Source organism: Vibrio sp. 1562, from assembly GCF_033340155.1.
GTDB classification, from domain to species: Bacteria; Pseudomonadota; Gammaproteobacteria; order Enterobacterales; family Vibrionaceae; genus Vibrio; species Vibrio alginolyticus.
Genome location: NZ_JAWOVY010000004.1, coordinates 115195 through 230537, shown reverse-complemented (window position 1 = coordinate 230537; position 115343 = coordinate 115195). Strand labels below are relative to the sequence as shown.

The following is a 115343-nucleotide window of genomic DNA, read 5'->3' as shown; positions in this document are numbered from 1 at the left end:
AGAAGGCCTTTCTGAGCCAGAGTTTATCGCTAAGATTCACACTGAACTCGCGAAACCAAATACTACCAGTTTAGGCTACAACAGCATTCGCTTTGATGACGAAGTGACCCGTTATACTTGTTATCGCAACTTTATCGATCCATACGCATGGAGTTGGCAAAACGGTAACTCACGTTGGGATTTACTCGATGTACTACGCGCGTGCCATGCCCTTCGCCCAGAAGGCGTAGAATGGCCAGAAAACGAAGATGGCTTCACTAGCTTTAAATTAGAACACTTGTCTGTGGCTAACGGCATAGAACATAGTAACGCGCACGATGCCATGGCAGATGTGGTTGCGACTATCGAAATGGCAAAGAAAGTAAAAGCAGCGCAACCAAAATTGTTTGATTACTTTTTTTCTATGCGCCAAAAGCGCAAGCTCAATGATTTAGTCGACATCGTCAACATGACACCGTTGATGCACGTTTCAGGCATGCTAGGGCGCGAATGCCAGTACACTAGCTGGATTGTGCCTGTTGCTTGGCATCCAACCAATAATAACGCCGTTATCACCATCGATTTAGCGAAAGACCCTCAACCTATTCTTGAACTATCCGCAGAAGAGCTGCACGAAAGACTCTACACTAAGCGCGAAGATCTTGGTGAATTGCTACCAGTGCCAGTTAAACTAGTTCATTTGAACAAATGCCCTATTCTCGCCCCTGCAAAAACGTTAACGGCTGAAAATGCGGAGTCTATTGGCATTGATCGCCAGCAATGTCTCGCTAATCTCGCTTTGTTGCGCCAACATCCTGAAATTAGAGAAAAGCTGATTAGCCTCTTTTCAGTCGAGCGTAAATTCGATAAAAGTGATGACGTCGATACACAGCTTTACGACGGGTTCTTTTCTCCGGCTGATCGCGCAGCTATGGATATCATTCGAGAAACCGACCCGAATAATCTTGCTGCATTAGACATTGAATTTGATGACAAGCGCATTAAACCTCTATTGTTCCGCTATCGTGCGCGTAACTTCCCAGGCACATTAGACGAGCAAGAACAAAGACGCTGGGCACTACACTGTCGAGAAGTGTTTGAAAGCCAAATTGAAGAGTACATGCTGAATTTAGAAAACTTAGTTCACGAACATGAAAGTGACGAAAAGAAGATTGCGATATTAAAATCCGTGTACTGTTATGTAGAGAGCTTAGCTTCCTAACTCCTCCTAATACAAGCGCACCTTATGGTGTGCTTGTTGTTTATATACTGTCAAAATGATTAAAGAACGATTCTTACAACTGATCCAACTGCTCATTTCAATCTTCCTCATCATGGGAGCACTTGGCATCGGAATTACCATTCAAAAGTTCACTGGCGTTTCCGTTCCAGGAAGTGTCATCGGTATGCTCGTACTGTTTTTCTCCATGACTCTTGGGCTTGTAAAAGTCGACTGGGTCAAACCGGGCGCCACGCTATTTATCCGCTATATGATCTTATTGTTCGTTCCTATTAGCGTCGGATTAATGCAACATTTCGATATGCTACTCGCTAATGCCCTCCCTATCATTGCTAGCGCAGTTGGAGGCTCACTCATTGTACTAGTCAGCCTCGCTTGGCTGCTGGACTACTTGCTAAAGGAGAAGCACTGATATGTGGTTAGTTGTTACCATTGCGGTTTTTCTTGTCGCGCGCCAAATTGCAATCAAAGTGAATAATCCTCTAGCAAATCCTTTGCTGATCAGTATTGCAGTGCTCATTCCTTTGCTTACTTACTTAAATGTACCGTTTGAAACGTATTATGCGGATAACGAAGGGATCAGTTTTTTACTTCAACCAGCCGTAGTTGCTCTGGCTTACCCGTTATATGAACAACTACCACAAATTAAAGCAAACTGGCGAATCATCACTTTTGCTTGCACAGTAGGCAGTGTGATGTCGATGATGACAACCACCTTGATCGCAGTCGCTTTCAAAGCGGATATCAGTTTAATCGCAAGTCTAGTGGGTAAATCCGTCACTACGCCAATAGCAATGGAAATTTCGAGTCACCTCGGTGGTGAAGCTGCCGTTGCGGCGATCTTGGTTCTGATTGTTGGTTTATTGGGCGCGATTTTGGCATACCCAATTTACAACTTAATTGGAATTAAACACCCGATTGCACGTGGTCTGACAATGGGTACAGTCTCTCATGCCTTAGGCACCGCTACTTGTGCAGAGAAACAGCCCATAGATGCCGCGTTCTCATCACTCGCATTGGTTTTATGTGGGATCATAACTTCTATTTTGGCTCCAAGTTTTTTTGCTTTGGCGGTCTGGCTATATCAATAGTTAAGCGCTCTCGGTCTGCCCTCCTTCCGGCAGGCCGTAGCCTTTCCGTTTCTTACTTATCCCTTTTCAAAACCCTATCTTATCTATCAAACTCACCCAGTAATATCGTGAAGGGACTTGACTGAGATATACATTCATAGCATTAGCATTCTAGCTGCTACCACTCGCTCTAGATTACGTAAGTATAAAGTAGCATAGCGGTAAAAGTCGCGTTGGTAACATACTCCTGCTCCTTGGTCATATGAATATATACTGATATGGTTAATTGTGAGACGGAGATAACGCTTCACACCTGTGCAATCGAATACATGTGTGAGCTCACTCTAATTATGTAACAGAATTATCAATTGCATTATTTATCGTGATCTAACGCACGGAACATTTCTATCTTTCACATAGAATAACTGTCCATGCAATAACAAGGATTCAACATGAAAAGTCGCATTGAACAGGCGCTAGCAGGCGCTCCAGAAGCACTTTCCAAACAACTTGCTCCTATCATCCAAGCTGATGATTTTGATGCTACGCTTTCAGTTCAACAATTTGAGCAGTTGCTTTCAGCTACCGGTCTATCAGACAAAGAGCTTCGTGTTGCGCTACTTCCTTTTGCCGCAGCGTACTCCTATGCTCCCCTTTCTGACTTTTATGTCGGCGCTATCGTTCGTGGTCTTTCAGGTCGCCTTTACTTCGGTGCCAACATGGAATTCTTTGGTGTACAGTTGGGTCAAACGGTTCACGCAGAGCAGTCTGCGATTAGCCATGCTTGGATGAAAGGCGAACGTGGTGTTAAGGATATCACTATCAACTTCAGCCCATGTGGTCACTGCCGCCAGTTCATGAATGAGTTATCTACCGCAAACGAGCTTAAAATCCAGCTCCCAGAACGCGAAGAAAAGTCACTTCATGAATACCTGCCTGAAGCCTTTGGACCAAACGATCTCGGTATCGAGTCCGGCTTAATGGCAGAAGTTAAACACCAATTCTCATGTGATGATGAAGACGCACTCATCCAAAGTGCAGTTGAAGCGATGAACATGAGCCACTCTCCATACACCAACAACTTGAGTGGTTTAGCATTAGAGATGACTAGCGGCCGTGTATTCCAAGGCGCTTATGCAGAAAATGCAGCGTTTAATCCTAGCTTGCCACCGCTACAAGTTGCGCTAATCCAAGTTTTACTTGCGGGTGAAACCTTTGACAGCATCAAAGCCGCTGCATTGGTAGAAAACTCTGAAGGTAAGATCAGTCACTTAGCCGATACGCAATCAACGTTGGAAGCGTTGAATCCAGATATTCCGCTTAGTTTTGTCAACGTATAAACGACAAATTCAACAAAAAGCTCTACAACATGTAGAGCTTTTTTATTACCTAAAAACCAAAAGCAAACGTTTGCTTTGTCATGAAACTTCAGTATGATCTCCTGCAATTTCTGTCTCATCACTCTATTTTGTAAGGGAACACTATGTTTGGCACTGCAACTAGCGCAAATGCTACCCGTGTATTACTTTTAGGTTCTGGCGAACTCGGTAAAGAAGTCGCCATTGAATGCCAGAGACTTGGTTTAGAAGTGATTGCTTGTGATCGCTATGCCAATGCTCCAGCGATGCAAGTCGCTCACCGTAGTTATGTTATCGACATGTTAGATGGGAACGCCTTAGAAGAAGTTATTACGAAGGAACAACCTACTTACGTCGTACCAGAAATTGAAGCCATCGCAACCGGCAAACTGGTAGAGCTTGAAGAAAAAGGACTGAATGTTGTTCCAACCGCTAAGGCAACCAGGCTAACAATGAATCGTGAAGGTATCCGACGTTTGGCAGCAGAAGAACTGGAATTGACGACTTCACCTTATCGTTTTGCAGATAACTTTGAAGACTTCAAAGCCGCGGTTGAGCATGTGGGTATTCCGTGCGTGGTGAAGCCTGTGATGAGCTCTTCAGGTAAAGGGCAAAGTGTTATCAAGACCGAAGACGACGTTACAAAAGCATGGGATTACGCTCAGGAAGGCGGGCGTACGGGTGCAGGTCGCGTTATCGTGGAGGGTTTTATCGACTTCGATTACGAAATCACTTTATTGACCATCAGAGCCGTTGACGGTGTGCATTTCTGTGCTCCAATTGGTCATCGTCAGGAAGATGGCGACTACCGCGAATCATGGCAACCGCAAACTATGTCAGAAAACGCAGTAAAAGCAGCTGAATACACGGCTGAGAAAGTGGTAAACGCGCTCGGTGGCTACGGCATCTTTGGTGTAGAGCTATTTGTTAAAGGCGATAAAGTCATTTTCAATGAGGTCTCTCCTCGCCCTCACGATACGGGTATGGTTACAATGATTTCACAGGAAATGTCTGAGTTTGCTCTCCACGTGCGCGCGTTTACCGGAATGCCAATTAATAATATTGTGCAATATGGCCCATCTGCGTCTGCTGTTATTCTTGGACAAGGAACTTCCACAAACATTCGCTTTGAAAACCTAAGCAAAGCTTTAGCTCAACCTCAAACACAAGTTCGTCTATTCGGTAAGCCAGAAATCGATGGTCGCCGCCGTTTAGGTGTTGTCCTTACGCGACGAAAAACCACCGAAGAAGCCGTTCAAGATGCTGTTGAAAGTGCTTCAAAAGTGAATATCATTTATTAAATACGAACCACTCATACAAAAATAGCGCAGCTCAAATTGCTGCGCTATTTCGTGTTCCAAACCGAAGAGAGCCTATTCACTCTCGATTAAGTACACTTCTTCAGAGAAGCGACTTAAGCCTTTTTTCGCAATTTTAGGATGATTCTCGTCAGCTTCATCTACGTTCAAACAAGTAACTTTGTAACCTGAAAATAACTGCTCAATCTCTTCGACCGGCACGCTAAATGGAGGCCCCGCCATCTCTTCTTGAGGATAGTTGAGTGTAACAAGCAAAATACGACCGCCTGGGTTCAAAAGTTGCTTGAGACGCTCTACATACTCCTCTCGCATATCTTGCGGTAAAGCAACCAACGCGGCGCGATCATAAATGATATCGGCTTGAGATACTGGTGCAGTGAAAAAGTCCCCAGTATAAATAGAGAGCTCATCAAATTGATAAAGCTCGTGCATGCCATTAAGAGGCGTTACCGTTGGCGTGTAAAAATGTTCAGCAAAAAAGGCACGCACAGCAATATGGCTTAGCTCAACACCTTCAACCGAATCATGCTTCATCGCTAGCCAAATCAAGTCTTCTGACTTTCCACATAAAGGAACTAACACTTTATCTTCACGCTTTGGATTAGTGTGTTTCCAATATACTGGTAATAGCGGGTTTACATCTTCCAAGTGAAATCCGATCTGATTGCTGGCCCATTTGTTATGCCAAAATTCTTGGTCTCTCATTTTACTTTCTACTTGTCGGCTGTTTTCATTTTGAGAGGTAAGACTAACGTTTTTTTTCAATTTGTCTATGCCGTTCATCTTTGGTTAATACTGCGGTGATAGGATGTAATCGGTCTCATAGGAGACGCGCCTTTATCTGATAATCAGAATAAAGAAAAGAGAAATGGTGATCTAACGCACGATTCTACTTCAAGATAAAACTGAAACCTTGGAATCTTTCGTAATGGCCCCATTTATAAGTTAGTACCTGATTTGCCGAACTTAGCGACCTTTATGTTCCCTATTTTCTAAGTACAAGCAAGTTAAGGAGAGTGAATGAGCTTATTTCTTCGTACTACAGCATTGATGCTTTTGGTACTTAGCCGTGCACCGGCATTTGCCGCACTTCCAATTACCCCTGCGCCTAGTGGCGAACAAAATCGTTCAACCAGCCAAAACGAAGTTTGTTCGAAACTTTTTAAACACAGCCTTAGCGGTTTATATGGCATTCAGTCAATCGACACCACACCAACTCAGCCATATTCTGACTTCGACATCCTTTACAGCAAAGCTCACCAAGCACAATTTGAACTTGAAACTATCTGTAAGAGTACCGCACTTCTTAATGACGCTCAGCCATACTTCGCAGGCGTGAAATCCAAACAACGAGCAGAAGAAAAGATAGCTTTAGAGTTAGATGGGAAAGTTGAACGTATTACTGACCTAGCACGTGCAACGATTGTAGCTGAAGACGTCGCGAGCTTAGTCTCCATTTATGAAACGTTAGAGCGTGAAACAACTATTGTGAAAGTAAAAAATCGATTCAAAAAACCTGGCCCTTCAGGATATAGAGACTTGAACTTGCTCGTTCGTTTACCAAAAACAAACCTAGTAGCCGAAGTTCAACTGCACTTGAAAGCAATCGCAGATGTAAAAAGCGGTCCCGAACACGACCTATACGAAAAAATCCAGAAACTAGAACGTCAAGCGATGTTGGAAAAACGTGAGCTAAGCGAAATAGAGCTTGCCTCTATTCGCAACATGCGTACACAGTCTAAGAACTTGTACCAACAAGCATGGCAACCATACTTAACAACGCATCTAGAAGCGGCGTAACCGATATCATTAAGCGTCTCTCATAAACAGAAAAACCACCGCATTGCGGTGGTTTTCATTTGTATGCACACGAATTTTACGCAAAAAAAGACCACGCCTTAGCGTGATCCATTTATTCGGCTTACTGTACTTTCTTCAGGTTTTCTACACGAGCTTTTAACTTCTGACCCGGGCGAAAAGTCACTACACGTCGAGCAGTAATTGGAATATCTTCACCAGTTTTCGGGTTACGACCAGGTCGTTCATTCTTGTCACGAAGATCAAAGTTACCAAAACCTGACAGTTTTACCTGTTCGCCACTTTCCAGTGCCTTACGAATCTCTTCAAAGAACACTTCCACCGTTTCCTTGGCGTCCCGCTTACTAAATCCTAATTTATCAAACAGGTTTTCTGCCAGTTCGGCTTTTGTGAGCGCCATAAAACTTTCCTCAAAGCTATGTTAAACAATGCTACGTTAGTGTAGCGCCAGAGCAGTTTTACCCTACCAATTCAACAACATATCGGGGTTACATCAGGAAGTGTATGACAAGCTTATGATTTTCGCCAACTTTTTTCTTGGCGAACAAAAGGAATAGCACTACGTAAATTATTGTTAAACGCCAGAAATTTGATATTTTTGTTTTTGTTTCATCTTTATCAGGAAAAACATCCAGATTATAAAACTAAAAGTAGTTTAAATATCAACATTAAACACTATTTAATAAAAATATCAGATATTGGTTATTTAACAGACACTTGACATAGAACTTGTCGTAAATTCAGTGATTTGTATGTAACTCGATACGTAACAATTAGATTAAAAGGTATGACCACCTGTACTTTGCAACTGTGCTTTGAAAGCTTGATTAAACCCACGCTTCTCGCTGTTTAACGATGACGCCATATATAAAGATTGATAATGTGGAAGTTCGTGTATTTCCTCATTAGCTTCTTACACTGCTTCTAGGCGACCATGATTAATCAAATCATAAATATTCTTTTCCCTGTTTTTGCTCTTGTCGGAGTTGGCTATTTGGTCGGTCGTTACATCAAGCCTGACTTTCGCCCAATAAACCGCATTAATATTGAGGTTTTTACGCCAGCACTGGTATTTTCGTCACTCGTTAGCATGCCGCTCGATTCAAATCAGGGGCCGCTTCTTTTGGCGGCAATTGTTGCGGTTTTAATTCCCGCACTACTCATGATCCCGGTATGTCGATGGACGTCACTCTCGTTTAAAACCTGGGCGCCACCACATATGTTTCGGAATAGCGGAAATCTAGCTATTCCTTTGTTTACCTATACGTTTGGAGAAATTGCGCTGTCGTCAGCAGTGCTTTTATTTGTCGTGTCAGCATGCTTGCATATCAGCTTAGGCGTAATGCTGCTTAGTCATGGCAACCCTTTTAAGCAAATAGTCAAGATGCCAATCTTTTTAGCAGCGTCGTTGGCTCTGCTTCTCAACGTGTCAAATGTGGGTGCATGGGCGCCTTTATACGAAGCCACTGCTCTACTTGGGCAAGCGGCCGTACCCGTGATGCTTTTATCTCTGGGGGCACAAATGTGTCATTTACGGTTGGACGGTTTAAAGATTGGTGTGTTGTGTACCGTGCAGTCACTGGCAACTGGTGCTGTCGCTTTTGCACTTATTTATTGGTTAATTCCCCTTCCAACGATGCAATTGCAAATGATGGTGCTCTTCACAATGCTGCCGCCAGCCGTCATGAATTACCTATTTGCGGAAAGACTGAATATAGAACCCATGAAGGTGGCGTCAATGGTACTATTTGGCAACTTTTTCAGCATTCTTACGCTGCCTCTTCTGCTTAGCTATACCCTCTCACTCGCTGCCTAACCGCCAATAAGCTATCGTTAGCGTGTATTAGCTGAAAAACAATACGTTCCTAATCTCGGGTAAGGGCCATCCCTAGTTTGGTCTAGTATTTTAAAATAATGAGGGGTGGTGCGAGCAGTAAGGAACTTGAACAACGATAAGGTAATCCTAAAAATAAAAAAACCCTGCCAAACTGGCAGGGTTTTCATTTCTTAAGAAGATACGTTACGCGAGATTAGTCACGTAGAGACGCACCAAACTTCTCAGAAACGTGAGCAACGATAGCGTCAACCGCACCAGCGATATCTGCATCTTCAAGCGTACGCTCAAGTGACTGTAGAGTCAGAGCGATTGCTAGGCTCTTCTTACCTTCTTCAACGCCTTTACCTACGTAAACGTCGAACAGTTTTGCATCTTTAAGGAACTCGCCACCTTGCTCTAGACAAGCGTTAACAATGTCACCAGATGCAACAGCTTCATCCACTACTACCGCGATATCACGACGGTTTGAAGGGAATTTAGAAAGTGCTACCGCTTCTGGGATCACTTTGCTGTTAATTGCAGACCATTCGATTTCGAATACGATAGTACGACCATTTAGACCGAACTTACGCTCAAGCTCAGGGTGAACGGTACCGATCACGCCCACTTCTTTGCCATCTACGATGATTGCCGCAGATTGACCTGGGTGAAGTGCTGGGTTAGCTTTTTTGCTTTCAGGTGACAGTGCAGCGAAAGAGTACGCTTTTTCGTTCGCAGATAGCTCTAGAATCGCTTCTAGATCGCCTTTAAGGTCGAAGAAATCAACCGTGTTAGTTTCGATATCCCAATGTTCTTCACCGCGAGTACCAGCGATAACACCCGCTAGCATAGGCTCTTGGCGCATGCCGTTTTCTGCAGATTCACATGGGATGAAACGTAGGCCGTATTCGAATAGACGAACGCGTGGCTGTTGACGCTTCTGGTTGTGAACAACCGTGTTCAGCAGACCTTGGATAAGACCAAGACGCATTGCTGACATGTCTGCAGAAATTGGGTTTGGAAGTACTAGAGGCTCAACACCAGGTACAACTAGCTTTTGCTGCTCAGGCTCAACGAAGCTGTATGTGATTGCTTCGTGGTAACCACGGTCAACAAGAAGATCACGAACGCGTTTCAGTGGAAGATCCGCTTCAACGTGGTTGTGCATCTTAAGTGCTGCTGCTGGGTTTTGGTTAGGAATGTTGTCGTAACCGTAGATACGGCCAACTTCTTCAATCAGATCTTGCTCGATAGCGATATCGAAACGCCATGTTGGCGCTACTGCCACCCAACCTTCTTCTGAAGCTTCAACAGTCAAACCTAGGCGCTCTAGGATTTCTACTACATCAGCATCAGCGATGTGGTGACCTAGTAGGTTGTCTAGTTTCGTGCGACGTAGTGCAACTTTGTTTGGCTTAGGTAGGTCTGCTTCAGATTCTACAGCTACAACAGGTGCTACTTCACCACCACAAATTTCAACAAGAAGCTGTGTTGCACGCTCCATTGCGCTCACTTGTAGTGCGTAATCCACACCACGCTCGAAACGCATTGAAGAATCAGTGTGAAGACCGTAGCTACGTGCGCGGCCACGGATGTGGTCAGGTGCAAAGAATGCACACTCTAGTAGAACGTCTTTAGTCTCAGTTGTTACACCAGACTCTTCACCACCAAAGATACCTGCGATTGCAAGTGCTTTGTTGTGGTCAGCAACTACTAGTGTATCTGCGTTTAGTTCTGCTTCGTTGCCGTCAAGAAGCGTTAGCTTCTCACCTTGCTCAGCCATACGAACTACGATGCCACCTTCGATCTTCGCTAGATCGAATGCGTGCATTGGTTGGCCTTGCTCTAGAAGAACGTAGTTAGTGATGTCTACTACAGGGTCGATAGAGCGAATACCACAACGACGCAGTTTCTCTTGCATCCATAGTGGTGTTTCAGCTTGAACGTTTACGTTCTTAATAACACGACCTAGGTAACGAGGACACGCAGCAGGAGCTTTCACTTCGATAGACACTTTATCGTCGATTGAAGGGGCAACTGCTTCTACTAATGGCTCTGTCACGTCAGCACGGTTTAGTACGCCAACTTCACGAGCTAGACCACGAATGCTGAAACAGTCAGCGCGGTTTGCCGTTAGGTCTACGTCTACTGTTACGTCGTCTAGACCTAGGAATTCACGGAAATCGGTACCGACTACTGCGTCTTCTGCTAGTTCCATGATACCGTCTGACTCAACGTCGATACCTAGTTCAGTGAATGAACAAAGCATGCCGTGAGATGGCTGGCCACGTAGTTTCGCTTTTTTGATTTTGAAATCACCTGGAAGAACAGCACCAACTGTTGCTACTGCTACTTTCAGACCTTGGCGACAGTTAGGTGCGCCACAAACAATGTCTAGAAGCTCTTCTTCACCCACGTCAACTTTAGTTACGCGCAGTTTGTCTGCATCTGGGTGTTGACCACATTCAACAACGTGACCGACTTTAACGCCAGTAAAAGAACCTGCAACAGGAAGAACGTCGTCTACCTCTAGACCGGCCATTGTAATTTGGTGAGTTAGCTCGTCAGTAGTAACCGCAGGGTTTACCCACTCACGAAGCCATGATTCGCTGAATTTCATGTTGATGAACCCTCTGGATTACTTGAACTGTTTTAGGAAACGAAGATCGTTCTCGAAGAACGCACGTAGGTCGTTCACGCCGTAACGAAGCATTGTTAGACGCTCAACACCCATACCGAATGCGAAACCAGAGTATTTTTCAGGATCGATACCTACGCTACGTAGCACGTTCGGGTGAACCATACCGCAGCCTAGTACTTCTAACCATTTACCGTTCTTGCCTTTCACGTCTACTTCAGCTGAAGGCTCAGTGAATGGGAAGTAAGATGGACGGAAACGTACTTCTACTTCTTCTTCGAAGAAGTTACATAGGAAATCGTGCAGGATGCCTTTCAGCTGAGCAAAGTTTACGTTCTCATCAACCAGCATGCCTTCCACTTGGTGGAACATTGGCGTGTGCGTTTGGTCGTAGTCGTTACGGTATACACGGCCTGGTGCGATGAAACGGAATGGTGGTTTACCATTTTCCATCGTACGGATCTGTACGCCTGACGTATGAGTACGAAGCATCAAGTCTGGGTTGAAGAAGAAAGTATCGTGGTCAGTACGCGCTGGGTGATCAGCTGCGATGTTTAGCGCATCGAAGTTGTGGAATGCATCTTCGATCTCTGGGCCTGCCTCGGTGTTAAAACCGAGTTCGCCAAAGAACTTCTCAATACGCTCTACAGTACGAGTTACTGGGTGTAAACCACCGTTTTCAATACGACGACCTGGTAGTGTTACGTCGATTGTTTCTGCTGCTAGTTTCGCTTCAAGCTCAGCACGTTGTAGTGCATCTTTACGAGCTGCGATAGCTTGCTGAACTACGCCTTTCGCTTTGTTGATCTCTTGACCAGCTTCACGGCGTTCTTCTGGTGGTAGTTTGCCTAGGCTTTGAAGTTGAGCAGTTAGCTCACCTTTTTTACCCAGATACTGAACACGCACTTCATCAAGTGCGACTAGCGATTCGGCAGCTTCAATTGCAGTGCTCGCGCTAGCAATGATCTCTTCTAGATGTTGCATCGTTTCCTCATCTACCTGTAGGTAGTGTCCATAAGGGAGTGATTGGTTTTTTGATAGCTGTACATAGTAGCCAAACCGGGCACCAATGCCAAATTGAATTACGAAAAGAAGAGGTTATTGAATAAAAAGAGCACAAAAACGTCAAAAATGTCATCTTTAGTTAATCTGCCGTTTAGTTGTGCCCTTTTGTTTTAGAAATAGTATTGAATAGATAGCTCGATAAAATCGTCATCTCTAGCAAAGTAGAGCAAATCATTTGGTGTTTCATTTTTAAACAACCAAGCATCAATTTGCCACTTAACGTGATTCGATATTCGGCTCGACGCCTCTAACTTAGCATTGTAAACATCAGCGTTATCTAAATCCTTCGTGATTCCCGTCAATACTTCCGTTCCGTCCTCATCATTGAGCGCCCAACGAATACCTGCAAACACATCATTTTGACCGATAGTTTGTGCGTTGTTCCCTCGACTGTCATAGAGGTACTCACCAATAACTCCCACATCCCAAACCGTGTCAAATGCACCGACGAAGGTATACTCAAAACCCGTCACAAGACCGACATGATTATCAGCGCTATCTCGATAAACACTTTCTAGTTTCCATAACCAATCGCCAACAATTCCTTGCACATCGAGACCGACATGACTCATCAGAGCGTAGTAAGGCTTTAATTCTCCGTACTCAAAACGAAAGTAGGGATCCCGGTTTGTTCCATATAAATAGCTTAGGCCTACGTCCCAATCGCCAAGCATTTTCGAATATCGAAAAGCCACATCTACGTGCTTCTCTTCTCTGCTTGATTCATAGATAGCATCATCAGAGACAACGGGTTCGGTTCGCAAGCGGCCATCTGTACCCGCAAACGTTCGTTCCCTAAAGTAAGGTAACAACATTGCGTGGACGGTACCCCAGTCTTTGAAAGAGGTAAAATGTAACATCGGCTGACCGAGCTTATCTTCACCATCAACGGCTTCAATAGAGTCTGTTTGGTTTACTACATCAACTAAATGGGCTGATTCAGTCACTCCCCAAAAGACCTTACTAATCCCAACTCGAAGCTCATAATCATCCCAATAAGTCAGATAAAGTGCCTCTCGTATGTCACCATGACTTCGCTCATCGTCTAGACCATCCAGACGATAGAAAGGTGTGAAAGTAAAGTTTGCATCACCATTTTGCATCTCCCAGTAAAATTCTGGCTGCAAAACCAATGACGTTTGCGCTTTGCTCTGACCCTGAGAGCCCGTTTTAAAAAACTGACGATGCTCAATATTGACTTGTCCTGCGAGCTCGACGGCAGTCAGAGGCATCGAGTAAAAAAAGGCTGCTGCACTAAGCAACAACCCAACATTTAATCGCTTCATTTTTCCTCCACTACCTCACTCGCTTCAACACATTCTTATGAAAGTCATTGTCTTGTAATCCAGTGTTAAAACGCATTTCGCTAGTCGTTAGCTCAGTACTTTTTCCTGTTTGATGGTTTGTCATCGCCATAGTGTGCGCTCGCCAATATTGGTTGAGATATTGCTTGTAATCGGAAAAAGAAAGCGTTTTTAACAAAGAGCCTTTGCGGTCGTAAAACTCAACTTTAAGTGGACGATAATGCGCTTTATCTAACCACACCGTTTGCTTGGTATAACCTGAGTTCTTATCGGTCGGAATTTGCTCTACGACGAAAACATCTTGCCCGTTTATGCTGTCATCTTTTAGGTAGTTGAAACGGTATTTTTCAATCTCAAAGGAACTGAGATCCTCATACGCGAATTCACTGCCCATAAAAGGACCTGATTTGTTACGCGAGGAAATACGTTTCACACGTTTCAGTGCAGGAAGGTAAAGCCATTGGTCATCGGCACCCACCGTATGAGAATGGTTGAGAAACGCCGTGCCTTTTACATCTCTCGGTTCATCAAATATCGTGAGCCCTTTGTCACCATCGCCATCAACTTCAAGTGATTGTAAGCGCATTAAACGTGTGCTGCTTTCTCCTTGCGCGTTTCGCAGAATCATTTGCATCGTAGCAACAGAATCCCCCCACCCTCCATCACGGGCTTTGCGCTCTTGGGCAATTTCTAGTCCTTTGGCTTCATCCGCCAACACCGCATGACTCATAATAAGCGAGACAGAAAGTACTGATACTTTTAAGGCATTTTTTACTAAATTCATGTTCAATCCTTTAATTCGTTATGACTGAGTAACAGTCTTGGTTTGAGAGTCAGTTGATTTAAGCTTATTTCGGCGCTCTACCTCGTCGTAAACGCCTTTGTCAAACAACATCAGTAGAGTCGGTAGAAAGATGAAATCCACAACAAGAGCAATGAAGATAACAATGGCACTCAACTGTCCCATATCGGCATTTAAGCGGAAGCTCGACATCGCCAGAACAGAGAAACCAGCAACAAGCACGACCGTCGTAATCCAAAGCGCGCGCCCCACGGTGCGAAAGGCGTAGCGAACCGCTTGCTCCGCACTGTGGCCATCTTTACGAGCGTGTTGATATTTAGAAAGAAAGTGAACGGCGTCATCGACAACAACACCAAGCGTTAATGTCACAACGACAGACAATCCCAAGTTAATCTCGCCAGAAACCAGCGCCCAAATACCAAAACCAATAAGCGCAGGAGCAATATTCGGGACAAGACTAATTAAGCCAAGCTTGAACGAACGCAAGGCAAAGATCAGTAATGCAGAGATTAAGACAAGAGTAATGGGCAAGGTTGACAGCATGCTGGCCATATTCGTTTCACCAATATGCGCAAACATCAATGAAGGACTAGACGCAACAACATCATATTGAGGCGCGTTTTCGTTAAACCATTGGTAAATGCGATTTTCCAAATCAACAAGCTCGACGCTGCCCAAGTTCTCCACGGTGAGAACCATCTTGATCGACGACTTATCTACATTGATTTGGTTGTTCAAATCTAAACCATACGGTAGTGACATTTCATAAAGCAGCAGATATTGAGCCGCTAATTCTCTGTCTTGAGGGAGCGAGTAATAAGCCTGATCATCTCCATGCATGTTCTTGTTTAGGCGCTTATAAACATCGCTCAAGGTCGCAACATGGTCCGTTTCTGGCTGCAACCTTAGCCAGTCAGTAAATTTACCCACGGAATTGAGAAAATTAGGATCGGCAATGCCCTGCGATTCGTTAGTTTTTATCGCGATACTGATGTTCGCCATGCCACTGATTCGCTCTTCCATAAAATCAGCCGCTCGGCGAAATTCATTGCTATGGCCAAAGTACTCGACGGATTCATCATTGACTTTGTTCAGCGGAATCAAGCTCGCACTCGCGACAATAACAAGCACCGACAACGGCAATAACGCATGTCGCTTTGACACCACGAAATCTCCTAAATGATCCATAAAGTGCTTTCTTTCATCAGAAGTATCCGACTTCACCGTAACCGGAAGGATATTAAGCAAGGCGGGAAGTAACGTGATGGAAAGGAAACAAGCAACCATGACGCCAAGGGCTGATAGGTTGCCGAAATCTCTCAGGATTGGAGAATCCGACATATTCATCATTAAAAAGCCGATCGCGGTGGTAATGGAGGTAATCAAGATAGGCATGAAATTGAGCGCAATACTTCGCTCAATAGAGTGGGCTTTACTAAAGCCGTTTTGCATAGACTGACGCATTGTCGCGATGATGTGTACACAGTCTGCGACGGCAAGCGTCATCACCAAGGTAGGCACATTAACGGTCGCCGTGCTTAAGAACATACCAGCCCATCCTGACAAGCCCATTGTCACCATAACCGAGCCGATAATAACGATGAGCGTCGCGATGACGCTAAGCAATGAGCGCAACATGATGGTCAGAAACACCAATATCACTAGTAACATAGTAGGCACTAATGTTGCGCTATCATCTTGGGCTGCGGTCATAAATGCGTAGTTCATTGCAATAATACCAGCCTTGTGGAATTCCGTGTCTGGGTACACTTGCTGATAACGTTCAATCATTCCGTTTATGTAAGCAACCACCTCTTGTACTTCAGCAGTTTTATCTATTTCAGGGAGTTGGACCGTAATGTTTACGACCGTGACATCTCCTTTTTCAGAAATCAGTGAACTTTTCAAAACCGGCTCACTCAACGCAATACTTTTGACTTTCTCTATTCGTTGAGGTGTCAATTCATATTCGCTATACAGTAAGTCTTCGACAAGAAGATCATCTTCAAACGCTTCGGTATGCTGGTAGTTGGCGAGGGAATCAACGCGGGTGGAGTATGGAACTTGCCACGCCTCGTCAGTGATCTGCTGAATAAGAGATAATGTACTAGGAGTAAAAACAGTGCCGCTCTTTGGCGCTATAACCAAAGCAAGACTGTCAGATTTTGCAAAGGTGGTTTGAATTTCATCAAACGCAAGTAACTGCTCATTTGTTCCATCAAAGAAGATGTCGTAATCTCCTCTAAAGTAAAGATTTTTTCCTCCAATAGTTGCTATGACAATCAATAAAACGGTAGCAAGCATCACCAATACACTGTAATTCGTTGGTAGCTTACCCCACCCTGAACGGGCGTATTGTTGAACGTTGTGATGTGGCATCACACTCTCCTTTTGTGACGTTTCGTCAAATTTAAAAACTAAAAAAACAGCAAATGCTGTAAATAACCAGACAAACTCGACATGCAAACTTTAGATCGAATGAATTTGGCTACATAAGTCAGTTTTTAGTAACTTCCTATGCTTCTCGTGATCATTGGCTGAACGCCAACCCTCGAGATTTAATGACGATTCGTCACAATAGTGCGATAAAAAAGCCAACCATAACGTCAGATTGGCCTTTCCAGTTTATTAGCGATTCACTGACTCTAAATAAGCAAGCTCTTCACTAAATAACTCCTGCTCCACTCGACGCCAGGTTTTACGGTAGTCCCATTCTGTAGATAAAGGCGACCAACCTAAACCATCAAGTAACATATTCGCGTTGTGCAGTACTGAGAATGGGTCTTGAATTCGCTGAATACATCGACTGTTCGATGCATTTTGCGCCAAAGCGTTTGAACCGAATGCAATAGACCAGTTGGCGAATACAATAGCATCAGAACCAATTGCGGGAGAAAACTTAAGATCACCACATTCTACCGCATTGTTCACCAGCGCATCAGCACCATCTATTACTTGTTCTTCCAAGTTATTCAGTTCATTCACACGTTTAGGCGAAGCCTTCTCTAGAACCCAAGGCGTCTTTGCAACAATCGCACAAGTTGATAGTACTGGCTCCATACGAGCGTAAATACGATAACCTACATGCATCGCAATGATTTTTTCTCTGGTATTGCCATTAAATTTGGCGGTACGTTCGAAAAATATTGCTTCGCTTTTCAGCGAATGAATACAAAGCGCAAGAATCACATCTTCTTTGCTGCAAAAATGATTGTAGATCGTCCCTTTAGAATAAGGGCTTGACGCTGTAAGCTTGTCCATCGTTAAGTTGGCAAAGCCTTGCTCTTGAACTAAAGACTTAGCCAATTGAATAAGCTCTATCTCACGATCAGCAATCGCCTGTTGCTTTTTTGTTAGCCCTGAAGACACACGACATCCGTCTTGCTTGCTATATTTTTTACAGCGAAAGTTAAACATAATCCTTTGATCCGTATACCAACACACTCCCAATAATTGTAACACGATTCTTTAATACGGGAACGCAACTAAAGTTGACGAACCGTCACAAATGACACTTCGTCATAATAGATCAAAAAACAAACATTTCAAGTATGAATTTATAATTAGAAGATAAATAGCTACCAATTATGCATACCCAAGTAGCTACAGGATGCTTGGTTCAACGAGAATGGTTTCTTTGTAGAGGAAGCGAGAGAGGCTTTGGGAGGAACAACGAAGGAAATCAGCATGTTAAAAATAACGAAAGTAGATGCTGAACAGGTATTATTCGAAATAAGCCCAACACACTTTAAGTCTGAATTAAGAGCAAACACCGCTGAATGCCCTACTTACAAAGTATTTGCTGTCTTAGGCTTTTTCTTTTGCAACGCCCTTTCAGAAACTCTCTTCAAAAAAGGCTCAAAATCTATATAGATAGGCTTGGCTTATCACCTGCAGCTGCGATGGCATAACGAATATCATCAATAAATCGCCCCTCTGTCTCAATAATGCCGTCAGAGAATGTGACTGGCTGATGTGGCCCAGCAAGTAGAACAATATTAGTAAAATCAGAGACATTAAAGTTCTCTGCTACAACATTTTTGGAATGAAAATCAATGACGGTCTTTGCAACTTGATCTTCCAGTAACAAAAGCTGTTCTTCAGTAATTTTCATACGCGCCAAAGCAACGCGAACACACTTATCGTGGGTAGTCGTCTGCTCTTTTATGATTTCGGTATATTTGTCGTTGAGCTTGGAGTTCTCTGCATAGCTATAATATAAAGGCCCGTGCAGCGTTATATTTTTATCTTCATCAACGTAAACGAGATCCAACAACTCTAATGCTTTTAAGTAATCAGACATGCTCTGCTCAGACAAGTCATACTTTTTCTTTAAAATAGAATAACCGTCTTTACCTCGAAGCATTCTCAATTCACGATAAAAGTCGTAAAGGTGAGGGAATTGAAAGAATACTTCATCCTGTGTGCGACTAAAGTAATCCTCGTCTTCACCTTGCAATTGATTTGCGAGCTTTTGTAGTTCATCTAACGTGCAATCAACCGCTCTACAATATTCCAGCAACTTATCTAAAGCGAGATTCGTGCTTGTAAGATGTCTCTTAAAGGTAGATAGTGGCATACCCATTTTCTCAGATAGCTCTCGATATGTTAGCCCTTTTGTTTTAATCGCTTGGCGTAATGCGGCTAGCAAGTATTCGGGAGTCAGATCTCTCATCTACAATTCCTTTTGGCAATGTTACAGCTGTATAGTATTTGTAACAATTTAGAACCGCTTGGCAAGGTATAAGTTCATATTTTTATAAGAAAAACATGAATTAATATACCGAAAAGAGAATTCACACAACAAATGAAAAATTCAATATGAATTCAATTTCATTATAGATATAAAATAATATGCAAAATAAAAGTAAAGCAATTACTCTAAATCATCGTGATTAATTTTAATAGTAACGTAAAGTTGAGAATATAAACCTATTCTCTCTACAAAAATCTAGAATAATTAACCTAAAAGGAACAGAACGGTAAATGCATAATAATTCACCGCTCTCTATTAGCATTTTTGCAATGCTATTCAAGTAGACTAGTCCGCTAGTTTCACTGCAGTACCAAATGCCAAAATTTCCGAAGAACCATCTACGATTGAGCTTGTGGTAAATCGAATCCCTACTATTGCATCGGCACCTTTAGATTCAGCGTCCGCCACCATGCGCTGTATAGCAATATCACGCGCGTCGGTCATCATTTCCGTGTAACCACGAATTTCGCCGCCAACAATGCTCTTGATACCCGCCATGAGGTCACGGCCAATATGCTTTGATTGAACAACATTACCAGTTACAACCCCTCTGATTTCAGAGATCTGCTTGCCAGGAATGCTTTCGGTCGTTGTGTAGATCATTTTTAATCCCTTATAAACGTAAAAATTTATACCCAAGCTACCTTATAACTAACATAAGATGCTAACCAATAAATTGAGAACACTGATAAACAATACTCTAAATAGCCAAGCTAAAAGTCATTTGGGTATAAATTTTAGCAATAAAAAAGGAGAGCTAATGCTCTCCTTCTCTTAATCCTAAACTGCTAATTAAAGAGCAGCTTTCGCTTTTTCAACTAGAACTGCAAATGCAGCTTTGTCGAATACAGCGATGTCCGCAAGGATCTTACGGTCGATCTCGATAGATGCTTTCTTCAGACCGTTGATGAAACGGCTGTAAGATAGACCATTTTGACGAGATGCCGCATTGATACGTGCAATCCATAGTTGACGGAATTGACGTTTCTTAGCGCGACGGTCACGGTAAGCGTATTGACCAGCTTTAGTAACTGCTTGGAAAGCTACGCGGTAAACACGTGAACGCGCACCGTAGTAACCTTTAGCTTGTTTTAGAACTTTCTTATGACGTGCACGAGCTTGTACACCACGTTTTACGCGAGGCATTATGCTTCTCCTAAACTAAACGATTGATAACTAAAAAGAATTAAGCGTATGGCAACATACGGATTACTGCAGCCACTTCACATTTTGGAAGGATTGCATTCGGACGTAGTTGACGCTTGTTCTTAGTAGTACGCTTAGTCAGGATGTGACGTTTTGTAGCGTGCTTGTACTTAATACCACCAGCAGTTTTCTTAAAACGCTTAGCAGCACCTTTGTTGGTTTTCATCTTAGGCATGATGAATAACTCCGCATTGAGTAGGTTTAATAAACAACGTAATTAGGGCGAACAAAACCCAGCCATATGCCTTTATATAAAGGAAAGCGGCTAGGTTTTAATTACTTGATGAGCCGTTAATTACTTCTTTTTAGGGGCTAGCACCATGATCATCTGGCGACCTTCAATCTTCTTAGGGAAAGATTCAACTACAGCAATTTCTGCAGTATCTTCCTTAAGACGATTTAGAACGTCAACACCGATGTCTTGGTGTGCCATCTCTCGGCCACGGAAGCGAATTGTTACTTTCACTTTGTTGCCTTCTTCAAGGAAACGCGTCAGGTTGCGTAGTTTTACCTGATAGTCTCCAATATCAGTTCCAGGACGGAATTTTACTTCCTTGATCTGGACCTGCTTTTGCTTCTTCTTCTGCTCTTTAGCAGTTTTGCTCTTCTCGAAGAGGAACTTACCATAGTCCATCACACGACAAACAGGTGGCTCGGCGTTAGGACTGATCTCAACGAGATCCATACCAGCTTCTTCAGCAGCTGCAATGGCTTCTTGAATCGATACAACACCAACTGATTCACCGTCAGCGCCTGTTAGTCGAACTTCACGAATACCACGAATTTCACCGTTGATACGGTGCGGGTTTTGTTTTACCGGCTGTTGGCCACGTCTTCCGCCTTTAATAGCTTATTCCTCCAGATTGAGCTTACGGCTAGAGATCTCGTCTTGGATGTATGCAATAAAATCATCCACTTTAAATTTACCAAGATCTTTACCTTTACGAGTACGCACTGCTATTTCGCCAGCTTCCATTTCTTGGTCACCAACAACAAGCATATACGGTACACGCTTCAAAGTATGTTCGCGGATTTTAAAGCCAATCTTCTCATTTCTCAAGTCCGCTTTAGCTCTAATTCCACTTTTTTGTAGTTTTTGTACTATTTCTTGAACATAACCTGACTGTTTATCAGTAATGTTCATAAGAACTGCTTGTTCTGGCGCCAACCAAGTTGGGAAGAAACCAGCATATTCTTCGATAAGGATACCGATGAAGCGCTCTAGTGAACCTAGAATCGCACGGTGAATCATTACCGGTACAAGACGTTCATTGTTTTCACCTACATAAGTTGCACCTAAGCGACCTGGTAGGTTGAAGTCTAGCTGGACAGTACCACACTGCCACGCACGGTCTAGACAATCGTATAGTGTGAATTCAATCTTAGGGCCGTAGAACGCACCCTCGCCTTCTTGAATTTCGTATGGGATATCCATCGATTCAAGAGACTGCTTCAATGCTTCTTCAGATTGATCCCAGATTTCATCTGAACCTACACGTTTCTCTGGACGAGTAGACAGTTTCACTACGATGTTGTCGAAACCAAATGTTTGGTACGTATCGTACACCATCTTGATACAGTTTGTTACTTCTTCTTGAATTTGGCTCTCAGTACAGAAAATGTGAGCGTCATCCTGAGTAAAGCCACGTACACGCATAATACCGTGTAGTGCACCAGATGGTTCGTTACGGTGACATGAGCCAAACTCAGCCATACGTAGCGGTAGGTCGCGGTACGATTTTAGACCTTGGTTGAAGATCTGTACGTGACCTGGACAGTTCATTGGCTTAATCGCGTATTCACGGTTCTCAGAAGAAGTTGTGAACATTGCATCAGCGTATTTGTCCCAGTGCCCAGAGCGTTCCCAAAGAACACGGTCCATCATAAGTGGACCTTTCACTTCTTGGTAACCGTACTCATCTAGCTTAGCGCGGATGAATACTTCTAGATCACGGAAGATAGACCAACCATTGTGATGCCAGAACACCATACCCGGTGCTTCTTGCTGCATGTGGAATAGGTCTAGTTGCTTACCAATCTTACGGTGATCACGCTTCGCCGCTTCTTCTAGGCGAGTTAGGTGCGCTTTCAGTGCTTTCTTGTCGTGGAAAGCCGTACCGTAGATACGTTGAAGCATTTTGTTGTCGCTGTTACCACGCCAGTAAGCACCTGCAACATTCAGCAAAGTGAAGTGTTGACAGAAGCTCATGTTAGGAACGTGAGGACCACGACACATGTCGATGTATTCTTCATGGTGGTAAAGGCCTGGACGATCATCACGAGATACGTTTTCGTCAAGGATTTCCACTTTGTATGGTTCGCCACGTGATTCAAACGTATCACGCGCTTCCTGCCAGCTTACTTTTTTCTTAACCACTTCGTACTTGGTTTTCGCTAGCTCTTTCATACGCTTTTCAATCTTTTCAAGATCTTCTTGCGTTAGAGATTCGTCTAGGTCGATATCGTAGTAGAAGCCATTGTCGATGGTTGGACCGATCGCCATTTTAGCTTGAGGGTAAAGCTGCTTAAGAGCGTGACCAAGAAGGTGAGCACAAGAGTGACGAACGATTTCTAGACCGTCTACTTCATCTTTAACTGTGATGATTTCAAGGCTTGCGTCTTCTTCAATTAGATCACACGCATCAACGCGGTTACCGTTTACACGACCAGCGATAGTTGCTTTGGCAAGACCAGGACCGATCGATTGCGCAACTTCCATAGTAGAAACTGGGTTGTCAAATTGACGCTGACTGCCGTCAGGAAGAGTAATAATAGGCATGCTATGTCCTTTACAGTGGTGTTGCACACCAAGCAACACATGTTATTCAAATTAGAAGCTATTTGTTGAAAATAGTTGAGAGTCAATAAAGGCCTCTCGGTAACACGAATACCGGACCGTTATCGAGAATGGGATTGTACCTAGCTCACATTTAGAATGCAAAGCGCGATTTTGTTTTGTCATAAGAACTTAACCGCAGACCCGTCACGACAATCTGATCATGCTTTTTTAAGAGACAGCATAACTTGTAAACGGAATTGCCCCTCAATGAACTTACACAACAAATTACAATATCGCCTATTACGTGTGAACCGATACAAAACCTAACACGCTGGGCGAGAGCTCAACGTGCGATTTAGGTATATAGTTGTTTTATAGAGTAGTTTGTATGTAGGTATTCATCATGGTCTATTTCAAATCGCGCTTTATGGTGCTTCTAAGCACCTCGATATGTTCTTTGCAAGCCTTCGCATCAAATGACTTATATGGCCCGCTGCGTTCTTACGCACAATCCCCAATGCAAGTGGTTAGTCACACCAACGTACTGCGTTCAGGACATAGTCTACCCTATGGTTTTGTCGAAGCTTATGGTTCGGGAACCGTGGCAAGTGTTTGGGCTCATACTGATGAATACGCACTGGATTATTACCACAATCAAATCGAATTAGGCAGCAAATGGCAAGTCAGCAACCGTTGGCAGTGGGAGCTCAACTATCGATGGGTCTTTGCCGCTGACAACCATTTAGATGGACTGACGAAAAGCTTCCATAAACTTTTCGGTATCGGACAAAATGGGCGGGATAAAGTAGACAGAGATCGTTTTTACATTTCAATGCCGCAATATGATGTGCTTGAAGATGATTTCGAAGGACAAACACTGGCCAATAACCTATCTACTTACTTGCAGTATCAAGTGTTCCAAAATGAACATCACGGCCTATCGATTGGCGGCAGTTTGTATTTTAACGATGTGGCTCACAGCACTTTTCAAGGTAGCAGTTTCGAGCAAGGCTTCCAATTAAACTACAGCTACTTAAGTGATGCTCATGCATTTTATTCGATGATTGGCATGACTTTTCGCTCGGATGACCGTGCCTTGCTCGATCTGCCCTATCGACATAATACGATTGCCATTGCGGGTGGGTACCGTTATGCCTTAGAAGATAACCATCACCTGATGTTGGAATATCATTGGTATCAAGGCTCAACAGAAGGGCCCACAGAGTTTGCTGATGCCTCTAATGAACTGGTATTAGGCTATCGATATCTAATGGAAAATTCAGCGCTTGAGTTTTTAGCCGTAGAGAACGCAAGAAACATGGATAACAGTACCGATATCGCTTTCACAATAGGATATCGGTACATATTTTCATCAAGTTGATGAGAGCTATAGATTTAGCGTTGGTGCAACTGCGGTTGCGACTTGAGCATCGGTTGCATTGATCGGCAACGTAAACGAGCGATATTGGTCACCAGCCAAACTGAGCGAACGGTCAATCTCTGCCAAACAATGCATGACCTGCCCTTCCAGAATAAAAGAGAGCTCAATTTCTTTTGATGAGATAAAGCCGTTGTTACGGAACTCTAGTTCTTGATAAATACCAGAGCGAGAGGCAAACGAGCCACCGCGCAAAAAGCCTTTTTCAACATCGGCTTTAACCATTGTGAAACCAGCTTGCTCGATCGCTTGAATAACCCGAGATGCTACTGGTAGTGGTTTCACTTCAATATAGTCACGGTCACGCGGATCAATTGCAAAATCAATATCTAACGTCGTCTCAACCCAAACATGACATTGATTCTTAAGTGCGCTAACCGCAGTAATTGGCGTTTCATCATGCAATTTTAGCTCAAACGGAACCTGCTTTTCTTCATTAGGTTGAATCACAAAAGGGTCAACTGCTTTCAATTGATCAATAGTGAACGTTTGGTAACTTACGCTATCATCCACTTCGACTTTCATTTCCGTGTTCAATTTAATCGTAATAGCATCAATTTGTTGTTCGACGTCTCCGCCTTTGATATGAACATGCCCTTTCAGCGTCGCTCCTTGAAACACGCTCATTTCGTCCAAAATGGTATCTACTTTTGCAGAGCCGATCCCCAGTGATGCTTTCAATTTTTTAAACATACTTTTCCTTTTTTAGCGATTTTTCTTCTAATAATCGTTTGTTTACACAATTGTTTTCTGCTGTGCAAGCAATAGACCACAAGAAAATGTTTGAATTCAATCATCAATCCAAATAATGCTCAGCAACAAGAGTCATTCAGCTCTGCAATAGGATTGCTCGGTCACTAAGCGGTACATTCGTCGAGAAATGTTTGCAATTTGTACCTAAATTAAGCAGTATTTGTATAGTCAAATAAAGGGAGATCATTATGTCTGCACCACTCTACATTCAAATTAAACAATTTATCCTGGATAAAATTGATGCTGGAGAGTGGGTAGTTGGTCATCGCATCGCCACCGAGATTGAGCTTACCGAGCAATTTGGTGTCAGTAGAATGACAGTGAACAAAGCAATTCGGGATTTAGTAAATGAGGGCCGATTACAACGTCGCCCACGTTTAGGCACGTTCGTGTGTGATCCTGGTGAAAAGTCAGAATCTCCTCTGCTAGACATTCGAAACATTGCCGAAGAAGTCAGCGATAGAGGGCGAAAGTATGGCAGTAAAGTGCTCAAACAAATTGCCATAAAAGCAGATGACAACATTGCGACAAAACTCGGCGTTATGCTAGGCACGACAGTGTTTTACAGTGAAATTATTCACTATGAAGACCAAACGCCGATTCAATTGGAGCTCCGCTGGGTGAATAGCCAATATGCCCCGAGTTATTTAAATCAAGACTTCACACAAATCACTCCAAATCAATACCTGTCAAATAATTGCCCACTCAGCGCGATAGAACATACTGTAGAGGCAATTGTGCCTGAAAGCCGTATTAAGCAAGACTTAAAAATGCAAGCCAATGAACCTTGCCTTCTCTTGAATCGCAGAACGTGGAGCCAAGATAAATTAGTCAGTACCGCCCTACTTTATCACCCTGGTAACAAATATAAGCTGAGCTCAAAAGTGCTCATTTAAGGACAAGATTTGTCCTCTAGATCTACGTTTTGATCACATTTTAGCAACATCAATCTTGTCAGTATTCTTATTTTGCTCTATTTATTTGTATATACATTTAATGATACAAATAAACACAGGGACACAAACATGGATTTGCTGATTGAAAACGCACGTCTAGTTACCATGCAATCGGGAGAATGCGGATACCTTCCAACGCCTCCAGCGCGCATTGGTATTAAATCTGGAAAAATCGTTGCGATCAGTACTTGTGCCATTGGTGAAGACGCACCGCAAACCGAGTCTCTGCTGTCTGCCCAACATTACGCTCAGAGTATCGACCTTCAAGGCAAGTTAGTTCTGCCAGGTTTGATCGACTGCCACACTCATCTTATTTACGCGGGCAATCGTGCCAACGAATTTGAAATGCGCTTAAACGGCGTGCCATATCAAGAACTTTCCAAACAAGGCGGCGGGATTCTCTCAACGGTACATGCGACACGCTCTGCAACCGAAGCACAACTAGTTGAGTTAGCGTTACCACGTTTAGATGGGTTACTCGCGAGTGGCGTCACTTCTGTCGAGGTGAAATCTGGCTATGGATTGACACTGAATGATGAAATAAAAATGCTCCGTGCAGCCAAAATGCTTGAACAAGAGCGCAAAGTTAAAATCACCACTACACTTCTCGCCGCTCACGCCATTCCGCCAGAGTTCCAAGGTCGTGCAGATGATTATATTGAGCACATTTGTCAGGACATAATCCCTGTTGTCGCAAAGGAAGAATTAGCTACGAGTGTCGATGTTTTTTGTGAATCGATTGGTTTCAATCTTGAACAAACAGAAAAAGTGTTTGTAGCTGCAAAACGCCACGGCTTAAAGGTTAAAGGGCATACTGAGCAACTTTCTAATCTCGGTGGTACAGCCCTCACTGCGCAATACAACGGTCTGTCAGCGGATCACATCGAGTTTTTAGATGAGCAAGGTGTTAAAGCACTTGCTCGATCAAACACCGTCGCCACTCTATTGCCTGGCGCTTTTTATTTTCTAAGAGAAACTCAGTTACCACCGATTGAGTTGTTGAGAGAGCATAACGTGCCGATGGCAATTGCTACGGACGTCAACCCAGGTACATCACCATTTTCTGATCTCACACTCATGCTGAATATGGCGTGCACACTATTTCGCCTTACACCGCAAGAAGCACTGCGTGGTGTAACGCAACATGCAGCCAAAGCTCTGGGTTATCAAAACTCACGTGGCGAAATCAAAGTAGGGTTTGATGCGGACTTCTCTATCTGGGATATCGAAAGCCCTGCGGATTTAAGCTATCAAGTCGGAGCAAAACGTCTGGTAGGTCGTATAGTAAATGGTGAATACATTTCACACGGAGGCCACTAATATGTCTCAATTCGACCTACACTCTCCCCTATTTCATTGGCAAGGCCGTCATGATGCCGAGGACGGCAAGCTTGGTCAGCGAATTCATCACGTTGTTCAACGCCAAAAAGCAGATGAGTTGAGTGCCGTTGCGCATGGCGTCTCATTACTCGGTTTTGCTACCGACGCTGGCGTTGCGAGAAACAAAGGACGCATTGGCGCGAAAAAAGCGCCAGACTTAATCCGACGAGCACTCGCTAATTTAGCATGGCACCAAGACGCCCCACTATATGACTTAGGTACTGTGGTGTGTGAAGACGACTTACTGGAGGAGAGCCAAGCTCTATGTGCAGCAACCATTTCAAGCGCACTGCCCCATACGCCAGTCATCGTGCTGGGTGGTGGGCATGAGATTGCGTGGGCCTCGTTTTCCGGCTTAGCGGAATATTTTAAAGCGCACCATCCAGAGAAGAAGCCTAAAATCGGCATTATCAATTTCGATGCGCATTTCGATTTGCGCGCATTCGAGAGTAACCTCGTCGACGTAAGACCGAGCTCTGGTACACCCTTCAACCAAATTCATCATTTTTGTCAACGTAACGATTGGGACTTTCATTACGCTTGTATTGGTGTAAGCCGCAGTAGCAACACTAAAGCGCTATTTGAAAAAGCAGATGCGTTAAATGTTTGGTATGTAGAGGACAATCAGCTCTGCTACTTAAACCACAGTTATCACTTAACTCAGCTTCAGCATTTTATTGACGACTGTGACTACCTCTATTTGACCATTGATCTGGATGTATTTCCTGCCGCAACCGCACCTGGAGTCAGCGCACCAGCAGCTCGGGGAGTGAGTTACGACACTATTGCACCCTTTTTAGATCGAATTCTTCATTACAAAAATAAGTTAATGCTGGCTGATATCGCCGAATACAACCCAAATTATGACGTCGATAGTCAAACAGCACGATTAGCTGCCCGTTTGTGTTGGGATATCGCCAACGCAATGGCGGAAAAACAGCACAAACCATAATGCATCCCAGATGCCACTGATTATTACGACCAAGCAAGTACTTGGTCATCACGAGAAACTAAAGGAGTCTGAAATGACACAGCGCCAGGGACAAGATCCACGACTTGATACAAGCAGAACAATTCGTGCACCTCACGGAGATAAACTGCGCGCAAAATCTTGGCTAACCGAAGCCCCTCTTCGTATGCTGATGAACAACCTTGATCCTGATGTTGCAGAACATCCACATTCACTGGTTGTATATGGCGGCATTGGCCGAGCAGCGCGAAACTGGGAATGTTACGACAAGATTGTTGAAGTACTTGAAAGACTCGAAGATGACCAAACGCTTTTAGTTCAATCAGGCAAGCCTGTTGGTGTTTTCCCTACTCATAAAAATGCTCCACGCGTGCTTATCGCAAACTCAAACCTTGTTCCGCATTGGGCAAACTGGGAACACTTCAACGAGCTCGATAAACAAGGCTTGATGATGTACGGCCAAATGACCGCTGGCAGCTGGATATACATTGGCTCGCAAGGTATCGTACAAGGCACATACGAAACGTTCGTATCTGTTGCAAAAAAACACTTTGACGGTGAAGCAAAGGGCCGTTGGATTCTAACAGGTGGTCTCGGTGGCATGGGTGGTGCTCAACCTCTCGCTGGTACAATGGCGGGCTTCTCCATGATTGCAGTAGAGTGTGATGAGTCACGTATCGATTACCGCCTACGTACAGGCTATGTCGATAAGAAAGCGACTTCTTTAGATGAAGCGCTAGCTATCATTAAAGAGTCAGACACACCAGTATCGGTTGGTCTACTAGGTAATGCAGCAGACGTTTTCTCTGAGCTGGTAGAACGTAATATCACGCCTGATGTCGTAACAGACCAAACGTCTGCACACGACCCGCTCAATGGCTATTTACCACAAGGCTGGAGCATGTCTCACGCAGCAGAAATGCGTTTGCAAGATGAAGCAATGGTCGTAAAAGCCGCGAAAAAATCCATGGCTGTGCAAGTTCAAGCGATGTTAGAGCTGCAAAATCGCGGCGCCGCAACACTCGACTATGGCAACAACATCCGCCAGATGGCCTTGGAAGAAGGCATAGAAAACGCATTTGATTTCCCTGGCTTCGTTCCAGCCTACATTCGTCCTCTATTCTGTGAAGGTATCGGTCCTTTCCGTTGGGCTGCTCTCTCTGGCGATCCTGAGGACATTTATAAAACCGACCAAAAAGTAAAAGAGCTAATTCCAGATAATCCGCACTTACATAACTGGCTAGATATGGCTCGCGAACGCATCCAGTTCCAAGGTTTACCTGCGCGTATTTGCTGGGTTGGTCTTAAAGATCGTGAGCGTCTTGGTCAAGCATTCAACGAAATGGTGAAAAATGGCGAACTTAAGGCGCCCGTTGTCATTGGTCGAGACCACTTAGACTCTGGCTCTGTAGCAAGCCCGAACCGTGAAACCGAAGGTATGATGGACGGTTCTGACGCCGTATCAGACTGGCCATTATTAAACGCGCTACTCAACACGGCGGGCGGCGCAACTTGGGTTTCACTACACCACGGTGGTGGCGTAGGTATGGGCTTCTCGCAACACTCAGGTATGGTTATCTGCTGTGACGGCAGTGAAGATGCCTCAGAACGTATTGCCCGCGTGCTGCATAACGACCCAGCAACAGGCGTGATGCGTCATGCTGATGCGGGATACGATATCGCTAAACAATGTGCAGCAGAGCAAGGGCTAGATTTGCCAATGCTCAACGAAGAACTGAAGAAGCTCAAGTAAGGATGAAAGAGATGTTAAATTTAACGCTAAAGCCAGGTCATATTAGCTTAAACGAACTACGCCAAGTGAGCCGTTCACCAGTCAACCTTACTTTGGATCCTGAAGCCATTCCGGCCATTGAAGAAAGCACACAGGTCGTAGACCGAGTCATCGCGGAAGATCGAACGGTTTACGGAATTAACACTGGTTTTGGGCTATTGGCTAACACACGAATAGCACCAGAAGATTTAGAAACACTGCAACGCAGTATCGTTCTCTCTCATGCGGCAGGTATCGGTGAGTTTATGTCAGATGAAACGGTTCGTCTGATGATGGTATTAAAAATCAATAGTCTGTCTCGTGGCTTTTCTGGGATTCGCCTAAAAGTCATTAATATGCTGACCGACCTAGTCAACGCACAAGTTTACCCTTGCGTACCTAAAAAGGGCTCTGTTGGCGCATCAGGTGACTTAGCTCCTCTAGCCCATATGAGCACAGTATTACTGGGAGAAGGACAAGCTCGCCACAACGGTAATATCATTTCCGGGCAAGAAGCTTTAAAAATCGCAGGTCTAGAGCCTATCACTCTGGCGCCAAAAGAAGGCTTAGCGCTACTAAATGGGACTCAGGCATCCACAGCGTTCGCATTGGAAGGCCTGTTTATCGCGGAAGACCTTTTCGCGTCAGCAACCGTTTGTGGTGCAATGTCTGTTGAAGCCGCTCTCGGCAGCCGACGTCCATTCGATCCGCGCATTCACCGTGTACGTGGTCATCGCAGCCAAATGGACGCAGCACTCGCATACCGTCATTTGTTAGACACATCGAGTGAAATAGGTGATTCGCACACTAACTGTGAAAAAGTACAAGACCCGTATTCTTTGCGCTGTCAGCCTCAAGTGATGGGGGCGTGTTTACAGCAAATCCGCAATGCGGCGGAAGTACTACAAGTAGAAGCGAATTCCGTATCAGATAACCCGTTGGTGTTTGCTGAAGATGGTGACATCATCTCTGGCGGTAACTTCCACGCGGAGCCTGTTGCAATGGCAGCCGACAACCTAGCACTTGCGATTGCCGAGATCGGCAGCTTGTCTGAACGTCGTATGGCATTACTTATCGATAGCGCGCTATCAAAACTGCCACCGTTCTTAGTCGACAATGGTGGTGTGAACTCTGGTTTCATGATTGCTCAGGTTACCTCCGCTGCGTTAGCAAGTGAAAACAAAACACTCGCTCACCCAGCGTCAGTAGACAGCTTGCCAACATCTGCAAACCAAGAAGATCACGTCTCAATGGCAACATTCGCGGCTCGCAGATTGAAAGAAATGGGCGAAAACACTCGCGGTATTCTGGCTGTCGAATACCTCTCAGCAGCACAAGGCCTAGACTTTAGAGCGCCAAACAAGTCCTCTGAGCGTATTGAGATTGCGAAACAAATGTTGCGTGAAAAAGTATCGTTCTACGATAAAGATCGCTACTTTGCTCCAGACATTGAACAGGCAAATACTCTGCTTAAGCTGGCTATCCACAACACGCTCATGCCAGAGAGCTTGTTACCAAGTGTTCAATAACCAAGCATAACTGGCATTTCATCGAATAAACAGATAATGACTTGAAGGCTCTACGTTCTGCGTGGAGCCTTTTTATATACGATTAAACATATTGATGGCACTATTTATGAACGCCTGTCTACTTTGATGGCTATACTTTAAAAGATAGGCGAGCGAAAAGGTCGTTGTTTATTGTTTTCACAAATAAAAGCGTTGCTAAAGTATGCGTTTTTAACGGTTTATCCGCCGAAATAGTGTCTTATTGTTAGGATACGGTGAAGTTTTCACTGGATGGACCATTGCTACGCAGATATTCGCATATAATCCCACACAGTTTTGGTTACTACGTAAAAATTATGTTTCTAACACCTTATTTTTCAAACACTAATCACCAGTTTCAGTTCACTCGCGAACAAGCAAGCCACTTTGCAAAACGTGTCGCAGGTGACTACAACCCAATTCATGATGAAGACAACAAACGCTTTTGTGTCCCTGGGGATTTACTTTTCGCTGTGCTTCTCAGTAAAGAAGGCGTTAGCCAAAAGATGCGTTTTAACTTCTCTGGCATGGTAAACGATGGTGTAGCACTTCATATTGAAAATAAGTGTGACAAAGAAAGCGCTGTTGTTGACGAGGCAGGTAAAGAATACTTACACATGTCCCGTGAAGGTGAAACTAACCACGATCCGGCATTTATTGAGCATGTAGTGACAAATTACGTGCAATTTTCTGGTATGAACTTCCCTCACATCATGGTTCCTCTTATGGAAGAGAAGCAAATGATGATCAACTGCCAGCGTCCATTAGTTATTTATGAAAGCATGGAAGTCGAATTTTCACGCTTAGACCTTACGCATCCAGAGGTGGATTTCACTGGCGCAACATTCGACGTAGAAGGAAAACGAGGTGTAGTCACCTTAAACTTTGCGTTTAAAGAAGACGGTGAAGTCGTTGGTAAAGGTATTAAGCGCATGGTTGCAAGTGGCTTGAAGCCATATGACCAAGAAGCGGTTGATGACCTTGTACGCCGCTTTAATGAACGTAAGGATGCATTCCTAGCAAAGTTCGTTAAGGCAGCCTAGTAGACTGCCCTATCAGAAGCGCACAAAAAACGTGTTTACTAAAAGAAAGCCCAACGTCGACCGTTGGGCTTTCTTTTTATGTCTCATCCAAACAAAACTAAACGCAATGCTTAGAGCCAACGACGAACATGGTTTTTATAATCCACATACTCTTCACCAAACAATCGCTCTAAAACGCGTTCCTCAGGCTTGATTTGAAACCGATTCATATAACTGACAAATATCACGCCACAAAGCACCACACTCAAGTGCTGCCACCACAAACCAGTTGCTATGATTAGAAGCAATAATGCCATGTACATAGGGTTGCGTGAAAAGGCAAACACACCAGTTCTTACAACAGAAGATGCTGCTTCAGGTTTTACTGGGTTCACTGTGGTTTTTACTTTGCGAAATTCATACACGCCAGCAATGCCCATGTAGCCAGACAACAAAGTTAATACACCTACTACAAATTCAACAAAGGGTACTCGAATGTTCATGCTCGGCGTCAAAACTTTAAGTCCGTACATCAAAAGTATGACTAGCAAAAACACCACAACAGGTGGGACTTTGAGTTCAAGTTTTCTCAAGATTCATATCCTTTGAAAGGGTCTAAATACGGTTTCTAAAAAGCCCAGTAAAACTGGGCTTGATCTAGTCCGATTACAACAAAGTTAACAATGCCTGAACGGGATGCTTGGGCTTCGTTCCTTCAAAGCGTTTAACTTGGCTGCGGCAAGAATAGCCTGTAATCAAACATCTCTCGTTATCCAACTTATCTAAGCTCGGCTTCCAGCTTAAATTGTAAATGTCTTTCGACATCGACAACTTATCAACCTCATGACCAAACGTACCCGCCATACCACAACAACCAACAGGTACCGTATTCAAAACTGCACCAAAGTGAGCAAAAATAGCGCCCCACTCTTTTTCCGCATTTGGCATTTTGGTTTTCTCAGTACAGTGCGCAAACAGATACCAAGGTTCCTGCGCCTTATGCTCTCCGCTTTCAAACGCTTCTAATCTTGGGTAAAGCCATTCGTGGGCCGTCAGTACATCGAAATCACCTCGCTTACTGCCAAGCACTTCAGCGTATTCATCTCGATAACACAGCACCAATGCAGGGTCGACACCAACTAATGGGATATCCAAATCCGCTACCATCGCCAAGAACTTCGCTGTGTCGGCTGCTGTGCCCTTAAACTGACGTAAAAACCCTTTAATGTGTTGTGCTTTACCATTCGGCTTAAACGGCAGAAGTACCGGATGCATACCCAGCTTTTTCAATAACTTAACGAAGTCTTCAACGACATCAGCGTCGTAGTAGCTAGTGAATGGGTCTTGAACAATTAAAACATGCTTGCTCTTTTCAGACGAAGACAAACCACTGAGCGCTTGCAGATCATAAGGCGTTGTCAGCGACTCTACTCGTTGTTTCAAGGTGGGTACTGATAACAACGGCGCATCGACATACCCGACCGTAGATGCCGTTAAACTTTTCACCCACGACTGCTTCAAAACACCATTTACGACACCTGGCGCTTTTGCCATCATCGGCAGCATAGTCTCAATGTTGGCAACCAGATAGTCTTTTGCAGGACGTTGATAACGAGAGTGATAGATGTTTAAAAAGCGTGAGCGAAAGCTCGGAACATCGACTTTAATCGGACACTGACTCGCACACGCTTTACACGCCAAACAACCATTCATCGCTTCATACACTTCGTGAGAGAAGTCATACTCGTGACGACGATTGATAGAATGACGTACGCGGTCAATCATGGTTTTGATTGATGTTTTGTTTTCTAGTGTTTGCTTTTCTAAGTCAAGGATATCAATGCCTTGCTCTGTGAGCTGACGCAACCACTCGCGAACCAAACCCGCACGACCTTTCGGTGAATGACGACGATCGGCTGTTACTTTCATCGATGGACACATTGGCGAGCTAGTATCGTAGTTAAAACACAAACCGTTACCGTTACATTCCATCGCTTGTTTAAAGCTGTCACGTACTTGAACGTCAATCTGACGGTCATAGTAACCACGTTTGGTATCGGTAACTTTGACAAGCTCTGCATCACTATCCAGCGGTGTACAGATTTTGCCCGGGTTCATTTTGTTGTGTGGATCGAATGCCGCTTTCACACGTCTCAGTTCAGTAAACAACTCGTCGCCGAAAAACTCAGGGCCATATTCTGAACGGAAACCTTTGCCGTGTTCACCCCACATCAAACCGCCGTATTTCGCCACCAGCTTGACCACTTCATCAGAAACTTCGTGCATCAATGCTTCTTGGTGCGGGTCACACAAATCCAACGCAGGACGTACGTGAAGCACCCCAGCATCGACGTGACCAAACATGCCATAATTCAGAGACTTGCTGTCTAACAGTTCTCGAAACTCTACAATGAAGTCCGCCAGGTTTTCTGGTGGCACACAGGTATCTTCAGCGAATGCGACCGGTTTAGCACGACCTTTTGCTGCGCCTAACAAACCCACCGCCTTTTTACGCATGTTGTAAATACGCCCAATGCTCGCTACATCGTTACAAACTTGGTAGCCGATAATGCCCGCTTCTTCTGTTTCCAACATGGTATCGAGCTTGGCGGTCAATGCTGCAACCTGAGCAGCAACTTCCTCTTCGTCCTGACCTGCGTATTCCACCATATTGATGCCAAGCATCTCTTTATTTGGAACATCGGTAAGTAAATCGCTCACGGTGTGCCAAACGATATCTTGCTTCGCTAGATTAAGCACTTTTGAGTCAACGGTTTCTACAGACAGCGCTTTCGCTTCTACCATAAACGGTGCATTACGCAGTGCAGAATCAAAGCTGTTGTATTTAACGTTAACCAACGTACGCGCTTTCGGAATTGGCGTCAGGTTAAGCTTTGCTTCGGTAATAAATGCCAATGAACCTTCCGCGCCGCAAAGTACTCGTGTGATATCGAAACGGTCACCGTCTTCATTCAAGGCATTTTTTAAATCATAGCCCGTTAAAAAGCGGTTAAGAGGAGGAAACTTATCTACGATCTGCTGGCGTTTTCCACGACATACGGATTCCGTTACACGTAGCGCCTTGGCAGCAAACTCGTCTTCTTTTGGGTAGCCGTTGGACAGGTCTGATTCTAAAACTGAGCCATCAGCAAACACCGCTTGTAGCGACAAAACATGATCGGATGTTTTTCCGTATTTCAGAGAACCTTGACCAGAAGCATCGGTGTTGACCATGCCGCCAATCGTTGCACGGTTACTGGTAGATAAGTCTGGAGAGAAGAAGTAGCCATAAGGGCGAACTGCGTCATTTAACTGGTCTTTCACTACACCAGTTTGTACACGAACCCAGCCTTCTTTCTCATTAATCTCAAGCACTTTGTTCATGTGGCGAGACATATCCACCACAATACCTTTGGTTAGCGACTGACCATTGGTCCCCGTGCCGCCACCACGAGGTGAAAAGGTAATTCGTTCGTACTTTTCTTTATTGCTCAGTTTCCCGAGGAGAGAAACATCTTCTGTCGTTTTGGGATGAACGACAGACTGAGGAAGTTGCTGGTAAACACTGTTGTCAGTGGCAACCGCTAGTCGGCTTGAATATTGGCTTTCGATATCACCAGTGAATCCGGCGTGCTCAAGCTCTTTCAGAAAACTAAGAACAAGAGGATCGACATCAGTTTGCGAGTGTAATCTTGGTAACATTTGCTTCCTGCCCCTACGACGCTGATCCGATCAGCTGCGGGTTGTGTAATTATTTGCTCACTTCTCATACAAATTGGCGCTAAGCGAAAAAAAACACCACAAAAGAGTTAGTGAAGTAATATTCTTTGAATTTCGTCACTTTACAACATTTAAAAAGACGAGCAAATCAGAATCTCGATACAATAATTAAACTTATGCTTTATTTTTTCACGCTTGATGCCTTACATTGGGGAACGAATCGCGTTTCTAGATGAGTTTTCAGAATGAAAAAAAATAAAATTGTGACCACTGAAGATATCCTTCTCAAACTTTGCCAGTCTGTTTCTGGCGTACTTACTTCGGCGACATCTTCTCAAGTAAATTATTCAGCAATGGTGCAAAAAATCCACAAGACTAGCCTCAAACCAGATTTTGGCTGTTTTGTTCTGTTTGATGGCGGATTTACCGGGCTAGTTGTGATTAATTTTACGGCAAAAGCCGCACTGGAGATCTACACCAACTACATGCGTAATATGGGCATGCCAGAAGAAGAACTGGCAATATCTCATACTTCTGACGAGGTAGGCGATGTTCTGGGTGAACTAATGAATCAACTGGTCGGAGACTTCACTAATAAAATTCGTAAAGACCTGCAAACGAACATCACACAAAACCAACCAAAAATGCTGGCGCTGAATAAGCAAGTTATCTTACAAGTTGATACCAACCTTGACCGCCCTCAAGCGCGCAGAGTGACGTTCTCCACCGAAAACAACAATATTTTCTATCTCGAACTAGCAATGGATAAAACTGAGTTCATCCAACTGGAAGAGTTTGAAGTTGCTGAAGACGAAAACCCAGACGACATTTTAGAGGCAACACGTAAACAGTTGGCTGAGAAAGAATCTAAATCGTCGGATTCAAACGATGATGCCGATGACTTGCTCAACCAGCTCGGGTTGTAATTCTAACGAATCTTAATGAAGAATGGCTTCTTAGACACAAGTACGACTTCATACTGATTACGACGAACTAAAACGCCAGCCTCGCTTAATGCGAGGCTTCTTTTTATGTGCAGAAATTATCTTCAGTCCCACCTTGTATTTCGTTTTTATGTCAAAAAAGGTAATATGTCTGACTTCATAAATTTTCTGCTTTCGTTACTGGTTGTCGATGGATAAACAAAAAGCTCTGAAAAAAATCGCCAAGTGCTTAGAACTGGGCAATTCCGCTAATGTTAATGAGGCTGCCAATGCTATCAAAATGGCACATCGCCTCATGCTTAAATATGGTCTCGATAAAGACGATATTGAGTTCATCAGAATGGGAAAAACACAATCTTCTCATTTGCTACCAGCGAACATCAGTTCTACCATATTGCGAGTGATTCGCGGCATTAACACAAAATTCGGTGTCGAAGCAGTATTGTTGAATCACAAAGGGCTCAAACGTGTCGAATTTATCGGTGAAGCAGATCGCGCTATTTTTGCTGCATTTGCTTTCGATATTGTTTATCGCGAGATGAACGAAAGTACCGGACAATTCCGAAACAGCTTTGCTGGCACCGGCACCTCTTCTCAGGAAGTGACTCGCCGTGTGAACTCATTTGTATCTGGCTGGGTGGAAGGCGCGATTGAAAAATTGCCAATTATTTCTCCAGATGAAGAGTCGGCCAATAAAATTAATGACTATATTGATAAAGAATTCCAAAACATTGACCGCGAAACGTTCAAGAAGCAATTGAAAGAAGCGATGAAAAACCTAACTGAAGACTACGAAGTGGGCTTAAAGAAAGGTAGAAAGGTTTCAGTTAACCGTGGAGTGGGCGGCGAACAAGCACGTAAAATGTTGGGCGATTCATCGAAATAGCCAGGATAGTAAAGGATTCACATAAGCAGCAATGACTTCGATGTCTATGGGGCTTACTTTGAGAGCTTTGGCAGTATTGATAGGAATTTTCTTACAGAAACTCTTATCAATCTTACTTTCTCATAACAAATATTAATGCTTGTTTATTCATAATTCGCATCCCATTATGAGGCATGGTTTCGCCTCAGTTTTATACGGAGATTTTCCCTTGAAAAAGATGCCTATTGCACTAGCTCTAGTGCTAGCTCTTACTGGCTGTCAAGCCACTCAACGCCAAAATGCAACAACGGGTGAATACGAAACTAACTCCACCACGCAAGGCGCGCTTATTGGCGCGATCGCTGGCGCAGCAATCGGCCTAGCAACGGGTGATGATGCTAAAGAACGTCGTCAGCATGCACTCATTGGTGCAGCCGCAGGCGGAGCGACTGGCGCTGGCGTTGGTTACTACTTTGACCAACAAGAAGCGGAATTACGTCGCGCTTTGCTAAACTCTGGCGTACAAGTTCAGCGTGTTGGTGAAAATCAGCTTTTACTGCGTATGGAAAACGGTATCGGCTTCTCTTCAAGCTCTTACCAGCTTGATGCTAGTATCCATAATACTCTACGCGGTGTTGCTCGCATCCTAGTTGAGTACCCAGATACTAGTCTCGTTATTGATGGTTACACGGATAGCACAGGTAGTGAGTCGTACAATCAAACGTTGTCAGAGCGCCGTGCAGAGTCCGTACGTCAATTCCTAGTATCTCAAAACGTTGCACCTGGTCGTGCAATTGCACGCGGCTACGGCGAACGTAACCCAATTTGCTCAAACCAAACTTCTGAAGGTCGTGCGTGCAACCGTCGTGTTGAAATCCAGATCTTGCCACTGAAGTAATTTGGTTGCACCATAACGGTAATAATAAAAAATTACCGGAGCAGGCCTAACCATTATCGTTAGGCCTGACATATTAATGTCTGTCAAAACGTCTGCCCTACTCTGCTTATTTAGCCTCAGCTTTTCTGGCTACTCACTTGCCTCTCAAGCTCCAAATGACCCCATCGAACAATACAAGTACGCACAACAATTATTGGCATCAAACGAAGCTGAAGCCTCACCAGAAACGCGCTACTGGCTAGAGCAATCCGCCAACCAAGGTTACCTCCCTGCACAAAAACAGCTCGCGAACGACTTTGCTAAAGGGATAAATGGCGAAAAAAATGAAACACAAGCGTTATATTGGCTAACCTCTATCGCACTCAATGACCCAACCGATCGTGGCTTTCTTCTCGCCGATTTTATTCAGCGCAATCCAGATAAGGTCACAACTTCTCAATTGACTGAAGCCTTGTATCAAATGGCTTCTCAGCATAATCCAGCAGCAGAACAAGCTTATAATCAACTGTTAGAGCTGCGCTTCAACCAACTACGAGCTAAACAAGTCTCGCAAATAAAGTCGCTCGATAAAAAGGCGGAGCAAACACTAGAAGAGAAAAGCACAGTTGCAAACCCCAAAGTAGAACACTCGCCGTTTCTATGGCTGATTTGGCTAGCGGCGATACTCATCATCTGCGGCTTAAGTTTCCTCGTGATCAAAAAACTCAAGCAGAATAGAAAAGCGCGTGAAGCCAAAGAGGAAAGCCAAAATCAACGAATGGCGGAAAGAATAAAAGAGCTAGAGTTTACGAACAAGCAACTGAAGCGTCAGTTAGAGAAAGTATTCAGAGAGTTTAAGAAATCCAAAACTCAGGCAGAAAACCATAAGCTAAGCGTCGCATGCGCCATGCTTGGCTACACACCACAAACCATCCCTGATTTACAGGCAATCAAGCTACGCTATAGACAGTTATCAAAGCTTTATCATCCTGACACAAGGGGCAGTGAAGAAGAAATGAAGCGACTCAATCATGCCTTTAAGCTCGTCTCACAAAATGTTACAAAACAGTAAAAATAGGTCAGGATACTTTGGCTGCCATGCTTTTATCCCCATATAATCAAGCACCGCAATCGATCTCCCTCTCAAAGAAATTAACAGACATTTAACTTAAGTCTCGCTTTTATGCCATAATGCTCGGCGCAAAATAACACCTAACGACTCAAATTAATCTAGGTGGGGAGAAAATCAATGTTCACTAAAGAAGGCACCTGTGATTGGTGTAAAAAACCTAGTCTTGTAACTCGTCACGATTATTTAGATGGCAAGCACCATTACTCATGTAAAGCTTGTTACGACATGGCAAAAATCGACGTGCACCTATTTAACCAAGGTGAATTGCAAATGCGCGAACGCTTGCAACGAGCGAGCTAAGCAAGACGGAATCAACGGAACTGATTTTCAAAAGCGCCTTTTTAGGCGCTTTTTTGATCGCCCAAGCCTATTTCCAATCTCTATCTCGTATTCCCTCCTATCCTACACAGCATGTCGCATCGGTTATCAGCCCTCTCCCACTGTATACAAACCATTGTCCGTGAAAAAACACCTGTATATACAGTAGTAACCCCCTGTATGTCTCTCGTCCAACTTTCTACTCACCTCACATTTTTAAATTGATGTTAGACATATCAAAAATGAAAAACAACCAAACAAATTCAACCACTTAGAATAAAATTATTTTATTTCCTTCTCAAAAAACCGCAAATAACTTTTGAGAAACTGGTTGATCAGGTCGCCAAAACAAACTACTGTATACACATACAGCATGTATAAAGGAACAGTAAGATGCAGTTACAAAGTCAATCTCATACATACTCTCGTTACAACGTATTGGCACAAGCAACTAAGCCCATGGCCGTTTCGGATCAGCTTCTATCTAAGCTGGCTGTTTTATCGCAGCAAAAACAATGGATTTTGTTTACAGCAGACTGCCCTCGTCCAGACTTTGAACAACTCACTGCTTCTAATATTTGCTGTAAAAACGTTATTCAAATGAAGCCCTCTCAACAGCTTTCAGAAGTCGAGATCGTGATAAAAGCCATCCGCTCAGGCAATGCCAGTGCTGTTGTCGCATCCAATAAAATTGCACTTATGAATCAATCTATGTTGCGCGACATGGCGCAGCGCTATCAGTGTGAAGTCTTTTTCGTCGAAGGCAGAGTTAATAAGTACCACTAATAAGTTCGACGTTATCCATCCTGCATCTCGCCTCCTTTTTAAGGGGGCTTTTTTTGTATTAAAGAAAACAGGCAAACGTTTGCTTTTTCTCTGGCGAGTTAAAATAGTTCTGGTATGATGCCCACATTCGATTTATTCAGCGCCCACATTTTGCTGAATATCTTCTCTTTCTGACGTTTGATTAAGATGATAGGAATGTCGCAATGAGCCTTGCTAATCAAGTACTTGCCGTCAATGACGACCTGCCAATTCGCACCCATAAACCCGTTCATAGTGGAAAAGTTCGTTCAGTTTACTGGTTAACTGAAGAAGACAGCGCCCGACTGATCAAAGAAAAAGGATACAATGTCGCGCCAGATGCGCCTTTGGCTATCATGGTGATTAGCGACCGAATCTCTGCATTCGATTGTATTTGGCATGCTGAAGGTGGTCTTAATGGTGTCCCAGGTAAAGGGGCTGCGCTTAATGCAATTTCTAATCACTGGTTCAAACTGTTCAAAGAAAATGGCTTAGCAGATAGCCATATTCTAGACATTCCTCACCCTTTTGTTTGGATTGTACAAAAAGCCAAACCGGTAAAAATCGAAGCCATCTGCCGCAAATACATCACGGGTTCGATGTGGCGCGCTTACGCAAATGGCGAGCGCGAGTTTTGTGGAATCCAACTTCCTGAAGGGTTAGAAAAAGACAAAGCACTGCCAGAGTTGCTAATGACCCCATCCACAAAAGGCATTCTAAAAGGCATTCCCGGTGTGCCAGAAGCGGATGACGTTAATATTACTCGTCAAAATATCGTAGACAACTACGAAGCATTTAACTTCTCAAGTGCGGACGATATCGCACTCTACGAAAAACTGCTGAAAGAAGGCTTTAACGTTATCAGCCAAGCATTAGAAGCAATTGACCAAATCTTTGTCGATACCAAATTCGAATTTGGTTATGTTCATGATGCTGCTGGCAATGAAAAGCTGATTTACATGGATGAAGTGGGTACACCAGACTCGTCTCGTATATGGGATGCTAAAGAGTACCAAGCAGGTCACATCGTAGAGAACTCAAAAGAAGGTTTCCGCCAGTTCCTACTTAACCACTTCCCTGACCCAGATATCTTGCTAAATAAAGAACGTATGCCAGAGCGTGAAGCACTCGCTCGTGATAATGCTTTACCCGTCGAATCTTTGATGGCGATTTCGAGCACCTACATTGGTATTGCCGAGAAGATTACAGGCAAGCCGATTCATTTGAGTGAGAATCCGAAAGCGGAAATCATCGAAGTTCTGAGCAAAGAATACGGATTGATTGACTAGCACTGTCGCTAGATTGCTAAATGCTTTCCAATAAAAAGTCCGCACTAGCTTGCGGACTTTTTTCGTATTAGGCTCAGTTTAGCCGATATTTAACGTAGTGCCATCTGTTGTAGAGGCTGACTTGGTCGTCACCTGATATGTTTTGTCTTTAATCGTTGATACGAAATACCAGGTCGACTCTGCCTTGTCGGGCGTAAAAGTAACGCGCATAAAGCCACGCTGTTTGATGTCTGCCCACTGTAATTCTGACACTAAGTGCGGCAGCGTGTATTCCATTTGAGCGATCGCAACAGGGTCTAACGCGAGGTAGGCCTCTAACCCAGGGGAACTCACAGAGCTAGTCGCAAACTCTACCCCGATAGGATGCTTAGATACGTCTTTAAGCTCACTTGCCCATGCGTTGTGCGTATCTCCTGCCAAACAGACAAAGTTACCACTGCTGGCTTTGGCCAGTTGATAAACGTTCTCTCGCTCAACGTAGTAACCATCCCATGCATCTAGGTTATATGGCAAAGCAATGGTATCTAAACTTGGGTCAGAGAGATAACCCGTAATCGCAGAGTTTACCGCTAATAACGCCTCTGTTTTTTGTTCTTCAGTGGCAGTAAACAATTGAAACATCGCGGTCATAACCGAACTTGGCAACTCCATACGAGACATTAACACTTGTTGCCCTAGCACATTCCAAGTTGCGTCGTGCGTACTGAACGCATCCATCAGCCAAGCGAGTTGGTCACCGCCTAACAGCTCTCGGTCTTGACTGCGCGACTGAGCAACTAAACCGCCAATCGCTTCCATCGTTGGTGAGCTGAGCGAGAAATAATCCAACGGTTTATCACGCCCCACAAGTCGCGTGTCGAGCATCATCAAATTGACTAAACTTCCAAACGAAAACTGACGGTAAATCAGCATGTTTGAGAAAGTGTTTTCACGAACGGGCAACCATTCTGTCCACGCGGCAGCCGCAGCTGCACGACGATCATTAAAGCTGCCTTCCTCTTCTTGATGGTTTTCCGCACCATTTTTCCAACTATCATTTGCAAGCTCATGGTCATCCCAGACTGCAATCATTGGTAGGCTCGCATGTAACGCTTGCAGATCAGCATCTTGGCGATATTGCGCATACCGTTTTCGGTAATCATCTAAGGTAATGCATTCAGTGCCTTTGCTTGGCTCTCGCACTAGTGCCTCAGCATCTTCACTAGCGTAGCCACCAGCCCCATACTCATAAATGTAATCACCGAGATGAAGTACCACATCAAACGGTTCTTGCTCATGTTGATTTAAGATCTCTCGATACACATGGAAATAACCAGCAGGATAGTTTGCACAAGAAACAACGGCCATGGATGCCTTTTCTACACCACCCTCTGGTAATGTTTGAGTTTGCCCGACTTCGCTAGTGACATCTCCAACCATGAATCGATAGTAATAGTGAGAATTTGCGTTGAGGTTTTGAACATCAACTTTTACCGTAAAATCTCGGCTCGTATCTATAGCGAAAGTGCCACTTTGTACGATATCAGTAAAATTTTCATTAGAAGAAACTTGCCAGCTTACATCTGCGTAGCTTGCTGAGGTCGTAACTCGAGTCCAAATGATTACTTGTGTTTGAGTAGGATCTCCACTCGCCACCCCGTGCTCAAAGGTAACCGCAACAGATTCACTAGCATCGCTACCACAACCCACCAGCCCGGTAACAATCGCCGTTGAAGAGGCAGCTTTCATAAAGTCTCGACGAGACAAAGACATATTGACTTCCTTTCTTATTGTGTTTGTTTTTATGCCCAAATGACGTGGTGACTCAATCATCCTTGTGTGCCAATAAGGGACGTTAATTCGAACTTACAGTACCAACCACTTAGTCGGTAATTTGTCCTAAAAACACAAAGTTAGAAGCTAGTTATGACAATTGCATTTCCAAACGTTACATTTTTGTTAATTTAAGTGCAAATACTCTATATTCATCACACTTCCAAGACCTGTGACAAAAACCTCAAAATAAAAAAGCGACCTACTTTGAGGTCGCTTTTCATTGCACTATTGTTAAGTAGTACATCGATGAAGTGGAAATACTCAGCCTAAAACTTGATGTTAAGAACATCTTGTTCTGACGTATCCACCTTCAACTGACTGCGAGATTCTATGTACTCGATTTGCTGAACATCGAGCGAATATGGCATAACGACTCGCAATTCATTGATCCCTTCATGTTTAGCTAACTGGGTTAAGCGGACCAAATTGGATTCATCACTTTTACGAGAAGACATCGATTTTAATGCGGCATCCCACAACCGATCTTCAGGCTTGCTCAATTCCGCAATGTTCTGTTTCCACATCAAACCGAAAATAGGCGCGATGGTGGCAAATGCCTCTAAGAAGGTCCATTTTTTACTACCTGTCGCCCCTAAAAAGCTAGTGTAGTCGAATTCAATGCACGTCTTTCCTTGTTGATCCATTCTATGCCCCCGACACTCGAAAATGAGATATACCAAATATCGTTCAACTGTTTTGATATAGCAATGGGATATAAAACATTCGTCTTTTATGCCCTAATTTACATACAAAAGGAAATATTAAAACCAGCTTTGTAACAACTGATGTACAGCTTCGCCATATATAAGCATTCAATTGATTAATATTTCAATTAAGAAACTAAAAACAACACGTAAGTAACGATATCAATATGAAATCATTATAGATTCACCAAGAAAATATCAATTCTTGTCACAACGTCATCCCCCGACCTACTTTACATCAATCACTCGACTGGCCTTTTTATACTGTATCTTCCAACCAGCCCAACGTGGCAGCTCCCAACGCTTCGGGTCTCCCTTACGGTTTCCCTCTCGATAAACGACCTGTACCAGCTTACGAGACGCGTAATACTCGACATCTAGTTGGAGTTCTGGCAGCGAAAGTTCTAAAGGGTACTGCTCCGTGAAATCGTCGTATTCCCATTCTGGAACACCGTTAAATTTTAAGTCTTCTGGTTCAAACAACGCCATATCATCGGTGTTTTCAACGCCTAATGTTTCCAACTGATCCTTTAACCAGCTAGAAAATGTCAAGGAGGCCAAGTCGTTAACCTCTTCTCCTTCGGCATTAAGGCCCAATGCGTTGTAGAGTTTCCAGTGTTGGATTTGCTGTTTTCTTTGAGAAGCAAAACCTGGTAACAGTGTCTCGTCTTCTATCATTTCGACAATAGACTGAACAGCAACATCACCTTTTAACGCTTGATGTTCAGTACAGATTGTTCGCCCGGCGTAGACCAGGTGCATTGTTGCTCTTGGGGTCTCCTCTTCATAATTCGTCTCACCTTGTTGCCACTCCCCAAATTCAAGTTCGCGTAATAATGTCAGCGGGATAGGCATCATAACCGATGCGAGGTTCAGTGTTTGCTTAACGCCTCGTCCTGGCACGCTATGGCTATCTAGCACGATTGCCGCTTCTTCTTTGTCAGGAAAGCGGCTGTTACGCCCAACCAGCATCTCGACTACGCCATTTCCTAGAGCATCCCTTCGACGAGCTCGTCGGACAAACACAAGCTCAGGGTGCAATGAGGCGATGGAGAAAAAGAGCGCTTCACGTTTATATCGAGAGGCAACGTCAAGTTCCGGCAATTCAAATACTTCTCGCATTTGTTTCGCTAAACCTTGTGCCTCTTCGAGTGCGCTGGCATCAATGACAATGCCCGGAAGTCGCTCCCCTCGAACCAAACGGATAAGCAAAGAGGCATCACACCCGTATGGTTCCTCTTGAGACAGAAGCTCAGCGACTTCACCACTTTGTCGCTGATAGAGCTGCGCAGTCACAGATAAGGCGGCAGCCAAATCAATCATTGCTTCCTTCTCTGGCTTCGCTTGAATTCTGGTAACGAGATCGGCAAACAGTGCATCAATAGGTAGTGGGTATACTTTTCTACCGTGCTGCGTGACATTGCCATCCTCATCAATCGCTTCCATAGATAACAACGTCGAATGAGATGCCTCTAGCGACTTTGGGGGAATTGAGTCGAGAAAATCGAGTGTTGAGAGACGGTACCCACAACAAGCCGCTGCCAGCATGGGCTCGACGAGCTCTTCTCTGTGTAATTCTGGAGGTGTCACCAACTCTAAAGGCGCGTGCTCACCATATAGACGAATACAAGCCCCTTCGGTAACGCGACCTGCTCGCCCCATTCGCTGCGCGGCACTGGCCTTAGAAATGTTGGTTAATGTCAGTGCTGTACGTCCATTTCGTTGTACAGTTCTGCGCTCTAAACCACTATCGATTACCACACGGATATTAGGAATGGTCAGAGAGGTTTCCGCGACGTTGGTTGCCAATACGACTTTCCGTTGCTTTTGTACCGTCAGCGCACGATGTCGTTCTTCATCACTGACCGAGGCATGAAGTTTAACCACCATGACATCACTGCTGCTTTGTAGGATCTGCGCGCATTGGGCGATCTCTTTACGTCCTGGGAGAAAAACAAGAATATCGCCATCTTCATCTTCCAGTGCTTCTTTTACCGCTCCGACAACTTCCTGTTCATATCCCTTTTTGTTCGGTAAATAGCGGCTGTCTGTAGAACGATGTGTCACCGTGACTGGAAAGCAACGTCCCTCCGAACGCAGACGCTTAGCATTCAGGTAACGAGCAAGCTTTTCGCCTTCTAAGGTAGCGGAAGTGACGATCAATCGATGTTGATTTTCTTGCTTCAAAATGGCGGTTAATAGATCAATATCCCAGCGTCGCTCGTGAAATTCGTCCACTATCACGATATCAAAGTCTGCTAGCTTGTTTTCCGAAAACCAATGCAGTGCAACCCCCGGAGTGACAAATACAACTTCGGTTTTTTCATCAAAATAGGCATGAAGCTTGATCGCGTAACCGACTTTGCGACCTATTGGCTCTCCAGATTGCTCCGCAAGAAATTCAGCCAGCGAGGTACAAGCAATTCGACGTGGTTCAATAACCAGAACGCGTCCGTGTTTTGCCGCCCACATGGGCAAGCGGGTAGATTTACCCGACCCGGTTTCGGCTTCCACCACAAGATGGTTAAGGCTTACATGATGGTCAAACTCGGCTTGCAGGCTGTCGATAGGTAGTTGAAACATAGAAATTGGATTTGATTTGATGATGCAAAACATTATACCCAAGTAAAAAAATCCTGCTTTAGGTATCTCTAAACAACCAATATTGCCGATATTTTCGTCGGTATCTGAATTTTTTTGCGACATTACATTGATGTGCATCAACGCATGTTTACAACTAAATAGTGAACCCGTTAAAATTTGGTGCGCATCCTTCAACCCTACATAAGGCACCCAATGAACAACGATAAACGCCCACTATATATTCCATATGCGGGTCCGGCTCTTTTAGCAACCCCTCTTTTGAACAAAGGCAGTGCATTCTCTGCTGAAGAACGTAGTTCATTCAACTTAGAAGGTCTGCTTCCAGAGTCGACCGAAACTATCCAAGAGCAGGTGGAACGTGCCTACCAGCAATACAAAAGTTTCGAAAGCGATATGGATAAACACATTTATCTGCGTAATATCCAAGACACCAACGAAACATTGTATTACCGCCTAGTGCAAAATCACATTTCTGAGATGATGCCTATCATCTACACGCCGACTGTTGGCGCAGCATGTGAAAACTTCTCTAACATTTACCGTCGTGGTCGCGGTCTGTTCATTTCATACCCGAACCGTGACCGTATTGACGACTTGCTGAACAACGCAGCAAACCACAACGTTAAAGTGATTGTTGTGACAGATGGAGAACGTATCCTTGGCTTGGGTGACCAAGGTATCGGCGGCATGGGTATTCCTATCGGTAAACTGTCACTATATACCGCGTGTGGTGGTATCAGCCCTGCTTACACGCTACCAATCGTGCTTGATGTGGGTACCAATAACCCGCAACGCTTAGCTGATCCGATGTACATGGGTTGGCGTCATCCTCGTATTACGGGTGCAGAATACGATGCATTTGTAGAAGAGTTTATCCAAGCGGTACAGCGCCGTTGGCCTGATGCTTTGATCCAGTTCGAAGACTTTGCTCAGAAAAATGCGATGCCTCTTCTAGAGCGTTACAAAGACCGCGTGTGTTGCTTCAATGATGATATTCAGGGTACTGCAGCTGTTACTGTTGGCTCTCTACTTGCCGCCTGTAAAGCAGCAGGAACTCAGCTTTCTAAACAACGTATTACCTTCCTAGGCGCAGGGTCTGCTGGTTGTGGTATCGCAGAAGCGATCATCGCACAAATGGTATCGGAAGGAATTTCTGACGAGCAAGCTCGCTCACAAGTTTACATGGTTGACCGTTGGGGTCTGTTACAAGAAGGCATGCCTAACCTTCTTGATTTCCAACAACGCTTGGTGCAAAAGCATACCAATACGAAAGAGTGGGAAAATGAAGGAAATGGCTTCTCACTACTCGATGTTATGCGTAACGCCAAGCCAACGGTACTAATTGGTGTTTCTGGTGCGCCTGGCCTATTTAGCCAAGAAGTCATCGAAGAAATGCATAAACACTGTAAGCGTCCGATTGTCTTCCCATTGTCGAACCCAACAAGCCGCGTGGAAGCGACACCGAACGACATCATTCGTTGGACAAATGGTGAAGCACTGGTTGCAACAGGTAGCCCATTTGAGCCAGTGGTTCATGAAGGTCGCACTTACCCTATTGCACAATGTAACAACAGCTACATCTTCCCAGGCATTGGCCTTGGTGTACTTGCTGTCAATGCAAAACGTGTCACTGACGAGATGCTAATGGAATCAAGCCGCGCGCTAGCAACATGTTCTCCTCTAGCAATCAACGGTCGTGGGGCACTACTTCCACCACTGGAAGAGATCCACTTAGTATCGAAAAAAATCGCATTTGCCGTTGGTAAAAAGGCAATTGAACAAGGTGTCGCATTAGAAATTACTGATGAAGCATTGAACGTGGCGATTGAACAGTCGTTCTGGCAACCTGTTTACCGCCGCTACAAACGCACTGCGTTCTAAGCTTGAGACAATTCGTTTAATAATTAGCCCCTACCATGTAGGGGCTTTTATTTTTTTATCATCCTAACCAGATTTTGGCATAAATGGGCTTCTCTCTTTTTGTTTCTATCAGATATGATGAGAACTACATTTTTAGTTAAGGATATAAAACGTTTTGTTGTTTTCTCGCATAAGATCAAAGTGGAAGCTGAAATTTTCCTGGAAGCGATTTGCTTTGATTTTGTCGATCTCTGCACTTAGTCTGCTTGTTTCTGTTATTGCCATCGACCGATGGGTGGTTTTACAAGCCAAAGAGAGCATTTTCACTGAATACGAGCAAATCCCTCAACATGAGGTTGCCGTAGTTCTTGGTACCAGTAAATACATCGGAAAGATCCTCAACACTTACTACACTCATCGCATTAATGCGGCGATTGAGCTTTACAACCAAGGCAAAGTAAAACAGTTTTTATTGAGTGGTGATAACGCCCACCGTTCATACAACGAACCGTGGACAATGAAACGCGACTTACTTAAAGCAGGCGTGCCTGAAGAAGTGATTCACCTTGATTATGCTGGCTTTCGTACCTTAGATTCGATTGTACGAGCGAAAAAAATTTTTGCTTCGGAGCGATTTCTGATTGTGACTCAGCGCTTTCACTGTGAACGCGCACTGTTCATCGCTAATGCTTACAGCATTGATGCGCAGTGTCTCGCGGTAGCAGGGCCGACGGCCAACAAGCAAAAAACATCGATGCGTGTTCGAGAACTGCTAGCCCGTGTGAAAGCGTTTTTAGACCTGTATATTATCAATACGCAGCCTAAGTTTCTTGGCCCTCAAGAACCTATCGTCGCAGTAAAAGAGCCAAATAAAGCAGCTAACGAGCCTCTTCAAGTCCCCGTCGAATAGAGGAATAACGTGGCTCACAAGCCTAGTAACATTTCTATAAAACAAATGGGTAGTTTTCTACCCATTTCCAATTCTCAACATCACACTTTCTAATTTGCTCTACGATTCAGGCAAAACTCTTTTTCGCATTCAAAGTAACATTTCATCAATAAATAACTACAAGTCAGTTACTTTGCCATAAAAAAACCGACAAAAGGCAATGCAAAAGGAGCACTACCCATGACCGCACTCGCTGTGACATTGAAGAATTGGTTCTTCACTCGCAACAGCATGATTTTGAACGCGAATATCCTATTGTTCATTATCTTGTTTAATACCTTACCCTTTGAGCCACAAGTAGTAACCGGCCTGAGCATCTTAGTTTTTGTTGCTATTTTGTGGCTAACCGAAGCGATTCACGTCAGCATTACTGCGCTGCTCATACCACTACTTGCGGTATTTTTGGGTGTGTTCAACACTCAAGCCGCACTGAATAACTTTTCCAACTCCATCATTTTTCTATTTTTGGGTGGTTTTGCACTAGCTGCGGCTCTACATAAACAAAAGTTAGATCAAGCTATTGCAGATAAAGTACTATTGCTGGCAAGAGGAAAAATGTCTGTCGCTGTATTCATGCTATTTGGTGTGAGTGCTGGCCTGTCAATGTGGATTTCAAACACCGCCACCGCCGCGATGATGTTACCGCTTGTGCTGGGTGTGATGACAAAGCTAGACGCTAAGAAAAACCACAACACCTTTTTGTTTGTTCTACTCGGTATCGCTTACAGTGCTTCAATTGGTGGTATTGCAACACTGGTTGGTAGCCCACCAAACGCAATTGCAGCAGCTGAAGTTGGCCTTAGCTTCACTGAATGGATGAAGTTTGGTGTACCTATTTCCCTAGTATTAATGCCAATCGCTATCCTCGTATTGTACACGATGACTAAGCCTGACCTTAGCCACAAGTTTGACCTTGACCATCAACCAGTCGAATGGACAAACGGCAAAATGATTACGTTGGCGATTTTCTTACTGACCGTGACGTTGTGGATATTCAGTAAGCCTATTAACGCTATGCTGGGTGGCTTCGCGAAGTTCGATACTCTTGTAGCTATTGGCGCCATCCTTCTACTTGGTGCTTCTCGCGCCGTCGAGTGGAAAGATATTGAGAAAACAACCGACTGGGGTGTGTTAATCCTATTTGGTGGTGGTATCTGTCTGAGTAACGTCCTAAAAGCAACCGGAACAAGCGTATTTTTAGCTCATAGCTTGTCAGGCTTCCTTGAGCAAGCCGGTATTCTCTTAACGATTCTTGCAGTGGTTGCTTTTGTTGTCTTCTTAACTGAGTTTGCGAGTAACACCGCCAGTGCTGCGCTACTTGTCCCTGTATTTGCGACCATTGCAGAAGCCTTAGGCATGTCTCCGGTTATTCTCTCTGCACTGATTGCCGTCGCTGCATCTTGTGCATTTATGTTACCTGTTGCAACACCTCCAAACGCGATTGTGTTCGGTACGGGTCATATCAAGCAAAAAGAAATGATGCGAATTGGTTTCGTATTAAACATTGCCTGTATTGCTGCACTAACGCTTTTCGCTTGGTTGTTCTGGTAAAAATAGCAAGTTCGATTAGCACTACACTGCTGCTCACGGTAATCGTATCGATAACCCAAACTTCCCCCCTAAGTGGTGTTCAGCAGTTTCCCTCTTGGTGGCCAGTTGGCCACCTTTTTTCTTTCCTTTTAGTGAACGGCTATCAGGCTTGCTTCTTTTCGCAAGCAAGTAAACCATAATGAGCTTCCACTCGGTTGCGACCATTGCGCTTCGCCTGATACAACACTTCGTCAGCTCTCGCCATGGTTTCTGAGACGCGTTCATTCTGCATTTGGGCAACGCCAATACTGCAAGTTAATGATTCACCGTGCACCCACAAATGATCCTCCACATTTTTGCGAATCATTTCTGCCTTCTCTAACGCTTGTTCAATATTGGTATCAGGGCAAAATACGACAAACTCTTCGCCGCCCCAACGAACGAGTCGATCGTCTGAGTAAATAGAAGTCGCTACCACCATGACAAATTCGCGCAATATGTCATCCCCCATTTGGTGCCCAAATTTGTCGTTCACCTTTTTAAACTTATCCAAGTCCAAATAGAGAATACTGAAGGTGTTATGCCCCCAGCGAACCTGACGAGATTGTTGTTCCAGCCAGTGTTGCACAGCATATCGGTTCATCGCGCCCGTCAAAGCATCTCGATGCGCTAACTCTGCAAACTCATAGTTTTGAGCTCGCAAAGTATTATTCACCTTTTCCAAATGACGGTGACGCTTTTGCGCTTTTTCATAAGCCACTCTATTTTTTCGTAACTCATGCAGAGAAAAAGCCAGTCCAAGCGCCATCCAAGAGATTAATAATGCATACAACAATGTTTCTTGCGCAAGGTAAGCGCCTTCAAACTCAATTTTATCAATCACAATTCTATGTTTACCAAGTGCCGCACCAGACCCAGTTGCAATATCAATACGTGTGATGTTTGAAAATTCAGGTGCAGAGTGTTCAATCGCGACTCCGTTATCTGCTAACCACCAGGTCATCACCTGAAGATTTTTAATCGGAATTTCGACAATATCGCTCGAACCCGACGGAGAAAACTGCATGCCATTATATTTAATGGTGTACTCGTCGTCCGGCTTGGAATACTCAGAATTATAATTGCGAAGATACAAACGTAGGTCGTGGCTAGGGTTAGCCCCTATTCCTGCCTCTTCATATCGCACCTTCAATCGAATCGTATGGTAGTTGGAAAGGTCAATACCCTGTGTTGGCGTTGCTGAATCGGTATAAACCGAGATTCCGCAATAAGGCCAAGCATACGAGCTCTGCTTTAGTTCACAGCTAAGAACTAGGCTTTGCCGATCGTATGTGATATCTGCCTCACTCGCACCTCCTTCACTGACATCTTTAGTTGCATAGATATTGAAATGCTCAGGTGTAATGGTCAGCTTTCGCGTATCGCCAAGCACACTATAAAGGGCAACCAAACTGATAGTGCAAATAGAAAGAGCAAAGATAAAGTTATGGATCCACTTCATGGGCAAGTGACCTGCTGAGATTATATACAATACGTGAGGTTCAATAATTTCAAAAAATGAAATAAAGGTGATTTGTCAAGAAATAAAATCACTTTTTCATTCAATTCTTAGTTTCGACACATAGTAACGGATTTTGAACCGTTATCACGTTTTAAAATTTCTAAAAAATGCAGCCCAACTTCTATTTGCGAAGCATTTCACAGCCATAACTTTTAGAAAATAAAACACGATGCATAATAATTTAGTGCAAGACATTTACTTTAAAGCTCCTGTCAACCCTGCATCTCTTCTCCACTTCAGTATATACTGTGCAAAAACACAATAATGAGTAATGTCATGTCATTAATTGCAACTGGCACGCTAAACAAAATGCGTGCTTCTCTGGACGGTGCCGTCAACTACCGTCTTCCTGTCGGTGAGGAAGAGATCGACTTAACTCCGTTTCTGGGTAAAACGCTCACACTGACTCACACTGGCAATATTTTTTGTTGCTCATGTGGAAAGAAAACGAAAAAGAGTTATTCGCAAGGCCACTGTTTTGTATGCATGAAAAAGCTAGCAAGCTGCGACATGTGTATCATGAAGCCAGAGACCTGCCACTACGATCAAGGGACTTGTCGCGAACCACAATGGGGTGAAGAGAATTGCATGGTGGATCACTTTGTCTACCTGTCCAACACATCCAGCTTAAAAGTTGGTATTACTCGTCATACTCAAATCCCGACTCGTTGGATTGACCAAGGCGCGACTCAGGGCTTGCCAATTTTTAAAGTAAAAACTCGCCATATCTCCGGTTTAATTGAAGTTGAACTGGCGAAACATATCGCAGACAAGACCAATTGGCGCACACTGCTAAAAGGTGACGGTGAACCTATGGCATTGCAGGACCGTTTTGCTGAGCTATTGCCTTTAGTCGAAGAGAAAATTGCCGAGATAAAACAGCAATTCGGCGAAGATGCCATTGAAGTATTAAACGAAAGCATTACCGACCTTAGCTACCCGGTACAACAGCACCCAACGAAGATCACTTCGCATAACTTCGATAAAAACCCGGTTGTTACTGGCACTTTGCAAGGCATCAAAGGTCAATACCTCATCTTTGATACCGGCGTTATTAATGTAAGAAAATTCACTTCCTATGAAGTTGAAGTTAGTGAGTAATCGCTTGCAGAACGCGTTGATTCAAATAAAAATGAAAAAAGCTCGAGTTTGACTCGAGCTTTTGTTTTTCTATTAGGAAGAAATCGTTAGTTATGCGTCAAGGATGCTTTCTAGCACATCGAATAACATATCGACTTCTTCTATTGTGTTGTAATGCATACAACCAATTCGCACTACACCACCCGATTCTTCTAAACCAAGTTGACGAACTAAGCCCAACGCATAAAAGTGACCATTCCATACACAAATGTTATGTTCACCCAGTGTTTTCGCGATGAACTCTGGAGAATATCGGTCAAACGTTAGCGCAAAAGTTGGCGTGCGGAGTTGGCTATCTTCCTTTGCGATACCGAATAGATTGACACCATCTAATGCATTCAAACGCTGCAAGAAACGCTCACTCAAGCGCTGCTCATGTTGTTCATACAGTTGGTAGCTTTGCTCCAATCGTTGGCGAAGAGGTAAACCGACTTCACCAAATTGAGCCAGATACTCAACCGCAGAAACGACACCAGCAAGACCTTCAAAACTTTGCGTTCCTGTTTCAAATCGACCAGGGCCTATATTAGTGGCAGGCTCGACTTTGTAAGGGCGAATACTGTGGAGCCACTGATCGGCTATGTAAGCAATACCAACGTGTGGTCCGAAAAACTTGTAAGCTGAGCAAGCTAAAAAGTCACAACCTAACGCTTGAACATCAACCAAATGATGAGGCGCATAATGGACGGCATCCACATAAACTTGTGCCCCAACATTGTGCGCCATGCTGACTACTTGCTGTACATCCACAATAGAGCCCGTCGTGTTCGATGCATAAGTCACAGCGACAAGGCGCGTTTTATCAGAAAGAAGGCGGCTTAAATGCTCCATATCCAGCGTACAATCTTCTTCGTTGATACGAACTTGATGAACCGTAACGCCTTTATCTTCTGCCGCTTGCTGCCAGCTGGATACATTTGAATAGTGATCCAAAGCGGAAACAATGATCTCATCTCCTGCTTGCCAATCTCGACTAATCGCGCGACTAAGCTGAAAGGTTAGTGAGGTCATATTGGCACCGAAGACAATATTGCCAGATGAAGGGGCATTAAGTAGAACCTGAGCCGACTCACGCGCATTTTGCATTACGTCAACGGTCACTTGGCTAGAAAAATAATGCCCGCCTAAGTTAGCGTTGAAACGACCTAAATACCCTACCATGCTGTCTAGTACTGATTGAGGCACTTGTGAGCCACCTGGACCATCAAAAAACGTCACGGGCTTGTCGTTGTGGTATTGAGCCAACGCCGGAAATTGCTCTCTGATCTGATTAAGATTGAAGTTCATTACGCTTATCCGTAGCAGTGAGTACAAATACATCCATATGGCCCGCTTCGTCATCAATAACAGAGCGGATTGGGCACGCGTTATGCCACAGCTTGCTATCAGCCAAGATTGCGACCTCTCCGGTTTCTAGCACTTTACGGAAAAATGGGGCTTGGTTATGGCTGCTGTACAGCATGATGTCGCCACCGATGATGTTATGGCGTCCCACACCAACCATTGCAATGTGATCAAAACCGTCTTGGTGCACACCTTCAGGTGCTACTTGGGTTTCTTCTTCCAGTGCCCTGATACGGATTTGGTGAATTTCTATTTCTTGACCGTTTGGCAGATGATTCGCATTGACAAACAATTCACACATTTCTCGAAAGCCATCGCTGGTAAGAATATCCTTCTCAATTGGCTCGAATTGTCTTACAACATCACCTTGAAATCGGTTGATATCAGAGGATTGAACAAAGCTATTTTTATTTAAGTCGATGACTTTGCCGTTATCAAAACCAACCACAGAATAACGTCGTAGTCGATACTGACCATCTGCATGTTCGGTACGAGGCAGTTCTTCAAACGATGGGGAAAGCTGCTCAATTGCTGCCATGCTGAGCTGTGTTAAATGTAGAGTATTCTCACGTGAATGTAACATCATTTGCTCCTTTAATGAGGCACATTAATTAACATTTAATTTACACACTAGGTTACGCAAATATTCTGCAATTACCAGCTTTTAACGTTGATAGCTTCAACAAAACGACAAAAACAACATAACAAACCAAGTTAAACCACAAAAACAGAGTCATGTTTCAGCTTTACGCTTTGACAATATTTGAAACTAGACTTCTCTACTACGAATAGAATTTTATGCTAGAAGTCAACGTTCTCTATCAATATTTAGTGGGTTCTAATCTATAACCAATTATTCGATCACAATCGTTGTTTATGCTTTTAAAGCACTAAGAATTTCCATACAATCGAGGGAAATGTTACGCCCTTTTTGGAGCCATAATGAGCGACGTAAAACACTGTAAATTATTAATTCTTGGTTCTGGTCCTGCAGGATACACAGCTGCCGTCTACGCAGCGCGTGCAAACTTAAACCCTGTGCTTGTGACGGGAATGCAACAAGGTGGTCAGCTAACCACCACAACTGAAGTTGAAAACTGGCCAGGCGATGCTGAGGGACTGACAGGTCCAGCATTGATGGATCGCATGAAAGAACACGCCGAGCGTTTCGAAACTGAAATCGTATTTGATCACATCAATGAAGTAGAGCTATCACAACGCCCATTTCGTTTAAAAGGCGACTCAGGTGAGTACACTTGTGATGCCTTAATCATATCTACCGGCGCATCAGCAAAATACCTTGGCCTTGAGTCTGAAGAAGCATTTAAAGGTCGCGGCGTTTCTGCTTGTGCAACCTGTGACGGTTTCTTCTACCGTAATCAGAAAGTTGCAGTTGTGGGCGGTGGTAACACGGCTGTTGAAGAAGCGCTATACCTATCTAACATTGCGTCAGAAGTTCACCTGATCCACCGCCGCGATTCATTCCGCGCAGAGAAGATCCTTGTGAAACGTCTGATGGATAAAGTTGAAAGCGGTAATATCGTTCTTCATACCGATCGCACTCTCGATGAAGTACTGGGAGACGATATGGGCGTAACGGGCGTCCGCATTAAAGACGTGAACAGCGGTGCGACAGAAGATATCGATGTAATGGGTGCATTCATCGCAATTGGCCACCAGCCAAACACACAAATCTTTGAAGGCCAAGTAGACATGAAAGATGGCTACATCATCGTTCAATCAGGTCTTGAAGGCAACGCAACACAAACTAGTATCGAAGGTGTATTTGCAGCTGGCGACGTAATGGACCACAACTACCGTCAAGCGATCACCTCTGCAGGTACAGGTTGTATGGCTGCATTAGATGCTGAACGTTTCTTAGACTCACTTGGTGACAAATAACTTTTCACATTTGTGTCATATCCTTAAAGCCCAGCGGTATTCCCGCTGGGTTTTCTTTTGTATACTACCGCCTCATTAAAACAATTATCATTAAGCCTTCACGATGGATAAGAAAAAGCAAAGCAGCTTGAATAAGTGGCTGAAGCAACAAAGTAAGTTAGCCAAGCGCTGGCTTATGATTGCGATAGGCCTAGGCGTACTTTCAAGCGTGTTTTTATTGGCTCAAGCAGCCCTGCTCGCCTCCATTCTGCACCAGTTAATCATTGACCAAGTCGACAAAGCCGACCTCATTTGGCATTTTGTTGGGCTCGGTGGCACGGTTATCGGTCGAGCTGCTTGTACCTGGGGTCGAGAGCTTGCCGGTTACCGTTGCGGGGAGCAAATTCGAGTTTATATTCGCCAACTCATTTTAGATAAAGTTCATAAACTTGGGCCAGCTTACATCAAAGGCAAACCTGCTGGCAGTTGGGCAACGCTCATCTTAGAGCAGGTAGAAGATATGCAAGATTTCTTCTCACGCTACTTGCCTCAAATGTCATTATCGGTACTAGTGCCTTTCATCATTTTGGTTGTCGTATTCCCAGTAAACTGGGCAGCAGGCTTGATCTTCCTGGTCACTGCACCACTGGTGCCTATTTTCATGGCACTGGTTGGGATGAAAGCCGCAGAAGCAAACCGTAAAAACTTTAAAGCGATGCAGCGTTTGTCGGGTCACTTTTATGACCGCTTGCAAGCAATGACAACCATTCGCTTATTCGATAGAACAAAATCTGAAACTGAGACGCTAAAGGGTGCTTCAGAAGTCTTTCGTACTCGTACCATGGACGTTCTGAAAATCGCGTTTCTGTCTTCTGCGGTGTTAGAGTTTTTCACTTCCATTTCTATCGCAATTACCGCTGTCTACTTTGGCTTTAGTTATATCGGGGAGCTGGACTTCGGCTACTACGGCACAGGTGTTACGCTCTTTGCTGGTTTGTTCATTCTGATTCTTGCTCCAGAGTTTTATCAGCCATTACGCGATTTGGGCACGTTCTATCATGCAAAACAGCAAGCGGTTGGCGCAGCAGAAAGCATTGTCGAGTTTCTGGATTTGGAAGTCGATCAAATCAAAGATGGTACCCAAGCGTTAGATAAAAACAGCCCTATCCATATTGAAGCGGACCAGTTAACCATTTTTAGTCCGGAAGGTAAGCAGCTCGCAGGTCCCCTATCCTTCTCTCTTGAAGCCAACAAAAGTACGGCTTTAGTTGGACCAAGTGGCGCAGGTAAAACAAGTTTGGTAAACACAATCCTCGGTTTCATGCCTTATCAAGGTAGCTTAAAAATTAATGGCTGCGAATTGTCGCAACTGGATCTAGCCACATGGCGAGAGGCAGTAAGCTGGATTGGTCAAAACCCGATGCTATTACACGGTAGCATTCGAGATAACATCACACTAGGTAAGCACAATATTCAGGATGCAGACGTACATTCTGTGTTGAATGACTCTCACGCTGCTGAATTTGTTGAAATGCATGGGTTGGATTATCCGATATCTGATCGTTCTGGTGGTTTATCTGTCGGCCAAGCGCAGCGTTTAGCACTGGCTCGCGCCATGCTACAAAATGGTCGTTTTTGGTTATTAGATGAACCAACCGCAAGCTTAGATGCTCGCAGTGAAAAACTCGTGATGGAAGGCATTAACAAGTATGCGCATGCCACAACGAATTTGATGATTACTCACCAACTTGCGCCTTTACAAAACGTATCGCAAATTCTTGTTATGCAGGACGGCCAGATTGTTCAACGTGGTGATTACGCCACACTGTCGACAGAAGATGGCTTATTTAAAGACATGTTGGAAGCGAACCTCGCACAACGTGAAACAGACAAGGGGAACTTAGATGCGTGATTTACTCCCTTATCTAAAACTCTATAAAAAACACTGGTTTGGTCTTTCGCTAGGTATGCTACTGGCATTTCTGACCTTAGCGGCGTCTATTGGCTTATTAACGCTATCAGGTTGGTTTATTTCAGCCGCAGCGGTGGCAGGCTTGACGGTTGCTCGTGAGACCTTCAACTACATGTTACCAGGTGCCGGGGTACGCGGCGCTGCAATGGCTCGAACCGCAGGTCGATGGGGAGAACGTGTCGTTAGCCACAATGCAACGTTCAAGCTGCTTACCGATCTACGTATCTTCTTCTTTAAGAAACTTGCACCACTGATTCCGGGTCGTGTTTCTACGATGCGTGATGCCGATCTGCTCAACCGCCTAGTAGCGGACGTAGACGCGATGGATCACGTATACCTTCGACTTATCAGCCCTGTCGTGATTGGTATTTTTGGCATATTGAGTTTAACGGCTGTCCTGGCGTTCTTTGATTGGCATCTCGCCCTACTGCTTGGCTCGATTCTTACCGTCATGCTGTTTGTATGGCCAGTGCTGTTCTATAAACTGGGTAAAAATAATGGCGAGAATCTCACTCATCATAAAGCGCAATTGCGAGTGGCGACACTGGACTGGCTTCAAGGCTACAGTGAACTGAGTATCTTTGGAGCAGAAGAACGTTATCGTAATCTCATTCTAGAGAAGCAGAAGCAGTTGCTGTCTAACCAATTTGTGAACGCGAATTTAACGGGCATGGCTTCAGGCCTGCTTATGCTGGTGAACGGCATTACACTGGTTGTGATGCTTTGGTTTGCTGCAGACGGCGTAGGTGGTCGTGCTCCTGATCCTTGGATTGCGCTGTTTGCGTTTGCAACCATGGCGAGCTTTGAGATTCTGATGCCTATCGCGGGCGCATTCCAGTATCTCGGTCAAACGTTGACCTCTGCTCGTCGTTTAAATGAAGTAATTTTGGCTGAACCTGACGTTGTCTTCCCTGAGCAGTCGAAACATAAAGACACAACGTTAGACATTGAATTCGACAACATAGATTTTACTTACCCTGACGGTCAGCAAAAGGTGCTGAAAGACTTGTCACTCTCACTACCGTTGGGCACTAAAACTGCAATTGTAGGTCAAACAGGTTCAGGTAAATCAACACTGATTCAGCTTCTTTGCCGCTACTGGGATGTTAACCAAGGTGAAGTTCGAATCGGTGGTACAAAACTGCAAGATTGGAGCGAGTCGGACCTGCGATCAGCAATGACTGTGATCAGTCAACGCGTAGATGTACTAAACGGGACACTACGTGACAACTTACTCATGGCCGCTCCGGATGCAAGTGATGAGCAACTGTCTACTATTTTACAAAAAGTCGAGCTTGGCGGACTTCTTGAAGAGCCGGGGTTAGACGCTTGGTTAGGCGACGGCGGTCGTCAGTTATCTGGCGGTGAGAAACGTCGAATCGGCATTGCTCGAGCATTGCTACGTGATGCCCCAATCCTACTCTTAGATGAACCGACTGAAGGCCTCGATAAGCGTACGGAACAAAAAGTGATGGCGCTTTTCAATGAACACTTTGCTAATAAGACAGTAGTATTCATTACACACCGACTGATAGAGTTAGAAAGTATGGATAGCATCTGTTTGATGGAACAAGGTGAGATCATCGAACAAGGCGACCATCCAACGCTACTCGCTCAAAAAGGTCGTTACTACCAGCTATTACAATCTCTATAATTCGATTTTCAGTGACGAGAAGGGCTCATCAAACGATGAGCCCTTTTGTTATTCCTGTATTAATTAGTTACCTAATTAAGCACGTATACAGTGCTGATTTACCGACCAGATTTTTTGAGATAAGCCGCCATTTCATCTTCCGGAACCATGCCCCCACCAGTTGCCCAAACAAGATGTGTTGCGTTTTTGAGTTTTTCTTCGTCAAATTTCATTTGAGACTGATAAGCATGGTTATTCGAGACGTGCACTGCCCCAATCATACCGGCTAATGCAGAAGGCTCTAGATTAATACCTTCCAGTTCACTTAACTCACCCAAGTGGTGATACATACGAGCGTCATCAATGGTGTAAAAACCATCAAGTAGCCTTTCCATCGCTCTTCCGACAAATCCCGAGGCACGCCCGACTGCCAAGCCATCAGCGGCGGTGATGTTATCGATACCCAAATCTTGTACCGAAATATCGTCATGCAAGCCTGTATGTACGCCCAACAGCATGCACGGGGAGTGCGTTGGCTCCGCGAAAATACAATGGACATGCTCGCCAAACGCTACCTTCAAGCCAAATGCCACGCCACCAGGCCCGCCGCCAACACCACAAGGAAGATAAACAAACAATGGATGATGCTCATCAACAACGATTCCCAAGTCATCAAATTGCTGCTTAAGACGCTCACCCGCAACAGAGTAACCTAGAAACAGCGTCCGTGAGTTTTCATCATCGATAAAGAAACAGTTGGGATCTTTTTCTGCCTCTTTACGACCTTGCGCGACAGCAATACCATAATCTTCTTGGTGCTCTACGACATTAACACCATGTGACCGGAGCTTATTTTTCTTCCATTCCCGCGCATCCGCAGACATGTGGACTGAAACTGAAAAACCCAGCTTCGCACTCATGATACCGATGGACATACCAAGATTGCCGGTTGAGCCAACTGCAATACTGTACTGCTTAAAAAACTGCCGAAACTCATTGCTGAACAATTTGCTGTAATCATCGCTTTCACAGAGCAAGCCGGCTTCAAACGCCAACTTTTCTGCATGAGTGAGCACTTCATAAATACCACCTCTCGCTTTGATCGAACCAGAAATTGGCAAATGACTGTCTTTTTTGAGCATTAAATGGCCCAATATTGGTGTGTCGTATTGCTGCTCCAAACGCACTTTCATATTGGGAATATCCACCACTGCGGACTCAATAACGCCACGCGACGTTTCCGTTTCGGGAAACGCTTTCATCAAATAAGGCGCAAATCGTGTTAGCCGTTCACTCGCCGCTTGAATATCTTTTTCATCTAACCCGACATGAGATAAGCCTTCCTCCAAGGAAGTGATATGGGGGTTGAACCAACAAACCTCTTCAAGATCAATAAGTGCAGCCAAGAGTGGGAACTGCTTAGTCAGCGCTTCAATATTTGCCTTGGTCATTTTACCTTCCTGGAATGATGTGAGTTGAGATAAACAAAAGCGCCGCAATAGCGACGCTTTGGAGAACAACTATCAGTTTGAGCTTACGCGTAGTTTTTCTCAAACTCTTGCATGAAGTCTACTAACGCTTGAACGCCTTCTAGCGGCATTGCGTTATAAATGGATGCTCGCATACCACCAACTGCTCGGTGACCTTTTAGCGCTTTCAGCCCTTTAGAGTCTGCTAACTCAAGGAAGGTTGCATCCAGTTCAGGCTTAGCAAGTTGAAATGGAACGTTCATCAAAGAACGGTTCGCTGAGTGCACGCCATTACGGTAGAAATCAGACTGATCGATGTAATCATACAGTAGCGCGGCTTTAGCGCGGTTCACTTGCTCAATCGCTTTTACTCCGCCCTGTCCCTTCAGCCATTTGAAAACAAGACCAGACAGGTACCATGCAAAGGTTGGTGGCGTGTTGAACATTGATTCTTTTTCTGCCAAAACAGTGTAATCCAAGATACTTGGTAGAACCTGCTTCGCCATACCTAATAAATCATCGCGCACGATAGCAATAGCAATGCCGGAAGGACCAATATTTTTCTGAGCGCCCGCGTAAATCACACCGTATTTAGACACATCGATCTCACGAGAAAGAATTGTCGAAGACATGTCAGCAACAATCGGTTTGTCGGTGATAGGAAGATCGTTAATCTCAATACCATCAATGGTCTCATTTGGACAGAAGTGAACGTAAGCCGCTTCTGGAGCAATTTTCCATTCACTTGCAGGTAGAACCGCGACTTTCCCGTTGATTTCTGTTTTTGCATCAAACACGTCTGGTTCGCAGTATTTTTTCGCTTCAGCTACCGCGCTTTCAGCCCAATAACCACCATCGATGTAAGTTGCCGTATCGGCATCACCAAGTAAGTTTAGAGGAACAGCAGCAAACTGAGCACGAGCACCACCTTGGCAGAACAGCACTTTATAGTTGTCCGGAATATTCAGAAGATCACGTAAATCCTGCTCGGCTTCTTCTGCAACTTTGATGAACTCTTTGCTTCGGTGGCTGATTTCCATGACCGAAGTGCCAAGACCTTGCCAATCGATTAGTTCCTTTTGTGCTTGCTGCATAACTGCTTTAGGCAGACCTGCTGGCCCTGCACTGAAGTTAAATACGTTGTCCGTATTTTGTTCCATGATGCTCATTGCTCCTGCTATGTAAATATTACGAAATTAATATCACGTTTTCGCAGTGATAAAAACAAGAAAAGAGGTCTTACGACCTCTTTTTAAAGACTAAGCGTTGAATTGGAACAAATTCGCAACAACACGAATTACTGTTGTTGCATCAAAGCAGGCATAAGTAGAGCCACCAATGGGAACTCATGCCCATTTTCGAACTTCAATTTGCCTTCACCAATTTCTGCTTTTAATTGATAACCGCCCTCTACTTTTTCGATCAACTCCATAATAAGGAGCTCATCAATCCCTTCTTGAATAAATGGGTAATGCGTTACTAATTCATCAGAGAAGTAAGTGCTAAGTTCACCAGTAGTGGCCGTCACCAACTTCATTGGATCTTGAGTAATATGCTCAGTACCTTCAGGGATGGATAGTTGCCACTCATTGTGGAACTTGCCGTCACCGAACGCGAGTGAAAGCTCGTTCACGGATAAATCAAAACCTTTGCTAAACAGCGTATCGACATGCGGCAATAAATTCGCAATTTCCTGCTCATCTAACATAGGAGAGCTTTGATAGATAGACATAATTTGATCAAAAGACTGGCTATCCACATCTGCAATTGAGAAATCCAACTTAAAGTTATCGACATCCGTCCCATCAGTTAAACGTAGTTTCTTAGCATCTAGGTTTAATTGACTGTTCAGCTTATCACCAGACTCACTCATCGTAGTGTTACCACGGTAGCTCGCATTTTCAATCAAAAAGACAGGCGTCAAGTTCGCATCAACCACATCCAGCTTCTCTAGAGAAAAAGATTGCTCACCCAGCCAATAGCCTTTTGCTTGCTTTCCTTTACCTTGCCCTGTCAATGCATTCAGATGAAGCTCTTCACCGTTTTCAAAATCCACTTGAACAGAAGGAACGGAAACTTGGTAATTGAGATCACCCAATACCGTCACATCACCTGTTACTTTTGCAGGGCTTGTAGAAACAGAAACACCTTGCGCTTCGTTACGATAATGCCAACTGTCTAGGTCGAGGATAAATGCTGTATTGCCATTTAGTTGAGTCTGGCTATGCATCGTGAGAGGCAAAAAGTCATTGTCCACCAATTTTGAATCTGCTGTTAGGCTTGTTAGACCGTGGCTAACATCACTGGTTACGTCAAACGTCGTTGGCATACCATCACGCTCTAACTGCGTTTTAAGCTCAGGATCAACAACTGAATAACGAGTCAGCACGACTGAAGACAAATAGCCACGCTGATACTCGACCACTTCGCCTTTAATCATTTCATCATTCATATTGGTAATACCATCTTCAATGATGGACTGACCAATTTGTCCGACAGCCAATGGCCAACACAGTGCTAATGAGATAGCACCACCAATGGCGCCGATTTTTTTAAGATTTTGCATAACGTCACTTATTAGATATTTTCGGTCAGTCTACCCCAAACCACCTGCGGAGAAAACATTGAGACAAATCAGACTATTGATGCTTATTCTAGTCCATTAATCAGGAATCATACTTGGCTCCCACTCATCATGTCCTTTTATTGTTAAAGTTTGCGTGGCGAAGTTTTAACCGGAGCTAAAACATCTGTGAATCGTTATGCTGTGTTGTGTCTCGACAACAACCCAATCAGTGCTGAACAGTTTCGATTGGAGCTGTCTGCCTTCTCAAGTAAGTTTGATATTTTTTCTGTCGAATCGATAGAAGAGGCTCAAAGCGCTTTAGAGTATCTAGAAGAAAGAGAACAGACTGTTGCTTTAGTTATAGCGAGCCATCACGCTCATTTTAACGGCGTGGATTTTCTTATTGGTTTAGACCGGATGCCACATACCGAGCAAGCAAGAAAAATTCTTATTAGCTGCTCGTCTGATATAGAGGCAATTCTCACTGCCGTTAATGAGGGCAGGCTCGACCACTGCCTCACTAAACCTTTGCCAGATCACGTCTTATTTAACACAGTGCAAAAAGAGCTGACCCAATTTATCTTGCGAAATGGCAAAGAAGACCTGCTAAGTTACAGTCAGATATTGGATCATCACAGCTTGTTGCGAGCGCACATCAATAACCAGATGAGCCATTATCAAGCCGGATTCTTACACGACTACCACTCGATGTCTGATGCCGAGTTAGCCGAGCAAGTGATCTCCGCTCTCCAGCAATTTTTCAAAGATAATGACGAAACAAGAGCGTGCCGTACATACTCACCTGAACACTTATTAACCGTGGAAGGCGAGCCAAATTGCTTTTTGTGGTTTATCACCGAAGGTGAAGTGGCTCTGTACAAGCGCGATGAGCAAGGCATGCAGCGAGAGGTTGTACGCCATAACAAAGGGAATATTGTCGGAGGCATGTCGTTTGTTACTGGGGAATGTTCTTTCTCGACAGCTCTAACACTAACCAAAACAGAAGTTATCAAACTCGATCGCAACGTATTCAATAAAGTGATGCAAAGCGACTCAAACTTACTGCCTCTTTTTACAAACTTGCTTTTACGCCACTTCAACCGCCGATTGCAAAGAAGCATCAACACCAAACTGCAACTTCAAAAAACGCTCGAATCTTTAGAATCAGCCCACCAGCAGCTCATTGAAAGAGAAAAAATGGCGATGCTTGGCCAATTGGTTGCGGGAGTGGCACACGAACTAAACAATCCAGTAGCCGCGATATTGAGGGGCGTAGAGAATTTAACGCATACGCTAGAACGATTACTTAACGATGCGCCCAGTTCCGATATACAAAGCAAAGGCATTGAATTACTGAGCAAAGCGCAAACCTCAAAACCCGCTTCAACCGCCGAGCTCAGATCACGCGTAAAAGCGCTTAGCCATACTCTTCCAGACCGAGCATTGGCAAAAAAAGTGGTGAGCCTTGGATTAGAGTCCGATCAAGAGCTACTTACCCAACTAACGAGAAAGCAGAAAGCGTCTTATCATGCTCTCAATACACTAGAGCAATACCACAAAGCAGGTTCTACACTTCGCTCAATTAATGTCTGTGCAGCACGAATTGCTGATATGGTAAAAAGCCTGAAAGGATATGCTCGGTCAGATGATGAGACCCTGCACTATGCCGATATTCATGAGGGCATTGAAGACACCTTGGTGATTTTCGAGAACAAATTAAAAATGCACCAAGTTTCAACCGACTATGCAAACTTGCCTTCCATCCTTTGTCAACCGATCGCACTCCAACAGGTGTGGACGAACTTGGTCTCTAACGCCATTGACGCATTTCCAGAGAAAGGTGTGTTAAACATACAAACACGCCTTATAGAAAAAGAGCACACACATTATGCCGTTATCTCATTTGAAGATAATGGATGTGGCATTCCTGAATCGCAAAGAGACGCCATTTTCGAGCTGAACTTCACCACAAAAAAAGAAGGTAATTTTGGCTTAGGCATCGGGCTGTCCATCTGCCAGCAAATCGTAACAGCACACAGAGGGTGGATTGACGTCGAATCAGAGATCGGCCAGTTCACACGAATGACCGTCTGGTTACCAGTCATCGAAGAAGGAGATGAAACATGACCAAGTATCTAATTTTATGTGTCGATGACGAACGAGAAGTCTTGGATAGCGTGCTCCAAGATCTTGCTCCCTTCGAGGAGAACTTTGTCGTCGAAGGAGCGGAATCGGTGACTGAAGCTCGGCAAGTGATTGAGGAGATGGCGGAAGAAGAAGTTCAGCTTGCGCTCATTTTATGTGACCACATTATGCCGGAACAAACTGGGATCAGCTTCTTAATCGAACTCAGTCAAAATGGTGACACAAAAGCAGCGCGCAAAGTTTTACTCACAGGACAAGCTGGTTTGGAAGACACCGTAGAAGCCGTAAATAACGCGAGTCTCGATTATTACATTGCCAAACCTTGGAAAGGTGAAGCATTGAGAAAAGCAATCGTGTCTCAGCTTACCGCGTTTGTGATTGAGAATGATGATAACCTGCTATCCTGGACTCAAATCCTTGATTCTGAGGCAATCCTCAACGCCATGGCAGAAAGAAGAGCAAGCTTTGGCGAGTAATAAAGTGTTTGGTTCTAACTTGAACTCAACGATGCTCATTGCACCACCTAACCTCGCATAGTCGAATGAGGTTAGAAAAACATCGTTACTTGTCCGAGTGAAATTCTCGGACACTACGTATATGGCGTAGTTTTTGCTTAAACCAAGGAACTATTAAGTTAATTGACAAAACATCGACACATTTTTGTTGGTCGTGGACCTTCCTTTTTATTATGATGTCGGACAAATCAGATTACGGTTCAAGTGGTTGCTTGAATCCATGGAAATAATGAACAAGGTTTATCGTTAGTTATGCGTAAAACACTATTAGCCGCTGCCTTACTAGTGGCATCAAGCCATGCCCTAGCTGCAAACGATCGCAATGCGCCAGCAACTATGAGCAACTTTAGCTACGACTATTTCGAAGCACGTATTGGCGCAAGTCCTGTGACATTTGGTGCTGGATTCAGCAAATCAATTCACCCGAACGCGCATGTTATTGCTCGTATTGACTCTGAGTTTGAAAGTGATTTTGACTCAGCTGCAGGCTTTGGCTTCCATTCTCCGCTAAACAACTGGGCAGATCTTACTGGTGAAATGCTAATGCGCGTTGTGCAACCTTCGAATGAGAGCAGCACAGATGTTGGTATGGAGCTTAACTTAGGTGTTCGCCAATGGTTGGGCCCTCAATTAGAAGTAGGCGGCAAAGTCGGCTACGTTTCTATCGATAACGATGACGATTGGACTGGCTCCGCCTACGCTCGATTCCACTCAACAGAGCTTTTCTCTTTGGGTGCTGAAGCACGTATCAACGATTTTTACGGTGATCAGGTAATGTTCACTACGCGTTTTAAGTTTTAAGATTTGTGCTATAAGAAAAGAGCAAATTAAAAAAACAAAAACCGAGGTCTCTGCCTCGGTTTTTTTGTCTAATTTAATGACTAACTCAATGAAGTGGTAAAAAACTTCAACGTCCTTTTTCCGCTTTTCACACTTGCCTTTACGACCCGCTAACTCCATCGAAACGAGTCAATCATTGTGCGATCAGCTTCGCTTAGTCACACAGTGCCAATAACTGTTTTTTACGCGGCTCTTGGATCAGTTTCCAATGTACGCCATCAGTTGCACCAGCAAATTTCCACAGTAGCTTTACATCAACATCATTACCGTAAGCCGTTTTAACTTTGTTGAAGACTTTTACAGGTCCAAGTTCTAAAAAGGTTTCTACGTCATCAACACCGGCTTTCTTGACCATACGTTCAAGGGTTAGTTGCATGTTGGGTAAGTCTCTTAAGCGTCTACTGGCAGAGGACTTTTGATATTTCCGTTCCTTAATTGAGTATTCAATTGATTTCTGTACCAGTTCATCAAGCCCTACATATCCGGATTCGAATAAATCGGTTACATCATAATAATTTACGGTTGCCGTCGTCTGTTTTTTGACGTGCTTATACTTCTCACAGCTCAGTTGAGTAAACACTTCATCTAGCCCATTACCACCACGTAAGTAGCAGCAATCATTGCTGACAAGCGCAAACATAGCATCATCGGTGAATAAACCAATACCACCGAACATAGAACGTTTTTGGTACTCACTGAAGGTGCGTACATATTTAAAAAAAGCTTGGTCTGTCATGTCCATTGACCTCTTTAATCTGAATAAATTACCCCGATTAGCGATGTCACCAGATAAACAGCAGCTTATAGCGAATTATAAATGTCGATTTGTTGGCGATATTTTTGTGAGTTGTGCTCACCAACTTGCTTAATCATACTTAACGTTGAAAAATAAGTTAGGACATAGGTCACATATAAAAAAGTATAAATTCTGCATACGTGATTAGTTTCACACTTATTGTTTGTGTGGTGATATTTTTTTGACGCATAGCATGCCTAAAACACGCCATCATTATGATCTCGCTGGCAATTACGGGCACATAATACGCATTTAATTGATAAAGAATACGCTGTAAGGGTACACTGTACGAAAGATCTCAAGTACAGCGTCACAATGGAACATTTATCATTTTTTTGGCTGCCAAATAATAAAGATAAGCTTATAAACGCACTGGAATCCGAGTTTGCTCAGCTGGTAGAACAGTCCATCGCCACGGGTAAGATTTCGTTACCTCCTATTCCTGATGTCGTGCTTAAAATTCAGCAGTTATGTGTCGAAGAACACACCACGATTGCCGATGTTGCTAACTGTTTATTGGAAGATCCCGGATTAGCAGCGGTCGTTTTACGAGTCGCTAACTCTGTGATTTTCAATCGCAGAAATATCACCTGCAACGACTTAACTACAGCGGTATCTCGTCTCGGAATACTTCGTGTACGTGATATTGTTACCGCACAAGCGATCGAGCAACTTAAACACTCAGTTAATCTCACTAAAGAATGCAATGCCATCTTGGTGAAGAGTGCAGCGATATCGCGTGAGCTCGGTGCCGTCATGGTGATGTTGGTTCAATCGTTTCGTAGCCACGAGCCAGGCACTTATGGTCATCTAGAGCAAGAAAAGGCGTTATTGGTCGGTCTATTAGCCGATATTGGGTTATTTTGCCTAATTAATGAGTACCACTTGTACTTAGATAGGGGCAATTACTTAGACCCAGATATTGCATTGCAGATCTTCCAAACACGTTGTTCTGCCACAAGTAAACTGGTACTTGAGCGTTGGGGGTTTGACAACGACTTCAGAGAAGTATCCTCAAACGAAAAATACGAGTTAACGCGACCAGAAGTGAGTTATCTCGACATCGCTAGAATTGCGCATCATTTATTGATGTTCCGCAATCACGATGAACGCATTGACGAACATGAAGTTGAATTCAACTTAACTGGTGCAGAAGTCTTGTATGAACTTAGTAACATGAGTGATACTGACTTCAATGATCAAATCCGTGCTGTACTCAATGCTAGCGGTTTGTAATTTATCGCTTTCTGATAATACCTTATCCGCGATAAAACGATTCGCTCAAGGCTGAGCTGTGTGTGGTGAAATGTCTCTAATTTCAACCGATAGATAATTTGATTTATGCGTGTTGATGTTATCTCAAAAAGGAATCATTGAGCTTTATGTTCTCAGGGATGCTATTTATTTTCGCTCCGCTTGTGGTGGGGTATCTAATTCCTATATCTCGATCTTCGTTATTGGAGAAGATCAATCAGTCAACGTCCTACCTTATTTACGTCATTTTGTCGTTGATGGGTCTTAGTTTGGCGGCGCTCGATAATTTAAGCAGCAACTTACAAAGTATTCTCCTCTATGCGAGTACGTTTTTTTTGTGTCTAAGTGCCTGCAACCTGTTGGCTCTGCCTATTATTGATAAAATTATTCCACTCCAGACCAATCAGAATCAAAAGAAGCTACCGTTATCTTCGATGGCTTTAGAGTCAGTTAAGCTTATCGTGGTCGTTGGCGGAGGGTTAGTGGTTGGCCTGCTGTTACCCATTGATTTGAGTTGGGTAGATACAGCAAGCGAATGGATACTCTTTCTACTTCTATTTTTTATTGGTATTCAGCTGCGCAATAGTGGACTTACTCTGCGTCAAATCCTATTAAATAAACAAGGAATGGCCATTGCGGCTGTTGTCATCGCAACATGTATGCTTGGTGGCGTTCTTGCAGCGGTGCTTTTGGATCTTCCTCTTTATCAAGCACTCGCAATGGCTTCAGGTTTTGGCTGGTATTCACTCGCAGGTATTTTAATGGGTGACGCTTTTGGTCCGGTATTTGGTGGCGCGTCGTTCTTGATTGAATTGATGAGAGAGTTAGTCGCACTGGTTGCCATTCCTCTCTTTATTCGTAGCTATCCGTGCACCGCAATTGGTTATGCCGGTGCAACAGCAATGGACTTCACCCTACCCGTTATTCAAACTACCGGTGGTGTGCGTTGTGTTCCTGTTGCTATCGTTAGCGGCTTTATTTTGAGTTTATTGGTACCAGTTATGATGCTTTTCTTTGTATCACTTGCTAGCTAGATCTCAGGTTTTCGCTTTAACATCCATTACAATACGGCAAAAATTTAAATACCCAGTTAACGTCAAAGTGGTCAATATTTTTTGGCAAGACCCCTCTTTCTTTTCGTCATTCAGCCCAACGATTTGTCACGACCAAATAGAAAGAAGGGAGAAACATCAACTGATGTGCATTGCGTTAATAAAGGGATAACAACCAGAAGGAAGAAGAATGAAACGCTTTGTCGTTGCAGCGCTCCTCGCTACAAGCTCAACTTTTACGCTTGCCGCAGATCAACAATGTCTTGCTAGCAAATACGATGGCTACGTCGATGCCTCACTACAGTGGTATCAAGATCTTGTTGATTTGACGGTTACCCAATATCCAGATCTGAAAGAAGTGAGTCAATGGTTCTTGGATGGACGTAAACATCACTTTGAATTAAACCGCGAAGCGGTTCACTACTTTCTAGAGAACGACCCTAGCCGCGTTGCGACGGAACAGCCAATCGAAGCATGGTTAAAACTAGAGCAACATGACGTTAAGCAGTTAGCGACCCGAAGCGATAAGTTAGGTGAAGTTGCAAAACAGACATTTAGCGACCGTCAATCAACTAACCACCCCAAAAACTACGAGCTTCGTTCAGCATTCGCTGATCTGCTTAGTCATCCCCAACAAATTGATACCGCACTTAATAAGTACAATCAGTCAATAGAAAAGATTGAAAAGCAGAAATGTGACTAAGGTTGCTCGCATTAGTCGTTGATTAGCATTCAAAAACACTAGAATGTTTTAACGTACTCAATCTAGAATTTTTTAATGTGAATATCGTAACCTTCACCTAAAATTTTCATTTCTACAACTTGGGTTTCAACAATTAAAACGGGACTTTGCGCCCGTTTTAGTTTAGATTGTGCCGCTCGCATTACCAAAATAACTACAAAGATTCTTTGCTATGGTTAAGGAACAAAAAACCGCTGATGTTAGCTTTGAGAGCTTGCTAAAGATCTTCACTGTCCCAGAAGGTCCGGACTCAACGTTAACTAAAATTGACGAGAGCCTCTCGCGAAATCTAAATCAATTTCTTCGTGAACACATCGTGGCAGAAGAAAAGCCTTTACGCGAAATCGAAAAAGACTTTTCTTCTGCTCAGATTCCTGAGCAGCCAGAGTTCGTGTCAGATCATACAGAGCACTTACTCGACACTTTGGTGTCGCACTCAGTTCACACATCTTCACCAAGCTTCATTGGTCATATGACATCGGCACTGCCTTATTTCTTGATGCCACTGTCAAAGATCATGATCGCCTTAAACCAAAACCTGGTAAAAATAGAGACTTCCAAAGCCTTTACGCCACTTGAGCGTCAAGTTTTGGGTATGCTGCATCGCTTGATATATGGTCAGAATGATACGTTTTACAATCAGTGGATGCACAGTGCAAACCACTCATTAGGCGCATTTTGTTCCGGCGGCACCATTGCCAATATCACTGCGCTTTGGGTAGCACGTAACAAAGCGTTAAGAGCCAATGGCTCATTTAAAGGCGTTGAAAAGGAAGGCCTTTTTAAAGCCATGAAGCACTATGGCTATGATGGCTTAGCGGTGCTAGTGTCTGAGCGTGGTCACTACTCCCTTAAGAAAGCAGCCGATGTATTAGGGCTAGGCCAAGAGGGCTTGGTTGCGGTTAAAACCGATGCCAACAACCGTATTATTGTCAACGACCTGAAAGCGAAAATTGTTGAGCTCGAAAAACAAAACATCAAGCCTATTGCTGTTATTGGTGTGGCTGGCACAACAGAGACAGGTAATGTTGATCCATTGCCTGAAATCGCTGAAGTCTGCCAAGCTCACAGCTGTCACTTCCATGTGGATGCCGCATGGGGTGGCGCAACACTGATGTCTAACCATCACCGTCATCTTCTTAAAGGTGTGGAAATGGCAGACTCAGTAACTATTGATGCACACAAGCAGCTCTATATCCCGATGGGCGCTGGTATGGTTCTGTTCAAAGACCCTGACGCAATGAAATCCATAGAGCATCACGCTCAATATATATTGCGCAAAGGTTCAAAAGACCTAGGCAGCCATACACTAGAAGGCTCACGTTCGGGCATGGCGATGTTGGTCTACGCCGCAATGCACATCATAAGTCGCCCAGGTTACGAGCTTCTGATTGACCAAAGCATTGAAAAAGCTCGATACTTTGCGGATTTAATCAAACAGCAAGATGATTTCGAGTTAGTTTCTGAACCAGAGCTTTGTCTGCTCACATACCGTTATTTGCCGCCATTCATCCGTGAAGCATTAGCACAAGCAGAAGGCTCACAAAAAGAACAACTGAATGAGCTGATCAATGAGTTAACACAGTTTATTCAAAAGCGTCAGCGCGAAACGGGCAAATCGTTCGTTTCACGTACAAGACTGAACCCAGACCAATGGCAACGCATGAATACGATAGTGTTTCGAGTGGTTTTGGCAAATCCACTGACCACAAAAGAAATTTTGAGCTCAGTGCTTGATGAACAACGCGAAATCGCCAAGCAAGCACCAAATTTGATGAAAAGAATTCAACAGCTGGTTGTTGATATTCAATCGTCTTAACAGCCAGATCGAGTTACATCAATTTGAAATTTTTTTTCGTTTTGATGTAACTCAAACATCATTATCGTGCGACTAGCGCAACAAAACTTCGTTTACACATCCAATTCTGTAGTTTTTACAACATTTTGTTTGAGGCCTGTCAAATTCTCACTAAATAGTACCCGTTATTGGTTTAGACTGATTGAAGATCAGGTTTATACTGATTCTATGGCGCTGGTTGTTTTCGTTAACGCCCCACTCTACTCCGGAATCTTCGTGTTTCCTTTCGTTAGCAGAGCCAGCGAGTTGTTCTCTATACCCTCGTGAACACTATGAATACATTAGAAAAAATTCAAAAAAACCTGGAGAATTTCAGTAAGTCAGAGCGCAAAGTTGCGGAAGTAATTATGGCGTCTCCACAAACTGCAATTCATTCAAGCATTGCAACGCTGGCTAAAATGGCCGACGTTAGTGAGCCCACTGTAAACCGCTTCTGTCGTCGTCTGGACACCAAGGGCTTTCCAGATTTTAAGCTTCACTTGGCACAGAGCCTAGCCAACGGCACCCCTTACGTTAACCGTAATGTGGAAGAAGACGATGGCCCAGACGCGTACACCCATAAGATTTTCGAATCGACGATGGCGTGTTTAGATGTCGCGAAAAATAGCCTAGATCCAATGCAAGTGAACCGTGCGGTCGATTTGCTAACGCAAGCGAAGCGCATTTCATTCTTTGGCCTTGGTGCATCATCTTCTGTTGCCCGAGACGCACAAAACAAGTTTATTCGCTTTAATATTCCAATTACTTGTTTTGAAGATATTGTTATGCAGCGCATGAGTTGTATCAACTGCAGTGATAATGATGTTGTGGTTCTTATTTCTCATACCGGTCGAACAAAGAGTCAGGTAGAAATAGCGAACCTTGCTCGTGAAAATGGCGCAACGGTTATTGCGATTACAGCGAAGGATTCTCCTCTAGAAAAGGCAAGCTCGCTGGCCATCACGCTCGATATTCCAGAAGATACCGACGTTTACATGCCAATGGCAAGCCGAGTTGTACAAATGACAGTGATTGATGTGCTAGCAACTGGCTTCACTCTTCGCCGTGGTACAGGTTTCCGTGAGAACCTAAAACGCGTAAAAGATGCGTTGAAAGACAGTCGCTATGACAAATTAAGCCAGTACTAAGCACTAAAGCTTAGTCAATACTTTATCTAGGGGAGCTCAAGGCTCCCCTTTTGTTTTAATGCTGCTAAGGGAGCAATCACCCTAAGTCGTTGACACTCGATAAGTCCGTTCTTGATTCCAGTACTTCAACAGAACTGACATGTTGTGCACTCTGAGCTGCGCACTCTCCGCTACAATCACAGACTTGCTGCAATATGTGTATCAAACGTTCCTGATTAAGAGGTAAAGGATTCCCTTTGATTGCCATTGATTTAAGCGCATCATTCGCCACTTGCTCAAAAGAGGTTTGGCATACTCCAAATTGAGCCAGTAGCGGTAACGCTAACTTATCTAGCACCATATTTACCCAAAGAATTCCATCGTGTTCGTTAGCATTTACTCGCTCAGTGACTAATTGGGCCAGCTTGCGATAACGACTTATCACATCATTCCTACCCGCGAGTTTAGCGGCGTTAATGTTCTCCTGCATCACGTGCGGAGCTAGGCGAGCCGTAATAACGCTATGGGGGGCGTCTAACTTGCCTCCTAACGCCGATGCTAACCCATGAGCGGCACCTAATTTGGCATTAGTAATCGCCATACCACCAAGCAATGCAGCGAACGATAAATCAGAGCGCGCCTTATGATTATCTTGCTTACAAGCGGCAATCACTGAACGGCTTAAACGGCGTAGCCCCTCTTCGCAGACCATATCAGTAAGAGGGTTTGGCTCACCACACACATACGCTTCCATTAAATGAGTGAACGCATCCATTGCGCCACGTCCAGATGTGTATTGGTCGGTCCCGTAAGTAAGTGTCGGGTCTACAATGGCAACGTCTGCGAGCATATCAGGGCTTCGAAGACTCACTTTCACTTTATCTTGTCCAGATTTCAGCACAGCATTTCTGGTCACTTCTGAACCGGTGCTTGCTGTCGTAGGAATTGCAATAAAATGAAGAGGCTTTGCTTTTAAAGGGACGCTTCTTCCTACCACTTCTACGTAATCGTAAACATTGCCTTGATTGGGAATAATGGCAGCTAAGGCTTTGCCCATATCGATGACGCTGCCACCACCTATCGCAACTACCATATCAGGTTGGAATTTTCTACCGAGCACTGCGGTCTCTTCTACCATCGTGATGTATGGTTCACCAACGATAGCTACGTGCTGGTAACGCATATTTTGAGCTTTAAGATATTGGATAATGGGGGCGGCTCGTTGGGTATCCTGCCCAGTAACCAGCAAAACACTGTAGCCAAATTGGTTAATAACGGATAATGAAGATTGAAGTGCACCTTCACCAAATATAATCCTTGTTGCAGTCATAAACTGAAACATACACACCCTCCCAAAAGAATATACCCAAATAACCTCTCGCCCTCTGATTTAACACTTATGTAAGAGTTGAAGTTATTTGCGTATAGCCAAAATAGATTGCTATTTTTTTAAACAAAAAAAATTGACCAATTCCACCTTGCCATCATTAACCCTTTAGAATGTATGTTTTTTATGCGTCACTTCACATACTTCAGAGTCGTAAAATAAGCACGTGCGTTTAGTTTTTATTCGATAGATTTCACCTATAGAACCAAGAGGTAATTGCCGCTTTATTTCCGTATCTGGATCGGGCATAGTTACTCCAACAAAAGAAAGCGCACTCAGCCGCTATGTTTTGTACGCTTTCAAAAAAGAATAGATTTAGGAGAAATAAGATTATGTTCGTTGTTATCTTTGGTCGCCCTGCATGTCCTTTCTGTGTTCGTGCAAAAGAGCACGCAGAAACGCTAAAAGCAAAACGTGATGACTTCAACTACCGTTACGTTGATATTCACGCTGAAGGTATTTCTAAAGCAGATCTTGAGAAAACAGTTGGTAAACCAGTTGAAACCGTTCCTCAGATCTTTATCGACCAAGAGCACATCGGTGGCTGCGACGAGTTCGAAGCATACGCGAAAGAGCACCTAGGTCTATTTGACGAGTAATAAAGACTGTTTTCAAAAAAGCCGCTTCATGCGGCTTTTTTATTATTTTTCAGCTGGTTATTACGTTAAGTCAACTAATGGTAAAACCTAAAAAAATTCACTTATCTTTTTGCTATATTTAGTTACAATTCACAGTTCTTAATCTTTTTTGGCACACACTCTACCGAGCCACACAGTGAACATAGACGTCGTATACCTTCTCGAGCAAAACCCGATCCTTCTAATCTTCGTCGTATTAGCCATTGGCCTTGCCATCGGAAAAATTCGACTTGGCAAATTACAATTAGGCAACTCTATTGGCGTTCTTATTACCTCTTTGGTAATGGGCCACCTTGGTTTCTCATTTAATGCAGAAGCTTTAACCATTGGCTTTATGCTGTTTATCTACTGCGTTGGCATTGAAGCTGGACCAAACTTTTTTGGTATATTCTTCAGAGATGGTAAGCATTATTTTATTTTAAGCATGACTGTTCTCGTGTCTGCGGTCAGCTTAACGTATGGCTTGAGTCACTATTTCGGCCTCGATTTTGGCTTATCCGCCGGTATGATGGCAGGCGCATTGACCGCAACGCCAGTACTGGTTGGTGCACAAGATGCTCTTAACTCTGGCCTTGCGACTATACCGCGGAATATGGAATTTTCTCTGGTATTAGAAAATCTATCCGTAGGCTACGCGATGGCTTATCTGGTCGGCTTAATTAGCATGATCATGTTTGCTAAATTGTTGCCAAAACTGCAAAAACAAAACCTTTCTGATTCCGCGCAGCAAATCGCACAAGAGCGTGGCCTTGGAAATTCAAGCCAGAGAAAAGTGTATTTACCCATTATTCGAGCTTACCGAGTGGGCCCAGAGCTAATTGACTGGACTGATGGTAAAAACTTACGAGAACTGGGTATTTATCGTCAAACTGGCTGTTACATTGAACGAATCCGCCGAAATGGTATTCTCGCCCACCCAGATGGTGATGCTATCTTGCAAGAGGGAGATGAAATTGCACTGGTTGGCTTCCCTGACAGCCATGCTCGCTTAGACCCTAGCTTCCGTAATGGTAAAGAAGTATTCGACCGTAACTTGCTTGATTTACGCATCGTTGAAGAAGAAATCGTCGTAAAAAGTGACGCAATCGCTGGTAAGCGTTTATCGGATTTGAATTTGTCTGAGTTTGGCTGTTTCTTAAACCGCGTAGTTCGCGCTCAGATTGAAATGCCTATGGACTTAGACATTGTGCTCGCTAAAGGGGACGTCCTTCAAGTGAGCGGCGAGAAAAGCCGAGTACATGGACTGGCGGAAAAAATCGGTTTCATCTCGATCCACAGTCAAATGGCCGATTTGCTCGCTTTTTGTAGCTTCTTTATTTTGGGTATTCTGTTTGGCCTCATCACAATGACGTTCGGTCAGGTGTCTTTCAGTTTGGGTAATGCGGTGGGTCTTCTGTTGTCCGGTATTACGCTTGGTTTCTTACGAGCAAATCACCCTACTTTCGGTTATGTCCCACAAGGGGCGCTGAATATGGTCAAAGATCTAGGGTTAATGTTCTTTATGGTCGGAATTGGTCTAAGTGCAGGTGGAAAGATGTTCGAGCACCTAACGCAAGTAGGACCAAAAGTCATTGGTTTGGCATTTATTGTCAGTGTTGTGCCTGTAGTTCTGGCTTACTTAGTTGGCGCACACGTACTCAAGATGAACCGTGCCCTGCTCTTCGGTGCCATTATTGGCGCCCGTACTTGCGCTCCGGCTATGGATGTCGTTAACGACTACGCTAAGTCCACCATCCCAGCCCTTGGTTATGCGGGTACCTATGCGATTGCGAATATTTTAATGACGCTAGCTGGTACGATTCTGATAATACTAAGTTAATACTCACTTTGACTATGAAATACAAAAAGGCGCTCAATGAGCGCTTTTTGTTTATTGGTTATCTAGTCTGTGATTCGATTAGATTTGAATGAAGTCTGCTTCAACTGCTGGATTCACATCCGCTTCGTAATCTACGCCTTCAACGCCGAAACCAAATAGTTTCAAGAACTCTTCTTTGTACTCAACGTAGTCAGTCAGCTCTTTTAGGTTCTCAGTCGTAATTTGAGGCCATAGCTCACGACAGTGCTGCTGAATGTCGTCACGAAGTTCCCAGTCATCCAGACGTAGGCGGTTCATCTCATCAACTTCTGCCGCGCTACCGTCTTCTTTGTATAGACGTTGGCTGAACATACGGTAGATTTGTTCCATACAGCCTTCGTGTACACCTTCTTCGCGCATTTTCTTGAATACCATTGCGATGTACAGTGGCATAACAGGAATTGCAGAACTCGCCTGAGTTACAACAGATTTAAGTACCGCAACATTGGCACTGCCGCCTGTTGCTGCTAACTTGTCGTTTAGCGCTTTCGCTGCACGGTCTAGGTCCATTTTTGCTTTACCTAGTGCACCATCCCAATAAATTGGCCAAGTTAGCTCAGTACCAATGTAGCTGTACGCGACGGTCTTACAACCTTCAGCAAGAACACCAGCATCAGACAACGCATTGATCCAAAGTTCCCAATCTTCACCGCCCATTACCGTGACAGTGTCTTTGATTTCTTCTTCTGTTGCAGGCTCAACGCTAGCTTCGATGATCACATCTTTGTTGGTATCAACAGCCGTTGATGTGTAAGTTTCACCGATAGGTTTAAGAGATGAACGAACTAATTCACCAGTTTCTGGCATTTTACGTACTGGAGATGCCAGTGAGTAAACCACCATATCGATTTGACCTAAGTCTTCTTTGATCAGCTCGATAGTTTTCTGTTTCGCTTCATTTGAGAAAGCGTCGCCGTTTAAGCTTTTTGCGTACAGACCTTCTTCACGCGCTAGCTTTTCAAAAGCAGCGGCATTGTAAAAACCTGCTGTACCTGGCTTCTTCTCAGTACCTTCTTTTTCGAAGAAAACACCGATAGTTGATGCACCGCCACCAAATGCCGCAGCGATACGAGAAGATAGACCGTAGCCACTTGATGCACCAACAACAAGAACACGCTTAGGTGCGTTTTTGATTGGACCTTGCGCTTTGGTGTACGCAATTTGTTCTTTTACGTTAGCTTCACAACCAACAGGGTGCGTTGTAGTACAGATAAATCCACGAATTCTAGGTTTGATGATCATATTCAACTTCCTTTAAAAAACCTTGTTAGGATAAAAGTTTCGTTGGGATTTCGCATCTAATTTCTGTAAAAATGCTCTTAAAAGGCAAGTGGTTGGAGCACTATCCCACCATCCACTCCCCAAGAATACAAAAAAGCACCTCATTGAGGTGCTTTTCTTAACATTAGTTGTCTATTATGCCGCCGGATTCAACTGCGACTTTTTTGGGCTATGAGTTCGCACTTCAGAAAAGTCATGACTAAAGTGGTCAACTTGAATCGCCTTGTAGCGCAATTTATCTGCAGCCATGATTTGATCAATTTCTTGTTCAGTTAACACGCCTGCTTCAAATGCTTGCTGCAAACGATCATGTAGCAGACCTTTACGAGCCACTTTACCATCCTTCGCAGCCTTCACAAGTTTACGCTCCAAAGGTTTAATGTCGTACATTGCAAGGAATGCATTCTCCATTAAGCCTACGCTGTCATCCTCTGATTTTCCGATGTAGCACAGATGCGTAAGGCGATCACGTTGCGCGCCTGGCGTCATCATCGCTTCAGCCAAATTCACACACAGCTCATCACTTGGCTTATTGAAATGATTACCAAGCGGGAACAATAGCCCCTTAAGCACACCGCCAACGTATTTCACAGGGAAGTTGGTGTAAGCCTCATTTAATGACTTAGAAGCGTTATACAAACAGTGTTGAACAGCGTAATGAACGAAGTCTAGATCGCCTTGTTGACGGCCTTCATCTTCATACTTTTTCAAGGCAGCAGATGCCATGTATAGATAGCTTAATCCATCACCCAAACGTGCGGAGATCATTTCTTTACGCTTCAAGTCTCCACCTAAGGTTAACATCGCAAAGTCTGCACTTACTGCAAGTGCACGACTGAGACGAGTAATGTCTTTGTAGTATTGCTGCGTTGGGCCACTCATGTGCGCGTTAACAAATCGAGAACCAGTTAGTGCTGCACCAAATGCACCGAATGTATTACCGAGCGCGTGCTTGATGTGTTTAAAGAGTAAGTTGTCAAATTCTTTCGCACCTTGTTCAGAATCTGGATTCGCCGCGGCTTCCATTTCTTTTAGAACATATGGGTGGCATCGAGTCGCACCTTGACCAAAAATCATCAGGTTACGAGTCAGAATATTCGCGCCTTCAACGGTGATAGCAACCGGGATACCAAGGTAATGTTTAGCAAGATAGTTCATTGGACCATCTTGAATCGCACGACCCGCGTGGATATCAAACGAATCATTTAGAATGGTACGCGCGATTTCCGTCATGTGGTACTTGGCAATCGCGGTTACAATCCCAGGTTTTTCTTTCATATCGAGAGAAGTCGTCGTTAGCGTACGCGTCGCTTCTAGTAGGTAAGTAAGACCACCAATGCGCCCCATCGCTTCTGCGACGCCTTCAAACTTACCGATCGACATTCCAAACTGTTTACGCACGTAAGCATAAGCACCTGTTGTACGTGTAGTAAGGTGACCAATCGCTGTGCCAAGCGCTGGGAGAGAGATACCACGCCCCGCAGAAAGACACTCAACCAGCATACGCCAACCTTTACCTGCGTAATCAGCGCCACCGATCAACCAGTCCATAGGGATGAAGACATCTTCACCACGAGTAGGACCATTCATGAACGCAGACCCCAGAGGATCATGGCGCTCGCCTATCTCGACACCTTCATGGTCAGCGGGAATCAACGCACATGTAATGCCAACCTCTTTCTTGTCACCAAGTAGCCCTTCAGGATCCTGCAGTTTAAATGCTAACCCGAGCACTGTCGCAACTGGCGCAAGCGTGATGTAGCGTTTATTCCAACTAACTCGCACGCCAAGCACTTCTTTGCCTTCATGGGTGCCGTAACAAACCACGCCTTGATCAGGTATGCCACCTGCATCAGAACCCGCTTCAGGGCCAGTTAGGGCGAAACAAGGGATGTCTGTACCATCAGCTAAACGAGGCAACCAGTAATCTTTTTGCTCTTGCGTACCATAGTGCGATAGCAGCTCACCAGGACCAAGAGAGTTTGGTACCATTACCGATACCGCGGTACTGATACTTCGAGTCGCAATACGAGAAACAATGGTTGAGTTCGCCAAAGCGGAAAATTCACGACCACCATATGCTTTCGAGATGATCAAAGAGAAAAATCGCTCTTTACGTAGGTACTCCCATACTTCAGGCGGTAAATCCCTGTCTTCTTTGACAATCTTCTGGTCATCAAGCATTTCTAGCAGGGTTTCAAGCTCATTATCCATAAATGACTGCTCTTCTGCCGTCAGTGTAGGCGTTGGATAATGATGCAATGTTGTGAAGTTTGGCTTGCCTGAGAATAGTTCGGCATCCCACCATACACTACCCGCTTCCATCGCCTCTTTCTCGGTGCTAGACAGAGGTGGCAATACTTTTTTGAACACTTTAAAAGCCGGGTCACTAATCCATTTTCTTCGTAGAGAGCTCATAGTTCAGATCCTTTTGTTCACGTAACCGCTCGGGGTATAATCTTATTATTGGTTTAACTTTCTTATTTGTCTTATGCCAACTGCTTTGCTGACATTCCTGCTGACAAATATGGAATCAGTAAATCGACGACAGATTTCACATCGACTTCCTTTTCAAACTTACTTTCTGCCAGCTCCGAAAGAGCTTGGCTTGAAGCCATCGTAAATACACAGGTTCCTAACGTGAAGTGCAGTCGCCAAAACAACTGTTCTTCACATAGTTCCGGGTTCGCCTTCATTATCGAGAAAGTGAAAAGGTTCAGTACCTCTTCGTATCTGGTGGTAATGAACCAGCGTAGATGACCTTGAACGTCTGTATAACCGCGGCCAATTAACAACATAAATAGCGCAGTACCATTTGGGCGTACATCATTTAATGTACGTAAAGGTAATCGCAATGACTCAAAGACATCGTCCATGTTGTAGCTATCGCGCGTGTTTAGCTCAATTAATGAAGTCTTAATGCTCGGCATTAGTGCTTCTAAATACCTATCTAAAACCGCTCTAACCAGCGTTTTTTTATCGCCAAAGTGATAGTTTACCGATGCTAAGTTAACGTTAGCTTTACCTGTTATCGTTCTTAGCGAAGTATCATTAAAGCCATGTTCAGCAAAGAGTCCTTCTGCGACATCGAGTATTTTTTCTTTTGTTGATGTTCTCGGGGCCATTTTAATCACTCGTATTAAACAACTGTTTGAAAATATACTCCCGAAACTTAAGATTAACAAATGATTAACATCACACTTTAACCAATTGGTCTGACCAGACAGTAAAAGGTGTGATCTAATCTTTTGAAATTCAATCGAATACTCCAGTGAAGCTTGTCAGAAGAAAACGATCAAGTTTCTCAGACCAGCGCAATTGAAACGCTAACAATAGCGTTGGCGGCTCGGAGTGAGCGAAGAGAGTATGAAATACATCTTCGGTTCTAGGGGAGATAAAATGAGAAACACAGAAGTTAGTAACTTCGCCAAGTTGGTAATCCATCTCGATTTTTCTATTACTTTCGGATGTGTAAGAAGCTAGAAAGCATTAAGTAGAAATTTTTTGAAAAAAAATGGAACTGTTTGGAAAAGGCTCGGTCTGAATATACGTAACAGTTAGGGCATTTGAAGTTTCACTGGCCGTCAAACTTGTTTCCATCTAATTGTTACGTTGCTGCTTTTTTCTTATTAACTCCTATGTTTGTATCCGCCCAGTCAAATTTTCGGCTGGGCTTTTTTTCGCCTATAGATTTACCAAGCGCCTCTTTCGATGATTTGCCCCAACTCCATAAGCTAGACCTTAGTTGGTCACAAAAGTAACCACCCTGAAGTGGTTGATGTGCCGATCTGCAGACATAAAAAAGCCTCCCGAATGGGAGGCTTTACTAAACAGTGTGTATCTTACGCTTGCGCTTTCTTAGGCAAAGAAAAGTGCAGTAACGCGTAGCCAAGTAACGCGGCTGTCGTCGAGCCCATTAAGATGCCTAGTCGAGCATAGGTATCAAACTCAGGGCTTACATTTCCAAACGCTAAAGAGGAAATGAATATAGACATTGTAAAACCGATACCACACAACACAGAGACCGCAAAGATATGCTTGAAGTTAATGCCTTCCGGTAACTTAGCTACACCCATTTTCACAGCTGCCCAACTAAAGGTGAAGATACCTAGAGGCTTACCAACCAGTAGCCCCAAAGCAATACCTAATGGCAGCATTGAAGTTAGGCCTGACATCGATACGCCTTCTAGCGAAATCCCCGCATTTGCAAATGCGAATAGAGGTAAGATACCAAATGCCACGTATGGATGAAGTGCGTGCTCCATGTGCTTAAGTGGGGAATGTTCGCCCTGTTTACCCTTAAGAGGAATAGCAAAGCCGATCACTACGCCTGCAAGTGTTGCGTGAACACCAGATTTAAGTACCGCAAACCATAAGATCGCGCCGACTATCATGTATGGCGTCAGTTTCGTTACTTCCTTCGCATTCAACATGAACAGGACACCAGTCATGATGAAGCCAACAAGCAGCGCCATGCTAGAAAGATCACCTGTGTAAAACAGTGCAATAATAACAACCACGCCTAAATCGTCGATGATAGCGAGAGCTAACAAAAACACTTTAAGGCTTACTGGTACGCGCTTACCTAGTAGCGCCATGATACCTAGAGCAAATGCAATATCCGTCGCAGCTGGAATGGCCCAGCCAGAAACCGCCTCTGGGTCGTTAGCATTAAACGCAACGTAAATAAGAGCAGGGGCTAACATACCACCAACCGCTGCAATCGCAGGGAAAATTGCGGTTTCTTTTGATTTTAGCGCTCCTTCAAGTAGCTCTCGCTTCACTTCAAGGCCAATAAGTAAGAAGAAAACAGCCATTAGGCCGTCATTAATCCAGTGAGAAACTGACATACCGAATACATAAGTATGCAGTACAGATTGATAAGTTTCGCCCAGCGGTGAGTTAGCAATGGTCATCGCAATTGCCGCTGCAATTACGAGAAGAATACCACCTGCTGATTCCATTTTGAAAAAGTCACGAATGACATCGTTCATGGTTTCGTCCTTATATTTATTATCTTAATAAACGATTAACAAAGAGTGATAAGAGTGTATAGCTGTCGAAAACTTTAGAATAATCGCTTCTTCAGAGTATAAACTTCGGTTTTTTCGATGTTAAGTTTACTATACATCGTATTTTCCAACATGACACTCAATTTTGATCGGAGATCGTATTTGTTTTTGTCGCACCAAATATTTATCAAGATGATGAGAAAATCAGCATAACACGGCTTGTACCATCATGATAACCCCGTACTTTTGAGAAAAAGCTAGGAAGCTTCGCGCACTAAAAAACCACCCGTAGGGGGTGGTTTTCTTCACAACTCAATAGCCTGTCAGCTGCATAAAGCCCCAAGCCTCATTGGAGCCGGAGGCTAAAGTAGGCCCTTCCCAGTAAGGTATTACAAAGGGTAGCCACATATCTGACTTGATAATGCGGGTAGTCAAATTAATTTGATGCTTCGGAATATTGATAATCCACTGCAAAGGTAACCTTCTTCCATTGGATAAACTGGTCACTTGCATTGGTTTAATACTGATATCATCGTCTGAGAGGTTGATGACTTTACCTGAGCGTGTCGACAACGTGCCAAACACGTGCGGTGTTTGCCCATGGTGACGATAACGGCTAACAGTTAATGCTCGACCATCATCTAAATTGAAAACAAACCAATCCCAGCCTTGTTGCCCCTCACCAATTAAGCCGCTGCCCCACTCTTTTTGCGCCCAAGCAGAACCCGTCACTGAGAATCGCTTACCATTTAAGCTTAAGCTACCTTTTACTTTTAAAAATGGAGCACTGAAGCTGAAAGAAGCAACAGATTGCAACGCATGTTTAACTTGGAAACCTTTGTCTCCATTCACGACAAAGGGGCCGTTTGTCATGGTATTGAGCTCAAGTCCAAACGTATCAGTATTCACATTCAAGTTGCCCGGGAAAGGCGTCGCACCGAGTGATCGCCAAGTCCAATTATCAATCCATAACCTGAAAGGACGATTGATCATACCAGCTTGGCCTATCCCACCTCTAGCTACCCGTTGCTCTTTCCATACATGCGAGCCATGACTGACGACAACATGTGAAATGTACAATTGAGGGTTCTGCCAACCGCTGGTTTCTCGCTCGTCCGTCGCAACCCTAAAATAGCTCCATTGAACATTGTAGATCTTGCCTTGCTCATCTTTTAGTTTCGCAAAGTAGTGCCACCATTCATGCTGATACTCGGGATGAAAGCGAAAGTCTGAGGGTAAAGAGACATGCTCATTAGGTAGTACAGGCTCGAAAATCGTTTGATTTTCACGCGTTAAGATAGAATCAAGTTCGCTTTCTCGTGTTGCTGTCGCCTCTAACCAAAAAGTTGAGTAAAAAGCAGCCCCAGTCAGAAAAGCGAACGTAACAACAATGAGCGTTGAAACCAACAAGCGTTTTTTAGAGCCCATTTTTTTCATTACAACGCGTCCCTTAATGACTTCATCGGTGTACTTTTGATCATTCTAATAACTGGCAATGCGCCAGCAACCATGATGGCAAGCATCGCCCAAGCAATGGTTTGAGCATACTCCCATGGAATCGTTTGAAGCTCTAGAGACCAGCCAAATGATTGCTTAATGATAATATCAACGATCAAATGTGCGAGCGCCAAGCCGAGCGGCACTGCAATAATCGCAGAAATGGCTCCGAAGACGAATAGCTGCAAACCACCTAATACGACAAGTTCTTTTCCGGACACACCCATGCACCTTAATAAGGAAAAATGCCGCTGCCGTGAAAGTTCTCCTGCCAACGTCGCAAAGAATAAACCAAACACGGCAATAATCAGCGTGATATTGCCCAAGGTTCCTGCTATCGCAAAGGTATGATCAAACACTCTCATTGCTTGGCTATAAATATTACCGTTATCAAACACACGATCTTGCGGGAGACGGAATACATTCTCTAAGCGATTTTTCAGCCCTTCTCCATTGACGTTATCTTTTAATACTACGCCAAGACCAACATTACCCGTACCTGCAAATGCATACAGCCAATTCCGGTGCGACATCATCACCTGGTTATATGGGTTTCCATAATCGTAGTAAACGCCTACGACTTGCCAATCACCACCAAGCGGTTCTTGCAAGTTAATGAAATCGCCAGGGCGGATATCCAGCTTCAAGGCCATCGACTCACTGACCATTAAGCTCTTGGTAGCGTGCAGTTGATACCAGTAATTTGGGACACCTAACTTGACGGTAAGTGAGTCTAACTCACCTTCAGAAGAGCCCGTACTCACAACTTGCAGAGCACCATGCTCGGTCGGCATATCTTTTTCCCAGCGCCACCAAACCGAGTTCACCTCTGGCTGATTCTGGAGCCATGCGCTCATCCTAGCGGCTGAATTGTTGGTCGGATAGATGTACACATCAGCCGCTAATCGCTGATTTAGCCACTTATCGGTTGTATCTCGAAAGCTTCCGACCATTGTTTCTACACCAATGTTTGCCGCCAGCGCTAACATAAACGCCATCGTAGCCACACCGCGATAGCTCATGCTGGCTGCTGCATCAGCAAAAAACCAACGGACACGAACCCATCGCATGGTATAAGAAAAACTTTGGAACATATGCCACATAATAAATGGCATAAACAACGCCACACTAACCAACATCAGCGCAATAATAGCAAAGCCGGTTTCTTGTGTTTTCGGCGCCTGATATACCGCTATTGCAGCGACACAAAACGCACATGCCGCAAGCGCCTGCCAAGAGAACTCTCTTCCAGCAAATCGCATTAGCGACAGTCGAGAAGAAAGGCGGATTGGTTGTGACTTCAACAAACGGATTAATGGCCACAGACACGATATCAACGCACCCATCGCTGCCATGATTAGACTGTATAAGCTAGATTGCCATGACCATCCTATGGTTAAGCCTACGTTGGCATCATACAAATCACTCAGGCTCGAAGACACTGCTGGGATAAGTTCATTTGCTAAGATCAAGCCAAAAAAGTTACCACACGCCCACGCAATAAAGACGAGCAAAGACAACTCTAGTAATAAAGCTTGCGCTAACTGTGTTCCGTTAACACCAGTCTGTCTCAAAATACCTACCAAACGTTGTCGCTGGATGAAAGACAGAGACATCGCTTGATAAAAAATAAACAACCCGACCAAAAACGACAGCATTCCCATCGCGGTGAGATTCATATGGAATGCGTTAGTTAGCGACTCAAGCTCTGTACGCGTATTCCTAACGAGCGTCATTCCGTTTGGCAGCATGTTTTTCAGTGCTATTAGCTTTTCCTCTGGCATTTCACCACAAGAAATCGCAGACAAACCTGAGCTCCGCTTGAGCATACGCAACAACGATATATCAGTAACCAGCCGAGTACCCGAAAGCATCTTGTCCTTATCTACTTGAATAGGCCCAAGACGGCTTCCGTCATTCATCTCAATGAAGTCCCCATCCTGCCAACTCATGTAAGCGGCCAAATCTTGACTAACAAGAATAGGATAAGGAGGCTTCATTAGTGATAAAACAGGCATCTCACCTAGCGATTTTCCTTGTTGTAGTGGGATCATCGCGACAGGATCTATCCCCACCAACATCAGGCTCATATCGGTCTTGGCATCTAGATGAAGCACATCAAACGGTGCACATTGGTTAAACCCAGCTCGACGTAACTGAATATAGAAACCTTGAGGAATTTTATTGGCAGAGTGCTTCGTTCGGATTCGGTATGGCAAAGGATTAGAGAAAAGTTTTTCCCCAGTTGCATAACTTTGTTTTGCATGCTGGTTGATAGAAGTAACACCAACAAGGAGGGACACGCCTAATGTTAATCCCAGCCAGACAAGAATAATTTGTAGAGGGTAACGACGGTAATGACCGAGTAGTGCCTTAACTACGGGCCATAACATGTAGCTGCCCTCCTTGAAGTCGAATCTTTCCTTCCATATGGGCGGCCACTTTTTCACTGTGCGTCACTAACAGCAAAGTACACTCCAATTGGCGAGCGAGACTCGTTAATAAGCGCATTACTGCTTCTGCGTTTCGCTCGTCTAGGCTACCAGTTGGCTCATCAGCAAGCAGGATTTTGGGTTCCATATAAAGGGCGCGAGCAATCGCCGCACGTTGTTGCTGACCACCAGACGCCTCTTCCGGATAACGTCCTAGCAATGGCATTAAGTCCAAAGCAGAAAGAATTTGACGCCACAACTCTTTATCTTCCGGCAGACCTTTTAACTGACGACAAAAACGAATATTGTCGGCAATATTAAGTGTAGGAAGCAGGTTGAATTGTTGGAAGATATTCCCAATATTGTTGCGGCGATAAAGGGTTCTTAAATGCTCCGGTGCTTCATGCATAGCAAAATTTGGAAACTGCACTTCACCAGAGTCAGCAGTATCTAATCCGGCGATTAAATTCAGCAGAGTACTTTTACCCGAACCACTTTCTCCCATCAGAGCGACTTGGTCACCTTGCTGCAATGTTAATTCTGCCCCTTGTAATACAGGGTGAAACTCTCCCCCGTCTACATAGCCTTTACATAGGTCTGACAGTTTTAACATTGATTATGCCGCTCGGATGGTGTTTAAAAATTGGGATCAGAATCTACACTAAAATCCTGTTAGTAGAAAGTATTTTGAATGCTTGATCACACTATGGAAGTACAAATGCAACTCGATTCACTTTCTGTTACTAATTTTGTTGACGTTTTGAGCAGATTTTTGCAGCCAAAATAAACTCTGTACCTCCTTACTGGCCAATCAGGTTTTTCATCCATTTTCGGCTAACCATTCTTGGCAAGCAAATCGCCCACTTCACAACTTCTTCCGTCAAAAAGAGTAAGTAAACCCATTGTGGGTCCCAATTGAGATAGATCGCTGCAAATGCTGCGAGTGGAATCCCGATCACCCACTGCGCCAAGATGTCTTGATACAAACAAAACTTAACATCACCGCCCGCGCGTAATACACCAACAATCGCCATCATCGGCACCGAGCGTAACACGACACCCAACGCTAGAATCACCATAAACTGTTCAGCTAGCTCGCGAGTGTCTGTTGTCAGTGCACTAAACGCATTAAGGATCCATTGATTTGACACTATCAACAAGACGGCGACCACAAATGCGATAAGCACATTCAAAATGACCGTAGCCCATGCTTGATAATAAACGGGTTCAAAATTACGAGCGCCGAGCTGGTTCCCGACTAGAACTGCAGCCGCATTCGATAAGCCAATCATCATCGCCAATGCGATCGACTCAACAGGCGTCATTACGGAAAGTGCCGCCAAACCTTGTACGCCTGCTTGCCCCATGATGGCGTGATAAGCAAACAGCCCACCAGCCCACGCCAAGAAGTTAAATGTGGTTGGCAAAGAGAGGCTCAAGAAACGCGTAATTTTATCTAAGACCAATCCTGCGCGTATATCATCCCAACCAAATGCGATTATGTGTTTTTTCAACCATAGATAACCAAACAGGCAACCTACTTCGATCGCGCCACTGATTACCGTTGCGATCGCTGCTCCCGTAATACCCAGAGCAGGAAAGCCTAATTGACCAAAAATTAACACCCAGTTAAGAAACACATTAGATAAAATGCCTATACCACTAAAAAAAGTGCTTAGGCCTGGTTGGTGCATCGCCCTTAGGCCCACCGACATACTGGCCACACATGCAACAGCAAACATGCTAACCGACGAAATAATGAGATAGCTGGCCCCTAGCTCAATCACTTCTTGTGAATCGGTAGTCAAACTCATGATGAGTTGTGGAAAAACAACAAACAAAGCAACAGCAATCGCAGCAAACATCATTGCGATCATCCATGTTAAAGCGGTACTGCGACGCACCCCAACTTTATCGCCAGCCCCCCAATATTGAGCGGTTAACAATGCACCACCCGTTGTCACCCCAACTAACATAATGGTGGTGACGAAAGTCGCGCGCGCAGCAACTCCAACTGCGGCAATTTCAGCTTCACCAAGTTGACCAAGCATAAGAACATCGACGAGGCTTCGGCTCGAAAACATCATGCTTTGCAGTGTAATTGGTAACGCGATTGCAAATAAACGACGTAAGAATGCTTTATCTGCGTGTATTGAGAGTTGAGAAAGAAAAGTCACAAGCGCTCCAACGACAACTTATTGATAGAATGGGGAAAGTGTCTCATGATTATACTCTGTGGTGTTTATTCCACCAACGATAAAAGGACAGATAATGAAAAAGGTGTTGGTGCTAGGCGCCTCGGGTTACATTGGCTCTCAACTTCTTCCGTTACTTTTAGATAAAGGTTACGCCGTCACAGCAGCGGCGCGACATATTGATTATTTAGAGTCAAGAACTCAGCCTCATCATAATTTAACGTTAAGGTATCTCGACTTGGCTGACGCAGAGACCACGAAGGCTGTAGTGAACGATTTTGATTTAGTATTTTTTCTCGTGCACGGGATGGCTCAAGGTGATGACTTTGTTGAGTACGAACTAAACCTTGCTTTGAACTTCAAATATGCGTTGGAACAAAGCTCCGTCGAGCATGTTGTATATTTGAGTGCCATTCAACCTCAAACCGGAAACTCTCGCCATTTAGCCGCTCGTAAAGCCACGGGAAAAATAATTCGACAGTCTGGTGTTCCAGTAACTGAATTGCGTGCTGGCGTTATCATCGGTCCCGGCTCTGCCGCTTTCGAAATCATGCGTGACTTTGTCTACAACTTACCTATTTTGATTGCGCCTAAATGGGTCGACTCAAAAGCGAACCCTATTGCCTTGCCCAATCTCAACCACTATTTGTTGAAGTTAGCAGAAGCCCCCTCTCCAGAAGAAAGTCAAATTTATGAAGTTGGTGGGCCGGATACACTTAGCTACCGCGAACAGTTCAAAGTCATTTGCCGAATCACCAACAAGCCTTATCGGCTGTGGTCGACACCGTTGCTTACCCCCAAAATGGCATCGTACTGGCTCGGCTTGGTCACCTCTGTACCAGCAAACATCGGCAAAGCATTACTTGCGGGCTTAGAGCACGACTACATTGCAGACTCCAAAGCGATTGAAGAACGATTTCCTCAAACGCTGATCAGCTACGAGCAAGCGGTAACTGATACCATTCAAGATGAAGGCACATTTGTACGCAGTAATGTCTGGGGGTTTGAACCCGCAGCGCTTCGTCGATGGCAACCAGGATATGGCTATTACCCAAAACAAGCTGGAGCGAGCATTAAAACTCAAGCCTCCGCTGCGGCATTATGGAAAGTGGCGCAAAAGATCGGGAGTCGCGAAAAAGGCTATTACTTTGCCAACATCTTGTGGCGTACACGTGAATGGCTCGATATCTTTTTTGGCGGCGGAAAACCGATTCGCGTTTCTCCTCCTGGACCAGAGCTCAAAGTCGGTGATTTTATTGACTCTTGGAAAGTGATTCGCTGCGATAACAATCAGTTTCTTTCACTGTTTTTTGGTATGAAAGGCCCAGGCCTTGGGCGTTTAGAAATTACCATCAAAGATCTCGGTGACGAACGAGAATTGGATATTACCGCCTGGTGGCACCCGCAAGGGTTTCTTGGGCTGCTTTATTGGTTTGCAATGATGCCAGCCCATCTTTTCATATTTAAAGGCATGGTCAAAGCCATCGCGAAAGAAGCAAACCGTTTAGAAAACAAAAAGCCCCAATAACAGGGGCTTCTAAACACTCAAAATGTCACTTTAGTCAGCTTTGAACGAGAGTGGAATTTCGGCTAACTGGTTGCCTTCGTTTGCTGGAAAAATAAGGTACTCGCCATGGTATTTCACCATCGATTTGTAGTCTGTTACCTTATGTACCATAAAGCCCGCTTGCGCTGCTTTCTCAACAAACTCAGCATGATTGCCACGTACAAACCAACTCATTGGCTTTACGAGCAACTCGCCATCAAAACAGCTTTCGCATTGGTCTGCACATAACGCTAAAGAGTTTTGACCTTCAGTGAAGATTTGTACTTTGCCGCACCCAATCAGTTGCTCAGACGTTGAGACTTCCCAGCCTGCTTGCTCCATCAAATCAAGAAAAGACTCAATATCTGAATCTTTGAACACTTTGGAGTCTTCACCTTCAGGGAAGAATTGCGCATAAAAAGCAGAAATACGTTTAAAGATAAACAACAAACCAGCATCGTTCCCCTTTGAGCGACCTGCTTTTTGCCAACGCGTTAAGTCATCGCCTACCGTACGTCCGAAACGTTGTGATTTTAGCGCCTTTGTTACCCAACGCACTAAATAATGGTTATTCGCAACAGGGGCATTGGCTAACTTACCTGAGCGATGCTCTTGATCTAACTCTTCAAGTGCTGAGTTAACCAAGTTTTGAATTTCTTTGGTGTAATTCGACATTACGCCTTTCTTCCTAAAGTCCAATAAAACAGTGCTGAAAGCACAGAACAAGCAAACATCACGATGATCATCGGCCAAGCAACATTCCCGGGCAGTGATGCCACCAGCGCACCAACCAATGAACCGATACCGAATCTTAATGTCCCCGCTAGAGACGACGCCGTACCCGCCATTGATGGGTAACCACTTAAAAGCAGCGCCATCGCGTTACTACCTATCGTCGACAATGTACCGATAAACAGCACAACAAAAGGTACAATGCCCCATAATCCGAAGTCCATTAACCAACTTACGAATAAACCAATCCCCGCCAAAAGTTGCACGAACAACCCAAAACGAAGCATGGCATGGGAACCAACTTTCTTCACCAAGCGACCATTAATACTGGTCATGATGATCATCGCCACAATGTTCAAACCAAATAGGTAACCAAAGTGGTCTGGTCGAACACCATATAAATCAATATAAACAAACGAACCCGCCGTCAAAAATGCAAACATTCCGGAAAATGAAAACGCACCTGAGAGCATCAAACCGATCGCTTCAGGATTGGAGCATAATCTGGCGTAGTTTCTCAGCGTCGTGCGGAAACGAAGAGGCTGACGATTTTCAGGCTGTAACGTTTCAGGGATTTTCCAAAGTACGAGAAAAATCACGACTACAGCGAAAATAGCTAATACCCAAAAAATGGAACGCCAACCAAACCAAATCGCGAGATGGCCACCGATCATCGGTGCCACCAACGGCGCAATAGTAATGACCAGAGTAACGAAGGACATTGCGCGTGCAAAGTCTTCACGGTCAAACATGTCACGCACGACAGCTTGGATAATGACCGCCGCTGCCGCGCCAGCAAAACCTTGTGCCGTACGTACATAGGTCAGCGCATCAATGCCATTTGTTGTCGCACTCACAACAGCAGCCAAGCCGAAGAAAAGTACGCCTAAAATCAACACAGGTCTTCGACCAAAGCTATCGGCAAGCGGCCCGTGAATTAACTGGCCGATCGCAAAACCCGCGGTATAAGCCGTCAACGTAATCTGAACCGCGCCAGGCGCGACCCCCAAATCTTTCGCAATTGTCGGCATCGCAGGCAAATACATATCGATCGCCAAAGGCGTCAAAGCACCAATCGCTCCTAGTACCAGAAACAATAGAAAACTGATTTGGGATTGCGGAGCACTTTGAGCTTTTTCTGTCATTCTTTTACCTCTTGTTGGAGCCCTACCGTCAATACTTGCAGAACAAAGTGAAAATAACGGAAGTTCTCATATCGCTGAATGTAGAAGCCAAAAACCTGTTCTATCCAACGTTCGAGAATCATAAGGGCAAATATGTACCAAGGTGTGACCTTGACGAACTCGACATAGAAAAGCATGTGAAAGCGAAATGTGTTTATGGGAAACAAACACAATGCAGTAAAAATGATGGCGTTGACACCATCATTCCATTCACCGTAGCCGAAGGCTTTGCAATAAGAGTATGCATGCATCAGCTAAATGCAAAGGCATATCACTGAGATGAGTAAGCACACCGGAATTGTCTAGGCACTAATTTTGGTAGGAAAATTTATTTTGAGCCAATTTCTACCAAAAGACTAGTTCCTATTAGGAACTAAAGAATTTCCCATGCCGACAATTAATTCCAAATAGAATCAATTTCTTCTTGCGTGAGGTAGCGATAATCACCTGGTTCTAGTGCCTCATCAAGTTCGATAGAACCAATACGCTCACGATGTAAGTACTCAACTTTATTTCCTAACGCCGCGAACATACGTTTCACTTGGTGATACTTACCTTCCACGATAGTCAACAATACTTCATTCTCGGCCTCGTTCACGATTTCCAAACGAGCTGGCAATGTTGCGTCTGATTCATTGCGCAAAATGATGCCTTGTTCGAGCTTTTCCGCGTAATCTGGCTGAATAGCATCGACGAGCCAAACACGGTACGTTTTCTCACACTTATGCTTAGGTGAAGTAATACGGTGAGACCACTTACCATCATCCGTAATCAACACTAAACCAGTTGTGTCGACATCTAATCGGCCCGCAAAGTGAAGGTTTTCAATTTTAGGCTCATCAAGCAATGCGAATGCAGTTTGGTTGTAGCCATCTTCATGTGAACAAACAAAGTCAGCAGGCTTATACAACATAATGTAACGAGGGCCAGGAGCACCAATAACACGGTCTTCCCACATCACTTCCGCACCTTTAGGTACTTTAAATGCACCACTTTTTTGAACCTCACCGTCAACGGTGATGTCTCCACTTTTGATGATCTTTGTTGCCTGTTTGCGTGTTGCACCCAGAGCGTCACACAAATATTTATCTAAACGCATGAATACCTCATTGAATTATACCCAAGTGATCTCTAAATCTTGGTTTAAAGGTCACTTGGGTATAAAAGTCAGGTATTATAGCGTTCCTAGTTCGAATAGTTGAGCAATTTCACATATTTTCATGTACACACTTCGTCCTTATCAAGCCGACTCGGTTAAAGCCGTTATTCATTACTTTCGTAAACACTCGACACCAGCAGTGATCGTGCTGCCAACCGGTGCAGGAAAAAGCTTGGTGATCGCAGAACTTGCTCGCCTTGCGAAAGGACGAGTGTTAGTCCTCGCCCACGTAAAAGAACTGGTCGAGCAAAACCACGCAAAGTATGAAGGTTATGGTTTAAAAGGTTCTATCTTCTCAGCAGGATTGGGACGAAAAGAAACTGACCAGCAAGTCGTGTTTGCTTCGGTTCAATCGGTCGTACGTAACTTAGATTCGTTCAAAAACCAGTTTTCTCTGCTCGTTATTGATGAGTGCCATCGTGTGCCAGATGACAAAAACAGCAGCTACCAAAAAGTTATTACTCACTTACGAGAACTGAACCCTGGCATTAAGGTGCTGGGACTAACTGCAACGCCCTATCGTTTAGGAATGGGCTGGATTTATCAGTATCACACCCGAGGTCAAGTGCGAACCGAAGAGCCTCGATTCTTCCGCGATTGTATTTTCGAACTGCCGATCCGTTACTTGCTCGACGAAAACTTCCTCACTCCAGCCCGCATGATGGATGCGCCCGTTTTGTCTTACGACTTCTCTCAGCTGAAGCCCGCTAACACCGGACGCTACAAAGAAGCAGAAATGGACATGGTGATCGATAAAGCCAAACGTGCGACTCCACAAATTGTTGAGCAAATCATGCAATATGCGAAAGAGCGTCAAGGTGTCATGATCTTCGCTGCAACTGTTCGACACGCACAGGAGATACACAGTTTATTGCCAGAAGGCGAAACTGAAATCGTCATTGGTGATACACCTACGCCGGAGCGCGATGCGATCATCCAAGCGTTCAAGAATCGTCAAATAAAATACTTAGTCAATGTTTCGGTACTGACAACCGGGTTTGATGCGCCGCATGTCGATTTAATCGCGATTTTGCGACCAACAGAGTCAGTCAGTCTGTACCAACAGATAGTAGGACGAGGATTACGCTTATCAGACGGAAAATCAGAATGTTTAGTGCTTGATTACGCAGGCAACAGCTACGATTTATACCAACCTGAAGTCGGTGATCCCAAACCAGACTCTGACAGTGAAATTATCACGATTCCTTGCCCGGCTTGCGGATTCAATAACAACTTCTGGGGTAAGTTGGATAGTAACGGTTTCTTGGTTGAACATTTTGGCAGACGTTGCCAAGGTTACTTTGAAGATGAAGACACAGGCGAACGTGAACACTGTGGCTACCGTTTTCGTGCCAAATACTGCGGTGAATGTGGTGCGGACAACGATATCGCTGCACGAATTTGTCATGAGTGTGATGCGACGCTCGTAGACCCAGATAAAAAGCTAAAAGAAGCCCTTAATCTCAAAGATGCATTAATCTTTGAATGCACAGAAATGGACCTATCTGTATTTAAGTCCAGTGATGGTAAATCTCAGCTAAAGGTGACGTATTCTGGTGAACCATACCAAGGCGAAGGCAATGCGTTAGTTCATGAGTTTTGGACATTGAGTACCAAAAAACAAAAACAAACGTTTAAAGATCAGTTCGTACGCCCCCACTTAGCAGACAAGCATCGTCCTTTTGAAGAGGCTTCACCGACACGCGTTGTCGCTAATCAACATCGTTTCCGTTTGCCTCAGTTTGTTATTGCTAGAAAATCTGGTCGCTTTTGGAAGCTGCGAGATAAAATTTTTGAAGATGAGTTGAAATAACATCCACAACACATGGCAAAACTTAATTAGCTGATTCACTCTCTGTTCATCTATATCCGATATACTGCGGCTAACGCTCCAGAAAAGGTTTGACTATGTATAAAGCAACGACTTCTCTACATTCTGCGTTACTTTTCGGCCTTATCACGACATTCATGTGTGCACCAAGTTTTGCCAAGCATGGCAACGAGCACACATCACAAAATGGCCACGCCATCGTGCAAGATGTCGAAAAGCCAGGAACACGCATCGAATTCGATGAAGATCAAGATGAGGTCTATCGCGCGGTTCAACAAGGATATATACGACCATTTTCGGAACTTTACGCCACAGTAGAAAACGACCTATACGGCCGCATCATCAAGGTCGAGCTTGAAGAAGATGATGATGCTTGGGTGTATGAATTGAAAATTCTGTACAACAATAGCGTCCTGAAAGTTGAGTACGACGCCGCCACGCTGGAAATGCTTGAGATCAAAGGTCGCAGCTTTAACAAAGCGTTAAAGCCGCAAAACAACTAAACTTGTCTAATGCGTAATCCAGACACGATGCGTAGCTTACTTCGATAAAAATCCAAACATAATAAGAATCATCAATATGAAAATACTTGTTGTTGAAGATGATCCTCGTTTAGGCGAGCAAATCATCGAAACATTAGAAAGTACCGGCTGGGTACCAGAATTGTCCCAAGATGGCATAGACGCTCTGTATCGCGCGACTTCGGAAGAATGGGACGCCATTGTTCTCGACCTCGGCTTGCCAAAACTGGATGGTCTTACCGTCCTAAAAGGCATCAGAGATGAAAACATTAATACTCCTGTCGTGATTTTAAGCGCTCGCGACACCCTAACGCAGCGAGTTGAAGGCTTAAACGCAGGTGCAGACGATTACCTAACTAAGCCGTTTGAAATGGTTGAGCTTATCGCTCGTATTCGCGCACAACTGCGAAGAGCATCAGGTAACGCCTCTCCTGTGATGCAAATTGGCGACTTGAGCTTGGATACGCGCACTTCTAAAGTCATGTGGCAAGGGCAAGCGGTAAGCTTGACGGCGCTAGAGTATAAAGTGGTCGCTTACTTTATGCATAACCCGGAAAAAGTGATTTCTCGAACCGAACTCGTCGAGCACATTTACAAACAAGACTTTGATCGTGACTCCAACACAATCGAAGTTTTTATCGGCCGAATTCGCAAAAAAATCGCACCAAAGATCATCAAAACTGTCCGAGGGTTGGGATACCAATTAAATGCCGAATAGAAACAGGCTACCGTTGAACGCAATAAAACGACTGAGTATCAAAAGTCGCCTCGTTTTAGCGGCGATCGTTTGGTTAACGGCAATGATCCTCGCCGCTGGTGTGACGATACCGACGCAGGTCTACAACTATATGGTTGATGACACTCGCTCACAGCTCAGCATTTTTATGGATGAAGTCGCAGCACAGTTAGAAGTCGATAACACCGGGCATCTTTCACTCGCAGCTCAGCTATCAGACCCTCGATTTAACCGACCTTACAGTGGTTTGTATTGGAGTGCCTCTACAGAGGCAAGCCTCGAACGTTCTCGTTCTTTGTGGGACAAAAAAATCGAACACAAAGGTTTGGATAAAGATGCGTATGGAGCAAGAGGCGAAAAACTAATTACGCTAGAAAAAGCGCTGTATCTTCCTGATTACGATGGTCCTATTCACATTATTATTGGTATTGACGAAGAACCCATTAAAAATACCCTTCAAACGTTAATCGGCCAACTTTGGCTTATTTTGGGTTTATTATTCGCGGGCGTGCTTACCGTCATTTTACTGCAAATTGCTTGGTCATTGAGTCCGCTTACAAAGCTACAAAAAGAATTAGCCGAGCTGAAGTCTGGTAATAAAAAGAGTCTAGAAGAAACCTACCCAAAAGAGATTTCTCCTCTAATCTTCGACCTCAACGCTCTGCTGTTCCATTACCAAGAATTACTAGAGAGAGCTCGCAATCATGCAGGTAACCTATCTCATGCACTTAAAACGCCACTTTCTGTTCTAAAAAATGAAGTTCAGACGTTAGAACCTGAGGCACAATCCCGTCTCCGAGCTCCAATCAATCAAATACAAGACCATATCGATTACCATTTGGGTCGTGCCCGTATGGCCGGATCGATGAACATATTATCAGTGAAGTCGAACCCAGCAGATCGTGTGGATGCTATCTCAATGGCGTTTGATAAAGTGTATGCGAGCCGAAGCATTACCTTAATTAATGAACTTGATTCAGAGCTGAATGTAGCAGTAGAGCAGACCGATCTCGATGAAATGCTAGGTAACTTGCTAGAAAATGGCTATAAGTGGGCCAACAGCATGATTCGTGTGCACTCCTCTCAGGATAAGGAAAATATACACATCATTATTGAAGATGATGGGCCAGGCATCCCTAAAGAGAAACTGAGTCAAGTAATCAAGAGAGGAGTTAGATTGGATGAAACAACCCCTGGCTCAGGTCTTGGTCTAAACATAGTCAGTGAAATGGCACACAGTTACCGAGGTCAATTAACATTGGATACAAGCGCTTTAGGTGGATTAAAAGCATCTTTAGTCTTACATCTCAGCCGAACATAAAGCATATAACACATAAACTTTGTTTTTCGGACCATGATCAGTAAACCGATGAAAATGAAGTCGATGTGAACAAAATCCAAGCAAAGCGTTAAAAGGGATAGCCTTCCACCCCGCTAAATCATACCTTTTTGTTGATTTGGATACGATTTGGGTTGCCCATTTATAAGTGGAATGATAGTATCCGCGCTCGCTTGAACAGTTCCTGTTTCAAGCTTTACCACGAACAACAAGGTCGCATTGTTGATTGTGAACATTTGATTTTTACTAATTTGAGAGTAAATACTATGAAATTCGAAGCAGTAGTACGTACTGAACTAGGTAAAGGTGCGAGCCGCCGCCTACGTCACGCTGGCAAATTCCCTGCAGTTGTATACGGCGGTGAAGAAGCAGCAGTAGCTATCGTTCTTAACCACGACGACATCGTAAACCAAATGGACAAGCCTGAATTCTACGAAGGCATCGTTCTAGTTATCGATGGCAAAGAAGTTAAAGTTAAGCCACAAGACGTTCAACGTCACGCGTTCAAGCCAAAAGTTGAACACATGGACTTCATCCGTATCTAATTCCCTACCAAGGAATTAATCGGATTAAATCCAAACCTTTTGCATAAAAGATAATCGGACTTACCAACCGAGACATCTAAAAAATTTCAAAACCCCGGAGTCTTACCACCTCCGGGGTTTTACTATATTTGGCATATAGCATTTTATTTATGAGCGGGCAATATACTTCACTAAAGTGAGATCGGTCAGCGTCATACTCTCAATCACTTCCGACTCTTCCTCTCCAGTACGCACAAAACCACACTTCTTGTAAAAGTTAAGCCCCTGTTGATTAGTATCCAGTGCTTTCAAACTGATCTGCATAACTGACGTAGAGAGCAAACGTGTCTCTAACTCATCTAACAGTGCACTTCCTGCTCCTTGCCCATAATGTAGCGGCGTAACGTAGCAACATGTCACTAATGCCGTTTTATCTTCGCTGGTGTGGTTAGGTAACTCGTAACTTAAAAAGCCAACAATTTCTCCTTGCCTCTCAACTACGATCAATTGGGCCAGTTGCTCCGTCATCACTCGCGCCCACATCCTTTCTCGACGCTCAATCGTAAACTGCTCTATGTAGCTCTTTGGCATTAATCCTTTATACGCCACCTGCCAAGAATCAACGTGTATCTTGGCAATTTGGGCTGCTTCCTTTTTGAGTGCGTCCCTTACTGTGTATCTCATAAGCATCCTTTATTAGCGTTCACCACTTACAAATTCTTTTAACCCTACCCTTTAAACCAAAGCTCAAAGATAACAGCTATAGTCGCAACGCTTTACATTAATCCATTTCATTTGCATTAATTAAATGATAGTTCACATCATAATATTCGAAGAAGAACGAACCATTATTTACTTTTCATTTTGACTCATTAGGTTGAATCTATTTGTTTAAATATTCGAGTGTCAAATGCGGAATAAGCACGATAAGGTATCGGATGAGGATAAATAAACGATGCTTAAAGCATAAGGTTTCTAAACGATCGCAATTATAGTAAAGAGATAAATACAATTTTTGATAGAGTTTGGCAGAATAAAGCCATGATCAAATGAGTTTAAGCTCTGTGCTGTTCATTATGCATACAAACCGCCACCCCTCATCATCAGAGCGAAAATTTATAACGATTTGTGTCATACCTATTAGGAAAAACATAAACTTGGCAAAATAATCACCAAAATCAGCGTAATACTTCGCAAAAATGCGCATTGATTCACACAAACAACACACATTCAATTAACTACCTCACAAAAAATAGAGCTAGCGATATAAAATAAATACTAAATACCAATTCTGTTTATTTATAGACGTAGTTTGCAGGCTTATTAATTCATTTCTCCGATAGAAGTATAAATAAGAGATAGATCACTAAAGTTTCACATTAATTCCGTATATTTCACGCCGTAACAATAACAAAATCACAAAGAAAGGATCCCTTATGAAGTTTTCCAAATCTCTTTTGGTAGTGGCAGTAGGCGCTGCGCTAGCAGGATGCGGCTCAGACAGCGACAATTCTCCAGTAACCTGCGAGACTGCAGATTCTTGTACTAAGTTCACCGTTCTCCACACTAACGATAACCATGGTCGCTTTTGGCATAACAGCGACGGCGAATACGGCATGGCTGCGCGTCACACTTTAATCGAATCTATCCGCGCAGAAGTCGAAGCAAAAGGCGGTGAAACCATTCTGCTATCTGGCGGTGATATTAATACCGGTGTACCAGAATCAGACATGCAAGATGCGGTTCCAGACTTCGTAGGGATGAACCTACTTGGTTACGATGCAATGGCTGTCGGTAACCACGAATTTGATAACTCACTAGATATTCTCGATATGCAAGCCGAGCTAGCTGACTTCCCTATGCTGGCTGCGAATATCTATAAAAAAGATACAAACGAGCGTTACTTCGACCCTTACAAAGTATTTACTATCAACGGCCTTAAGATCGCTGTTATTGGTCTAACAACGCAAGACACTGCGAAGCTAGTCAATCCAGACAACGTATCAAACATCCACTTCGAAGACCCTCAAGTAGAAATCAAAAAGGTACTGAAAGAAATCGAAGAGAACGAAAAGGTAGACCTAGTATTTGCAACGACGCACATGGGTCACTACGAAGATGGCAAAAACGGTAGTGAAGCACCAGGTGACGTTAAACTCGCTCGCTCTCTTGAAGAAGGACAGCTAAACGCTATCATCGGTGGTCACTCACAAAACCCTGTATGTATGGAACCAGGTACCAATGAGTATGCTGATTTCAAACCTGGGGATGATTGTGCCCCAGACCAACAAAAAGGCACTTGGATTATGCAAGCGCATGAGTGGGGTAAATATGTGGGTCGTGCAGACTTCGAATACTACGACGGCAAGCTTCACTTAGCGAATTACGCACTGATTCCTGTAAACCTTCTAGACGAAAACGATGAAGTTATCGGTGAACGAATTCAACAAGATGCAACGGTAAAAGCGTTACTACTGCCATACCAACAACAAGGTCAAGAGTTATTAGATGAGAAGATTTCTAATACGACGGGTAAGTTAGAAGGTGATCGTAACGTAGTTCGCTCTCAACAAACTAACCTAGGTCACCTACTCGGCGAGGCATACCGTACTTACAAAACGGTAAATGCTGACTTTGGTGTGATGAACTCTGGCGGCGTGCGTGATTCAATCCAAGATGGTGATATCACTTACCGTGACGTACTAACGGTTCAGCCATTTGGTAACTTCGTGACTAAAGCAACTATGACAGGTAAAGAAGTTAAAGAATACTTAGATGTGGTTGCGACGAAATCTGCAGGCTCTGGTGCTTACGCTCAACTAGATAACATCACTTTAGATGTAAATTGTGATGCTGGCTCAGTAACCATTACCGATATTAACAATAAAGGCTTCGATCTAGACGCAACGTACACATTCTCTGTAATCAGCTTCAGTGCTGCTGGTGGCGATAACTATCCAATCATCGATGTTCAATCTACACAGCTAACCGATGCATACGTTTTGCGCGAGTTCTTCGTAAACAACCCACAAATCTCTGCGGATAACTACAACAAGAACTTAGAGAACATCAAGTACTTCAGTAATGGCCAACCAGTAAAAGGCTGTCCTGCATCTGGTAGCTAATACTCAACACCTTACCCCTGGCACTAAGAGCTTTTACAAGCAATTTCGTCAGGGCTTTCCTCAAAACCGAAGCTTTGTGCTTCGGTTTTTTATTTTCGATAAATTACTGAAAACTCTCCACCTTCACAATATGTTCAAAAATTGTTCATTTGTGTTATTGACGCCCCTGTGTTGGGCTTCTATGTTTGATAAGGTCTTTTAAATATGCAGGTTCATCGGCTAAATTTCGCGAAACATTTTTAATCGCATAGTCAATGATTCTGAGAAAGATGTGAATGGCGTTACAAACACTGCTCTCAAACAATTTGTCTTTGGACTTCAAACGATGGTGATGTGCCTCCACGCGCACACTAATGAGCAGCGATCTGGACGTCAATGTGTTCAAACTGCTGCCATCGAGTTCTGGAGGTCAAAAATGAAACGAGCCAGCAATAGCTACAGACTCCAAATGATCAAAGAAGTAGTTACCCGTAGAGAGCGTGAAGCTTGTACGGATCCTATGGCGAGATACATTCATCAACTCATGGATGAACGCCCAACAAGTAAATTAGATGTTGAATTCAATCATCGATTTTCAGGAAATCACTTCGACGAACAAGCGGGAGGCTGGGTTAGCGACCGTTGGTCGATGAAATAACGCCAATTACCGCTTTATAGGGAAAATGGATAGGAGATTCCCGGTTCTTTAAGGACACCTTGCCGGACCGGGAATATGTAAAAGCCTAATCAGAACCGAAAGCGAAGGCGTAACCCCACAGACTGAACAAGAGTTCTAGAATAAGTCTTGTTGAGGCGATGACTCATCTTGAAGCTGTTCTGGCTTCGTCTTCCCTGCCAACATCTTTCTTCTGTACCTTTGACGACACAACTTAATAACGTGCAACTGCTGAGCGGGGGTTAAGTTAAGCCAATTAAACCTTTCCTCTCTCTTTCTCATACACCCCTTGCAATACCCTTTTTCATCGGAGGTACATACTCCAACACAAGGGCTTGGGACAGTAAAAAACTCCAGTTGCTCCATACTAAAACCGCTCTTTCCATATTAGGGCGTATTGGCCTAGTTTAAATAATGAGAAGATTAGTCAGCAACAAAACCTGCTATATACTTCGTTATGTCAAAAACATACGAAACCATAACCTTATGCTGACAAAAACAGTGTTTTATTACTTATACTTACCGCGTTTATAAAAACGGAGTCTATAAAATGAAGCTTAGCCTAAAAACGTTAGTTACAGCAATCTCTCTCCCTGTTCTTATGACTGCTTGTGCTAGCAACGGTGATAATGTGAAAGAAATAACGGCTCAAGATTTGCAGCACCACAACTGGGAACTTGTTCAAGTTGATGGCAAAAATATCGTTCTAGACGAACACCAAAAAGCGGCTCGCCTAGAAATCGGTGAAAATCTAACCGCAAACGGCAACGCAGGTTGTAACAACTTCTTCGGTCAAGCCGAGCTGAAAAACAACCAACTACGCATCGAAAAAATGGGCATGACCATGAAGATGTGTATGGAAGATCAAATGAAGGTCGAAAACGCAATGACACAAACACTATCTAACTGGAGCGATATCACGCTAACTAAAGATGGTCTTGTTCTGAAAAGTGCCGATCACGAATTGACGTTTACACTACGTGACTGGGTAAACTAATCCCAACTAAGTAAACCAGATAGTATCTTAAAGCAGCCAAACGGCTGCTTTTTTTATATCGATGAATCGTTAGTCATGCATGCTAAAGTCATTTAAATGGCCAACTTTCTTTCTCTTTTCGCCCTCAATTCCATGCTTTAGACATCAATTTTGCTCTGTAAAACAACCTATTCATATCTCTGGGGACAATAATTTTCAATTACTTGAAAGAATATCCTCAAACAAACGGTCCGCTCCTAAAATGACACCAAATTTGTCCTTTCTTCGTTTTGCTTCACATTGAGAGTAATTCTTTGAATCAATGAGTGATTCCGTTTGGGATTGGCATTGATAATAGAGAGAGATGAATTACTATCCTTGTAACAGAGCGGAACGACTTGCGAAAACGTCAATAGAAACGAAAGCAAGAACCAAAAGACATAACACGGAATAGATATGAAAAAGCTACTCAGCAGCATTGGCATTTTAGCCACGACTTTTGCGACACCTTCTTTTGCCGATTCATCAGTGAATAGCGAATGGCAAAAAATCGAACAGCAAGCCGACGGGCAATCCGTCTACTTTCATGCTTGGGGCGGGAGCCAAGAAATTAATCGCTACATACAGTGGGCGAGTAGAGAGCTAAAATCACGTTATAACGTGACGCTAAACCACGTTAAAGTAACTGATATTTCTGAGACCACTACTCGACTTATTGCAGAAAAAGCGGCAGGCAAAAACAGCGGTGGTAGTGTTGATATGGTTTGGATCAATGGCGAAAACTTCAAATCAATGAAGGATAACCAATTGCTATTTGGTCCTTTTGTCGAAGGTTTGCCAAGCTGGCAATATGTGGATAAATCTCTACCAATTGATGTGGACTTCTCCGAGCCAACAGAAGGTCTAGAAGCACCTTGGGGAGTAGGACAATTAGTGTTTATCCATGACGAGCAAACCCTCCATAACCCTCCAAAATCATTCTCAGAAATGCTGAGCTATGCAAAAGCGTTCCCGAATCGCCTGACTTACCCTCGACCACCAGAGTTTCATGGCACAAGCTTTATCAAAGCATTACTCATTGAACTGTCTAACAACACCCCTGAGCTGCAACAACCAGTTACCGATGACACGTTTGAACAAGTCACTCAACCGCTGTGGTCTTATCTAGATGAGTTCCATAAAGTCGCTTGGCGCGGTGGTAAGCAGTTTCCAGGCGGTACAGCAGAAACCCTTCAGCTACTAGATGATGGTCAGACTGACCTGGCGATTACCTTTAACCCGAACGCGGTTTTCTCTGCGCAGTCGAGCGGTAATCTTGCAGAGAGCACCAAAGCGTACGCAATGGACGCAGGAGCACTCTCAAATATCCACTTTTTAGCGATTCCTTGGAACGCAAATGCCAGTGCTGGTGCACAAGTTGCGATAAACTTTTTATTGAGCCCTGAAGCACAGTCTCGCAAAGGTAACCTAAACATCTGGGGCGACCCTTCGGTACTAAGCAACCAATACCTAACTGGTTCGGCCAAAAACACTCAACAATTCAAATCTATCGCTGAGCCACATCCAAGTTGGCAAGCGGCGTTGGAAAAAGAATGGTTGAAACGCTACGGGAATTAGTAAGAATCCATGTTAAGAGCGCTGTATTTAGTCATTATCGCAGTTTGTATTTTGCCTACCATTCCGGGACTACTTGGAGTGGTGGTCTCTGCGCTCGGTTATGTACCTCCTATCGGTCTACACCACTTTTCTTTTGATGGCTTCAATGCCGTCTTTGATTGGGAAGGTGTTTGGACATCCATCGGGCTTACTTTCTACTCCGCCATTTTCAGTAGCTACTTGGCTTGCTTCATCGCATTTGCAATTCTACAAGCCTCTTGGGGCAGTAAGTTTTGGCGAAAAATTGAAGTTAGCCTTTCCCCACTTCTCGCGATGCCGCACGTCGCGTTTGCAATTGGCTTTGCGTTCTTGTTTGCCCCAACTGGTATGGGCGTTCGTGTTCTCAACCAACTGTTTGGTTACGACCCGAATGCACAAACGGTGAATGACTTAGCATTGCTGATTAAGGACCCACATGCACTCGGTTTGGTCATCATGCTTGCGATTAAAGAAGTGCCGTTTTTATTGTTGATGAGTATTCCGATCCTTCAGCAATTGAAAGTCGATAAGGTTGAAAAAGTCAGTCACTCGATGGGCTACAGTTCCGCGCAAGCGTGGTGGAAATGCGTATTTCCGCAATGGTTAGCAAAACTTCGTTTCCCAATGCTGGCGGTATTGGCTTACAGTTTGTCCGTTGTCGATGTCGCCCTGATTATTGGCCCTACCAACCCACCCACGTTTGCGGTTTTGGTATGGCAATGGTTTAACGATCCAGATTTATCGCTCCTACCAAGAGCGGCCGCTGGCGCAGTAATACTGTTTGCGTTCGCAAGCCTTTTGATTGGATTTGCACGCTTAATGGAATGGTGTATTACCAAAGGGTTCAAACGCTGGCAGTACTCTGGTCGAAACGGGTTTCGTTTACCCGGTAAAACCCTATTTTCACTGGTCGCGCTACTTGCACTTCTAATGATTCCACTCATGGTGCTGTGGAGCTTTGCCCAACGTTGGCGCTTTCCAGATTTGCTCCCAAGCCGTTACAGCCTGCGTTTTTGGGAATACGAATGGCACAGTATTCTAGGGACTCTAGAACAAAGTATGTCAATCGCCCTAATCAGCGCGACTGTCGCGCTAGTTCTTGCTTTAATAGCACATGAGTATCGTCTCCGTTATCGCTGGCAGGTGCCCGGTTACATCATCGCCATCCCAATGCTGATTCCTCAGCTATCCGTGCTATTCGGTATGCAAGTAGTGACGCTGTACTTAAACAGTAATGCGTATTTCTTTTGGGTATGTTGGGCGCATGTATTCTTTGCGTTCCCATTTATTTACCTCTCGCTAGACGGTCCGTGGCGCAGCTTCGATAACGGCTTAACTCGCGTCGCACTCAGCTTGGGTAAATCACCGATGCAAGCTTGGTTAAAAGTGAAACTGCCAATCCTCCTGCCTGCAATTGCATTCGCGTGGGCTGTCGGTATTAGTGTCAGCCTGGCGCAATACCTACCAACATTGGTGCTAGGGGCTGGGCGCATTAGCACCATCACAACCGAAGCCGTTGCACTATCCAGTGGTTTTGACCGACGTGTCACCGCTATTTACGCCATTTGGCAAGCTCTGCTGCCATTCTTGTTCTTTTCTTTTGCGATACTGCTTAGCCACTTGCACAGGAAGTATCGCCGCTTGTCTATAAAAGGTTTACTACTGAATGAGTCTTTGTCTCGAAAACCTCGCCATCCGTAAAACCAATGGCGACGCGCTTTTTTCAGCGTTCAACATGACCGTAGAAAAAGGTGAAATCGTTACCCTGATGGGGCCTAGCGGTTGTGGTAAATCCACTTTGTTGGATGCCATTGCCGGGCACCTATCCGCCGAGTTCAACTACTCTGGATCCATTACGCTTGATAACGAAAAGTTGGATGCCCTCCCTGCCCATAAGCGTCAGGTCGGTATTCTATTCCAAGAAGATTTGCTCTTCCCTCATTTAACGGTGTGGGAGAACCTTGCCTTCGCGCTACCAAACTCAATCAAAGGTGAAGAGCGTAAAGCTCACGCTATGCAAGCACTGAAGAACATTTCATTGACCAAACTAGCAGAGTCCTTTCCTGACCAAATTTCGGGAGGGCAACGTGCCCGTATCTCATTGACTCGTATGCTGCTAGCAAAGCCGAAAGTTGCGCTACTTGATGAGCCCTATAGCAAGCTGGATAAAGACCTGCGCGTGCAATTTCGCAATTGGGTGCTCGAACAATTGCAGCAAGCGAACATCCCTACTTTGATGGTAACGCACGATGAAGACGATATTCCTGATGGCAGCCGCTGCCTAAACTGGCCGTGGGAGAAAAATCATGCTTGATAGCCTGAGTATAAAGCTCATCCGCAAACCGCTGGCACTCAGTGCGACATATCTCGATAAATGTGGTATCACTGCAAATCAGACGACAGTATTTGGTTTTGTGCTTGGCTGTTTTGCCCTGCCTGCTTTGATCGCCGAACAGTACTTGTTGGCGTTGCTGTTTATTTTGCTGAACAGAATCTGTGATGGGTTAGACGGTGCACTGGCAAGGATTCAAGGCATTACCGATGCGGGTGGTTTTCTTGATATCAGCTTAGATTTTTTGTTCTATTCGTTGATTCCTTTTGGCTTTGTGCTTGCCAACCCAGAGCACAATGCCGTTGCAGGCGCATTTTTGATTTTTTCCTTCATCGGCACTGGTAGTAGCTTTTTAGCTTTTGCCATCATGGCAGGAAAACAAGGCATCGATAATCCGGTATATAAAAACAAATCGCTTTACTACATGAGCGGCTTAACCGAAGGTACAGAAACCATTGGCTGTTTGGTTTTATTTTGTTTGCTACCGCAACACTTTGCCGTCATAGCATATATCTTTGGCGCGGCATGCTGGTTTACCACTTTTACACGTATTTATTCAGGGTTTCATACGCTTAACGATCATTAATACTGCTTAGACAATCGCGTTTCCTTAAGGGACAGGCCGCTAAGCCACTGTTTTATAAAGCACCAAAACGCAGGTTAAATTGGGGTATATACTCTTTGAATGAAGAAACCATTCGGAGGCTATATGAAAAAACAGATCAATTTAGGCATGTTGCTCACCATTACTTGTGCGCTCGTGCTTGGCGGCTGTAGCTCACCTAACCCGTACGGAGATGCATACGGCTCATCCGACACTCGCAAAGTTCAGCAGGTTTACTACGGCACAGTAGAAAAAGTAGAACCCGTAACCATTGATGCCTCTACCCAATCCAATGCCATTGGCACCATCGCTGGTGCTGCCGTGGGCGGGATCTTAGGCTCAAAAGTTGGGGGCGGTTCTGGCTCGGATATCGCTGCCATTGGTGGTGGTCTATTGGGTGGCTATGCAGGCAGCAAAGCGGCTGAAGCAACCGCGAAAAGAAATGGCGTGAATCTGACCATTCGTTTAGAGGACGGAAAGATTATCTCTATTGTTCAAGAAGCAAATCCAAACATGATTTTCCAACCAGGCCAAGCGGTCCAAATCAATGTTTCTGGTAATGACGCCAGAGTCGTTCCTCGTTAATTCGGACGAACCAAACCTTTGGCCTGCTTTAATTCAAACACCTAACCCGCGCAAGCTTACATCACTGGCTTGTTAACTTGCGCGTTTCTTTTCGTATCAAACTTGATCGTCGTCAATGGAACATCAATCTCCCATACCTTTCGATGTTCAAATGACATCAAGTTGCTAGCATGAGCCCATTCCAGATAACTTTGGGCTTGTTATGACACCGACTGTTGACCACGTACTCCTTAATATCGCGCTAAACCTCAGCTCTAATCGCTCTCATGAGCAGCAATATCAAAACCTCATTGATGGGGTCGCGCAAGTATTCCCATGTGATGCGAGCTGCCTGTTTATCTTCGATGAGGATGGGTTTCTAACTCCTGTCGCGGTAAAAGGCTTATCCAGCTCGGTCTTAGGTCGTCGCTATTTCCCCAAAGCGCACCCTCGCTTAGATGCCATTATTCATAGCCGTGAACCGGTGCGTTTCGATGCCGATTGTTCACTGCCGGATCCTTTCGACGGCACACTATTAACTGAAGACCAATGCATTGATGTTCACGATTGCATGGGCTTTAGCTTGTATGTCGAAGGCCAACTTGTTGGCGCACTAACGATGGATGCACTAACGGTGGGCGCGTTTGATGGCATCGATCCTGTCGCTATCGAAACCTTTGCGGCTTTGACCGCTGCGACATTGCGTAACATTGCTCAGTTAAAAGCGCTCAAAGCGCAAAACCAGAAGCAAAAAAGCGTCACTCAAACCCTTATCCAGCAAGCCCGTTCTCAACATGGCGAAATGGTGGGTTTGAGTCCACAGGTCAACCAGTTACGAAACAACATTGCGACTGTTGCTCAATCAGATTACGCAGTACTTATCACAGGAGAGACCGGTACTGGTAAAGAACTGGTCGCGCACTCGGTACACGCGCAATCTCATCGTAGCGATAAGCCGATGATTTACGTCAACTGTGCGGCCCTGCCTGAAGGTCTGGCTGAGAGTGAACTGTTTGGCCATGTCAAAGGCGCATTTACAGGTGCTAATAGCCACCGTGCCGGTAAGTTTGAACTGGCAGACGGTGGAACGATTTTCCTTGATGAAGTGGGCGAACTGCCTATGATTTTGCAAGCAAAATTGCTGCGCGTAATTCAGCAAGGCGAGCTGCAACGTGTGGGTAGCGATCAGCATTTGATGGTCAATGTGCGCATCATCGCCGCGACCAATCGACAATTAGAAAAAGAGGTCGAAGCTGGCACGTTTCGAGCAGACCTTTTCCACCGTTTAAACGTATTCCCAATCCAAGTTCCCCCACTTCGTGCCCGTGACGGTGATATTCCCGTTTTAGCCGGATATCTGTTAGAAAAGGTACGCCAACAATTTAATGCGTCCAATCTTCACGTTCACCCTAAAGTGTTGACTCAACTGGAGTCTTTACCTTGGTACGGAAACGTACGCGAGCTCGAACACACTTTAACTCGCGCGGCTTTACACGCCATTCAACAAGGTGCAAGCACGATCATGCTTAACCATTTTGACACCTCATTGGCTCTCGGTGATGTAAAAAACACATCGCATTATTTACCCAAAGAAAGCCAACCAATGCGAGAACTGATAGAAAGCTATCAACGTGATTTAATTGAACATGCTTTAAGCCAAACTGGTGGCGTTTGGGCAAAAGCAGCGGAGTTTTTGCAAATGGATCGCGGGAACTTATATCGGATGGGTAAAAAGCTCGGGATCAATAAATAACCAACCACAAGAAGCCGATGTAATTAAGACATCACCCCCGTTGTCTTAATTACATCAATCATTCACCTAAAAACAATAAAATCCTATATAAATCAACAAAATAAAAATTGGCACACATTCTGCTCTCTAGCGGTCAACATCACGACTATTAAAACAATCACTGGAGAACCCAATATGTTCTGTATTCAATGTGAACAGACAATTCAAACCCCTGCTGTTAAAGGTTGTTCTTTTGCACAAGGTATGTGTGGTAAAACTTCTGAAGTATCTGACCTGCAAGACGTGTTGGTTTACACACTGCAAGGGGTTTCTTTTTGGGCATCAAAAGCACTTGAATTCAACATCATTAACGATGAAATCAACCAATGGGCACCAAAAGCATTTTTCTCTACATTGACGAACGTAAACTTTGACCCTGAACGTGTCCTAGAGCTAACTTCTCAAGCAGCAACGTACAAAGCATTGCTAAAAGAGCAAGTGATATCGGCAGCAACGCTTGCTGATACCGAAGTTGCAGACATCCCTGTTGTTGCTCACTTTGAGCTACCAAATAGCGCAGAAGCGATCTTAGCTTTTGCTCCTCAAGTTGCCGTTAACCGTGGTAAAGACCAAGTACATGAAGATGTGATTGGCCTGCGTCTACTTTGCCTATACGGCCTTAAAGGTGCAGCCGCGTACATGGAGCACGCACGTGTTCTTGAGCAAACCAACAACGATATCTATGCCGAATACCATGAAATCATGGCGTGGTTGGGCACAGACCCTGAAGATCTCGGCGAACTACTTGATTGCTCAATGCGCATCGGCCTGATGAACTACAAAGTGATGGAAATGCTCGACCAAGGTGAAACAATGACCTTCGGCCATCCAGAACCAACCACGGTGAACGTCAAGCCAGTAAAAGGTAAATGTATTCTTGTTTCTGGCCATGATTTGCATGACCTAGAAAAAATCCTGCAACAGACCGAAGGCAAAGGCATTAACGTTTACACCAATGGTGAAATGCTGCCTGCACACGGCTACCCTGAGCTGAAGAAATACTCTCACCTTGTCGGTAACTACGGCAGCGCATGGCAAAACCAGCAGAAAGAATTCGCCAACTTCCCTGGTGCAATCGTAATGACGTCAAACTGCTTGTTGAATCCAAATGTGGGTCAATACGCAGACCGTTTATTCACTCGTAGTATTGTTGGCTGGCCTGGTGTGGCTCACATCGAAGGCGATGATTTTAGCCAAGTGATTGAATGTGCTCTAGCGCAAGACGGTTTCCAACACGATGAAATCGAACACCACATCACGGTTGGTTTTGGTCGCAATGCACTGATGAACGCCGCCCCTGCGGTTATCGACCAAGTGAAGCAAGGCAACATCAAACACTTCTTCCTAGTCGGCGGTTGTGATGGTGATAAAGCGGAACGCAGCTACTACACCGATTTTACGGCTGAAGCGCCAGAAAACACGCTAATCCTGACCTTGGCGTGTGGTAAGTTCCGCTTCAACAAGAATACGTTCGGAGATATCAACGGCATCCCTCGCCTATTGGATGTGGGCCAAT

Annotated in this window: 96 protein-coding genes (2 of these 96 only partly in view); 55 read left to right on the top strand and 41 right to left on the bottom strand. The window is 44.3% G+C overall.

Annotation, left to right across the window (positions count from 1 at the left end):
- From sbcB to purT, 5 genes are all read left to right on the top strand, one after another.
- Positions 1 to 1201, top strand: the 3' portion of a protein-coding gene (gene sbcB, locus R7Z49_RS06205; protein ID WP_318111460.1) for an exodeoxyribonuclease I. 221 nt of this gene lie to the left of the window's left edge; the window shows 1201 of its 1422 coding nt (coding positions 222–1422); the start codon falls outside the window, past its left edge; the stop codon is at positions 1199 to 1201.
- Positions 1202 to 1256: 55 nt separating this feature from the next.
- Complete coding sequence (locus R7Z49_RS06200; protein ID WP_005397786.1) at positions 1257 to 1631, top strand: CidA/LrgA family protein; 375 nt, start codon at positions 1257 to 1259, stop codon at positions 1629 to 1631.
- Position 1632: 1 nt separating this feature from the next.
- A complete protein-coding gene (locus R7Z49_RS06195; protein WP_005377888.1) occupies positions 1633 to 2310 on the top strand; it encodes an LrgB family protein in 678 nt (225 codons plus the stop codon).
- A 431-nt stretch (positions 2311 to 2741) separates the two neighbouring features.
- Positions 2742 to 3629 carry a cytidine deaminase gene (gene cdd, locus R7Z49_RS06190; RefSeq protein WP_005377892.1) on the top strand — a complete coding sequence of 296 codons (888 nt, stop codon included), beginning with the start codon at positions 2742 to 2744 and terminating at the stop codon, positions 3627 to 3629.
- Between the two features lie 143 nt (positions 3630 to 3772).
- A complete protein-coding gene (gene purT / locus R7Z49_RS06185; protein WP_017633939.1) occupies positions 3773 to 4948 on the top strand; it encodes a formate-dependent phosphoribosylglycinamide formyltransferase in 1176 nt (391 codons plus the stop codon).
- Positions 4949 to 5020: 72 nt separating this feature from the next.
- Here purT and R7Z49_RS06180 read toward each other — a convergent pair whose 3' ends face one another.
- Entirely contained in the window at positions 5021 to 5671 is a 651-nt protein-coding gene (locus R7Z49_RS06180; RefSeq protein WP_021707633.1) for a thiopurine S-methyltransferase, read from the bottom strand.
- Between the two features lie 315 nt (positions 5672 to 5986).
- On the opposite strand from R7Z49_RS06180, the gene R7Z49_RS06175 reads away from it, so the two are divergent.
- Positions 5987 to 6766 carry a phosphoribosylglycinamide formyltransferase gene (locus R7Z49_RS06175; protein ID WP_025766820.1) on the top strand — a complete coding sequence of 260 codons (780 nt, stop codon included), beginning with the start codon at positions 5987 to 5989 and terminating at the stop codon, positions 6764 to 6766.
- Between the two features lie 121 nt (positions 6767 to 6887).
- Here R7Z49_RS06175 and ihfA read toward each other — a convergent pair whose 3' ends face one another.
- A complete protein-coding gene (ihfA, locus tag R7Z49_RS06170) occupies positions 6888 to 7184 on the bottom strand; it encodes an integration host factor subunit alpha (RefSeq protein WP_005377899.1) in 297 nt (98 codons plus the stop codon).
- A 534-nt stretch (positions 7185 to 7718) separates the two neighbouring features.
- On the opposite strand from ihfA, the gene R7Z49_RS06165 reads away from it, so the two are divergent.
- On the top strand, positions 7719 to 8600 hold the full coding sequence (locus tag R7Z49_RS06165) for an AEC family transporter (protein ID WP_318111458.1): 882 nt from the start codon (positions 7719 to 7721) through the stop codon (positions 8598 to 8600).
- A gap of 214 nt (positions 8601 to 8814) precedes the next feature.
- Here R7Z49_RS06165 and pheT read toward each other — a convergent pair whose 3' ends face one another.
- The 6 genes from pheT to R7Z49_RS06135 form a co-directional block, all read right to left on the bottom strand.
- On the bottom strand, positions 8815 to 11220 hold the full coding sequence (pheT, locus tag R7Z49_RS06160) for a phenylalanine--tRNA ligase subunit beta (RefSeq protein WP_053303165.1): 2406 nt from the start codon (positions 11218 to 11220) through the stop codon (positions 8815 to 8817).
- Positions 11221 to 11238: 18 nt separating this feature from the next.
- Positions 11239 to 12222, bottom strand: coding sequence for a phenylalanine--tRNA ligase subunit alpha (gene pheS, locus R7Z49_RS06155; protein ID WP_005385470.1), 984 nt, complete (start codon positions 12220 to 12222; stop codon positions 11239 to 11241).
- A 191-nt stretch (positions 12223 to 12413) separates the two neighbouring features.
- Positions 12414 to 13589 (bottom strand): hypothetical protein, encoded by a 1176-nt coding sequence (locus R7Z49_RS06150; RefSeq protein WP_064353839.1) that lies wholly within the window; start codon positions 13587 to 13589, stop codon positions 12414 to 12416.
- Between the two features lie 10 nt (positions 13590 to 13599).
- Positions 13600 to 14391 carry an outer membrane lipoprotein-sorting protein gene (locus tag R7Z49_RS06145; RefSeq protein WP_064353838.1) on the bottom strand — a complete coding sequence of 264 codons (792 nt, stop codon included), beginning with the start codon at positions 14389 to 14391 and terminating at the stop codon, positions 13600 to 13602.
- Between the two features lie 18 nt (positions 14392 to 14409).
- Positions 14410 to 16788, bottom strand: coding sequence for an efflux RND transporter permease subunit (locus tag R7Z49_RS06140; RefSeq protein WP_064353837.1), 2379 nt, complete (start codon positions 16786 to 16788; stop codon positions 14410 to 14412).
- A gap of 249 nt (positions 16789 to 17037) precedes the next feature.
- Positions 17038 to 17826, bottom strand: coding sequence for a TetR/AcrR family transcriptional regulator (locus tag R7Z49_RS06135; RefSeq protein WP_005377913.1), 789 nt, complete (start codon positions 17824 to 17826; stop codon positions 17038 to 17040).
- A 270-nt stretch (positions 17827 to 18096) separates the two neighbouring features.
- On the opposite strand from R7Z49_RS06135, the gene R7Z49_RS06130 reads away from it, so the two are divergent.
- Complete coding sequence (locus R7Z49_RS06130) at positions 18097 to 18282, top strand: hypothetical protein (RefSeq protein ID WP_031780965.1); 186 nt, start codon at positions 18097 to 18099, stop codon at positions 18280 to 18282.
- On the opposite strand, the gene R7Z49_RS06125 is transcribed toward R7Z49_RS06130, so the two are convergent.
- The 6 genes from R7Z49_RS06125 to thrS form a co-directional block, all read right to left on the bottom strand.
- Positions 18275 to 19084, bottom strand: coding sequence for a helix-turn-helix domain-containing protein (locus R7Z49_RS06125; RefSeq protein WP_005385480.1), 810 nt, complete (start codon positions 19082 to 19084; stop codon positions 18275 to 18277). The two genes, R7Z49_RS06130 and R7Z49_RS06125, sit on opposite strands and share 8 nt — an antisense overlap.
- Before the next feature lie 366 nt (positions 19085 to 19450).
- Entirely contained in the window at positions 19451 to 19768 is a 318-nt protein-coding gene (locus tag R7Z49_RS06120; protein WP_005377919.1) for a heavy metal-binding domain-containing protein, read from the bottom strand.
- A gap of 189 nt (positions 19769 to 19957) precedes the next feature.
- A complete protein-coding gene (gene rplT / locus R7Z49_RS06115) occupies positions 19958 to 20311 on the bottom strand; it encodes a 50S ribosomal protein L20 (protein ID WP_004727974.1) in 354 nt (117 codons plus the stop codon).
- 40 nt (positions 20312 to 20351) lie between these two features.
- Entirely contained in the window at positions 20352 to 20546 is a 195-nt protein-coding gene (rpmI, locus tag R7Z49_RS06110) for a 50S ribosomal protein L35 (protein ID WP_005377932.1), read from the bottom strand.
- A gap of 120 nt (positions 20547 to 20666) precedes the next feature.
- Positions 20667 to 21218, bottom strand: a complete 552-nt coding sequence (gene infC, locus R7Z49_RS06105; protein ID WP_080276913.1) for a translation initiation factor IF-3 — start codon at positions 21216 to 21218, stop codon at positions 20667 to 20669.
- Positions 21219 to 21221: 3 nt separating this feature from the next.
- Positions 21222 to 23150 (bottom strand): threonine--tRNA ligase, encoded by a 1929-nt coding sequence (thrS, locus tag R7Z49_RS06100; RefSeq protein WP_005395892.1) that lies wholly within the window; start codon positions 23148 to 23150, stop codon positions 21222 to 21224.
- Positions 23151 to 23553: 403 nt separating this feature from the next.
- On the opposite strand from thrS, the gene R7Z49_RS06095 reads away from it, so the two are divergent.
- Positions 23554 to 24531, top strand: coding sequence for a DUF3187 family protein (locus R7Z49_RS06095; protein WP_064353836.1), 978 nt, complete (start codon positions 23554 to 23556; stop codon positions 24529 to 24531).
- 6 nt (positions 24532 to 24537) lie between these two features.
- Here the strand turns inward: R7Z49_RS06095 and R7Z49_RS06090 are convergent, their stop codons facing one another.
- A complete protein-coding gene (locus R7Z49_RS06090; RefSeq protein ID WP_064353835.1) occupies positions 24538 to 25281 on the bottom strand; it encodes a sporulation protein in 744 nt (247 codons plus the stop codon).
- Between the two features lie 248 nt (positions 25282 to 25529).
- Here R7Z49_RS06090 and hutC point away from each other — a divergent pair, with 248 nt between their 5' ends.
- The 6 genes from hutC (at position 25530) to R7Z49_RS06060 (ending at position 33008) form a co-directional block, all read left to right on the top strand.
- Positions 25530 to 26237, top strand: a complete 708-nt coding sequence (gene hutC, locus R7Z49_RS06085) for a histidine utilization repressor (RefSeq protein WP_005377944.1) — start codon at positions 25530 to 25532, stop codon at positions 26235 to 26237.
- A 129-nt stretch (positions 26238 to 26366) separates the two neighbouring features.
- Entirely contained in the window at positions 26367 to 27617 is a 1251-nt protein-coding gene (gene hutI, locus R7Z49_RS06080) for an imidazolonepropionase (RefSeq protein ID WP_318111457.1), read from the top strand.
- Position 27618: 1 nt separating this feature from the next.
- Complete coding sequence (gene hutG / locus R7Z49_RS06075; RefSeq protein ID WP_285384563.1) at positions 27619 to 28629, top strand: formimidoylglutamase; 1011 nt, start codon at positions 27619 to 27621, stop codon at positions 28627 to 28629.
- Positions 28630 to 28702: 73 nt separating this feature from the next.
- Entirely contained in the window at positions 28703 to 30400 is a 1698-nt protein-coding gene (hutU, locus tag R7Z49_RS06070; RefSeq protein WP_226082919.1) for a urocanate hydratase, read from the top strand.
- Positions 30401 to 30411: 11 nt separating this feature from the next.
- Entirely contained in the window at positions 30412 to 31947 is a 1536-nt protein-coding gene (gene hutH / locus R7Z49_RS06065; protein WP_017634855.1) for a histidine ammonia-lyase, read from the top strand.
- Between the two features lie 335 nt (positions 31948 to 32282).
- On the top strand, positions 32283 to 33008 hold the full coding sequence (locus R7Z49_RS06060; RefSeq protein WP_017821813.1) for a DUF3581 domain-containing protein: 726 nt from the start codon (positions 32283 to 32285) through the stop codon (positions 33006 to 33008).
- A gap of 110 nt (positions 33009 to 33118) precedes the next feature.
- On the opposite strand, the gene R7Z49_RS06055 is transcribed toward R7Z49_RS06060, so the two are convergent.
- Both R7Z49_RS06055 and R7Z49_RS06050 read right to left on the bottom strand, forming a co-directional pair.
- On the bottom strand, positions 33119 to 33580 hold the full coding sequence (locus R7Z49_RS06055) for a methyltransferase family protein (RefSeq protein WP_054576439.1): 462 nt from the start codon (positions 33578 to 33580) through the stop codon (positions 33119 to 33121).
- 73 nt (positions 33581 to 33653) lie between these two features.
- Positions 33654 to 36689 carry an FAD-binding and (Fe-S)-binding domain-containing protein gene (locus R7Z49_RS06050; RefSeq protein ID WP_256901062.1) on the bottom strand — a complete coding sequence of 1012 codons (3036 nt, stop codon included), beginning with the start codon at positions 36687 to 36689 and terminating at the stop codon, positions 33654 to 33656.
- Positions 36690 to 36952: 263 nt separating this feature from the next.
- On the opposite strand from R7Z49_RS06050, the gene R7Z49_RS06045 reads away from it, so the two are divergent.
- The 7 genes from R7Z49_RS06045 (at position 36953) to R7Z49_RS06015 (ending at position 42936) form a co-directional block, all read left to right on the top strand.
- Positions 36953 to 37633, top strand: a complete 681-nt coding sequence (locus R7Z49_RS06045) for a DUF3334 family protein (protein ID WP_318111453.1) — start codon at positions 36953 to 36955, stop codon at positions 37631 to 37633.
- 208 nt (positions 37634 to 37841) lie between these two features.
- Positions 37842 to 38537, top strand: a complete 696-nt coding sequence (locus R7Z49_RS06040) for a DUF2786 domain-containing protein (RefSeq protein WP_005377954.1) — start codon at positions 37842 to 37844, stop codon at positions 38535 to 38537.
- A 217-nt stretch (positions 38538 to 38754) separates the two neighbouring features.
- On the top strand, positions 38755 to 39414 hold the full coding sequence (locus R7Z49_RS06035) for an OmpA family protein (protein WP_005377956.1): 660 nt from the start codon (positions 38755 to 38757) through the stop codon (positions 39412 to 39414).
- 76 nt (positions 39415 to 39490) lie between these two features.
- Positions 39491 to 40465 (top strand): J domain-containing protein, encoded by a 975-nt coding sequence (locus R7Z49_RS06030; protein ID WP_318111452.1) that lies wholly within the window; start codon positions 39491 to 39493, stop codon positions 40463 to 40465.
- A 177-nt stretch (positions 40466 to 40642) separates the two neighbouring features.
- Positions 40643 to 40825 (top strand): hypothetical protein, encoded by a 183-nt coding sequence (locus tag R7Z49_RS06025; protein ID WP_318111451.1) that lies wholly within the window; start codon positions 40643 to 40645, stop codon positions 40823 to 40825.
- Positions 40826 to 41236: 411 nt separating this feature from the next.
- Positions 41237 to 41629 (top strand): SulA-like leucine-rich domain-containing protein, encoded by a 393-nt coding sequence (locus R7Z49_RS06020; RefSeq protein WP_005377962.1) that lies wholly within the window; start codon positions 41237 to 41239, stop codon positions 41627 to 41629.
- Positions 41630 to 41832: 203 nt separating this feature from the next.
- On the top strand, positions 41833 to 42936 hold the full coding sequence (locus R7Z49_RS06015) for a phosphoribosylaminoimidazolesuccinocarboxamide synthase (protein WP_064368087.1): 1104 nt from the start codon (positions 41833 to 41835) through the stop codon (positions 42934 to 42936).
- A 78-nt stretch (positions 42937 to 43014) separates the two neighbouring features.
- Here the strand turns inward: R7Z49_RS06015 and R7Z49_RS06010 are convergent, their stop codons facing one another.
- From R7Z49_RS06010 to R7Z49_RS06000, 3 genes are all read right to left on the bottom strand, one after another.
- The gene (locus tag R7Z49_RS06010; protein WP_318111450.1) at positions 43015 to 44688 is read right to left on the bottom strand and encodes an alkaline phosphatase D family protein; all 1674 of its coding nucleotides are present in this window, start codon (positions 44686 to 44688) and stop codon (positions 43015 to 43017) included.
- Between the two features lie 329 nt (positions 44689 to 45017).
- Positions 45018 to 45395 (bottom strand): hypothetical protein, encoded by a 378-nt coding sequence (locus R7Z49_RS06005; protein WP_005377965.1) that lies wholly within the window; start codon positions 45393 to 45395, stop codon positions 45018 to 45020.
- A 288-nt stretch (positions 45396 to 45683) separates the two neighbouring features.
- Complete coding sequence (locus R7Z49_RS06000) at positions 45684 to 48038, bottom strand: helicase-related protein (protein ID WP_318111477.1); 2355 nt, start codon at positions 48036 to 48038, stop codon at positions 45684 to 45686.
- 213 nt (positions 48039 to 48251) lie between these two features.
- Between R7Z49_RS06000 and R7Z49_RS05995 the strand changes: the two genes are divergently transcribed.
- The 3 genes from R7Z49_RS05995 to R7Z49_RS05985 all read left to right on the top strand — a co-directional run bounded on the left by R7Z49_RS05995 (position 48252) and on the right by R7Z49_RS05985 (position 52419).
- Entirely contained in the window at positions 48252 to 49940 is a 1689-nt protein-coding gene (locus R7Z49_RS05995; RefSeq protein WP_005377977.1) for an NAD-dependent malic enzyme, read from the top strand.
- A 154-nt stretch (positions 49941 to 50094) separates the two neighbouring features.
- Positions 50095 to 50829 carry a vancomycin high temperature exclusion protein gene (locus R7Z49_RS05990; protein WP_047100722.1) on the top strand — a complete coding sequence of 245 codons (735 nt, stop codon included), beginning with the start codon at positions 50095 to 50097 and terminating at the stop codon, positions 50827 to 50829.
- A 219-nt stretch (positions 50830 to 51048) separates the two neighbouring features.
- On the top strand, positions 51049 to 52419 hold the full coding sequence (locus tag R7Z49_RS05985) for an SLC13 family permease (RefSeq protein WP_017634863.1): 1371 nt from the start codon (positions 51049 to 51051) through the stop codon (positions 52417 to 52419).
- 142 nt (positions 52420 to 52561) lie between these two features.
- On the opposite strand, the gene R7Z49_RS05980 is transcribed toward R7Z49_RS05985, so the two are convergent.
- The gene (locus R7Z49_RS05980) at positions 52562 to 53899 is read right to left on the bottom strand and encodes a GGDEF domain-containing protein (protein ID WP_047100723.1); all 1338 of its coding nucleotides are present in this window, start codon (positions 53897 to 53899) and stop codon (positions 52562 to 52564) included.
- A 336-nt stretch (positions 53900 to 54235) separates the two neighbouring features.
- Here R7Z49_RS05980 and R7Z49_RS05975 point away from each other — a divergent pair, with 336 nt between their 5' ends.
- Entirely contained in the window at positions 54236 to 55060 is an 825-nt protein-coding gene (locus R7Z49_RS05975) for a DUF2797 domain-containing protein (protein WP_005377984.1), read from the top strand.
- Between the two features lie 90 nt (positions 55061 to 55150).
- Here R7Z49_RS05975 and R7Z49_RS05970 read toward each other — a convergent pair whose 3' ends face one another.
- On the bottom strand, positions 55151 to 56386 hold the full coding sequence (locus tag R7Z49_RS05970) for a cysteine desulfurase-like protein (protein WP_054576433.1): 1236 nt from the start codon (positions 56384 to 56386) through the stop codon (positions 55151 to 55153).
- Positions 56370 to 57026: a 2OG-Fe dioxygenase family protein gene (locus tag R7Z49_RS05965; protein WP_005377989.1), complete on the bottom strand. Its 657-nt coding sequence runs from the start codon at positions 57024 to 57026 to the stop codon at positions 56370 to 56372. Before R7Z49_RS05965 ends, R7Z49_RS05970 begins: the two co-directional genes overlap by 17 nt.
- A 359-nt stretch (positions 57027 to 57385) precedes the next feature.
- On the opposite strand from R7Z49_RS05965, the gene trxB reads away from it, so the two are divergent.
- The 3 genes from trxB (at position 57386) to cydC (ending at position 61950) form a co-directional block, all read left to right on the top strand.
- On the top strand, positions 57386 to 58345 hold the full coding sequence (trxB, locus tag R7Z49_RS05960; protein WP_005377991.1) for a thioredoxin-disulfide reductase: 960 nt from the start codon (positions 57386 to 57388) through the stop codon (positions 58343 to 58345).
- Between the two features lie 103 nt (positions 58346 to 58448).
- Positions 58449 to 60236, top strand: a complete 1788-nt coding sequence (gene cydD / locus R7Z49_RS05955; protein WP_005377993.1) for a heme ABC transporter permease/ATP-binding protein CydD — start codon at positions 58449 to 58451, stop codon at positions 60234 to 60236.
- Positions 60229 to 61950: a heme ABC transporter ATP-binding protein/permease CydC gene (gene cydC, locus R7Z49_RS05950; protein WP_054574046.1), complete on the top strand. Its 1722-nt coding sequence runs from the start codon at positions 60229 to 60231 to the stop codon at positions 61948 to 61950. The genes cydD and cydC overlap by 8 nt, the downstream gene beginning before the upstream one ends.
- 98 nt (positions 61951 to 62048) lie before the next feature.
- On the opposite strand, the gene R7Z49_RS05945 is transcribed toward cydC, so the two are convergent.
- The 3 genes from R7Z49_RS05945 to R7Z49_RS05935 all read right to left on the bottom strand — a co-directional run bounded on the left by R7Z49_RS05945 (position 62049) and on the right by R7Z49_RS05935 (position 65964).
- A complete protein-coding gene (locus R7Z49_RS05945) occupies positions 62049 to 63380 on the bottom strand; it encodes a D-serine ammonia-lyase (RefSeq protein WP_115385877.1) in 1332 nt (443 codons plus the stop codon).
- A gap of 83 nt (positions 63381 to 63463) precedes the next feature.
- Complete coding sequence (serC, locus tag R7Z49_RS05940) at positions 63464 to 64558, bottom strand: 3-phosphoserine/phosphohydroxythreonine transaminase (RefSeq protein WP_054574045.1); 1095 nt, start codon at positions 64556 to 64558, stop codon at positions 63464 to 63466.
- A 137-nt stretch (positions 64559 to 64695) separates the two neighbouring features.
- A complete protein-coding gene (locus R7Z49_RS05935) occupies positions 64696 to 65964 on the bottom strand; it encodes a DUF945 family protein (RefSeq protein ID WP_005389614.1) in 1269 nt (422 codons plus the stop codon).
- 186 nt (positions 65965 to 66150) lie between these two features.
- On the opposite strand from R7Z49_RS05935, the gene R7Z49_RS05930 reads away from it, so the two are divergent.
- The 3 genes from R7Z49_RS05930 (at position 66151) to R7Z49_RS05920 (ending at position 69425) form a co-directional block, all read left to right on the top strand.
- Positions 66151 to 68091 (top strand): ATP-binding protein, encoded by a 1941-nt coding sequence (locus tag R7Z49_RS05930; RefSeq protein WP_053349539.1) that lies wholly within the window; start codon positions 66151 to 66153, stop codon positions 68089 to 68091.
- Positions 68088 to 68585: a response regulator gene (locus R7Z49_RS05925; protein WP_005378005.1), complete on the top strand. Its 498-nt coding sequence runs from the start codon at positions 68088 to 68090 to the stop codon at positions 68583 to 68585. Before R7Z49_RS05930 ends, R7Z49_RS05925 begins: the two co-directional genes overlap by 4 nt.
- A gap of 291 nt (positions 68586 to 68876) precedes the next feature.
- Positions 68877 to 69425, top strand: coding sequence for a hypothetical protein (locus R7Z49_RS05920; protein WP_005378006.1), 549 nt, complete (start codon positions 68877 to 68879; stop codon positions 69423 to 69425).
- Between the two features lie 193 nt (positions 69426 to 69618).
- On the opposite strand, the gene R7Z49_RS05915 is transcribed toward R7Z49_RS05920, so the two are convergent.
- A complete protein-coding gene (locus R7Z49_RS05915) occupies positions 69619 to 70206 on the bottom strand; it encodes a TfoX/Sxy family DNA transformation protein (protein WP_005378007.1) in 588 nt (195 codons plus the stop codon).
- Positions 70207 to 70575: 369 nt separating this feature from the next.
- Here R7Z49_RS05915 and R7Z49_RS05910 point away from each other — a divergent pair, with 369 nt between their 5' ends.
- The 5 genes from R7Z49_RS05910 to R7Z49_RS05890 all read left to right on the top strand — a co-directional run bounded on the left by R7Z49_RS05910 (position 70576) and on the right by R7Z49_RS05890 (position 76293).
- The gene (locus R7Z49_RS05910) at positions 70576 to 71496 is read left to right on the top strand and encodes an HDOD domain-containing protein (RefSeq protein WP_005378009.1); all 921 of its coding nucleotides are present in this window, start codon (positions 70576 to 70578) and stop codon (positions 71494 to 71496) included.
- A gap of 146 nt (positions 71497 to 71642) precedes the next feature.
- Positions 71643 to 72548 (top strand): lysine exporter LysO family protein, encoded by a 906-nt coding sequence (locus tag R7Z49_RS05905; RefSeq protein WP_005378011.1) that lies wholly within the window; start codon positions 71643 to 71645, stop codon positions 72546 to 72548.
- A 208-nt stretch (positions 72549 to 72756) separates the two neighbouring features.
- The gene (locus R7Z49_RS05900) at positions 72757 to 73269 is read left to right on the top strand and encodes a hypothetical protein (RefSeq protein WP_017634875.1); all 513 of its coding nucleotides are present in this window, start codon (positions 72757 to 72759) and stop codon (positions 73267 to 73269) included.
- A gap of 211 nt (positions 73270 to 73480) precedes the next feature.
- Positions 73481 to 75127 carry a pyridoxal-dependent aspartate 1-decarboxylase PanP gene (gene panP / locus R7Z49_RS05895; RefSeq protein WP_025766849.1) on the top strand — a complete coding sequence of 549 codons (1647 nt, stop codon included), beginning with the start codon at positions 73481 to 73483 and terminating at the stop codon, positions 75125 to 75127.
- Positions 75128 to 75438: 311 nt separating this feature from the next.
- A complete protein-coding gene (locus R7Z49_RS05890; protein WP_005378021.1) occupies positions 75439 to 76293 on the top strand; it encodes a MurR/RpiR family transcriptional regulator in 855 nt (284 codons plus the stop codon).
- Positions 76294 to 76369: 76 nt separating this feature from the next.
- On the opposite strand, the gene R7Z49_RS05885 is transcribed toward R7Z49_RS05890, so the two are convergent.
- Positions 76370 to 77614, bottom strand: a complete 1245-nt coding sequence (locus tag R7Z49_RS05885) for an iron-containing alcohol dehydrogenase (RefSeq protein WP_054728683.1) — start codon at positions 77612 to 77614, stop codon at positions 76370 to 76372.
- Between the two features lie 377 nt (positions 77615 to 77991).
- Between R7Z49_RS05885 and R7Z49_RS05880 the strand changes: the two genes are divergently transcribed.
- Positions 77992 to 78258 carry a GrxA family glutaredoxin gene (locus R7Z49_RS05880; RefSeq protein WP_005378026.1) on the top strand — a complete coding sequence of 89 codons (267 nt, stop codon included), beginning with the start codon at positions 77992 to 77994 and terminating at the stop codon, positions 78256 to 78258.
- 175 nt (positions 78259 to 78433) lie between these two features.
- Positions 78434 to 80116, top strand: coding sequence for an aspartate:alanine antiporter (locus R7Z49_RS05875; RefSeq protein WP_136976090.1), 1683 nt, complete (start codon positions 78434 to 78436; stop codon positions 80114 to 80116).
- A 78-nt stretch (positions 80117 to 80194) separates the two neighbouring features.
- On the opposite strand, the gene fabV is transcribed toward R7Z49_RS05875, so the two are convergent.
- The 8 genes from fabV to R7Z49_RS05835 all read right to left on the bottom strand — a co-directional run bounded on the left by fabV (position 80195) and on the right by R7Z49_RS05835 (position 92554).
- Positions 80195 to 81397, bottom strand: a complete 1203-nt coding sequence (gene fabV, locus R7Z49_RS05870; RefSeq protein ID WP_005388648.1) for an enoyl-ACP reductase FabV — start codon at positions 81395 to 81397, stop codon at positions 80195 to 80197.
- A 174-nt stretch (positions 81398 to 81571) separates the two neighbouring features.
- Entirely contained in the window at positions 81572 to 83854 is a 2283-nt protein-coding gene (locus R7Z49_RS05865) for an acyl-CoA dehydrogenase (protein ID WP_054728681.1), read from the bottom strand.
- 71 nt (positions 83855 to 83925) lie between these two features.
- On the bottom strand, positions 83926 to 84561 hold the full coding sequence (locus R7Z49_RS05860; protein WP_005378033.1) for a TetR/AcrR family transcriptional regulator: 636 nt from the start codon (positions 84559 to 84561) through the stop codon (positions 83926 to 83928).
- Positions 84562 to 85278: 717 nt separating this feature from the next.
- Positions 85279 to 86430, bottom strand: coding sequence for a Na+/H+ antiporter NhaA (gene nhaA / locus R7Z49_RS05855; RefSeq protein ID WP_005378034.1), 1152 nt, complete (start codon positions 86428 to 86430; stop codon positions 85279 to 85281).
- 330 nt (positions 86431 to 86760) lie between these two features.
- A complete protein-coding gene (locus R7Z49_RS05850; RefSeq protein WP_054728675.1) occupies positions 86761 to 87885 on the bottom strand; it encodes a lipocalin-like domain-containing protein in 1125 nt (374 codons plus the stop codon).
- Positions 87885 to 90338 (bottom strand): ABC transporter permease, encoded by a 2454-nt coding sequence (locus tag R7Z49_RS05845; protein WP_005378038.1) that lies wholly within the window; start codon positions 90336 to 90338, stop codon positions 87885 to 87887. Before R7Z49_RS05845 ends, R7Z49_RS05850 begins: the two co-directional genes overlap by 1 nt.
- Entirely contained in the window at positions 90319 to 90990 is a 672-nt protein-coding gene (locus R7Z49_RS05840; protein ID WP_005378040.1) for an ABC transporter ATP-binding protein, read from the bottom strand. Before R7Z49_RS05840 ends, R7Z49_RS05845 begins: the two co-directional genes overlap by 20 nt.
- A gap of 187 nt (positions 90991 to 91177) precedes the next feature.
- Positions 91178 to 92554 (bottom strand): MATE family efflux transporter, encoded by a 1377-nt coding sequence (locus R7Z49_RS05835; protein WP_017820846.1) that lies wholly within the window; start codon positions 92552 to 92554, stop codon positions 91178 to 91180.
- Positions 92555 to 92648: 94 nt separating this feature from the next.
- On the opposite strand from R7Z49_RS05835, the gene R7Z49_RS05830 reads away from it, so the two are divergent.
- A complete protein-coding gene (locus tag R7Z49_RS05830; protein WP_238974711.1) occupies positions 92649 to 94100 on the top strand; it encodes a DUF2867 domain-containing protein in 1452 nt (483 codons plus the stop codon).
- Between the two features lie 30 nt (positions 94101 to 94130).
- Here R7Z49_RS05830 and R7Z49_RS05825 read toward each other — a convergent pair whose 3' ends face one another.
- The 3 genes from R7Z49_RS05825 to rsuA form a co-directional block, all read right to left on the bottom strand.
- Positions 94131 to 94793 carry a DUF2913 family protein gene (locus R7Z49_RS05825; RefSeq protein ID WP_005378053.1) on the bottom strand — a complete coding sequence of 221 codons (663 nt, stop codon included), beginning with the start codon at positions 94791 to 94793 and terminating at the stop codon, positions 94131 to 94133.
- Positions 94793 to 95995 (bottom strand): Bcr/CflA family multidrug efflux MFS transporter, encoded by a 1203-nt coding sequence (locus R7Z49_RS05820; protein ID WP_017820848.1) that lies wholly within the window; start codon positions 95993 to 95995, stop codon positions 94793 to 94795. Before R7Z49_RS05820 ends, R7Z49_RS05825 begins: the two co-directional genes overlap by 1 nt.
- Before the next feature lie 436 nt (positions 95996 to 96431).
- A complete protein-coding gene (gene rsuA, locus R7Z49_RS05815) occupies positions 96432 to 97133 on the bottom strand; it encodes a 16S rRNA pseudouridine(516) synthase RsuA (protein ID WP_053303189.1) in 702 nt (233 codons plus the stop codon).
- A 121-nt stretch (positions 97134 to 97254) separates the two neighbouring features.
- Between rsuA and R7Z49_RS05810 the strand changes: the two genes are divergently transcribed.
- The 5 genes from R7Z49_RS05810 to rplY all read left to right on the top strand — a co-directional run bounded on the left by R7Z49_RS05810 (position 97255) and on the right by rplY (position 102165).
- A complete protein-coding gene (locus tag R7Z49_RS05810) occupies positions 97255 to 99006 on the top strand; it encodes a DEAD/DEAH box helicase (protein WP_054729964.1) in 1752 nt (583 codons plus the stop codon).
- A gap of 155 nt (positions 99007 to 99161) precedes the next feature.
- Entirely contained in the window at positions 99162 to 99527 is a 366-nt protein-coding gene (locus R7Z49_RS05805; protein WP_372081942.1) for a PepSY domain-containing protein, read from the top strand.
- Between the two features lie 76 nt (positions 99528 to 99603).
- Positions 99604 to 100263: a response regulator transcription factor gene (locus R7Z49_RS05800; RefSeq protein ID WP_005378073.1), complete on the top strand. Its 660-nt coding sequence runs from the start codon at positions 99604 to 99606 to the stop codon at positions 100261 to 100263.
- Positions 100253 to 101602 carry an ATP-binding protein gene (locus R7Z49_RS05795; RefSeq protein ID WP_318111448.1) on the top strand — a complete coding sequence of 450 codons (1350 nt, stop codon included), beginning with the start codon at positions 100253 to 100255 and terminating at the stop codon, positions 101600 to 101602. The genes R7Z49_RS05800 and R7Z49_RS05795 overlap by 11 nt, the downstream gene beginning before the upstream one ends.
- A 284-nt stretch (positions 101603 to 101886) precedes the next feature.
- The gene (rplY, locus tag R7Z49_RS05790; RefSeq protein ID WP_005378066.1) at positions 101887 to 102165 is read left to right on the top strand and encodes a 50S ribosomal protein L25; all 279 of its coding nucleotides are present in this window, start codon (positions 101887 to 101889) and stop codon (positions 102163 to 102165) included.
- Positions 102166 to 102312: 147 nt separating this feature from the next.
- Here the strand turns inward: rplY and R7Z49_RS05785 are convergent, their stop codons facing one another.
- On the bottom strand, positions 102313 to 102828 hold the full coding sequence (locus R7Z49_RS05785) for a GNAT family N-acetyltransferase (protein WP_017634886.1): 516 nt from the start codon (positions 102826 to 102828) through the stop codon (positions 102313 to 102315).
- Between the two features lie 752 nt (positions 102829 to 103580).
- On the opposite strand from R7Z49_RS05785, the gene ushA reads away from it, so the two are divergent.
- Entirely contained in the window at positions 103581 to 105269 is a 1689-nt protein-coding gene (gene ushA, locus R7Z49_RS05780; RefSeq protein WP_017634888.1) for a bifunctional UDP-sugar hydrolase/5'-nucleotidase UshA, read from the top strand.
- A 415-nt stretch (positions 105270 to 105684) separates the two neighbouring features.
- The gene (locus R7Z49_RS05775) at positions 105685 to 105906 is read left to right on the top strand and encodes a hypothetical protein (RefSeq protein WP_005386686.1); all 222 of its coding nucleotides are present in this window, start codon (positions 105685 to 105687) and stop codon (positions 105904 to 105906) included.
- A gap of 135 nt (positions 105907 to 106041) precedes the next feature.
- Here R7Z49_RS05775 and R7Z49_RS05770 read toward each other — a convergent pair whose 3' ends face one another.
- Positions 106042 to 106290 (bottom strand): DUF1289 domain-containing protein, encoded by a 249-nt coding sequence (locus R7Z49_RS05770; RefSeq protein WP_005378062.1) that lies wholly within the window; start codon positions 106288 to 106290, stop codon positions 106042 to 106044.
- A gap of 184 nt (positions 106291 to 106474) precedes the next feature.
- Here R7Z49_RS05770 and R7Z49_RS05765 point away from each other — a divergent pair, with 184 nt between their 5' ends.
- From R7Z49_RS05765 to hcp, 8 genes are all read left to right on the top strand, one after another.
- Entirely contained in the window at positions 106475 to 106921 is a 447-nt protein-coding gene (locus R7Z49_RS05765) for an META domain-containing protein (RefSeq protein ID WP_054729959.1), read from the top strand.
- A 435-nt stretch (positions 106922 to 107356) separates the two neighbouring features.
- The gene (locus R7Z49_RS05760) at positions 107357 to 108517 is read left to right on the top strand and encodes an ABC transporter substrate-binding protein (protein WP_318111447.1); all 1161 of its coding nucleotides are present in this window, start codon (positions 107357 to 107359) and stop codon (positions 108515 to 108517) included.
- Between the two features lie 9 nt (positions 108518 to 108526).
- The gene (locus tag R7Z49_RS05755) at positions 108527 to 110236 is read left to right on the top strand and encodes an ABC transporter permease (protein WP_213986320.1); all 1710 of its coding nucleotides are present in this window, start codon (positions 108527 to 108529) and stop codon (positions 110234 to 110236) included.
- Positions 110202 to 110849, top strand: a complete 648-nt coding sequence (locus R7Z49_RS05750; RefSeq protein ID WP_017634892.1) for an ATP-binding cassette domain-containing protein — start codon at positions 110202 to 110204, stop codon at positions 110847 to 110849. The genes R7Z49_RS05755 and R7Z49_RS05750 overlap by 35 nt, the downstream gene beginning before the upstream one ends.
- Positions 110842 to 111453: a CDP-alcohol phosphatidyltransferase family protein gene (locus tag R7Z49_RS05745; RefSeq protein ID WP_033905112.1), complete on the top strand. Its 612-nt coding sequence runs from the start codon at positions 110842 to 110844 to the stop codon at positions 111451 to 111453. Before R7Z49_RS05750 ends, R7Z49_RS05745 begins: the two co-directional genes overlap by 8 nt.
- Positions 111454 to 111576: 123 nt before the next feature.
- A complete protein-coding gene (locus R7Z49_RS05740) occupies positions 111577 to 112056 on the top strand; it encodes a glycine zipper 2TM domain-containing protein (RefSeq protein ID WP_005386695.1) in 480 nt (159 codons plus the stop codon).
- Between the two features lie 202 nt (positions 112057 to 112258).
- Positions 112259 to 113788 carry a nitric oxide reductase transcriptional regulator NorR gene (gene norR / locus R7Z49_RS05735; protein ID WP_213986319.1) on the top strand — a complete coding sequence of 510 codons (1530 nt, stop codon included), beginning with the start codon at positions 112259 to 112261 and terminating at the stop codon, positions 113786 to 113788.
- A gap of 174 nt (positions 113789 to 113962) precedes the next feature.
- On the top strand, positions 113963 to 115343 hold the 5' portion of the coding sequence (gene hcp / locus R7Z49_RS05730) for a hydroxylamine reductase (protein ID WP_064353815.1). Its footprint extends 281 nt past the window's final position; the window shows 1381 of its 1662 coding nt (coding positions 1–1381); its start codon is at positions 113963 to 113965; its stop codon lies off the right edge, out of view.

Bases quoted from the DNA above. Each gene is read 5' to 3' on its own strand.
- R7Z49_RS06200 (WP_005397786.1), top strand. From the start codon at position 1,257: ATGATTAAAGAACGATTCTTACAACTGATCCAACTGCTCATTTCAATC.
- R7Z49_RS06195 (WP_005377888.1), top strand. From the start codon at position 1,633: ATGTGGTTAGTTGTTACCATTGCGGTTTTTCTTGTCGCGCGCCAAATT.
- cdd (WP_005377892.1), top strand. From the start codon at position 2,742: ATGAAAAGTCGCATTGAACAGGCGCTAGCAGGCGCTCCAGAAGCACTT.
- purT (WP_017633939.1), top strand. From the start codon at position 3,773: ATGTTTGGCACTGCAACTAGCGCAAATGCTACCCGTGTATTACTTTTA.
- R7Z49_RS06180 (WP_021707633.1), bottom strand. From the start codon at position 5,671: ATGAGAGACCAAGAATTTTGGCATAACAAATGGGCCAGCAATCAGATC.
- R7Z49_RS06175 (WP_025766820.1), top strand. From the start codon at position 5,987: ATGAGCTTATTTCTTCGTACTACAGCATTGATGCTTTTGGTACTTAGC.
- ihfA (WP_005377899.1), bottom strand. From the start codon at position 7,184: ATGGCGCTCACAAAAGCCGAACTGGCAGAAAACCTGTTTGATAAATTA.
- R7Z49_RS06165 (WP_318111458.1), top strand. From the start codon at position 7,719: ATGATTAATCAAATCATAAATATTCTTTTCCCTGTTTTTGCTCTTGTC.
- pheT (WP_053303165.1), bottom strand. From the start codon at position 11,220: ATGAAATTCAGCGAATCATGGCTTCGTGAGTGGGTAAACCCTGCGGTT.
- pheS (WP_005385470.1), bottom strand. From the start codon at position 12,222: ATGCAACATCTAGAAGAGATCATTGCTAGCGCGAGCACTGCAATTGAA.
- R7Z49_RS06150 (WP_064353839.1), bottom strand. From the start codon at position 13,589: ATGAAGCGATTAAATGTTGGGTTGTTGCTTAGTGCAGCAGCCTTTTTT.
- R7Z49_RS06145 (WP_064353838.1), bottom strand. From the start codon at position 14,391: ATGAATTTAGTAAAAAATGCCTTAAAAGTATCAGTACTTTCTGTCTCG.
- R7Z49_RS06140 (WP_064353837.1), bottom strand. From the start codon at position 16,788: ATGCCACATCACAACGTTCAACAATACGCCCGTTCAGGGTGGGGTAAG.
- R7Z49_RS06135 (WP_005377913.1), bottom strand. From the start codon at position 17,826: ATGTTTAACTTTCGCTGTAAAAAATATAGCAAGCAAGACGGATGTCGT.
- R7Z49_RS06130 (WP_031780965.1), top strand. From the start codon at position 18,097: ATGTTAAAAATAACGAAAGTAGATGCTGAACAGGTATTATTCGAAATA.
- R7Z49_RS06125 (WP_005385480.1), bottom strand. From the start codon at position 19,084: ATGAGAGATCTGACTCCCGAATACTTGCTAGCCGCATTACGCCAAGCG.
- R7Z49_RS06120 (WP_005377919.1), bottom strand. From the start codon at position 19,768: ATGATCTACACAACGACCGAAAGCATTCCTGGCAAGCAGATCTCTGAA.
- rplT (WP_004727974.1), bottom strand. From the start codon at position 20,311: ATGCCTCGCGTAAAACGTGGTGTACAAGCTCGTGCACGTCATAAGAAA.
- rpmI (WP_005377932.1), bottom strand. From the start codon at position 20,546: ATGCCTAAGATGAAAACCAACAAAGGTGCTGCTAAGCGTTTTAAGAAA.
- thrS (WP_005395892.1), bottom strand. From the start codon at position 23,150: ATGCCTATTATTACTCTTCCTGACGGCAGTCAGCGTCAATTTGACAAC.
- R7Z49_RS06095 (WP_064353836.1), top strand. From the start codon at position 23,554: ATGGTCTATTTCAAATCGCGCTTTATGGTGCTTCTAAGCACCTCGATA.
- R7Z49_RS06090 (WP_064353835.1), bottom strand. From the start codon at position 25,281: ATGTTTAAAAAATTGAAAGCATCACTGGGGATCGGCTCTGCAAAAGTA.
- hutC (WP_005377944.1), top strand. From the start codon at position 25,530: ATGTCTGCACCACTCTACATTCAAATTAAACAATTTATCCTGGATAAA.
- hutI (WP_318111457.1), top strand. From the start codon at position 26,367: ATGGATTTGCTGATTGAAAACGCACGTCTAGTTACCATGCAATCGGGA.
- hutG (WP_285384563.1), top strand. From the start codon at position 27,619: ATGTCTCAATTCGACCTACACTCTCCCCTATTTCATTGGCAAGGCCGT.
- hutU (WP_226082919.1), top strand. From the start codon at position 28,703: ATGACACAGCGCCAGGGACAAGATCCACGACTTGATACAAGCAGAACA.
- hutH (WP_017634855.1), top strand. From the start codon at position 30,412: ATGTTAAATTTAACGCTAAAGCCAGGTCATATTAGCTTAAACGAACTA.
- R7Z49_RS06060 (WP_017821813.1), top strand. From the start codon at position 32,283: ATGTTTCTAACACCTTATTTTTCAAACACTAATCACCAGTTTCAGTTC.
- R7Z49_RS06050 (WP_256901062.1), bottom strand. From the start codon at position 36,689: ATGTTACCAAGATTACACTCGCAAACTGATGTCGATCCTCTTGTTCTT.
- R7Z49_RS06045 (WP_318111453.1), top strand. From the start codon at position 36,953: ATGAAAAAAAATAAAATTGTGACCACTGAAGATATCCTTCTCAAACTT.
- R7Z49_RS06040 (WP_005377954.1), top strand. From the start codon at position 37,842: ATGGATAAACAAAAAGCTCTGAAAAAAATCGCCAAGTGCTTAGAACTG.
- R7Z49_RS06035 (WP_005377956.1), top strand. From the start codon at position 38,755: ATGCCTATTGCACTAGCTCTAGTGCTAGCTCTTACTGGCTGTCAAGCC.
- R7Z49_RS06030 (WP_318111452.1), top strand. From the start codon at position 39,491: ATGTCTGTCAAAACGTCTGCCCTACTCTGCTTATTTAGCCTCAGCTTT.
- R7Z49_RS06025 (WP_318111451.1), top strand. From the start codon at position 40,643: ATGTTCACTAAAGAAGGCACCTGTGATTGGTGTAAAAAACCTAGTCTT.
- R7Z49_RS06020 (WP_005377962.1), top strand. From the start codon at position 41,237: ATGCAGTTACAAAGTCAATCTCATACATACTCTCGTTACAACGTATTG.
- R7Z49_RS06015 (WP_064368087.1), top strand. From the start codon at position 41,833: ATGAGCCTTGCTAATCAAGTACTTGCCGTCAATGACGACCTGCCAATT.
- R7Z49_RS06010 (WP_318111450.1), bottom strand. From the start codon at position 44,688: ATGTCTTTGTCTCGTCGAGACTTTATGAAAGCTGCCTCTTCAACGGCG.
- R7Z49_RS06005 (WP_005377965.1), bottom strand. From the start codon at position 45,395: ATGGATCAACAAGGAAAGACGTGCATTGAATTCGACTACACTAGCTTT.
- R7Z49_RS06000 (WP_318111477.1), bottom strand. From the start codon at position 48,038: ATGTTTCAACTACCTATCGACAGCCTGCAAGCCGAGTTTGACCATCAT.
- R7Z49_RS05995 (WP_005377977.1), top strand. From the start codon at position 48,252: ATGAACAACGATAAACGCCCACTATATATTCCATATGCGGGTCCGGCT.
- R7Z49_RS05985 (WP_017634863.1), top strand. From the start codon at position 51,049: ATGACCGCACTCGCTGTGACATTGAAGAATTGGTTCTTCACTCGCAAC.
- R7Z49_RS05980 (WP_047100723.1), bottom strand. From the start codon at position 53,899: ATGAAGTGGATCCATAACTTTATCTTTGCTCTTTCTATTTGCACTATC.
- R7Z49_RS05975 (WP_005377984.1), top strand. From the start codon at position 54,236: ATGTCATTAATTGCAACTGGCACGCTAAACAAAATGCGTGCTTCTCTG.
- R7Z49_RS05970 (WP_054576433.1), bottom strand. From the start codon at position 56,386: ATGAACTTCAATCTTAATCAGATCAGAGAGCAATTTCCGGCGTTGGCT.
- R7Z49_RS05965 (WP_005377989.1), bottom strand. From the start codon at position 57,026: ATGTTACATTCACGTGAGAATACTCTACATTTAACACAGCTCAGCATG.
- trxB (WP_005377991.1), top strand. From the start codon at position 57,386: ATGAGCGACGTAAAACACTGTAAATTATTAATTCTTGGTTCTGGTCCT.
- cydD (WP_005377993.1), top strand. From the start codon at position 58,449: ATGGATAAGAAAAAGCAAAGCAGCTTGAATAAGTGGCTGAAGCAACAA.
- cydC (WP_054574046.1), top strand. From the start codon at position 60,229: ATGCGTGATTTACTCCCTTATCTAAAACTCTATAAAAAACACTGGTTT.
- R7Z49_RS05945 (WP_115385877.1), bottom strand. From the start codon at position 63,380: ATGACCAAGGCAAATATTGAAGCGCTGACTAAGCAGTTCCCACTCTTG.
- serC (WP_054574045.1), bottom strand. From the start codon at position 64,558: ATGGAACAAAATACGGACAACGTATTTAACTTCAGTGCAGGGCCAGCA.
- R7Z49_RS05935 (WP_005389614.1), bottom strand. From the start codon at position 65,964: ATGCAAAATCTTAAAAAAATCGGCGCCATTGGTGGTGCTATCTCATTA.
- R7Z49_RS05925 (WP_005378005.1), top strand. From the start codon at position 68,088: ATGACCAAGTATCTAATTTTATGTGTCGATGACGAACGAGAAGTCTTG.
- R7Z49_RS05920 (WP_005378006.1), top strand. From the start codon at position 68,877: ATGCGTAAAACACTATTAGCCGCTGCCTTACTAGTGGCATCAAGCCAT.
- R7Z49_RS05915 (WP_005378007.1), bottom strand. From the start codon at position 70,206: ATGGACATGACAGACCAAGCTTTTTTTAAATATGTACGCACCTTCAGT.
- R7Z49_RS05910 (WP_005378009.1), top strand. From the start codon at position 70,576: ATGGAACATTTATCATTTTTTTGGCTGCCAAATAATAAAGATAAGCTT.
- R7Z49_RS05905 (WP_005378011.1), top strand. From the start codon at position 71,643: ATGTTCTCAGGGATGCTATTTATTTTCGCTCCGCTTGTGGTGGGGTAT.
- R7Z49_RS05900 (WP_017634875.1), top strand. From the start codon at position 72,757: ATGAAACGCTTTGTCGTTGCAGCGCTCCTCGCTACAAGCTCAACTTTT.
- panP (WP_025766849.1), top strand. From the start codon at position 73,481: ATGGTTAAGGAACAAAAAACCGCTGATGTTAGCTTTGAGAGCTTGCTA.
- R7Z49_RS05890 (WP_005378021.1), top strand. From the start codon at position 75,439: ATGAATACATTAGAAAAAATTCAAAAAAACCTGGAGAATTTCAGTAAG.
- R7Z49_RS05885 (WP_054728683.1), bottom strand. From the start codon at position 77,614: ATGTTTCAGTTTATGACTGCAACAAGGATTATATTTGGTGAAGGTGCA.
- R7Z49_RS05880 (WP_005378026.1), top strand. From the start codon at position 77,992: ATGTTCGTTGTTATCTTTGGTCGCCCTGCATGTCCTTTCTGTGTTCGT.
- fabV (WP_005388648.1), bottom strand. From the start codon at position 81,397: ATGATCATCAAACCTAGAATTCGTGGATTTATCTGTACTACAACGCAC.
- R7Z49_RS05865 (WP_054728681.1), bottom strand. From the start codon at position 83,854: ATGAGCTCTCTACGAAGAAAATGGATTAGTGACCCGGCTTTTAAAGTG.
- R7Z49_RS05860 (WP_005378033.1), bottom strand. From the start codon at position 84,561: ATGGCCCCGAGAACATCAACAAAAGAAAAAATACTCGATGTCGCAGAA.
- nhaA (WP_005378034.1), bottom strand. From the start codon at position 86,430: ATGAACGATGTCATTCGTGACTTTTTCAAAATGGAATCAGCAGGTGGT.
- R7Z49_RS05850 (WP_054728675.1), bottom strand. From the start codon at position 87,885: ATGAAAAAAATGGGCTCTAAAAAACGCTTGTTGGTTTCAACGCTCATT.
- R7Z49_RS05845 (WP_005378038.1), bottom strand. From the start codon at position 90,338: ATGTTATGGCCCGTAGTTAAGGCACTACTCGGTCATTACCGTCGTTAC.
- R7Z49_RS05840 (WP_005378040.1), bottom strand. From the start codon at position 90,990: ATGTTAAAACTGTCAGACCTATGTAAAGGCTATGTAGACGGGGGAGAG.
- R7Z49_RS05830 (WP_238974711.1), top strand. From the start codon at position 92,649: ATGAAAAAGGTGTTGGTGCTAGGCGCCTCGGGTTACATTGGCTCTCAA.
- R7Z49_RS05825 (WP_005378053.1), bottom strand. From the start codon at position 94,793: ATGTCGAATTACACCAAAGAAATTCAAAACTTGGTTAACTCAGCACTT.
- R7Z49_RS05820 (WP_017820848.1), bottom strand. From the start codon at position 95,995: ATGACAGAAAAAGCTCAAAGTGCTCCGCAATCCCAAATCAGTTTTCTA.
- rsuA (WP_053303189.1), bottom strand. From the start codon at position 97,133: ATGCGTTTAGATAAATATTTGTGTGACGCTCTGGGTGCAACACGCAAA.
- R7Z49_RS05810 (WP_054729964.1), top strand. From the start codon at position 97,255: ATGTACACACTTCGTCCTTATCAAGCCGACTCGGTTAAAGCCGTTATT.
- R7Z49_RS05805 (WP_372081942.1), top strand. From the start codon at position 99,162: ATGTGTGCACCAAGTTTTGCCAAGCATGGCAACGAGCACACATCACAA.
- R7Z49_RS05800 (WP_005378073.1), top strand. From the start codon at position 99,604: ATGAAAATACTTGTTGTTGAAGATGATCCTCGTTTAGGCGAGCAAATC.
- R7Z49_RS05795 (WP_318111448.1), top strand. From the start codon at position 100,253: ATGCCGAATAGAAACAGGCTACCGTTGAACGCAATAAAACGACTGAGT.
- rplY (WP_005378066.1), top strand. From the start codon at position 101,887: ATGAAATTCGAAGCAGTAGTACGTACTGAACTAGGTAAAGGTGCGAGC.
- R7Z49_RS05785 (WP_017634886.1), bottom strand. From the start codon at position 102,828: ATGAGATACACAGTAAGGGACGCACTCAAAAAGGAAGCAGCCCAAATT.
- ushA (WP_017634888.1), top strand. From the start codon at position 103,581: ATGAAGTTTTCCAAATCTCTTTTGGTAGTGGCAGTAGGCGCTGCGCTA.
- R7Z49_RS05775 (WP_005386686.1), top strand. From the start codon at position 105,685: ATGAAACGAGCCAGCAATAGCTACAGACTCCAAATGATCAAAGAAGTA.
- R7Z49_RS05770 (WP_005378062.1), bottom strand. From the start codon at position 106,290: ATGGAGCAACTGGAGTTTTTTACTGTCCCAAGCCCTTGTGTTGGAGTA.
- R7Z49_RS05765 (WP_054729959.1), top strand. From the start codon at position 106,475: ATGAAGCTTAGCCTAAAAACGTTAGTTACAGCAATCTCTCTCCCTGTT.
- R7Z49_RS05760 (WP_318111447.1), top strand. From the start codon at position 107,357: ATGAAAAAGCTACTCAGCAGCATTGGCATTTTAGCCACGACTTTTGCG.
- R7Z49_RS05755 (WP_213986320.1), top strand. From the start codon at position 108,527: ATGTTAAGAGCGCTGTATTTAGTCATTATCGCAGTTTGTATTTTGCCT.
- R7Z49_RS05750 (WP_017634892.1), top strand. From the start codon at position 110,202: ATGAGTCTTTGTCTCGAAAACCTCGCCATCCGTAAAACCAATGGCGAC.
- R7Z49_RS05745 (WP_033905112.1), top strand. From the start codon at position 110,842: ATGCTTGATAGCCTGAGTATAAAGCTCATCCGCAAACCGCTGGCACTC.
- R7Z49_RS05740 (WP_005386695.1), top strand. From the start codon at position 111,577: ATGAAAAAACAGATCAATTTAGGCATGTTGCTCACCATTACTTGTGCG.
- norR (WP_213986319.1), top strand. From the start codon at position 112,259: ATGACACCGACTGTTGACCACGTACTCCTTAATATCGCGCTAAACCTC.